The 114,816-nt window shown below is 69.6% G+C and carries 99 protein-coding genes and 6 pseudogenes (2 of these 105 cut by a window edge); 44 read left to right on the top strand and 61 right to left on the bottom strand.

Annotated elements, in window-relative coordinates; translation table 11 throughout:
* On the bottom strand, positions 1-1,114 hold the 5' portion of the coding sequence (locus tag AAC944_RS05460; RefSeq protein WP_078888410.1) for an MFS transporter. Its footprint begins 155 nt before the window's first position; 1,114 of the gene's 1,269 nt are visible here — the first part of the coding sequence; it begins with the start codon at positions 1,112-1,114; its stop codon lies beyond the left edge, outside the window.
* Positions 1,115-1,270: 156 nt separating this feature from the next.
* Here AAC944_RS05460 and AAC944_RS05455 point away from each other — a divergent pair, with 156 nt between their 5' ends.
* Positions 1,271-1,630, top strand: coding sequence for an ArsR/SmtB family transcription factor (locus tag AAC944_RS05455; RefSeq protein WP_030611330.1), 360 nt, complete (start codon positions 1,271-1,273; stop codon positions 1,628-1,630).
* A gap of 58 nt (positions 1,631-1,688) precedes the next feature.
* On the opposite strand, the gene AAC944_RS05450 is transcribed toward AAC944_RS05455, so the two are convergent.
* Positions 1,689-2,273, bottom strand: coding sequence for a carbonic anhydrase (locus AAC944_RS05450; RefSeq protein ID WP_030611332.1), 585 nt, complete (start codon positions 2,271-2,273; stop codon positions 1,689-1,691).
* Positions 2,274-2,737: 464 nt separating this feature from the next.
* On the opposite strand from AAC944_RS05450, the gene AAC944_RS05445 reads away from it, so the two are divergent.
* Complete coding sequence (locus tag AAC944_RS05445) at positions 2,738-3,130, top strand: BlaI/MecI/CopY family transcriptional regulator (RefSeq protein WP_030611335.1); 393 nt, start codon at positions 2,738-2,740, stop codon at positions 3,128-3,130.
* Between the two features lie 9 nt (positions 3,131-3,139).
* Positions 3,140-4,105 (top strand): M56 family metallopeptidase, encoded by a 966-nt coding sequence (locus tag AAC944_RS05440; protein WP_030611338.1) that lies wholly within the window; start codon positions 3,140-3,142, stop codon positions 4,103-4,105.
* A 78-nt stretch (positions 4,106-4,183) separates the two neighbouring features.
* Here AAC944_RS05440 and AAC944_RS05435 read toward each other — a convergent pair whose 3' ends face one another.
* A complete protein-coding gene (locus AAC944_RS05435; protein ID WP_030611341.1) occupies positions 4,184-4,405 on the bottom strand; it encodes a hypothetical protein in 222 nt (73 codons plus the stop codon).
* Between the two features lie 220 nt (positions 4,406-4,625).
* On the opposite strand from AAC944_RS05435, the gene tatA reads away from it, so the two are divergent.
* From tatA to AAC944_RS05410, 5 genes are all read left to right on the top strand, one after another.
* Positions 4,626-4,880, top strand: a complete 255-nt coding sequence (gene tatA, locus AAC944_RS05430; protein WP_037771708.1) for a Sec-independent protein translocase subunit TatA — start codon at positions 4,626-4,628, stop codon at positions 4,878-4,880.
* A 148-nt stretch (positions 4,881-5,028) separates the two neighbouring features.
* Positions 5,029-5,811, top strand: coding sequence for an IclR family transcriptional regulator (locus AAC944_RS05425; RefSeq protein ID WP_030611345.1), 783 nt, complete (start codon positions 5,029-5,031; stop codon positions 5,809-5,811).
* Between the two features lie 230 nt (positions 5,812-6,041).
* Positions 6,042-8,111 carry an oxidoreductase gene (locus AAC944_RS05420; RefSeq protein WP_368396902.1) on the top strand — a complete coding sequence of 690 codons (2,070 nt, stop codon included), beginning with the start codon at positions 6,042-6,044 and terminating at the stop codon, positions 8,109-8,111.
* Between the two features lie 20 nt (positions 8,112-8,131).
* On the top strand, positions 8,132-9,388 hold the full coding sequence (locus AAC944_RS05415) for an aromatic ring-hydroxylating oxygenase subunit alpha (RefSeq protein WP_030611352.1): 1,257 nt from the start codon (positions 8,132-8,134) through the stop codon (positions 9,386-9,388).
* Between the two features lie 26 nt (positions 9,389-9,414).
* Positions 9,415-10,518, top strand: a complete 1,104-nt coding sequence (locus tag AAC944_RS05410) for an FAD-binding oxidoreductase (protein WP_030611355.1) — start codon at positions 9,415-9,417, stop codon at positions 10,516-10,518.
* A gap of 80 nt (positions 10,519-10,598) precedes the next feature.
* On the opposite strand, the gene AAC944_RS05405 is transcribed toward AAC944_RS05410, so the two are convergent.
* The gene (locus AAC944_RS05405; RefSeq protein ID WP_030611357.1) at positions 10,599-11,021 is read right to left on the bottom strand and encodes a MarR family winged helix-turn-helix transcriptional regulator; all 423 of its coding nucleotides are present in this window, start codon (positions 11,019-11,021) and stop codon (positions 10,599-10,601) included.
* A 209-nt stretch (positions 11,022-11,230) separates the two neighbouring features.
* On the opposite strand from AAC944_RS05405, the gene eno reads away from it, so the two are divergent.
* A complete protein-coding gene (gene eno, locus AAC944_RS05400) occupies positions 11,231-12,508 on the top strand; it encodes a phosphopyruvate hydratase (RefSeq protein WP_030611358.1) in 1,278 nt (425 codons plus the stop codon).
* 91 nt (positions 12,509-12,599) lie between these two features.
* On the opposite strand, the gene AAC944_RS05395 is transcribed toward eno, so the two are convergent.
* Positions 12,600-12,815 carry an EF-hand domain-containing protein gene (locus AAC944_RS05395; protein WP_030611360.1) on the bottom strand — a complete coding sequence of 72 codons (216 nt, stop codon included), beginning with the start codon at positions 12,813-12,815 and terminating at the stop codon, positions 12,600-12,602.
* 198 nt (positions 12,816-13,013) lie between these two features.
* Between AAC944_RS05395 and AAC944_RS05390 the strand changes: the two are divergent.
* A pseudogene (locus AAC944_RS05390) lies at positions 13,014-13,199 on the top strand (hypothetical protein); the annotation flags it as partial.
* Positions 13,196-13,942, top strand: coding sequence for a class I SAM-dependent methyltransferase (locus AAC944_RS05385; RefSeq protein ID WP_438272782.1), 747 nt, complete (start codon positions 13,196-13,198; stop codon positions 13,940-13,942). The pseudogene AAC944_RS05390 and the gene AAC944_RS05385, both read left to right, overlap by 4 nt.
* A gap of 132 nt (positions 13,943-14,074) precedes the next feature.
* Here AAC944_RS05385 and AAC944_RS05380 read toward each other — a convergent pair whose 3' ends face one another.
* Entirely contained in the window at positions 14,075-14,701 is a 627-nt protein-coding gene (locus AAC944_RS05380) for a DUF1269 domain-containing protein (protein ID WP_368396898.1), read from the bottom strand.
* Between the two features lie 365 nt (positions 14,702-15,066).
* Between AAC944_RS05380 and AAC944_RS05375 the strand changes: the two genes are divergently transcribed.
* Positions 15,067-16,341, top strand: a complete 1,275-nt coding sequence (locus tag AAC944_RS05375; protein ID WP_030611369.1) for an APC family permease — start codon at positions 15,067-15,069, stop codon at positions 16,339-16,341.
* A 275-nt stretch (positions 16,342-16,616) separates the two neighbouring features.
* Here AAC944_RS05375 and AAC944_RS05370 read toward each other — a convergent pair whose 3' ends face one another.
* Positions 16,617-17,219 (bottom strand): hypothetical protein, encoded by a 603-nt coding sequence (locus AAC944_RS05370; protein WP_196942875.1) that lies wholly within the window; start codon positions 17,217-17,219, stop codon positions 16,617-16,619.
* Here AAC944_RS05370 and AAC944_RS05365 point away from each other — a divergent pair.
* Together AAC944_RS05365 and AAC944_RS05360 are read left to right on the top strand one after the other, a co-directional pair.
* Complete coding sequence (locus tag AAC944_RS05365; RefSeq protein WP_030611376.1) at positions 17,218-17,697, top strand: HIT family protein; 480 nt, start codon at positions 17,218-17,220, stop codon at positions 17,695-17,697. The genes AAC944_RS05370 and AAC944_RS05365 overlap by 2 nt on opposite strands.
* Before the next feature lie 162 nt (positions 17,698-17,859).
* Entirely contained in the window at positions 17,860-18,459 is a 600-nt protein-coding gene (locus AAC944_RS05360) for an ALF repeat-containing protein (protein ID WP_030611379.1), read from the top strand.
* A 543-nt stretch (positions 18,460-19,002) separates the two neighbouring features.
* Here the strand turns inward: AAC944_RS05360 and AAC944_RS05355 are convergent.
* Both AAC944_RS05355 and AAC944_RS05350 read right to left on the bottom strand, forming a co-directional pair.
* On the bottom strand, positions 19,003-19,566 hold the full coding sequence (locus tag AAC944_RS05355; RefSeq protein ID WP_030611381.1) for an NADPH-dependent FMN reductase: 564 nt from the start codon (positions 19,564-19,566) through the stop codon (positions 19,003-19,005).
* Positions 19,567-19,839: 273 nt separating this feature from the next.
* Positions 19,840-20,772, bottom strand: coding sequence for a class I SAM-dependent methyltransferase (locus AAC944_RS05350; RefSeq protein WP_063759899.1), 933 nt, complete (start codon positions 20,770-20,772; stop codon positions 19,840-19,842).
* Between the two features lie 446 nt (positions 20,773-21,218).
* Between AAC944_RS05350 and AAC944_RS05345 the strand changes: the two genes are divergently transcribed.
* From AAC944_RS05345 to AAC944_RS05325, 5 genes are all read left to right on the top strand, one after another.
* Positions 21,219-21,719: a tellurite resistance TerB family protein gene (locus AAC944_RS05345; RefSeq protein ID WP_051871551.1), complete on the top strand. Its 501-nt coding sequence runs from the start codon at positions 21,219-21,221 to the stop codon at positions 21,717-21,719.
* A 262-nt stretch (positions 21,720-21,981) separates the two neighbouring features.
* Positions 21,982-23,346, top strand: a complete 1,365-nt coding sequence (locus AAC944_RS05340) for an SUMF1/EgtB/PvdO family nonheme iron enzyme (RefSeq protein ID WP_030611390.1) — start codon at positions 21,982-21,984, stop codon at positions 23,344-23,346.
* Between the two features lie 43 nt (positions 23,347-23,389).
* Positions 23,390-23,887, top strand: coding sequence for a pyridoxamine 5'-phosphate oxidase family protein (locus AAC944_RS05335; RefSeq protein WP_368396896.1), 498 nt, complete (start codon positions 23,390-23,392; stop codon positions 23,885-23,887).
* Between the two features lie 29 nt (positions 23,888-23,916).
* Entirely contained in the window at positions 23,917-24,900 is a 984-nt protein-coding gene (locus AAC944_RS05330; protein WP_030611396.1) for a phenylacetaldoxime dehydratase family protein, read from the top strand.
* Between the two features lie 30 nt (positions 24,901-24,930).
* Positions 24,931-26,430: an FAD/NAD(P)-binding protein gene (locus tag AAC944_RS05325; protein ID WP_051871553.1), complete on the top strand. Its 1,500-nt coding sequence runs from the start codon at positions 24,931-24,933 to the stop codon at positions 26,428-26,430.
* Positions 26,431-26,526: 96 nt separating this feature from the next.
* Here AAC944_RS05325 and AAC944_RS05320 read toward each other — a convergent pair whose 3' ends face one another.
* The 3 genes from AAC944_RS05320 to AAC944_RS05310 form a co-directional block, all read right to left on the bottom strand.
* On the bottom strand, positions 26,527-27,660 hold the full coding sequence (locus tag AAC944_RS05320; protein ID WP_030611403.1) for an EstA family serine hydrolase: 1,134 nt from the start codon (positions 27,658-27,660) through the stop codon (positions 26,527-26,529).
* Between the two features lie 269 nt (positions 27,661-27,929).
* The gene (locus AAC944_RS05315) at positions 27,930-29,183 is read right to left on the bottom strand and encodes an SLC13 family permease (RefSeq protein ID WP_368396894.1); all 1,254 of its coding nucleotides are present in this window, start codon (positions 29,181-29,183) and stop codon (positions 27,930-27,932) included.
* A 109-nt stretch (positions 29,184-29,292) separates the two neighbouring features.
* On the bottom strand, positions 29,293-30,414 hold the full coding sequence (locus AAC944_RS05310; RefSeq protein WP_030611408.1) for a PrpF domain-containing protein: 1,122 nt from the start codon (positions 30,412-30,414) through the stop codon (positions 29,293-29,295).
* A gap of 173 nt (positions 30,415-30,587) precedes the next feature.
* Here AAC944_RS05310 and AAC944_RS05305 point away from each other — a divergent pair, with 173 nt between their 5' ends.
* Positions 30,588-31,541, top strand: coding sequence for a LysR family transcriptional regulator (locus AAC944_RS05305; protein ID WP_030611410.1), 954 nt, complete (start codon positions 30,588-30,590; stop codon positions 31,539-31,541).
* A 120-nt stretch (positions 31,542-31,661) separates the two neighbouring features.
* Here AAC944_RS05305 and AAC944_RS05300 read toward each other — a convergent pair whose 3' ends face one another.
* The 8 genes from AAC944_RS05300 to AAC944_RS05265 all read right to left on the bottom strand — a co-directional run bounded on the left by AAC944_RS05300 (position 31,662) and on the right by AAC944_RS05265 (position 39,928).
* Positions 31,662-32,627, bottom strand: coding sequence for a quinone oxidoreductase family protein (locus AAC944_RS05300; RefSeq protein ID WP_368396892.1), 966 nt, complete (start codon positions 32,625-32,627; stop codon positions 31,662-31,664).
* A gap of 335 nt (positions 32,628-32,962) precedes the next feature.
* Positions 32,963-33,715, bottom strand: a complete 753-nt coding sequence (locus tag AAC944_RS05295) for an SDR family NAD(P)-dependent oxidoreductase (protein ID WP_030611414.1) — start codon at positions 33,713-33,715, stop codon at positions 32,963-32,965.
* A complete protein-coding gene (locus tag AAC944_RS05290) occupies positions 33,712-34,683 on the bottom strand; it encodes a fumarylacetoacetate hydrolase family protein (protein ID WP_030611416.1) in 972 nt (323 codons plus the stop codon). Before AAC944_RS05290 ends, AAC944_RS05295 begins: the two co-directional genes overlap by 4 nt.
* A 93-nt stretch (positions 34,684-34,776) precedes the next feature.
* Complete coding sequence (locus AAC944_RS05285; RefSeq protein ID WP_030611419.1) at positions 34,777-35,709, bottom strand: VOC family protein; 933 nt, start codon at positions 35,707-35,709, stop codon at positions 34,777-34,779.
* Between the two features lie 4 nt (positions 35,710-35,713).
* Positions 35,714-36,721, bottom strand: coding sequence for an amidohydrolase family protein (locus AAC944_RS05280; RefSeq protein ID WP_030611423.1), 1,008 nt, complete (start codon positions 36,719-36,721; stop codon positions 35,714-35,716).
* Positions 36,718-37,848 carry an FAD-dependent oxidoreductase gene (locus AAC944_RS05275; protein ID WP_030611425.1) on the bottom strand — a complete coding sequence of 377 codons (1,131 nt, stop codon included), beginning with the start codon at positions 37,846-37,848 and terminating at the stop codon, positions 36,718-36,720. The genes AAC944_RS05280 and AAC944_RS05275 overlap by 4 nt, the downstream gene beginning before the upstream one ends.
* A 71-nt stretch (positions 37,849-37,919) precedes the next feature.
* A complete protein-coding gene (locus AAC944_RS05270) occupies positions 37,920-38,930 on the bottom strand; it encodes a cyclase family protein (protein ID WP_030611428.1) in 1,011 nt (336 codons plus the stop codon).
* Positions 38,927-39,928: a fumarylacetoacetate hydrolase family protein gene (locus AAC944_RS05265; RefSeq protein ID WP_030611431.1), complete on the bottom strand. Its 1,002-nt coding sequence runs from the start codon at positions 39,926-39,928 to the stop codon at positions 38,927-38,929. The genes AAC944_RS05270 and AAC944_RS05265 overlap by 4 nt, the downstream gene beginning before the upstream one ends.
* Before the next feature lie 147 nt (positions 39,929-40,075).
* Here AAC944_RS05265 and AAC944_RS05260 point away from each other — a divergent pair, with 147 nt between their 5' ends.
* On the top strand, positions 40,076-40,993 hold the full coding sequence (locus AAC944_RS05260; RefSeq protein ID WP_030611445.1) for a LysR family transcriptional regulator: 918 nt from the start codon (positions 40,076-40,078) through the stop codon (positions 40,991-40,993).
* A gap of 15 nt (positions 40,994-41,008) precedes the next feature.
* Here the strand turns inward: AAC944_RS05260 and dmpG are convergent.
* The 11 genes and pseudogenes from dmpG to AAC944_RS05205 form a co-directional block, all read right to left on the bottom strand.
* Positions 41,009-41,605: pseudogene (gene dmpG, locus AAC944_RS05255) on the bottom strand (4-hydroxy-2-oxovalerate aldolase); the annotation flags it as partial.
* Between the two features lie 10 nt (positions 41,606-41,615).
* Positions 41,616-44,162, bottom strand: a complete 2,547-nt coding sequence (locus tag AAC944_RS05250) for a DUF4118 domain-containing protein (RefSeq protein ID WP_030611451.1) — start codon at positions 44,160-44,162, stop codon at positions 41,616-41,618.
* A gap of 80 nt (positions 44,163-44,242) precedes the next feature.
* Positions 44,243-44,926, bottom strand: coding sequence for a response regulator (locus tag AAC944_RS05245; RefSeq protein ID WP_030611452.1), 684 nt, complete (start codon positions 44,924-44,926; stop codon positions 44,243-44,245).
* Between the two features lie 133 nt (positions 44,927-45,059).
* Positions 45,060-45,728 (bottom strand): potassium-transporting ATPase subunit C, encoded by a 669-nt coding sequence (locus AAC944_RS05240; protein WP_030611455.1) that lies wholly within the window; start codon positions 45,726-45,728, stop codon positions 45,060-45,062.
* An 8-nt stretch (positions 45,729-45,736) separates the two neighbouring features.
* Positions 45,737-47,902: a potassium-transporting ATPase subunit KdpB gene (gene kdpB / locus AAC944_RS05235; protein ID WP_063759901.1), complete on the bottom strand. Its 2,166-nt coding sequence runs from the start codon at positions 47,900-47,902 to the stop codon at positions 45,737-45,739.
* On the bottom strand, positions 47,899-49,563 hold the full coding sequence (kdpA, locus tag AAC944_RS05230; protein ID WP_030611463.1) for a potassium-transporting ATPase subunit KdpA: 1,665 nt from the start codon (positions 49,561-49,563) through the stop codon (positions 47,899-47,901). The genes kdpB (AAC944_RS05235) and kdpA overlap by 4 nt, the downstream gene beginning before the upstream one ends.
* A gap of 8 nt (positions 49,564-49,571) precedes the next feature.
* Positions 49,572-49,661 (bottom strand): K(+)-transporting ATPase subunit F, encoded by a 90-nt coding sequence (kdpF, locus tag AAC944_RS05225; protein ID WP_037771713.1) that lies wholly within the window; start codon positions 49,659-49,661, stop codon positions 49,572-49,574.
* Positions 49,662-49,943: 282 nt separating this feature from the next.
* The gene (locus AAC944_RS05220; protein WP_030611466.1) at positions 49,944-51,800 is read right to left on the bottom strand and encodes an APC family permease; all 1,857 of its coding nucleotides are present in this window, start codon (positions 51,798-51,800) and stop codon (positions 49,944-49,946) included.
* A gap of 246 nt (positions 51,801-52,046) precedes the next feature.
* A complete protein-coding gene (gene lysA / locus AAC944_RS05215) occupies positions 52,047-53,381 on the bottom strand; it encodes a diaminopimelate decarboxylase (protein WP_030611469.1) in 1,335 nt (444 codons plus the stop codon).
* Positions 53,382-53,672: 291 nt separating this feature from the next.
* On the bottom strand, positions 53,673-53,903 hold the full coding sequence (locus AAC944_RS05210) for a hypothetical protein (RefSeq protein ID WP_368396889.1): 231 nt from the start codon (positions 53,901-53,903) through the stop codon (positions 53,673-53,675).
* A gap of 124 nt (positions 53,904-54,027) precedes the next feature.
* Positions 54,028-54,117 (bottom strand): hypothetical protein, encoded by a 90-nt coding sequence (locus AAC944_RS05205; protein ID WP_037771714.1) that lies wholly within the window; start codon positions 54,115-54,117, stop codon positions 54,028-54,030.
* 806 nt (positions 54,118-54,923) lie between these two features.
* Here AAC944_RS05205 and kdpB (AAC944_RS05200) point away from each other — a divergent pair.
* From kdpB (AAC944_RS05200) to AAC944_RS05185, 4 genes are all read left to right on the top strand, one after another.
* Positions 54,924-57,110, top strand: coding sequence for a potassium-transporting ATPase subunit KdpB (gene kdpB, locus AAC944_RS05200; RefSeq protein WP_030611473.1), 2,187 nt, complete (start codon positions 54,924-54,926; stop codon positions 57,108-57,110).
* Positions 57,111-57,289: 179 nt separating this feature from the next.
* Entirely contained in the window at positions 57,290-58,075 is a 786-nt protein-coding gene (locus AAC944_RS05195) for an alpha/beta fold hydrolase (protein WP_368396888.1), read from the top strand.
* 352 nt (positions 58,076-58,427) lie between these two features.
* Positions 58,428-59,237: an SDR family NAD(P)-dependent oxidoreductase gene (locus tag AAC944_RS05190; RefSeq protein WP_030611479.1), complete on the top strand. Its 810-nt coding sequence runs from the start codon at positions 58,428-58,430 to the stop codon at positions 59,235-59,237.
* A gap of 14 nt (positions 59,238-59,251) precedes the next feature.
* Positions 59,252-59,383 carry a hypothetical protein gene (locus AAC944_RS05185; protein ID WP_368396886.1) on the top strand — a complete coding sequence of 44 codons (132 nt, stop codon included), beginning with the start codon at positions 59,252-59,254 and terminating at the stop codon, positions 59,381-59,383.
* 76 nt (positions 59,384-59,459) lie between these two features.
* On the opposite strand, the gene AAC944_RS05180 is transcribed toward AAC944_RS05185, so the two are convergent.
* Positions 59,460-62,036, bottom strand: coding sequence for a sensor histidine kinase (locus tag AAC944_RS05180; RefSeq protein ID WP_030611482.1), 2,577 nt, complete (start codon positions 62,034-62,036; stop codon positions 59,460-59,462).
* A 495-nt stretch (positions 62,037-62,531) separates the two neighbouring features.
* Between AAC944_RS05180 and AAC944_RS05175 the strand changes: the two genes are divergently transcribed.
* The 3 genes from AAC944_RS05175 to AAC944_RS05165 all read left to right on the top strand — a co-directional run bounded on the left by AAC944_RS05175 (position 62,532) and on the right by AAC944_RS05165 (position 66,101).
* Positions 62,532-63,320 (top strand): GNAT family N-acetyltransferase, encoded by a 789-nt coding sequence (locus AAC944_RS05175; protein ID WP_030611485.1) that lies wholly within the window; start codon positions 62,532-62,534, stop codon positions 63,318-63,320.
* 210 nt (positions 63,321-63,530) lie between these two features.
* On the top strand, positions 63,531-63,971 hold the full coding sequence (locus AAC944_RS05170) for a hypothetical protein (RefSeq protein ID WP_030611488.1): 441 nt from the start codon (positions 63,531-63,533) through the stop codon (positions 63,969-63,971).
* 147 nt (positions 63,972-64,118) lie between these two features.
* Positions 64,119-66,101 carry an APC family permease gene (locus AAC944_RS05165; RefSeq protein WP_030611491.1) on the top strand — a complete coding sequence of 661 codons (1,983 nt, stop codon included), beginning with the start codon at positions 64,119-64,121 and terminating at the stop codon, positions 66,099-66,101.
* 665 nt (positions 66,102-66,766) lie between these two features.
* Here the strand turns inward: AAC944_RS05165 and AAC944_RS05160 are convergent.
* Positions 66,767-67,393, bottom strand: coding sequence for a TetR/AcrR family transcriptional regulator (locus AAC944_RS05160; RefSeq protein WP_030611496.1), 627 nt, complete (start codon positions 67,391-67,393; stop codon positions 66,767-66,769).
* A 69-nt stretch (positions 67,394-67,462) separates the two neighbouring features.
* Between AAC944_RS05160 and AAC944_RS05155 the strand changes: the two genes are divergently transcribed.
* A complete protein-coding gene (locus AAC944_RS05155) occupies positions 67,463-68,356 on the top strand; it encodes an NADP-dependent oxidoreductase (RefSeq protein WP_030611499.1) in 894 nt (297 codons plus the stop codon).
* A 262-nt stretch (positions 68,357-68,618) separates the two neighbouring features.
* On the opposite strand, the gene AAC944_RS05150 is transcribed toward AAC944_RS05155, so the two are convergent.
* The 7 genes from AAC944_RS05150 to AAC944_RS05115 all read right to left on the bottom strand — a co-directional run bounded on the left by AAC944_RS05150 (position 68,619) and on the right by AAC944_RS05115 (position 75,480).
* Positions 68,619-69,995 (bottom strand): amidase, encoded by a 1,377-nt coding sequence (locus tag AAC944_RS05150; protein WP_030611500.1) that lies wholly within the window; start codon positions 69,993-69,995, stop codon positions 68,619-68,621.
* A gap of 432 nt (positions 69,996-70,427) precedes the next feature.
* A complete protein-coding gene (locus AAC944_RS05145) occupies positions 70,428-70,592 on the bottom strand; it encodes a hypothetical protein (protein WP_196942876.1) in 165 nt (54 codons plus the stop codon).
* Positions 70,589-71,602 (bottom strand): NADPH:quinone reductase, encoded by a 1,014-nt coding sequence (locus AAC944_RS05140; RefSeq protein ID WP_030611503.1) that lies wholly within the window; start codon positions 71,600-71,602, stop codon positions 70,589-70,591. Before AAC944_RS05140 ends, AAC944_RS05145 begins: the two co-directional genes overlap by 4 nt.
* Before the next feature lie 345 nt (positions 71,603-71,947).
* Positions 71,948-72,364, bottom strand: coding sequence for a Dabb family protein (locus AAC944_RS05135; RefSeq protein ID WP_030611504.1), 417 nt, complete (start codon positions 72,362-72,364; stop codon positions 71,948-71,950).
* 22 nt (positions 72,365-72,386) lie between these two features.
* Positions 72,387-73,679 (bottom strand): MFS transporter, encoded by a 1,293-nt coding sequence (locus AAC944_RS05130; protein ID WP_078888414.1) that lies wholly within the window; start codon positions 73,677-73,679, stop codon positions 72,387-72,389.
* Positions 73,680-73,963: 284 nt separating this feature from the next.
* Positions 73,964-74,533 (bottom strand): TetR/AcrR family transcriptional regulator, encoded by a 570-nt coding sequence (locus tag AAC944_RS05125; protein ID WP_030611509.1) that lies wholly within the window; start codon positions 74,531-74,533, stop codon positions 73,964-73,966.
* 584 nt (positions 74,534-75,117) lie between these two features.
* Positions 75,118-75,480 carry a hypothetical protein gene (locus AAC944_RS05115; protein ID WP_107054098.1) on the bottom strand — a complete coding sequence of 121 codons (363 nt, stop codon included), beginning with the start codon at positions 75,478-75,480 and terminating at the stop codon, positions 75,118-75,120.
* 299 nt (positions 75,481-75,779) lie between these two features.
* On the opposite strand from AAC944_RS05115, the pseudogene AAC944_RS36475 reads away from it, so the two are divergent.
* Positions 75,780-75,893: pseudogene (locus tag AAC944_RS36475) on the top strand (HipA family kinase); the annotation flags it as partial.
* 224 nt (positions 75,894-76,117) lie between these two features.
* Positions 76,118-76,451, top strand: a pseudogene (locus AAC944_RS05110) (DEAD/DEAH box helicase); the annotation flags it as partial.
* Positions 76,452-76,701: 250 nt separating this feature from the next.
* Here the strand turns inward: AAC944_RS05110 and AAC944_RS05105 are convergent.
* The 17 genes from AAC944_RS05105 to AAC944_RS05025 form a co-directional block, all read right to left on the bottom strand.
* The gene (locus tag AAC944_RS05105; protein ID WP_078888416.1) at positions 76,702-77,763 is read right to left on the bottom strand and encodes a DUF3800 domain-containing protein; all 1,062 of its coding nucleotides are present in this window, start codon (positions 77,761-77,763) and stop codon (positions 76,702-76,704) included.
* 1,893 nt (positions 77,764-79,656) lie between these two features.
* Positions 79,657-79,911, bottom strand: coding sequence for a CRISPR-associated endonuclease Cas2 (locus AAC944_RS05100; RefSeq protein WP_368397239.1), 255 nt, complete (start codon positions 79,909-79,911; stop codon positions 79,657-79,659).
* Between the two features lie 15 nt (positions 79,912-79,926).
* A complete protein-coding gene (gene cas1b / locus AAC944_RS05095; RefSeq protein WP_030611518.1) occupies positions 79,927-80,907 on the bottom strand; it encodes a type I-B CRISPR-associated endonuclease Cas1b in 981 nt (326 codons plus the stop codon).
* On the bottom strand, positions 80,907-81,419 hold the full coding sequence (locus AAC944_RS05090; RefSeq protein ID WP_030611520.1) for a CRISPR-associated protein Cas4: 513 nt from the start codon (positions 81,417-81,419) through the stop codon (positions 80,907-80,909). The genes cas1b and AAC944_RS05090 overlap by 1 nt, the downstream gene beginning before the upstream one ends.
* Positions 81,416-83,809: a CRISPR-associated helicase/endonuclease Cas3 gene (locus tag AAC944_RS05085; protein ID WP_037771716.1), complete on the bottom strand. Its 2,394-nt coding sequence runs from the start codon at positions 83,807-83,809 to the stop codon at positions 81,416-81,418. The genes AAC944_RS05090 and AAC944_RS05085 overlap by 4 nt, the downstream gene beginning before the upstream one ends.
* Positions 83,791-84,450 (bottom strand): CRISPR-associated protein Cas5, encoded by a 660-nt coding sequence (cas5, locus tag AAC944_RS05080; protein ID WP_078888438.1) that lies wholly within the window; start codon positions 84,448-84,450, stop codon positions 83,791-83,793. The genes AAC944_RS05085 and cas5 overlap by 19 nt, the downstream gene beginning before the upstream one ends.
* A gap of 35 nt (positions 84,451-84,485) precedes the next feature.
* Complete coding sequence (cas7i, locus tag AAC944_RS05075; protein WP_030611522.1) at positions 84,486-85,553, bottom strand: type I-B CRISPR-associated protein Cas7/Cst2/DevR; 1,068 nt, start codon at positions 85,551-85,553, stop codon at positions 84,486-84,488.
* Positions 85,553-86,983 carry a hypothetical protein gene (locus AAC944_RS05070; protein WP_030611525.1) on the bottom strand — a complete coding sequence of 477 codons (1,431 nt, stop codon included), beginning with the start codon at positions 86,981-86,983 and terminating at the stop codon, positions 85,553-85,555. The genes cas7i and AAC944_RS05070 overlap by 1 nt, the downstream gene beginning before the upstream one ends.
* A complete protein-coding gene (cas6, locus tag AAC944_RS05065; RefSeq protein WP_490368260.1) occupies positions 86,971-87,582 on the bottom strand; it encodes a CRISPR-associated endoribonuclease Cas6 in 612 nt (203 codons plus the stop codon). The genes AAC944_RS05070 and cas6 overlap by 13 nt, the downstream gene beginning before the upstream one ends.
* 609 nt (positions 87,583-88,191) lie before the next feature.
* Positions 88,192-90,174 (bottom strand): ABC transporter ATP-binding protein, encoded by a 1,983-nt coding sequence (locus tag AAC944_RS05060; RefSeq protein ID WP_051871557.1) that lies wholly within the window; start codon positions 90,172-90,174, stop codon positions 88,192-88,194.
* Positions 90,171-90,722, bottom strand: coding sequence for an NUDIX domain-containing protein (locus tag AAC944_RS05055; protein WP_078888417.1), 552 nt, complete (start codon positions 90,720-90,722; stop codon positions 90,171-90,173). Before AAC944_RS05055 ends, AAC944_RS05060 begins: the two co-directional genes overlap by 4 nt.
* Positions 90,723-90,729: 7 nt before the next feature.
* Entirely contained in the window at positions 90,730-91,800 is a 1,071-nt protein-coding gene (locus tag AAC944_RS05050) for a thiopeptide-type bacteriocin biosynthesis protein (protein WP_368396880.1), read from the bottom strand.
* An 11-nt stretch (positions 91,801-91,811) separates the two neighbouring features.
* The gene (locus AAC944_RS05045; RefSeq protein ID WP_030611535.1) at positions 91,812-92,966 is read right to left on the bottom strand and encodes a lanthionine synthetase C family protein; all 1,155 of its coding nucleotides are present in this window, start codon (positions 92,964-92,966) and stop codon (positions 91,812-91,814) included.
* Positions 92,963-96,001, bottom strand: a complete 3,039-nt coding sequence (locus AAC944_RS05040) for a lantibiotic dehydratase (RefSeq protein ID WP_368396879.1) — start codon at positions 95,999-96,001, stop codon at positions 92,963-92,965. The genes AAC944_RS05045 and AAC944_RS05040 overlap by 4 nt, the downstream gene beginning before the upstream one ends.
* 74 nt (positions 96,002-96,075) lie before the next feature.
* A complete protein-coding gene (locus AAC944_RS05035; protein ID WP_037771720.1) occupies positions 96,076-96,261 on the bottom strand; it encodes an FxLD family lanthipeptide in 186 nt (61 codons plus the stop codon).
* A 78-nt stretch (positions 96,262-96,339) separates the two neighbouring features.
* The gene (fxlM, locus tag AAC944_RS05030; protein ID WP_030611539.1) at positions 96,340-97,566 is read right to left on the bottom strand and encodes a methyltransferase, FxLD system; all 1,227 of its coding nucleotides are present in this window, start codon (positions 97,564-97,566) and stop codon (positions 96,340-96,342) included.
* A 688-nt stretch (positions 97,567-98,254) separates the two neighbouring features.
* Positions 98,255-98,638: a DUF6415 family natural product biosynthesis protein gene (locus tag AAC944_RS05025; protein ID WP_258052513.1), complete on the bottom strand. Its 384-nt coding sequence runs from the start codon at positions 98,636-98,638 to the stop codon at positions 98,255-98,257.
* Between the two features lie 110 nt (positions 98,639-98,748).
* Between AAC944_RS05025 and AAC944_RS05020 the strand changes: the two genes are divergently transcribed.
* The 3 genes from AAC944_RS05020 (at position 98,749) to AAC944_RS05010 (ending at position 101,592) form a co-directional block, all read left to right on the top strand.
* Positions 98,749-100,059, top strand: coding sequence for a helix-turn-helix domain-containing protein (locus AAC944_RS05020; RefSeq protein ID WP_078888419.1), 1,311 nt, complete (start codon positions 98,749-98,751; stop codon positions 100,057-100,059).
* Between the two features lie 14 nt (positions 100,060-100,073).
* On the top strand, positions 100,074-100,439 hold the full coding sequence (locus AAC944_RS05015) for a hypothetical protein (RefSeq protein WP_030611546.1): 366 nt from the start codon (positions 100,074-100,076) through the stop codon (positions 100,437-100,439).
* A 424-nt stretch (positions 100,440-100,863) separates the two neighbouring features.
* Entirely contained in the window at positions 100,864-101,592 is a 729-nt protein-coding gene (locus tag AAC944_RS05010; protein ID WP_146074927.1) for a hypothetical protein, read from the top strand.
* 762 nt (positions 101,593-102,354) lie between these two features.
* On the opposite strand, the gene AAC944_RS05005 is transcribed toward AAC944_RS05010, so the two are convergent.
* Entirely contained in the window at positions 102,355-102,768 is a 414-nt protein-coding gene (locus AAC944_RS05005) for a pyridoxamine 5'-phosphate oxidase family protein (protein ID WP_030611550.1), read from the bottom strand.
* Positions 102,769-103,624: 856 nt separating this feature from the next.
* Between AAC944_RS05005 and AAC944_RS05000 the strand changes: the two genes are divergently transcribed.
* From AAC944_RS05000 to AAC944_RS04990, 3 genes are read left to right on the top strand one after another with little or no spacing between them, the layout of a single operon-like run.
* Positions 103,625-103,957, top strand: a complete 333-nt coding sequence (locus AAC944_RS05000; protein ID WP_258052500.1) for a hypothetical protein — start codon at positions 103,625-103,627, stop codon at positions 103,955-103,957.
* 3 nt (positions 103,958-103,960) lie between these two features.
* Complete coding sequence (locus AAC944_RS04995) at positions 103,961-105,121, top strand: MAB_1171c family putative transporter (protein WP_258052501.1); 1,161 nt, start codon at positions 103,961-103,963, stop codon at positions 105,119-105,121.
* Positions 105,105-106,277, top strand: a complete 1,173-nt coding sequence (locus AAC944_RS04990; RefSeq protein WP_030611555.1) for an amidohydrolase family protein — start codon at positions 105,105-105,107, stop codon at positions 106,275-106,277. The genes AAC944_RS04995 and AAC944_RS04990 overlap by 17 nt, the downstream gene beginning before the upstream one ends.
* 105 nt (positions 106,278-106,382) lie before the next feature.
* Here AAC944_RS04990 and AAC944_RS04985 read toward each other — a convergent pair whose 3' ends face one another.
* Positions 106,383-106,625 (bottom strand): hypothetical protein, encoded by a 243-nt coding sequence (locus tag AAC944_RS04985; protein ID WP_490368259.1) that lies wholly within the window; start codon positions 106,623-106,625, stop codon positions 106,383-106,385.
* A gap of 470 nt (positions 106,626-107,095) precedes the next feature.
* Between AAC944_RS04985 and AAC944_RS04980 the strand changes: the two genes are divergently transcribed.
* From AAC944_RS04980 to AAC944_RS04970, 3 genes and pseudogenes are all read left to right on the top strand, one after another.
* Positions 107,096-108,400 carry an IS701 family transposase gene (locus AAC944_RS04980; RefSeq protein WP_103830415.1) on the top strand — a complete coding sequence of 435 codons (1,305 nt, stop codon included), beginning with the start codon at positions 107,096-107,098 and terminating at the stop codon, positions 108,398-108,400.
* Positions 108,401-108,480: 80 nt separating this feature from the next.
* Positions 108,481-109,370 (top strand): annotated as a pseudogene (locus AAC944_RS04975) (IS5 family transposase).
* Between the two features lie 123 nt (positions 109,371-109,493).
* Positions 109,494-109,920, top strand: a pseudogene (locus tag AAC944_RS04970) (DUF6624 domain-containing protein); the annotation flags it as partial.
* Positions 109,921-110,028: 108 nt separating this feature from the next.
* On the opposite strand, the gene AAC944_RS04965 reads toward AAC944_RS04970, so the two are convergent.
* Positions 110,029-110,712: an ANTAR domain-containing protein gene (locus AAC944_RS04965; RefSeq protein WP_030611563.1), complete on the bottom strand. Its 684-nt coding sequence runs from the start codon at positions 110,710-110,712 to the stop codon at positions 110,029-110,031.
* A 496-nt stretch (positions 110,713-111,208) separates the two neighbouring features.
* On the opposite strand from AAC944_RS04965, the gene AAC944_RS04960 reads away from it, so the two are divergent.
* A complete protein-coding gene (locus AAC944_RS04960; protein WP_037771722.1) occupies positions 111,209-111,940 on the top strand; it encodes a GAF and ANTAR domain-containing protein in 732 nt (243 codons plus the stop codon).
* A gap of 12 nt (positions 111,941-111,952) precedes the next feature.
* On the opposite strand, the gene AAC944_RS04955 is transcribed toward AAC944_RS04960, so the two are convergent.
* A complete protein-coding gene (locus AAC944_RS04955; RefSeq protein ID WP_030611567.1) occupies positions 111,953-112,435 on the bottom strand; it encodes a DUF5994 family protein in 483 nt (160 codons plus the stop codon).
* A 323-nt stretch (positions 112,436-112,758) separates the two neighbouring features.
* On the opposite strand from AAC944_RS04955, the gene AAC944_RS04950 reads away from it, so the two are divergent.
* From AAC944_RS04950 to AAC944_RS04940, 3 genes are all read left to right on the top strand, one after another.
* Entirely contained in the window at positions 112,759-113,298 is a 540-nt protein-coding gene (locus AAC944_RS04950; protein ID WP_030611570.1) for a DUF5994 family protein, read from the top strand.
* Between the two features lie 76 nt (positions 113,299-113,374).
* Positions 113,375-113,746 (top strand): hypothetical protein, encoded by a 372-nt coding sequence (locus AAC944_RS04945; protein WP_374936821.1) that lies wholly within the window; start codon positions 113,375-113,377, stop codon positions 113,744-113,746.
* Between the two features lie 805 nt (positions 113,747-114,551).
* Positions 114,552-114,816, top strand: partial view of a ferredoxin reductase gene (locus AAC944_RS04940; RefSeq protein WP_258052514.1) — the 5' portion only. 764 nt of this gene lie beyond the right edge of the window; 265 of the gene's 1,029 nt are visible here — the first part of the coding sequence; its start codon is at positions 114,552-114,554; its stop codon lies beyond the right edge, outside the window.

Raw genomic sequence — 114,816 nt, 5'->3', positions numbered from 1 at the left:
CCGCGCCGAGCCATCCGGCGAGCGGATACGTCAGCAACCAGCAGGCGTGGGAGAGGGAGAACTGCGCCGCGAACGCCGACGCACGTCCTGTCGCCGGTACCGAGCGGCGGATCAGCCGGCCGGTGGGCGTGAGTACCATCGAGCAGGCGGCGCCGAACGCGGCCCAGACGGCGAGGAGGGCGGACCACCGCCAGCTACCGGTCCCGGCCGCGGTGACGCCACCGAGACCGGTGAAGACGACGGTGAGCAGCAGGGCGCCGCTCAGCATCACCGTGCGGTCGGACACGCGGTCGAGTACGCGGGGGAGCAGCAGCGCAACGATCATGGAGCCCGCGCCGTACGCGCCGAGCGCGACCGGCACATCACCGGCGGAGCGGCCGAGGTGGTCGCGGGCGTGGACGACGGTGTTGACGGTGACGACCGCGCTCGCGGCGGCGACGGCCAGGTTCAGGGCGAGCAGTGCGCGGAGTCGTGGGGTGGTGAAGAAGAGCCGGGCGCCCGCTGTGGCGTTGCCGCGGGTGCTGCCGGTGTGCGCGGCGGCGGCCGGTTCGGGCAGTACGGCGGAGAGCACCAGGGCGGCCGAGGCGAGGAAGCCGACGGCGGTGCCGGTGAACAGCCAGTTATAGGTGATCAGGGAGAGCAGTGCGGCCGCGAGCGCCGGGCTGAACAGGCTCTCCAGGTCGTAGGCGAGCCGGGAGAGGGAGAGGGCACGGGTGTAGTCGCGTTCCGCCGGGAGGACGTCGGGGATGACGGCCTGGAAGGTGGGGGTGAAGGCGGCGGAGGCGGCCTGCAGCACGAACACCAGGACATAGACCTGCCAGACCTGGTCGACGAACGGCAGCGTGAGCGCGGCGGCGCAGCGGATCAGGTCGCTGCCGGCCAGGAGGGCGCGGCGCGGCAATCGGCCGGCGACGGCACCGAAGGCCGGGGCGAGCGCCACGTACGCGACCATCTTGATCGCCAGAGCGGTGCCGAGCACCGAACCGGCGGCCGCGCCCGCGATGTCGTAGGCGAGGAGACCCAGCGCCACGGTGGCCAGCCCGGTACCGACGAGGGCGATGACCTGTGCTGCGAAAAGGTGCCGATACGTGCGGTCGCGCAGTACGGAGAGCATGCGGCTGTCCCTCGGCTTGGCGGCTCGGCCCGGAACGGTCGAGGCCGGCGCTCTCCACTATACGAATGTGTGCGCAGCTGCGCACGTATGGAATGCGATGTCTTGGTGGCATGGCCGGAAGGGTTCGTCCCCGGTGGCGCGCCGTACGCTGTCTGCATGTCCGAACGCGACGCAGTGCCACCTGCACCACATGCGCATCTGCAGGTTCCCGACGGTGCCCGCCTGGCGGCGGCGACACGGGTGTTCGCGCTGCTCGCGGACGCGACGCGGCTGCACCTGCTGTGGCTGCTGGCGCAGGAGGAGTCCGACGTCGGTTCACTGACCGGTCGCACCGAGGCCTCGCGGACCGCGGTCAGCCAGCACCTTGCCAAGCTGCGCCTCGCCGGGCTGGTGGAGACGCGGCGCGCGGGCCGGCACATCTACTACCGGCTGAGCGACGGGCACCTGCGGCGTCTCGTCCTGGAAGCCCTGAGCCACGCGGACCACCGCGTCAGCGGCGAGGCCGCCCACGACTGAAACCGGCCACTGTGACCGGCCGCTGTGTCCGGTCGCTGTGATCGCCCGCTGTGACCGGTCACAGCGGCCGGAACTTACGCTCCCGGGCCTCGTAGGCGAAGACCTCGCCGGAGGTGATCTCGTAGAACCATCCGTGCAGCCGCAGTCGCCCCTCCCGGAGGCGACGTGCGACGCACGGGTACGAGCGCAGATGCTTCAGCTGTGTTTCCAGGTGGTGTTGTGTCGCCACGCCTTTGCGCGGGGCGGCCGGCTGGGAGCGGTACTCGGCGCGTTGCAGCCAGCGGTTGAACAGTGCCATTCCCGGTACCTGCTTGCCGGTCACCATGCCCTGCACGGCGTCGCAGCAGGAATGCCCGCAGACGACGATGTCGGGCACCCGCAACGCGATGACCGCGAATTCCAGCGTGGCGCCGACGCCGCAGTCGGCCCCGGCCCTGTGGCGCGGAACGATGTTGCCGGCCGTGCGCAGTTCAAGGATTTCGCCCGGCCGCGCACCGGTGATCAGTGACGGTACGACGCGCGAGTCCGAGCAGGCGATGAACAGGGCTTGTGGGCGCTGCCCGGCGGCGAGCGCGGCGAGATCGTCGCGGCGCTCCGCAACGCTCGACGGGAAGGCGCGGGCGTTCTCGATGAGTGAGTGCATGGTGGCCTGCCTCGTGCTGCGGGTGATGGACGGCAGGGGTGCCGTGAGCGGCTGTTGTGTCGCTGCGGGGCGAGGAGCCGGCGGGACGTACGAGGCGTACGCCGCCGGTGTACGGGACGGCTCCGCCGCTTCGCTTACCTGGGGGCCGATTGCGTTGTGCGGCCGGGGCGGCGGCGCCGACGATGAGAGCTGCCGACGTCGGCACGAGGTACGAGGGGAGCAACCGGGGACGGGGGCGGTGACAACACCGGTGCGGGACACGCCTGCGGGAGACGCGGCGGGTCGGTGCGCCGGAGATGTCAGCGGTGGGCGGCGCTGAGCACGATGCCGCCGAAGCATGTCGGTCGACGTCCACCTCTCCAAATTACTACGCGGCGTAGAAGTTCACGCCGCCGTAGCGGTGGGCCGCTACCGTCACCGCGGGCGACGCGTGCGGCGAAGAGAGAGAAAGGCAGGTCGGGGCGTTGAGAGCATTCGGTGAACTGGAATCGGACATCATGCGGGTGGTGTGGGCGAGCGAGGAACCGCTCAGCATCCAGCACATCACCGACGCCCTCAACGAGGAGCGTTCGTTGGCCTACACCACGGTGATGACGGTCACCGAGCGCCTGCGTACCAAGGGATGGCTCGACCGGACCAAACACGGCAGGTCCTACCGCTACAGTGCGTTGTGCTCGGCGGACGACTACACGGCCGGGCTCATGGAGCAGGCCCTGGCCCACTCGACGGACCGCGCGAACGCGCTCCTTCACTTCGCCGGCCGCCTCGACGCCGAAGAGGCGGCTGCCCTGCGCAAGGCACTGGACGCCATGCCTCCCGACCCCGGACCCGGCCCCCGATCCGACACCGACCACTGAGGTCCCACTGTGTTAGTCATCGCAGCCCTGTTCGCGTACGCGGTACTGCTCGGCGGGCCGGTCGCGCGCCTGTTGACCCACGCGCGCTGGGTCACCCGCTTTCCGCAAGCCGCCCTGCGCAGCTGGCACGCCTGCGCGCTGAGTCTGCTCGCCTCGGTCGTGGGCTTCCTCCTCCTGGTCGCCCACGACCTGTGGGAACACGCCATGGTGTGGCTCTTCCGTGCCGACGAGCCGCTGATCCACGACGCTTACGGTGGCTCCTGGCTGGTGGCGGACATCCCACGGGCCGCGTTGGTCGTGTTGTTCCTCGGCTCCGTGACGCTCATCGGACTCACCCTGCGCAGTCTGCTGCGCCTCCGCCGGGAGCGGAACCGGTACCGGCTCACCGCCGACGCCCTGGGGGAGCACGTCCGGATCCACGACCCGGACGTGCGCGTGCTGAAACACACGGACCCGGCGGTCTTCTGCATCCCCGGGGCCCGGGACGCCTCACGCATCGTCGTGACCACGGCAGCCATGAACATGCTGTCCGACCCCGAACTCGCCGCCGCGCTCGAACACGAGCGGGCCCACCTGAAATACCGGCACCACCGTGCCTTCCTCGTCGCCGATGTGCTGACCTCGGCCTTCGGCTGGAGCGGGCTCTCTCGTGGGTACGCCCAGCAGGTGCGCCGCCTTGCGGAGATGGCCGCGGACGACCAGGCGGCGCAGCGGCACGGCCGGCGCGCGGTGGCCTCGGCGCTGCTGGAGATGTGCGCCGTAGGCCCCACTGCGACTGTTTCCGGACTGCCCGCGATGACCGGAACCGACCCGGCCGAGCGCATCCGCCGACTCGTCAAGGCCACGCCCACGCATGCGAAGGCACTGGCGCCTGCCCTGAGTTCGGCCGTCACGGCCGTCGTACTCGCACTCCCGGTCGCCCTGGCACTGGCCCCGGCGGCACTCCTCGCGGGTACCGGGCATTCCGGATGCTGAACGCACGACCGGCGGTCCGTACCGCGCCGTCGCCGCGGCGCCCTGGTCGGTGTCCTGGCCGGTTCCCTGATCGATGCCCTAGTCGGTGCGTGTCTCCAGTGCCGCCAGCGCCTGCGCCCAGCGCGCGTACTTGAGCTCCGCCAGGTCGCGGACCGTCTTGACGCCGACTGCCTGCTGGAGGAGTTCGCCGCCCCGGTCCGAGATCCCCTTCAGGGCCGACACCGGTGCGTCGAGTACCTCCGGCAGGCTCTTGTCCGCCCATGCCTTGTCCAGCACCTTGTCCAGATCGATCGAAGCCACGAAGCCCCTCCCAGCGGAACGGGGGCGATCTGTGCGCCCCTCGCGTGTTCTACAGACGTGTAGAAGTATATGGATCAAGTGGGGCCGGGGTGGCATCCGTGGCAACGGTCGGCCAACGTTGGCTTGTTGTGCACGCCGGCGACGCCAAAGTTTCTACAGGGCTGTAGATTCTCTTGTGTCGTCGGTGGCGCTCGCCAGCATTCGAAAGAAAGTGGACCTGATGTTCGGCCTCAGTGAACTGGCCCTGATCCTCATCGTCGTCATCGTGGTCTTCGGGGCGAAGAAGCTCCCCGAGCTGGCCCGCTCGGCGGGCAAGTCGGCCCGCATCCTCAAGAGCGAGGCCAGGGCGATGAAGGACGAGGAGAAGGCAGCGGAGACCGCGCCCCCGCAGGTCGTGACCGGCACGATCGTCGAACGCGCCGACCGTGGTCACACCGACCACGAACGCCGAGAGGGCCCCACGGCGAGCGCCTGAGCCGCCTGGCGCGCGGATGAGGGAGGCCCTCCGCCCGAAGGGCCGGCAAGTTGACTCGCGACTCCCGTGGCCATCCACCCGCTGGTCGCGCCGGCTCGCGGTGATCGCGTCCGGGGTCGGTGGAGGAGGGCTCCTATAGGCTTCCGCCATGAGCGGCAAGGGTCGGGCGCGGGACACGTCGGTGCAGTCGGTGGACCGGGCTGTCTCGATCCTCCAAGTGCTGGCCGCGCAGGGCCCGTCCGGCGTCACGGAGATCGCTGAGGCCCTGGGGGTCCACAAGTCGACCGTGTTCCGGCTGCTCGCCACTCTTGAGGCCCGGGGACTCGTCGAGCAGGGCAGCGAGCGCGGGCGGTACCGCATCGGCTACACCGTGGTCGAACTCGCGGGCGGCGCGACCAAGGGAAGCGACCTGTCGCTGCTGAGCCGTCCGATCTGCCAGGAGCTCGCCGCGGCCGTCGGGGAAACGGTGAATCTCGCGGTACATGACGGGCAGTCGGTCGTCAGCGTCGACCAGGTGATCAGCAGTGCGGCCATCACCAGCATCGACTGGGTCGGCAAGCGCACGCCCCTCCACGCGACCTCGGCGGGCAAGGTCTTCCTGGCGCACCTGCCCCAGGAGGAAGCCGCCGAGTTCCTCGCGCAGCCGCTGGAGAAGTTCACCCCGCACACCGTCACGGACCCGGCACGCCTCAAGGACGAGCTGCGGACCGTACGGGAACTGGGGTACGGCGTCACGAGCGAGGAGCACGAGATCGGGCTCGCCGCCCTCTCCGCCCCCATCAGGTCCCTGAACGGGCAAGTGATCGCCGCCGTGACCATCTCCGGCCCGACGTTCCGCATCAACGACCGTACGATTCCCCGGCTCGCCGAGCAGGTCATCGCGGCCGGCGACAGAATCTCCTGGCGCAAGGGCCATATCCGGCGCGGCTGACCATAGCGCGAAGGGGCTTGACGACGGGATGCTCAGGCCCCACATTTGTCTCGCATAGCATTGCAGTTTCGCTATGCGAGACAAATAGCCGACCTCACGACACCGCCCCGGCGTCGCGACGGCGACGTCAGACGTTTCCCCTTCAGCCCTTCAGCCCTTCAGCGCGGCAGATCCCAGTCCCCGTCGTCAGCCGACAGCCACAGAGCTTCCCTGCTTCCCTAGGAGCGGTTGTGCGCGCACAGATCACGAACACGGACACCACGGATCCTCTGCTCCAGCCCTTCCGGCTGAAACACCTCACCCTGCGCAACCGGGTGGTCAGCACCTCCCACGAACCGGCGTTCGGGGAGGACGGCCTCCCCAAGGATCGCTACCGGGCCTACCACCTCGAAAAGGCGCGCGGCGGCGTCGGCCTGACGATGATCGGCGGCTCCGCGGTCGTCTCCCCGGACAGCCCGCCCTCGTTCGGCAACCTGCTGCTGTACCGGGACGACATCGTGCCGTGGCTGCGCAGGCTCGCCGACGACGTGCACGGCGCGGGCGCGGCCGTCATGTGCCAGGTCACCCACCTCGGGCGCCGTACCAGCAACTACTCCGGTGACTGGCTGCCCGTGGTGGCCGCGTCGTCGCTGCGCGAGCCCGCGCACCGCGCGTTCCCGAAGGCCGCCGAACCCTGGGACCTGGACCGCATCGTCGCCGACTACGTCGCCGCGGCACTGCGCTGCCGGGCAGGCGGCCTGGACGGCATCGAGCTCCAGTCCTACGGCCACTTCCTCGACAGCTTCCTGTCGCCCGCGACGAATCACCGCGACGACGGACTCGGCGGCAGCCTGGAACACCGGATGGCCTTCCCCCGCCGGGTGATCCGCGCCGTACGCGAGGCCGTCGGCCCGGACTTCCTCGTCGGTATCCGGATGGCGCTCGACGAAGGGCTCCCCGGCGGCCTGACGCCCGACGAGGCACTGGTCGCGGCGGAGCGGTTCAGCGCCGACGGCATCGACTTCATCAGCGCCATCCGCGGCACCATCGAGAGCGACGCCTCGTTGGCGAAGACGATCCCGTCCATGGGTACGCCGTCGGCGCCGTACCTGGAATTCACCGGCGAGGTCAGGCGGCGCCTGGACATCCCCGTGATGCACGCGGCCCGTATCGCGGACGTGGCCACCGCGCGGTACGCCGTGCGCGAAGGGCTGCTGGACCTCGTCGGCATGACCCGGGCGCAGATCGCCGATCCGCATCTGGTGGCCAAGATCGCCGCCGGCCAGGAGGACCGCATCCGGCCCTGCGTCGGCGCGAGTTACTGCCTGGACGCGATCTACGACTCCGGCGACACCAAGTGCATCCACAACCCGGCCACCGGACGCGAACTCCAGCTGCCTCACCTCATCACCCCGGCCAACGGCCGTCGCAGGAAGGCAGTGGTCGTCGGGAGCGGCCCGGCCGGGCTCGAAGCCGCCCGCGTCCTGGGCGAACGCGGCCATGCCGTGGTGTTGTTCGAGGCGAGCGACGAGCCCGGCGGCCAGGTCCGGCTCGCCGCGTCGAACCCCCGCCGCCGCGACCTGCTCGGCATCGTCGACTGGCGGGTCGCCGAGTGCAAACACCTCGGCGTCGACCTGCGCCTGGGAGCGTATGCCGAGGTCCGGGACGTACTCGCCGCACACCCCGACCTCGTCGTCGTCGCCACCGGCGGCATACCCAACCGGTCCTTCCTCATCGAGGGCGAGGACCTGGTCGCCGACACATGGGACGTGATGTCCGGCTCGCTACGCCCCCGGAGCACCAGCACCGTACTCGTCTACGACGACCACGGCGGCTATCCGGCGATGGACGCCGTGGAACTGCTGGCCCCGGCCGGCGCCCGGCTGCACTACGTGACCCCGGAACGCACACTGGCACCGGACGTCGGCAGCATGAACTCCCCGGCGTACCTGAAGGCCTTCACCGCCCACGGCGTCAGCATCACCCTTGCCCAACGGCTGCGCCGTGTGCGCCGCACCGACGACGGGCGCCTCAGCGCGACCCTCTACAGCGAGTACACCGAGGCCGAGACCGAGCAGACCGTCGACCACGTCGTGGTCGAGCACGGCACCCTGCCCCACGACGAGCTCTACACCGACCTGCTGCCCGGCTCCCGCAACCTCGGCGAGGTCGACCACCGCGCCCTGCTGGCGTACGAGGAACAGGCCGTCGTCCGCAACGGCGCAGGCCGGTACCAGCTGTTCCGCATCGGCGACGCGGTCACCAGCCGCAACATCCACGCCGCCGTATACGACGCCCTGCGGCTGTGCCTGCCCCTCTGACGAGCGATGGGAGACCTCAGATGAGCGCACCAGCTTCCGTCACCAGCGCCGCCGACCTCGTCGCCCGACGCACCGTCGGCCAGAGTCTCGAAGCCCCCTTCTACCTCAGCGACGAGTTCTTCGCCCTCGACATCGAAGCCGTCTTCGCCCGCAGTTGGCTCTTCGTCGCCGCGGAGGCCGAACTCCCCGAGCCCGGCGACTACGTCACCGTCACCGTCGGACCGTACTCCGTCCTCCTCGTCCGGGACGACGACGAGGAGGTACGGGCTTTTCACAACGTCTGCCGGCACCGCGGCGCGCGCATCCTCCACCAGGAGCGCGGCACGGTCGGCAACATCGTCTGCGGCTATCACCACTGGACCTACGGCGTGGACGGCACACTGCTCCACGCCGAGTCGCAAGCGCCCGGCTTCGACCCCTCATGCTTCGCCCTCAAGGCCGTCCATGTCCGCACCGTCGCCGGCCTCGTCTTCCTCTCCCTCGCCGCGCAGCCGCCCACCGACTTCGACGACGTCGCCCACCGCGTCGAGCCCTACATCGCGCCGCACAACCTGCGGCACGCGAAGGTCGCGCACCAGATCGACCTCGTCGAGCACGGCAACTGGAAGCTCACCATGGAGAACAACCGGGAGTGCTACCACTGCGCCGGCCACCCCGAGCTGCAGCGCTGCTACTTCCCGATCTACAACTTCACCGAGGAGAACGTCCCGCCGGCGCTACGCGCGACCTACGAGCGCTTCCGGCAGGCCGAAGCGAAGGCACACGCGACGTACGAGTCGCTGGGCCTGCCCTACGCCACCATCGAGGAACTGGACACCCGCCCCACCGGCTTCCGCATCCAGCGCGAACCGCTCGACCTCGCCGGCGAGTCCTTCACGCAGGACGGCAAGGCCGCGGTCAAGCGCCTGCTGGCCGACTTCCCCACGGCCCGCCTCGGCCGCCTCGGTTTCCACCTGCAACCCAACGCCTGGTTCCACTTCGCGTCTGACCACGCCGTCACCTTCTGCGTCATCCCGCTCGCGCCCGACCGCACCCTCGTACGTACCACCTGGCTGGTACACGCCGATGCGGTCGAGGGCATCGACTACGACCTCGACACTTTGACGCACGTATGGGCCGCCACCAACGAACAGGACGCGGCCTTCATCGCCCGCGCCCACCAGGGCATCAGCAGCCCCGCCTACGTACCCGGCCCCTACAGCCCGACCGAATCCCAGGTGGAGGACTTCATCCACTGGTACATCAGCCGGCTGAAGGCACACCTGGAGGAGCGATGACGACGGCGGCCGTGACGACGGCAACGATGACGACCGGCAGCCTCCCGCCCGCCTGGGCCGACGGGCTCCTGGTGTGCAAGCAGGTCCACGACATCACCGCCGACGTCCGGACCTTCGTCCTCGAACCCACCGAACCCCGGCTGTTCCGCCACGACCCCGGCCAGTTCCTCACCCTCGTCCTCGACATCTACGGCCGCCCCGTGGAGCGCTGCTACACCATCTCCTCCCCGCCGACCCGGCCCGACCTCGTGTCGATCACGGTGAAACGAGTCCCGGGCGGACCGGTCTCCAACTGGCTCCACGACCACCTCACCCCAGGTACCACCGTGCAGGCGCGGGGCCCGCTCGGCCAGTTCTCCTTCGCGCGGCATCCGGCGCCGAAGTACCTCTTCCTCTCCGCGGGCAGCGGCGTGACGCCCGTGATGTCGATGACCCGGACGCTGTACGACCTGGCCCACCCAGCGGACGTGGTCTTCGTCCACAGCGCCCGTACCTGCGACGACATCATCTTCCGTCGCGAGCTGGACTTCATCGCGGCCACCGCGCCCCATATCCGTGTGACCCACCTCGTCGACGACCGCGGCGAACAACTGAACACGGAGCTGCTCCGGGACCTGGCCCCTGACGTCCTCGAACGTGAGGTGTTCACCTGCGGTCCCGCCGGCTACATGGAAGCGGTGCGGCACATGCTCTCCACGGCAGGCTTCGAGATGACCCGGTACCACGAGGAGAGCTTCACCTTCGACGAGCCGGTCGAGGCGGTCGGGCCGGTCGAGCCGGTCGAGGCGGTCGAGTCGGCCGGGCCGGTCGAGGCGGTCGGGCCGGTAGAGCCGATCGATCCGGTCGCTCCTGAGCGCGGCACCGGGTACGGCTTCAAGGTCGAGTTCGCCCGCAGCGGGCGGACGGTCGACTGCGACGCGGGTACCCCCGTCCTGGCCGCCGCGTCCCGCGCGGGCCTCACCCTGCCGGCCTCGTGCGTCCAGGGCATGTGCGGCACCTGCAAGACCACGCTGCTCGCCGGCTCGGTCGACATGCAGCACAACGGCGGCATCCGCCCCCGCGAGATCGCCGACAACAAAATCCTGCTGTGCTGCGCGAAGCCGCTGGACGACCTGGTGATCGACGCCTAGGGCCTGCCCGGCGGCTCTTGTGACCGTCTCGGACCTGGTCCACTGACGTGCTCAGGGAGCTTGCCGTCCGCCGGACAGCACTAGTGCGCCGCGAGCCTCTCCACCAGCCCGATCGCCCGCGCCAGCGATTCCCGCTCCTCGCCGGTCAATTCCGCCTCGATCGCCCGCGCGAGCCAATCCGCCCTGCGCTCCCGCTCCTCCTCCAGCAGCTCCTGCCCCGCAGGAGAGAGCTCGACGAGGCTCTTGCGGCCGTCGGTCGGATGCGCGCGGCGCGTGATCAGCCCCTGCTCCATGAGCAGGCCAACGGCTCGGGCCATGGACTGCGGGCGCACCCGCTGATCGGCCGCCAGTTCGCTGGTCGTCATCGCGCCGCTGCGGTCCAGCGCGCCGAGGACGGCCACCTGACCGAGCGGCATCTGGTCCTCGAGCTTCACGCGCCGGGTGAGCTTTCCCATCGCGGTACGCAGTTCGGCTGCGACGGCGGCGGATTCCGGAAGGGGCATACCGCATTTTAACGCAGCACAGCTGCACAGCGGCACTGCGCAGCGCAACTGTACAGCAAAACTAAACAGCAAAACTAAACAGGGAATCTGAACAGGTCAGCTAAACAGCACAACTGCACAGCATTGCTGTAGAGTGCGCTGTGCCGGGTCCAGCGCCACCGTCGCCGCAGCCGGGCCCCGGCATGCATGCGACAACGGGAAGGACTCCCATGACCGCCATCACCTCCGTCACCGGCCGCTGCGTCCTCGACAGCAGGGGCAACCCCACCGTCGAAGTGGACGTGGAACTGGCGGACGGATCCATCGGCCGGGCCGCGGTCCCCTCCGGCGCTTCGACCGGCGCCCGCGAGGCCGTCGAACTCCGCGACGGCGACCCGGCCCGCTGGCACGGCAAGGGCGTCGACGCCGCGGTACGCCACGTCAACACGGAACTCGCGGCCGCCGTCAACGGCCGCGAGGCCGAGGATCAGGCCGGCCTCGACGCCGCCCTCATCGCCGTGGACGGCACCCCCACCAAGTCCAGGCTCGGCGCCAACGCGATCCTCGGGGTCTCCCTGGCCACCGCCAAGGCCGCAGCCGCCGCCCATCGCCTCCCGCTTTACCGCTACCTCGGCGGCTCCGACGCCCGGCTGCTGCCCGTACCGATGATGAACATCGTCAACGGGGGTGCGCACGCCGACAATCCCCTGGACTTCCAGGAGTTCATGATCGCCCCGATCGGCGCGAAGACCTTCGCCGAGGCCGTGCGGATGGGGTCCGAGATCTTCCACACCCTGCGCCGCGACCTCCTCGCCGCCGGGCACTCCACGGGCGTGGGTGACGAGGGCGGTTTCGCACCCGACCTGCGCACCGCCGAGGAGGCCCTCGACTTCGTGGTCGCCGCCGTCGAGCGCACGGGTTACCGGCCGGGCACGGACATCGGCCTGGTCATGGATCCGGCGTCGTCGGAGTTCTTCCGCGACGGCGGCTACGACTACACCGGGGAAGGAGTGCGGCGTACCCCCGGCGAAAACGCCGACTACCTGGTCAAGTTGATCGACGCCTACCCCATCGTGTCGATCGAGGACCCGATGGCCGAGGACGATCTGGAGGGGTGGCGGGACCTGACCACACGGGTCGGTGCGCGCTGCCAGCTCACCGGTGACGACGTGTTCTGCACGAACGAGACCCTCCTGCGCGAGGGCATCGGCTCCGGCGTCGCCAACTCGGTACTGGTGAAGGTCAATCAGATCGGCACCCTGACGGAGGCCCTGGCCACCGTCAACGCTGCCCACCGGGCGGGCTACACCGTCGTCATGTCCCACCGCTCGGGGGAGACGGAGGACACGACGATCGCGGACCTGGCGGTGGCCACGGGCTGCGGCCAGATCAAGACCGGCTCGCTGTCCCGCTCCGACCGCACGGCCAAGTACAACCAACTCATCCGCATCGAGGAACAGCTGGGCGACAGCGCCCAGTATGCAGGCGCGGAAGCGCTGCGCCGCTAGGAACTGTCCGCCGGACAGCCCTGGGGAACTCCTGCGGCATCCGAAGATGACGGGTCGGGTCCGGCACGCTCACGTGCCGGACCCGGCGGTGTCAGCCATTCAAGGCTGCCCAGAACTCCTCGAAGGACATCTGGCGATCACCGTTGTTGTCGACCGAGTCGATCAGCCCCTGCGCCTCCGACTCGGTTACCTGCGAACCCAGCTCCGACACGACCTTGCGGTATTCGTCCGCGGTGACCAGGCCGTCCCCGTCGACGTCGTAGCGGTCGAAGACCTTCCGCGCCGCCGTCTCCACGATGTCTGCCATGTGCTCCGCCCTTCTGTGATCTTCACTGACGCGCCCAGGCTATCCGTCCTCCTGAAGCGGGGTGAGCGCTGCCCCACCTGCCAAAATCGCTCGGCAACGGGACGTTCACGAGGAAAAGGAGCAGGAGCAGGAGCAGGAGCGCCGAGGAGGGCAGCCGCACCCGTCGGCCTCGATGGTGACGGATACCGCTGCTGACCGGTGGTGACCGTGACGGACGGGCGCCGGACGCGCCGGACCCGCTACGAGCCGGCCGACGAGCGTCTCGGCCGCGCGCTGGACCGCCTGCTTGCCGCGGCAGGTACTCGCCCGCCGTGGATCATGGGGGAGCGGGGCGGCGGGTCATACGCTCGACCTCGGCACGAACCGGAGAGGACGGGAACGTGAGCGACGACGGGCAGAACCTCGGGCAAGGCCCCGGGCAGGATCTCGGGCAAGGCCCCGGGCAGGACCTCGGGCAAGGCCCCGGGCAGGAGCTGGTCGAGGCGCAGCGGGCGCACTGGCAGAGCACCTACACCGCCCATCCGGGGATGTACGGCGAGGAGCCGTCGGCCCCGGCGACGCACGCCGCCGCCGTATATCGCGCGACCGGGGCTCGCGATGTCCTCGAACTGGGTGCCGGCCACGGACGCGACGCCCTGTACTTCGCCCGCCAAGGGTTCACCGTCCAGGCCACCGACTTCTCCGCCACCGGCCTGGAGCAGCTGCGTGCCGCCGCTGTGCGGCAGGGCGTCGACGGCCGCGTGACGACCACGGTGCACGATGTCCGCGACCCGCTGCCGCTGCCGGACGCCTCGGTGGACGGGGTGTTCGCGCACATGTTGCTGTGCATGGCCCTGTCCACGAAGGAGATCCACGCGCTGGTGGGTGAGGTACGCCGCGTACTGCGGCCGGGCGGGGTCCTCGTCTACACCGTGCGGCACGCCGGAGACGCCCACTACGGCGCCGGTACCTCGCACGGCGACGGCATCTTCGAAAACGGCGGCTTCGCTGTGCACTTCTTCGACCGCCCCTTGGTCGACGCCCTCGCCGACGGCTGGTCACTCGACGAGGTACACGCCTTCGAGGAGGGCGACCTGCCGCGTCGCCTGTGGCGCGTCACCCAGACCCTGCCCGAGGAGCGTGTGTAGCCGGGCAGCCGACGGCACCGGCCGCGGCGCCGAAGACCGGCATCAGGAAGAGCACGCCGGACAGCGTCCCCCCCCCCGCAGCGCACCCCTGGCCGTTCCGGTGGCGGTGGTGCTGTGGGACTGCGGGGCCGGTCACCGGGCCTGCGTGCTGGGCCCGTCGCGTCGTTGCCCGGTTTCACCAGCGGCTTCTTCAGCGGTCCTTCCTGCTGCCCCTGTCCCTGCCCCTGTCCCCGCCCCTGTTTCTGCCTCTTCCTCTTCCGTCTCTTCGTCGAATGCCGCGGCGGCTGCGAGCAGTGCTTCGGCTATGGGGGCGAGCGCTTCCTCGGTGAGGAAACCCTCTGCCAGAGGCACGCCTCCCTGGTCGCGGACGGCTCGTCTCAGCTTCCTCGCCCACCGGTGTTCGACGAGGAGGAAACCTGCTGCGGTGCCTGGCTCCAGAGCGGCTGCGAGCTGCCGGATGTCGTCCGCAGCGAGCCCGAAGGCACGCCCGGGAGCCAGGGAGGGGAACACCTTCTCCGCTTCTCGCATGCTGCCCGGGCTCAGGCCGAGCAGCGCACTGATCGTGTCGCCCATGCCTTCCGCCTGATAACCGACGGCGGCGAGATCACCGCTGGCCTGCTTCCGTACGACCAGCAGGTCCAGTACGAGTATCTGGCCGGCGGCCGTGAGTTCGTTCAGCTCCTCGATGATCCGTCCCTCGAACGTCGCATCCGGACCGAAGGCGATCGCCAGCAGCTGGATGGGCCCGGTCTCTGCCATCGCGCGGCCTCCCTCCGCAGGCGCTGCACTCCGCTGCACTTCCGCTGCACTTCCGCTGCACTTCCGTTGCACTCCGCTGCGCTTCCGTTGCTCTTCATTCAGCAGCGGATCGGGTGGGGCGGCATCCCCCGTCCAGGGTGATTGCGCGGCGTGAGCGGTGGCAGCGCGCGGTGGAACCGGCAGGGTTGCAGCGCCGCTATCCGAAATATGACCTATGTCCTGTGGTTCTGTGTCCTGTGGTTGTGTGTCTTGTGTCCGGCGTCTGCTCACCGGCACCCTCCGGGTGTTCAGGTTGATCGCTTATCGTGCGCGCGGACAGTGGAACGAACATGGCTGCGGGCCACCGCCGACAAGGAGTGACGAAGTTGAGCAGCACGCCCTTGCCCTCCTCCGGGGTGCCGGACGAACTCCAGCGGCGCCTCGGAGTGCCGGACGCGGTGCTGATCGGACTGGGGTCGATGATCGGCGCCGGGATCTTCGCCTCCCTGGCCCCGGCCGCCCGCGCGGCCGGCTCCGGCCTGCTGATCGGCCTCGCCTGCGCCGCCGTCGTCGCCTACTGCAACGCCACCTCCTCGGCGCGGCTCGCCGCCCTCTACCCGGCCTCCGGCGGCACCTATGTCTACGGACGGAAGCGGCTGGGCGAATTCTGGGGGTACCTGGCCGGCTGGGCATTCGTGGTGGGCAAGACCGCCTCCTGCGCGGCCATGGCCCTGACCGTCGGCTCCTACGTCTGGCCCGGCCAGGCCCACGCGGTCGCCGTCGCCGCCGTGGTCGCGCTGACCGCGGTCAACTACGCCGGTGTTCAGAAGTCCGCACTGCTGACCCGCGTCATCGTGGCCGTCGTCCTGGCGGTCCTCGCCGCCGTCGTGGTCGCCTCCCTCACCGCCGGCACGGTGGACGGGGCGCGCCTGGACGTCGGCGCGGATACGACTGTCGGCGGCGTACTGCAGGCGGCGGGCCTGCTGTTCTTCGCGTTCGCCGGGTACGCGCGCATCGCCACCCTCGGTGAGGAAGTCCGCGACCCGGCGCACACCATCCCGCGTGCCATTCCGATCGCGCTCGGCATCACCCTTGTCGTCTATGCCGCCGTCGCCGTCTCCGTCCTGCTGCTCCTCGGTCCCGACGGCCTGGCCGCAGCCGGGGCGCCGCTGACGGAGGCCGCACGAGTGGCCGGTGCCGACTGGCTCGTCCCCGTCGTACGCATCGGCGCGGCGGTCGCCGCCCTCGGCTCCCTGCTCGCCCTCGTCCTCGGTGTCTCCCGTACCACCTTGGCCATGGCCCGCGACCGCCATCTGCCGCATGTCCTGGCCGCCGTGCACCTGAAGTTCAAGGTCCCGCACCGCGCCGAGCTGCTCGTCGGCGCCGTCGTCGCCCTGGTGGCCGCGACCGCGGACGTGCGTGGCACGATCGGTTTCTCCTCCTTCGGCGTCCTGGCGTACTACGCCGTCGCCAACGCTTCCGCGTTCACCCTCACCCGTGCCGAAGGCCGTCCGGCACGGATCATCTCCGTCACCGGCCTGGCCGGCTGCCTCCTCCTGGCCTTCGCCCTCCCGGCGTCCTCCGTGATGACCGGAGCTGCCGTACTCGCTGTCGGCGTGGCCGCATACCTCATTCGCCGCACGATCGCTCGCCAGAAGTAGGCAACCATGCCCCGGCCGCCCTCTCGGCATCGGACGCGCACCTCTGCGACATCGGCCGCGCGCGACTGTCCGCCCGGGGCCGGGGCCGGGGCCGGGGATGATGCCAGGTCCAGATTCGGGGCCAGGTCCGGATCCGGGACCAAGGCCAGGGCCAGGTCCGGGTCCGCGGCCCGTCAGGCGTTGTCACAGGAGTGCCGTCACGAGGGGGTGGATGGCCGCGAGGAGGACCAGGCCCGTCGCGGCCGTCACGAACGGCACGATGCGCAGTGGGCTGATCAGCAGGAAGCCGGTGTGCAGCAGGATCGCCAGAGCCAGGGCAGGAGGTCGCGGTTGCCTGCGGCGGCCTGGGAGGCGTTGTAGGCCAGGTTGTCGAGGAGGACGCCGCCGTTCATGAAGTGCCGTGACCGCAGCTTGCGGAGGCCGGCGACGAGGTACAGCTGAGCGGCGAAGAAGGAGGCGAACACGCCGGCCGCCGCCGTCCACGCCGGGCCGCCGAGCGCCCAGGCCACACCCGCCACGGTGAGGCAGCCCGCCAACAGCGCCAGGTACATGCCGGCACACCGCCAGCGGGCGAAGTGCAACGCCAGGACGACGGCGGCACACCCGCCGAGGGCCGCGGCCGTTCCGCGCCCAGGGGCGAGCCAGACGCAGACGCACGTGGCAGCCAGGACGAGGCCCGTCGCGAGCGTGGCATGGCCGAAACGGCGGTGGGCCGCGAAGTGGGACGGCGAGGTCCAGCCGTGGCCGACGCGGTAGACCCGGCCATCAGGGTGGTGCCGGACGACGGCGCGGATGTCGGAGCAACGAGTAGAGCGCACTATCAGAGAGGCAGCCGTCTCCCAGAGGGAGGTGATCGCGGCCGGGTAGCTTCTGGCCATGGTTGACGACTGGCGGACGGATCGGATCGGGAGCGCTCTGCGAGGCGAGAACCCCGCTGTTCTGCGGCGCTTGGACGCGGGGTTCGCAGTGATCGGCGATGTGCAGTTCCTGCCGGGCTACTCGGTGCTCCTGGTGGATGATCCCAAGGTGGAGAGGTTGTCGGACTTACCCGGGAACAAGCGGCTGGCCTTCCTGTCCGACATGGACCAACTCGGAGAAGCCGTCGAGCGAGCATCGCGTCGCATGGATGCGGCCTTCCGGCGGGTCAATCTGGAGATCCTGGGCAACACCGACGGGTTCTTGCATGCGCACGTATGGCCACGGTTCGAATGGGAGCCGGCCGACTTGGTGCGTGTGCCGGTGTGGCTCTACCCCCGCGACAGGTGGACCGACAAGCAGTTCGCACTCGGTCCGCAGCACGACCCGCTGCGCAAGGCGCTCGGGGAGGAGCTGGACCGCCTGCGCGCGGCGAACTGACGGGGGCAGATCACGAGGCGGTCGTCTTCAGCCCCCGCGGGAGGTGGAGTGGAGGTGAGCAGGTTCGTCGGCCCTTTCCGGACCAACCGATTTCGCATGCTTTTCTGGCGTACATGGGTGATCATCGGCTTACCTGAAGTCCGATCACGGAGGCGTACATTCATGAGACCCACGCGTGCCGCTCTGCTCGTCGTGGCCACCGCCCTGGCCCCGACACTCCTCTTCACCGCCCCGGCGTTTGCCAACGGTTCGGCGGCCCCGGTCACCAGCACCGTGGCGACCATGTCCGACACACCGGTGGACGAGATGTCGGAGGACGAACTGCGTGCCGCGATCGCCGCCATCCTGGCGGACGAGGGCAGCGGCAAGGGGGTCGTCCGAGAGGCCAATGAGGCCCTCAACGGCACCGTGGACGACATGCGCACCTTCCTGAAGACCGGCTACCGGCTGGCCCAGGCCGAGGACGACCGGGTCGCCATCGCCCGCATCCTCTACGTGGCAACGCAGAACAAGGACAGGCGAGTCATCGAGGAGGCCAACAAGCTCCTCGACAGCAACTCTCCGGAGGAGTTGCGGGCCTGGCTGGAGACCGGCTACCGGCTGGCCCAGGCCGAGGACGACGCCGTCTACATAGTCCGCATGCTCGCGGATCCGAACATCAGCGATGCCCTCCGTGCCGCAGTCAACGCTGCCCTCGACGACGGCTCCCCGGAAACCCTGCGCTACTTCCGCGAGGTGGGGCAGTACGAGGTGGACGGATAGGCCACGGCGGGCGGGCGGGGACCCGCTCCCGCCCGCCGTTACCTGCGGCACTACGGTCGACGACTCGGTGGCGGCCGTCGGCGCACTAGGTGATGACGGTGATCGATGCTCACCGCCGTGCTCACTGCCGTGCTCCCCGCCGTGCTCACCGCCGTGCTCGCCGAGGAACGCCGGCACCGGCGTCTACTGACCGATTCCCGTGCCTACTGACCGATACCCGTGCCTACTGGCCGACTTCCTCGGCGGCTGGGCACCCACCGTCCCGCCTCCCGAGTGAGCGAGGGGAGGCGGGCGCTGGTGGCTGGTACGGCCGCGCGGGGCGTTGCCGGGGAGCGGCCGTGGGGTGGCCGTTGGGTGGGTGGAGAACCTCAGCAGCGCCTCAAAGCACCTCCGCGCGGTCGCGGGAGCCAGGATCCCGCACGTTCACGCGGCGGGGGATCCCTCACACGAGGTAGACGATCCCACGGTACGTGTGCAACAGGATTCCCGAGCGCCGGTCTCAACGAGCCCGGCGGCAGAGCCGCGCCAGCAAGGAAACCGACCTTATGCCTGGCCGGTTGGTGCAGCTCGTCCGCAGGACTCCGCCAGGAGCCGGAGTACCTTACTGAGCTGCTCGCGTACTCCCGGATCAGTGATGAGTCCGTCTGCGCCGACCATCCCGTGGTGCACGGGGATCTTCGCGCACGCCGATTCCACGATGTCGGCGTCGGTATGACCGAGCACCGTGCGCAAGGTCGCCTCCGCACCCTGGCCGCGCCCGGGGGCAGCCGCATTGATCCAGGCCACGGGCTTGTCACTGGTCTCGGTGCCGCCGATCGTCCAGTCGAGCAAGTTCTTGAACGAACCCGGCAGGGTGCCCGCGTACTCCGGGGCGCAGATCAGCACCGCGGTGGCGTCGCGGATCGCCGCGCGCAGCTCGGCCACAGGAGCCGGCAGCGGATCGGTGTCGTCATCGGGGTTGAAGTGCGGAAGCGCCGCCAGCCCCTCGTACAGGACGGTACGCACCTGCGCGGGAGCCACGTCCTGGGCGGTGCGCAGCACAGACTCGTTGACCGAACCGCGTCTGAGGCTTCCGGACAGCAGCAGGAGGACAGGCACAGTAGTCATCCGCTCAACTTACTGCCTGACGACCCTCAAGCCCCTCACCGGCGGGATCGCGGGCATCGCGCTCGCCTTTCCCGCCGTAGCCCAGCTGCAGCTGCCGGCCTTGAGCAGTCACCGGGCTGTTCCGCGCCGCTGCTCGAACGGTGCCGTCGTGAACCGGTGCGACCGCCCGCCGCCGAGGCAACGTCCTCCGGGTCTCCTGCGCGACGGCGGGCGTTGGGCATGCACGCCGCCCACCGCTCCCGCAGCTTCACCGGCCGCATGACGCATCGGTGTTCAGAGACTCCCGGCACCGTTCGATGAGCCGGGCGGTGTGCTCCTGCTCGCCCTCGGTTTGCTCAGCAAGAAGATGTAGTGGCCGAGGTGATCGTGGGTGAAGGCGCACAGGGCCGGCATGAGAGCATCGATCTGCGCTGTGGTTTCCTGGCCGAAGTGGGACAGAACCGCGTCGTGACGGTCGTGGTACAGCAGGCGCATCAGCTCGCCTGTCATCGACGCGTTGTGCGTGTCGTTCTCCATCCGTTCCGCGATGAAGCCCACCTGCTCGGCCATCTCCAGTACTTCGCCCGGTGACAGCAGCGGACCGGTGGCCCAGACCGCGTGGTAGGTGTCCAGTTGTTCCCGACTCGGCGAACCGGATGCGGTGAACTCCGTGAGCAGCAGGAGCCCGCCGGGGCGCAGTACCCGGTAGGCCTCACGCAACGCCCGCGGCCGGTCGTTCATATGGCACAGGGAGTCGATGGCCAACGCCGCGTCGAACGAGTCGGCGGAATAGGGGAGCTGCATGGCGTCGCCGTGGTCGAACGACACCTGGCCGTGCAGGCCGGTGCTGAGGGCCAGTTCGGTGGCTGTGGTGGCCTGGCAACCACTGACAGTGATGCCGGTGACCTGTGCGCCGCTGCTCCGGGCCAGTCGTACAGCCGGACCGCCGGTGCCACAGCCGATGTCCAGTACCCGTTGGCCGGCCCGCGGGCGGAGGAGGCCGATGTAGCGGTCGGTCTGCCGGGTCATGGCCTGGTTCGCCAACTCGGGGAGGCTGGTCGCCGATGTGCGTTCGCCGTGGTCGGCAGGGTCGGCCCAGCTCCCGACATGGATGGCGGAATCACCGAGGATCAGGCTGAACAGCGGGCCGAACTTGTCGTAGGTGGCCCCGACTTGCTCGGGTAACGGTGCTGCACGGTTGTCTGTCCGTGTTTCAGCGGATGTCATGGGCGCATGGTAGGGGGGACGGTCCGGGGCCAGGGGGCGTACCGCCGACAGGTGGCCCTCGGGCCCACCGTCCCAGCCATGTGGTCAGGGGCACGTGCGCCGTACGAGCTGCACCGTCAGCAGCACGTCGGCTCCGCCTGCGTCCAGGAGAACGGCTGGGAATGGGCGGAGCGGCCCTGGCGCCATGAGGTGCGGGCCCGGTTCCGGTGCTACAGGCGTGGCAACGAAAGCTGGAGTGCCGAATTCAGCATGCAGCGGAGCCCGGCCACGCTGCACCGCAAAGGCGGGTTTTCGGCCTCGGACATACTTTCGGAATTCCAAAAAAATGCCGGGCCGGATCATGGCTGAATTAATGGCGGGCCGATGAAAGCCCCTCTATCTCTCGGTGAAACCCCCTGCTACGGTCGCCAACGTCGTTCCTGAATCCGACTCTCAGGAGGTGCGACGTGCCAGTTACGACAAAGTCGAACGACGAGCTCCGGAAGGAATACCTGTTCCGCGAGCTCTGGGGTTTCGAGAAGGTTCCGACGCCGGCCAACGTCGAGATTTACGCCAAGGCGTTGCTGGCCGCTTGCAACGCGGACGGCGAACTCGCCGACGAGGAACGCAACTACGTTCTGGGCATGGTGGCAGGCATGGGCGCCGAGCCCGGCCTCGTCGATCAGCTGCGGAACTACCCGGCCACTGAAGAGGTTCAGGACCTGGTCACCCGCGATCCTGCCGTGCGCGCTTCGTCACGAGCGCTGATCTTCGACGCCATCCGGGCGTGTTCGGCTGACGGTGTACTCCACCCGCGTGAGCTCGCGAAGATATACGACATCGCGCAACTCCTGGATGTCCCGCGTGAGGTTGTCGACGAGCTCCAGTCCGTCTACCACGAACAGCGCCGAATTACCGGCAAGCTGTTCCGGGCGGCCTATCCGGATCCGAAGAACCGCCCGTACTGAAAGGGCGGATTCCCTGGCGGGAACTATTTGGGGGAGGTGAAAGTGCTATGACCGCTGAGGATTTCCTCGCTTCTCGCGAGGCGGGTGAGGGTGCCACGAAGTGGTAACCCCCGAATGTGCGCCGCAGTAGCAATTGCGGCCGCAGCGTGCGCCGGCTCCGCCCGATGGAGCCCGCGCACCTGTGGCTGGAGACAGCAAGCGTGGCTCAGCGGTCGCAAGGATTCGGCTGACAGGAACCGGACGGCGAAAAAGGGGCTCATACGTGGTGGACGACCTGGCGGACGAGGACACCCTTCGGGGGCTGGACGACGATGCGTACCACGAGCAGGTACGGAAGCTGGGGGACGAGCTCGCTGCATTGCCCGCCACACAGGACACCCTCATCAGGCTGTGCCGGTGGGCCGCGGAGCACGCCGACTGGAACGTACGGCGGCTCTGCGTCGAAACCCTGGGCGCCCGCTTCACCCACGCCGCCGAGGCGCGGCGAGCGATCTGCGAGGCCACCCATGACGACGTGGACTGGGTCGCCTTCACCGCGATCAAAGTCGCAGGTGAGCACCGGCTGCCCGAAGCCCCTGAGCATCTGATCCGCATCTCGGGATGGCCGAGCAACTTCAGCCGGCCGGACCGCGCACGCAAACCGGTGGGCTGCGGGGCCGCGTTCACCAAGGCAGCGCTGTGGCGGTTCTTCGGAACCACGGACCCGGAGGAACTGCGCGTCCTGGAGGACCGCCACTTCCAGTACCTGCGCGACCAGATTGAGGCGACACGCCGCACCCCTGATCTGTCCGACGCGGTCCTGGTGCCCGGCGGGCCCTTCATGGCGGGTTCCCGGGCCACCGAGATCGGCCCGTTCCGCATGGACGACACGGACAATCCGCCACGCGTGGTCGAACTGCCGGCGTTCTGGATCGACCGCACCGCGGTGACCAACGAACGTTATGCCCGCTTCCTCGCCGAGGCCGCCGGCTCCACCCGCTTCGCGCACCCGGACGAACCCGAAGGCAAGGACCACACCCCCGCGCACTGGCGGGACCGCCGGTTCAACGGTCCGTCCCTGCCCGTCGTGGGTATCGACTGGTACGACGCCTGGGCGTTCGCCAAGTGGGCCGGCGGGCGGTTGCCTTCCGAGGACGAATGGGAGAAGGCGGCCAGGGGAAGTGAGGGCTGTCGGTACCCCTGGGGAAACGACTGGGACCCGGCCCGCGCCCAGTGCGTACTGTCCGCGTACGAGGTCGAAGAGCTACGGGATCTCGCGGACCTGGAGCGGCTGCTGGTGCGCACGTCCCTCACCTGGCCACCGCGACCGGTGCTGCCGGCAGATGCCCTGCCCGACGGCGCGAGCCCGTACGGTGCGCTGCAGATGGCCGGCAATGTCTGGGAGATCACCCGAACCAACTTCTTCAGCCGGCAGGACATGCAGCCACTGTTCAAGGGACGCCGCAGCAAGGAGTTCATGAACCGGCCCGAAGCCTTCCATGTGCTGCGCGGCGGCACATGGACCTCGCCGCCGGTCTGTCTGACAACGTACTACCGGGGCAAGGACCTGCTCACCGACCGCCACAACGAAGTGGGCTTCCGTTGCGTCTACGACGCCGCCTCGCCCGCGGAGGAGTCACGGGCATGAGTCGTTGCGTCGCCGGGCCCGTGACAGAGCCGGAGCGTGTGCCGTGCTGACGCTGCACCGTACTCCCACCGGCTTCGGGACGTTGCCCACGGCCCCCTTCGACGTGGCCGCCTTCCTGGCCCGGCCGCTCGTCGCCCGGCTGGCGACCTTCGGTTCCGGCCCGCTCAGCCCGGTGTTACAGCCGGTGTGGTACCTGTGGGAGCAGGACGCCTTCTGGGTGATCACTGGCAGTTGGGCCCGGCTCGGGAGGCGCCTGGCCGCCGATCCGCGGTTCTCACTGGTCGTGGACATCTGTGAGCAGGACACCGGCACGGTGCAGCAAGTCACGGCGTACGGACGTGGCAGCCTCACCGATTTCGATACCACGAGGGGCCTCCGTAAGCTGCGCCGCTATCTCGGCAGGAACGTCGAACAGTGGGACGCGCGGTTCACGATGAGCCACGGGCAGGCGGAGCGGGGGACCCGCTGGGCGCGGCTCGTCCCGGACGTCCTACGCGTCGCCGATCTGTCCTTCCGGCCCGCATCGGAACTCTCCCGGTGACAGCCGGGACGACCACCGGAGGGCTTCACATGTCTGCAACCGGACGTCGCACAGCGCCCCGCTTCCCTGCCTGTACGGCGCAGTTCCCGGAGAAGTGCACCGCCTATCTGATGGGGCAGTACGGGGTGCAGGCCGGGGACCCGCGAACCTGTGATGACGCCGCTCGTGTGCTCAGCAGGGCCTTCACCGGAAGGCACCGGCCGGACGTCCTGGACCGGGGAACGTTCACCGATGCGACAGGCCTGGCGAACACCGTGTGGTTCGCGTACTGGCTCGACCCCGCGCGCCACCGCGCATGGGTCGCCGAAGGCCGCCGCCCCGGAGCCGTGCCGTCGGCAGGAACCTGGTGGGAGGAGAGCCTGGTCCCCACGGACTCCGTCGAAACCCTGCACACCCATCAGCAGGCCGACCTGCCCACCGGCGGACTGGCACAAGTGCTCCCGCAGCACCTGACGGCCCAGCACGACTACTGGGGAGCCGCACGCGACCGCATCAAGGGCACACCCAGTGGTGAAGCGCCGCGAGCGGTCCGGCATGTGCGCGGGAACTCGGTGCATGTCACCGTGCAGGGCGAGTTGTGCCTGATCCGTACCGCTCAGGACTGGTCGCGCAGCACTGCTTTCCGCGACCGGTACTTGCGTGACGTCCATCCGGTCAAACGGAAGGGTGTGGCCTACCTCGCCCAACACCACGCGGCGACCGGGTGCTTGTGCGTCCGGGAGATCGACGAGACGGACGAGGACGGCCGCGCGCTGGACCGGTCCTGCACGCTGGCCTGGTTCGCGTCGTTGGACCACCTGCTGACCTGGACGCATTCGCACAAGAGCCACCTGGACATCTACCGGTCCTTCTTCACCGTCGCTGCCGACATCACGGCCCCGCTGGATGTCGCGTTCTGGCACGAGGTGTGCGTCCTGCCGTCCGGCGCCGTGCACGCCGAGTACACCAACTGTCATCCCGGGACCGGGCTGCTGCCACTTGCCCGGCCCCTCGCCACCGCTCCGGAATCCTGATGCCTGCCACCCCACCCACGCGGGACTGCCATGTATGACGTCACCCGCCCCACGATCGCCGTCGTCGGTGGCGGCACCGCGGCCGCCTGTCTGCTGACAGCCCTCTCGCGCCGCTTGCCCGCGCTCTCCGCGGCGGCCCGGGGCACTGTGCTCGTCTACGAACCCCGCAGGCCCTTGTGGCGCGGCCGGGTCTACCAGCACGACGCACCTGAGATCATCACCAACGTTCCGGTATCCGTGATGTCGCTGCACGACGACGACCCCGCCCACGCCGCGCGATGGCTGGCCCACCGGCTCGACGAACACGCCCCCGACGCCGGTGCCCGCTTCGTCCCCCGCCAACTGATCGGCGACTACCTGGTCGCCGAGGCCGAGGCCGCGCAGCGCCGCCTGCTCGCCCGCGGCTGGACCGTGCGCCTCGTCCCGGAACTGGTCGACCGCATTGCACCGCCAGGCCGCCGGCTCACCGTCTTCACCCGAAACACCGCCACGGCCTGCGACTTCGCCGTGCTGTGCCTGGGCGGCCCGGAACCGGCCGACCCGTACCAGCTCGCCGGACACCCGGGATACATAGCCCGCCCCTACCCGGTTTCCGACAGCCTCCGTACGCTCTCCTCCACCGCCGATATCGCGATCATCGGCACGGGGCTCACCGCCGTCGACCTCGTGGCCGGTCTGGCCGCGCGCAGACACCAGGGCCGCATCTGGCTCACCTCCCGCCACGGAATCCTGCCGGCCGTCCGGCCACCCGCCCCCGCCCACCGCTTCACCCACCTCACCGCGACCCGGCTACGCCTCCTTGCCGGGCGGGGGAGGTACGATCTCGCCGCACTCACCCGCCTCGTCGCCGCGGAACTGGCCTCGGCCCGCTTCGATGCCGCCGCCCTGGCCCGGGAGATCATCAAACGCGAGTCCCCCCTCGAGCGGCTGCACCGGCATCTGGCCACTCCCTCACCCCGCGGACTGCACATCCTCCAACAAGCGGTGGGGCTGGTCGGCCAGGAGGCGTGGCACCTACTGCCCCCGGACGACAAACACCGGATCCTCGCCGAATTCCATCCGGTGGTGATGAGCCTGATCTCTCCGATGCCACCCCGCAACGCACGGATGCTGGCCGGGCTGGCGGCGACCGGCCAGCTGGCAGTGCTGCCCGGGCTGCGAGCGGTCACTCCGTACAACGGTACGTTCCTGGTGCGTACCCGAACCTGTACGGTCCGGGCCGGTGCCGCCATCAGCGCGGTGACCCCCGCCGTTCATGCCGTTCACCCCGACGCCCGTCCCCTTGTCGACGGGCTGACCCGCGACGGGGCAGCGGTTCCGGATCCGGGAGGAGGAATCCAGGTCGACTTCAGGACCGCGCGTGTGACACCCAGCGCGCGTCCCGCCCCGAGCGCCCTGTTCGCGCTCGGAGACCTGACCCACGGTTCTCTCTACTTCACTTCCGGCATGCCGGCCATCGTGCAACGTGCCGCGGACATCGCCCGGACCTTGTCAACGGGCCTGACCGGTATGCGTGTTGGCTGCGCCTGATGTACTACGAGAGGACGTCGAAGTCTGGGCGTCATCCCGAGGACACACCGAAACGGGCGAGGCGCGGTCCGGGCCTCCGGGCCGCGCCCCCTTTCGTCAGCCGAGCGCCCGGACCACCGACCACAGCAGGCGCTCGTTCTCCGGGGCCGCGCCGCCCGGGAAGGCGTACCGGCGGCGGGTGTAGGCGTAGGAGTAGCCCTGCCGGGGGTCGGCGAGGGCGAGGGAACCCGCGGCGCCGCTGTGGCCGAAGGCGCCGGCGCCGAGGCAGCGGAAGTGCGGGCCGTAGGTGTGGAAGCCCAGTCCGAACGCCTGTGGCTCGCCGCTCACCAGATCCTTGCCCTCGGAGTGGATCCGGGCGAACTCGGCGGCCGTGTCCGGCTTCAGGAGCGGACTCCGGCCGTCCAGGCCGAAAGCGGCCGCCGCGTACATGCCGGCCAGGCCGCGCGCGGAGCCGATGCCGCCCGCCGACGCCTGGCCGTTCGCGCGGACGGTGCGGGAGTTCGGGAAGTCGTACAGCTCTCCGTTGCCCGGTGCGTGTTCGTTGAAGGCGATGCCGCCCAGGCTGTACGGGCTGTGCGCGGCGGCCTCGATCTCGGCCTGCTGTTCCGGCGTCGGCAGCATCGGCAGCGTGGTGAGGAAGCGCGGCTCCTCGGACTCCGGGAGGCCCAGCCACAGGTCCAGGTGGTACGGGGCGCGGATCCGCTCCTCGTACCACTCCTGCAGGGTGCGCCCGGTCGCCCGGAACACCACCTCGCCGACCAGCGCACCGATCACGAACCCGTGGTAGCCGAAGAACCGCCCCGGCTGCCAGAACGGGCGCTGCCCGGCCAGGCGGGCCGCGATCGCCCGGTCGTCGGTCAGCTCCTCCGGGGTGAAGCCGGCATCCAGGCCGATCACCCCGGCCCGGTGAGCGAGCAGCTCGCGCAGGGTGATCCCGCCCTTGCCCTCGGCGGCGAAGTCCGGCCAGTACGAGGCCACGGTGCGGTCCAGGTCCAGGACGCCGTCCTGGACCAGGAGCGCGGTCACCAGGTACGCCGCGCCCTTGGTGGACGAGAAGACACCGAGGAGCGACTCCCCGGTCACCCCGTCCGACCACAGGTCCACCACCCGCTCGCCGCTCCGGTGCACCACAAGCTGCGCACCCGGCGCGTCCTCCTCGCCCGCGAGGAAGGCGGCGAACTCCTCCCGCACGCCTTCGAACCCGGCGGCCACCGTGCCGTGCACTGCCATGAACCCTCCCGAACTGCCGTACGGATCTTGTGCATCCGGCAACCCGTCGGCCCGGCCCACTATTCCCAAGAACCCCACAGAGGACTTGAGTCCGCTTCTGACGGACACCAGGCACCGGACACCGGACACCCGGGCCCCCGGACTTCGACCGCCCTGCCTGCCCGGAGGCGGCGGGGCGCCGAAGACGGCGGCGGGAGACGTCCGGCAGGGCGCCCGCGGCGGCAGCCCGCCGCCCGTGGGTCAGGCACGGGGTGCTCGTTCTGCTGGGGTCATGACCAGGGGAGGACCAGGGCTCCCCATGCGACGACGGGGCCGAGGGCGACGATGCCGCCGGTGTAGCCGATGATCTGGCGGTAGAAGCGGCGGGTGTCGATACCGCGGGCGTTGCTGAGGACCAGGGCGCCGTTGGTGGAGAACGGGGAGGTGTCGACGATCGTGGTGGAGACCGCGAGGGCCGCGATGAGACCGGCGGCACTGAGGTGGCTGGAGAGCAGCAGCGGTACGGCCAGGGGGATGATCGCGGTGAGGATCGCGGTGGAGGAGGCGAAGGCCGAGGTGATGGCTACGGTGAAGCACAGCACCAGGGCCACGAGGAGCGGTGCACCGAGGCCGGCGGCGTGGTGGGAGATGTCCTCGATGATGCCGGCCTTCTCCAGCATGGCGATGTAGGTCATCATGCCCGCCACCAGCAGCAGGGTGGACCAGCTGATGCCGTCCACGGCCTTCTCCTGCCGTGCCATGTCCACCAGGGACAGCAGGGCGCCGGCCACCAGGGCCAGGAAGCCGATCTCCAGCCGGAAGCCGAGCGCACCGACCACCAGCGCGAGCAGACTGGCGAGGGTGAGCCACTGACGCCAGTCGGGTCTGCCGGACGCCGCGGGGTTCTCGTCGTCAGCCGTCTCGTGTGCCGTGTCCGCCGGCGGAGCGGGGCGCTTGGCGAGGAACACGTAGGTGAGCAGAGACAGCACCAGATTGATCACGAAGCTGGCGGTGAACAGTGTCACGGGCGAGATGTGCAGCGTGGTGTCGTCGACCAGGCCCAGTACGAGGGCACCGGAGACGGCGAGGGGGGAGAAGGCGCCCGCGTGCCCGCCGCTGATCACCATCATGCCGGCCACCAGCGGGTTGATCTTGTAGCGGTAGGCGAAGTTCATGGCGATCGGTACGAGGATCGCGACGGCGGCCGGGGTGAAGGTGCCGAACGCCGTGAGCGTCGCGGCGACCAGGAACAGCACCCAGGGGATGAGCGCCACCTTGCCGCGCACCAGTCGTACTCCGGCCGCGACGAGCCAGTCGATGGTGCCGTTGCGGCGAGCGACGGAGAAGAGGTAGGTGACCCCGACGATGGTCACGAACAGGTCCACCGGGAAGCCTTCGAAGATCTCGTCCTCGGTGAGGCCGAGCGAGACGGTGCCGACGGCGAAGGTGGCGACGAAGGCGAGGATGCCCAGGTTGATCGGCAGGATGGTGCCGACCACGAACATGACCAGCAGCGCGCCTATGGAGATCACTTCAGTAGACATCATTGTCCTTGGTGCGGTGGGGACAGGATGGCGCGCCCCGAGGGCGCGAGGTTACCCCGGGGTGGAGGAGCGTGAACAGGCCCTGGGGGGTGTGGGGAGTGGTTCCGGTTCAGGCTGCTTGCGGTCGTCCTGGTTCCGGTACGTAGATGCGCGCATCGGCGAGCAGCCGTGCCGCCCGCTGTACGGTGACCCGGCCGGGCAGGCCGTCCCGCAGGTCCGAGCAGCGGACCGCGATCACACCGGCGGGGGTGCCCAGGCGAAGCCACTCCTCGGTCGGGCCGCCCGCGGCCCGGGAGACCACGGAGTCCTCCAGCAGACCCGCGGCCGCGACGGCGACGGCGGAGGTCAGGCCGATCGCGGGGTGCGGTGCGTTCATGGTGAGCATGCGCACCGAGATGTCGTAGTCCTGGGCCGCGACGCGTTCGCCGAGCGTGGTGGTGTACGGGACCGGCCGGCCGACCAGTCCCACCTTGGGGACCGCGTCGCCAGGCTCCTCGCCCGGCTTGAGCAGGCCCATCAGCGGCGCGGCGGCATGGCGGACGGTGCGCAGCCACGGTGCGTCCGTCCGCATCTGCTCCATGGTCTCGGCACCGGTACGTGCCGCACTGGTGGCATCGACGAGGACGACCGGCGCCCCGGCGTCCACCATGCTCACCCGAATGGCATCAGCGGCACCGACCCGCAGTTCCTGTGCGGCCATCCCGGTGGGCAGAAGGGAGCCGGTGGTGCGGCCTGCCGGGTCGCGGAAGGTGAGCCCGACCGCGACGCCGCCGGCCCGGGTGCCCGGCACGGTCTGGTCGCCGAAGTCGTGTGCCACGCCGCCGGTGGTGTCCACGAGCCCTTCGAGCACCGCGCCGGTGTTCATGTTGCGCATCACCACGCGCGTCCGGTCCCCGGTGATGGGCACCAGGCCCTTGGCGACGGCGTACAGGGCGACGCCGGTGGCGCAGTTGCCGCAGTTGCTCGTCCACTCCACCGAGCCGGTGCCGATGCCGACCTGGGCGAAGAGGTAGTCGATGTCCGTGCCGGGCTCGGGCGAGGCGCTGACGATCGCGGCCTTGGAGGTGGTGGGAGTGGCCCCGCCGACCCCGTCGAGTTCCACCGGGTCGGTGGCACCGTAGGCGGCGACCAGCAGTTTCTCCAGGGCGCCGAGCTCGGTGGGGACATGGACCTGGTGGAACAGCCAGCACTTGCTGGTGCCACCGCGGACCAGGGTCGCGGGAGTGTGCACGTCTGAGGCTCTTTCTCGATCAACGCGGAGGAGGGGCCGGAGAGCGGTTACGGGCGTATTGCCAACCGGTGAACCTGAACCGTCCCGGCGAATGCGAAGACCTTCGCAGAGGCGTGACTTGGGCACAATGGCAGTCAGCTTCACTCGGGTTTAGCTGAGCTAAACTCGGCGCCATGCTGAACGTGCGCCATCTCCTGCTGCTCACCGAGGCTGCCGAACGTGGCTCGCTCACCGCCGCGGCGGAGGCGATGGGCATGACCACCTCCGCGGCCTCCCAGCAGATGTCGCTGCTGGAGCGCGAGGCCGGGCAGCCGTTGATGGAGCGGCTGCCCCGCGGCATCCGCCCCACCCCGGCCGGCGCCGCACTGGCCGAACGCGGGCAGGCCATCCGCCGCGAGCTGCGCGCCGCCCAGGCCGACCTGGAATCCTTCGCCGACCTCGACCAGGGCACACTGCGGCTCGGTTCGTTCCCCACCGCGAGCGCTTCGCTCCTGCCGCTCGCCCTCACCCGCTTCCGCCGCCGCCACGAAGGGGTCCGCATCGAGGTCCACGCAGGGGTTCTCGCCGAGCTCCGCGAGATGCTGCACACCGGCGAGGTGGAGCAGGCCCTGCTGTGGGACTACGGCTGGAACCGCATCGAGGACCCGGCCCTCGCCCTCACCCACCTGCTCGACGACCCCACGGTGCTGGTCGTCCCGGCGGACTCCCCCCTGCGCGCCCACCCTTCCGTGCGCCTGAGCGACCTCGCCGACCAGGAATGGATCATCCGAGCCGACAACCACCCCGTCGCCGACGTACTGCGCCGCAGCTGCCGCCAGGCCGGGTTCGAGCCGCGCATCGCCTACGCCTCGCACGACTACCAGGAGGCGCAGGCCATGGTGGCCGCCGGACTGGGCATCGCGCTCGCGCCCCGGCTCGCCCTCACCAGCCGCCGCAGCGACGTCCGCCTGCTGCCCTTCGCCTCCGACGTGCCGGCACCCACCCGCCGCATCCTGCTCGCTCATGCCTTGGCCCGGCCCACCACGCCGCCCGCCCAGGCGATGGCTCATGTCCTGCGCGTGGTGGCGCAGCGGTTCGCTTCCTCGGGCCTGCACCGTGCCCAGCTCGGAGCGGTCCGCCGTAGCTGACCGGGCCGACGAAGCAGGGGGCGGTGCGGAAGACGGACGAGCGGTGCGAACCGGACCGGTGCACGGTCCGGTCCGGTGCACGGTCCGGTCCGGTTCTGTCCCTGTGAGGGCCCGGGTTTACTACTTCGCGTCGCTCATGTCGAGGACGATCTTGCCGACCGCCGTGCCCGCGCGCAGGCGCTCGACCGCTTCGCCGAGGGCGTCCATTCCGTAGCGCTCGTACGGCAGCGACAGCGCGCCCGAGGACAGGTCCGGCAGCAGGCGCAGGACTTCGGGGGCGACTTCCGGGCCGCGGGAGATCATGTTGACCGGGAGGAGGGAGACGTCGGCGAGGAAGAAGTCGGCGAGGTCGAGGGTGAGTTCGCGGCCGGCGGTGTAGCCGAGGAGGGCGGCGCGGCCGCGGGGGCGGACCTGGGTGAGGGCGTTGCGCAGGATCTGGCCGCCGACGGTGTCGATGAGGACGTCGACCTTGCCGCCGAGGGTTTCCTCGGTGAGGTCGGAGGCGAGCAGCGCCTTGGCGACGTCGGGGACGTGCGGCAGCTTGGCGGGGCGGCCGACCGCGCCGATCACCTCGGCGCCGGCGCGCGCCGCGAGCTGTACGGCGACGGCGCCGACCGCGCCGGAGGCGCCGGTGACCAGCACGCGTTCCCCCGGCTGGACCTGGGCGATGGCGTGGACGGTGGCCCAGGCGGTGCCGACGGGGGAGAAGTAGATGCAGGCGAGGGCGGGGTCGGTGCCCTCGGGCATGGGCTCCACGGCGGCGTCCGGGACGAGGGCGTGCTCGGCCCAGGCGCCGTCGCGGCTGAGGCCGAGTCCTTCGCCGCGCAGTCGGACCAGGGCGCCCTCGGGGTGCGTGTCCGAGGCGACGACGTAGCCGCTGCCCTGGGTGCCGGGGATGAACGGCAGCTCGGGCAGGATGCCGAACTGTCCGTCGAGGATGTTCAGGTCGAGATGGGCGACGGTGGCCGCCGCCACCCGGACGAGGGTGTGGCCGGGGCGCGGTGCGGGCACGGCCCGCTCCTGCAGCCGCGGCAGGGTGCCGAACTCCTCCAGGGCCAGGGTGCGCGTGGTTGCGGAAGTGCTCACGTGCTGTGTTCTCCGTTCTACCCCGTTGACTGCCATCCCCCTTCATGCACACTTTAGCCACATACTTGTGCAGTGCACGCATCCCGGTCAGGCGCGGCACCCGGCCGTATACGAGGCGCAGGAGACCGAGGGGGAGCGATGCCGACTGAGATCCGGTCGATGCGGGTGGCGAGGCGACCGCGACCGAGCCGTCCGGCGCGTACCGCCAGGGCAGGCCGCCCTTCGCCACCCGGGAAAGCCGCGTGTTCTCGCCGACGTGCGAACCCACAGCGCGGCGGCCCGGCCCTGACCGCGGGCCGTGCCGGAGATCAGGGCGGCCTTGCCCGCCAGCCGTGTCACGAGGCCCCCTCGCGCAGCGCGTCGGAGACCGACTTGACCCCGCCGTGCGCGGTCAGCCCGCCGTCGACGGGGATCTCGGCACCGGTGATGAACGAGGACTCCTGGGACAGCAGGAACACGATCAGCGGAGCGACCTCCTCGACCGTTCCGGTGCGGCCGAGCGGCGTCTCGCGGACATTCGCCTCGCGAAAGGCCGGGGCGGCGGAGGCGGTCATCTCGGTCTCGATGTAGCCGGGATGGATCGTGTTGACACGGACGCCGCGCGGGCCGAGTTCGAGGGCGGCGGTCTTCGACAGGCCGCGCAGCGCCCACTTGCTGGTGGTGTAGGCGACCGGGTAGTGCGCGGTGAGGGCCGCCGAGGAGCCGACGTTGACGATCGAGGCGCCGGGCGGCATCAGCGGGGCGAGATGCTGGATACCGAGCAGCGGGCCGGTGACGTTGACGGCATGGACGCGCGCCAGGTCCTCGGGCCGTACGTCTCCGACGCGGGCGCGCCAGGTGACACCCGCGTTGTTGACCAGCCCGTGCACCTGCCCGTACGACTCCTTCAGCTCGGCGGCCAGATCGGCCCAGTCCCGCTCGCTGCTGACGTCGAGGCGCCGGCAGCCGGGGGCCTCCGTCACGTCGGTGGCGATGACGTGGGCCCCCTCGCGGACGAGGGCTTCCGCCTCCGCGGCGCCCTGGCCGCGCGCCGCGCCGGTGACGACCACCACCTTGCCGAGCAGCCTCTTGGGGTGCGGGTCGCTCACGGCCGCTCCCGGGGACGGCGCCGCCCGGTGGGCAGCGGTACGGGGCCGGCGCCGGGGACCACCGTATTGGTGAGGGTGCCGATGCCCTCGACGGTCAGGGAGACGGTGTCGCCCGGCTTCAGCGGCGGCGGGGTCTGTTCACCGCGCCGGCCCCACAGCTCGGCGAGGCAGCCGCCGTTGCCGCAGGTGCCCGATCCGAGCACGTCACCGGGGACGACCCGGGTGCCGCGCGAGGCGTACGCGACCATCTCCTCGAAGGTCCAGCTCATGTTGGACAGCAGATCCTTGCCGACCGTCTCGCCGTTGATCTCGGCGGTCAGCGCGAGGCGCAGAAAGCCGTCGTCGTCGCGGTACGGCTCCAGCTCGTCGGCGGTGACCAGGAAGGGGCCGAAGGAGGTGGCGGTGTCCTTGCCCTTGCAGGGGCCCAGGCCGACCTTCATCTCCGCGGACTGCAGGTCGCGCGCTGACCAGTCGTTGAAGACGGTGTAGCCGATGATGTGGTCGCGGGCCTGCTCGGGGGTGAGGTCGCGGCCCTCGCGGCCGATGACGGCGGCGACCTCCAGCTCGAAGTCGAGGACGGCCGAGCCGGGCGGTACCGGGATGTCGTCCCCCGGCCCGTAGATGGCGTGCGGGTTGGTGAAGTAGAAGGTCGGTGCCGCGTACCACTCCTCGGGTACACCGGCGGCTCCGTCGACGGAGCGGCGTACGCCCTCGACGTGCTCCTCGAAGGTGACGAAGTCCCGTACGGAGGCGGGCTGGAGGGGCGACAGCAGCCGCACCTGGGAGACATGGGGGCCGGGCGGTACGTCGAGCGAGGCGGTGCCGGTCCCGAGGAGGGCCGCGAGCCCGTCCCCGGACGTGATCAGCTCGGTGAGCGAGCGGGCGCCCGGAACGGGGTACAGGGTGCCGTCGTCGTCCACGACGGCGACGCGGTGCTGCTGCTGGTGCTGGTAGGCGGCGAAGCGCATGGGCGGCTCCTGGCGGTGGGTGGCCGGGGGCGCGGCGGGAGTCAGGGCTGGTGACAGGAGCGCCGCGCCCCCGGAGTCGTGGGGGTTCGGGGATCAGACCGGCGGGGCGACGAAGCAGCCGCGGTCGGGGTCGTTGAAGGACTCCTTGGCGATCAGCTCGTTCATCGGGTTCGCGGTGCCCCACTGGTCGGTGACCTCGGGCTGGGAGAAGTCGTAGACGTGCGGATGCCAGGTGTCCTCGTCGAGCAGTTCCAGCTCGGTGGTGTACTCGACGGTGTTGCCGTGCGGGTCGAGGAAGTACGTGAAGGTGTTGTCGCCCGCCATGTGCCGGCCGGGGCCCCAGATCTTGCGGTACCCGGCGCGCATGACGCGGCCGGAGCCGCGCATGTACTCGTCCAGGCCGCGCATCTCGAAGGAGACGTGGTGCAGAGCGGTGTGCGGGCCCTGCGCGATGGCCATGGAGTGATGCTGGTTGCTGATCCGCATGAAGTGCATGACCTCGCCCATGTGCGGCGAGCTGAGGGTGTCGGAGAGGGCGAAGCCGAGGTGCCGCTCGTACCACTCCCGAGTGCGGTTCAGATCGGGGGAGTTGAGCACGACGTGCGACAGCTTGACCGGGATGGCCTCCTTCTCCTCGATCTTGCGGTGCTGCCGGACCTCGACATCCGCCGAGACCTCGATGGTGCGCCCGTCGACGTCGAAGAAACGGAAGCCGTAGCCGCCGCCGGGTGTGTCGACCTTGCCCGGCTGGGTGATCAACTGGACGCCGCCGGCGAGCAGCCGCTCGGCGAGCGTGTCGACGTCGGCGGCGGACGCGGCGCCGTACGACACCAGGTCGAGGCGCTTCTCGTCGGCCTTGCGGAGCCGTACGACGTACTGCTCCGGGGAGCCCTCGGCGGCGAGGAAGGAGATGCCGGAGTCCTCGGCGACCTTGGTCAGGCCCCACACGCCGGCGTAGAAGTCGAGCTGCTTGTCGTAGTCGGGCACGGCGAGGTCGACGTGCCGGAGATGGGTGAGCAGGCGCATGATGTCACTCCTTGGAGAGCAGGGTGAGCAGGGCGGAGGCGTTGCCGCCGCGTACGGCGTGGAAGTCGGCCTCGGGCAGACGCGCGGCGCGCAGTGCGCCGACCGGATCCTCGGTGCCCATGTCGAAGGGGAAGTCGGAGCCGAGCAGTACCCGGTCGGCGCCGGCCACACGCACCAACTCCCGCAGCACGTACGGGTCGTGGACGAGGGAGTCGAAGTACAGCCGCTTCAGGTAGCTGCTGGGCGGGTGGGCGCAGCCGGCGCCCGCGTCGGAGCGGGCCGACCACGCGTGGTCGGAGCGGCCGATGTGGGTGGGCAGGTAGCCGCCGCCGTGCGCCGCGACGACCTTGAGACCGGGGTGCCGGTCGAGGACACCGGAGAAGATCAGATGCGACAGGGCGACGGCGTTCTCGGTGGGCTGGCCGACGGTGTTGGACAGGTACCACTGGTCGAGGCGTTCGTCGAGGGTGCAGCCGAACGGGTGCAGGAAGACGACCGCTCCGGTCTCCTCGGCGCGCGACCAGAAGGGCTCGTAGGCCGGGTCGGACAGCTCACGCGCCGGGGCATGGCTGGAGATCTCCACCCCGGCCAGTCCCTGCGCGAGGGCGTGATCGAGGGCGCGCACCATGTGGGCGGGGTGCTGGAGGGGTACGAGACCGAGGCCGCGCAGCCGGTCGGGTGCCGCCGCGCAGTGCGTGGCGGTGGCCTCGTTGGCGAGCCGGTACACCTGCTCGGCCGTCTCCTCGTCCGCCCAGTAGTGGTAGTGCGAGGGGGACGGGCTGACCAGCTGGACGTCCACGCCCTGGGCGTCCATCGCCGCGAGCCGGGCCCGTACGTCGGTGAGGCGGCCGATCCGCTCGCCGATCATCGGGCCGTTGACCTCCAGCGCGGCGCGGCCGTTGCGGCGGGCGTCCAGGGCGCGGGCCTCGGCGTGGCCGGGCAGGCCGGCCACGAGGGCGTCGACCTCCGGCAGCAGGACGTGGGCGTGCACGTCGACGGTGGGCGTGGTCACGGCAGCTCCCGGAGCATGGTCATGGTGCGGCTCATCAGGCCCGGGAGGTCGGCGTCGCGAACGCCGTCCAGCTGCCACTGCCCGATCTGCACGGACGCGTCCACGACGGGACGTACGCGGGCGACACGGCGCTCGTAGTACTCCTGGAACAGGGGGTCGTCCCAGGTGTCGGAGGCGGTCAGCAACTGGGCGAGCACCCAGGCGTCCTCCAGCGACATCGCGGCGCCCTGGGCCAGGGTGGGCGGGCAGCAGTGCGCGGCGTCGCCGACGAGGACGACCCGGCCGCGATGCCAGGAACCTTCCACCAACAGCCGGTCGAACCAGGTGTAGTTGACCTTCGCCGGGTCGGTGATGTGCGCGGTGATCTCGGGCCAGTGGCCTCCGTAGTGCTGTGCCAGGGCGCGCATCTCGTCCGCGTAGCTCGCCACGGGGATGGAGGCCCGGTCGCGTTTCGCCTCGACGACATAGGCGTAGAGCGTGCTGTCGCTGGTGGGGCAGTAGCCGGCGATGTAGGCGGGGCCGCCGTAGGCGAGGTCGGTGCGGGTCACACCGGCCGGGCGCGGTGCGGCGACGCGCCAGATGGCCATGCCGGTGGGTTCGGGCCGGTCTGTGATGCCGATGGCCGCGCGGGTGGCGGAGCCCAGGCCGTCGGCGGCTATCACCAGGTCGTAGCGGCCCTCGCTGCCGTCGTCGAAGGCCACCGACACGCCGTCGTCGTCCTGCTCCAGGGACGCGGCACGGACACCGAGGCGGAGGGTGGCGCCACTGGCCCGCACCGCGTCGCTGAGGATGCCCTGCAACCGGGGGCGTTGCATGCCGACGGTGGCGGGCAGGTCGTCACCGCCGGTGCGCAGGTCCTCGGCGGCGTGCAGGACGGTGCCGTCGGGCGCGGTGATGCCGACCGCGCTGAACGCGTACCCGGACTTCTCCACCAGGTCCCACACGCCGAGTTCACGCAGCACGCGCAGGGCGTTGCCCTGGAGGGTGATGCCGGATCCCGCGGTGGCGTTCCAGTCGTCCTTGGCCTCGATCAGGTCGACCGTGATCCCGGCGCGGCGCAGCAGGATCGTGACCGCGTTGCCGGCCGCGCCACCGCCGATGACGAGGACCGTGCGGGGTGTGCTCATGGGGGAACTACTCCTTTGTCCCTCAGGGAGACCTCAGGGAGATCTCGGGGAGCTCTCAGGTGGATCGAGGGCTACTTGACGGCGATGGGGTTGACGGGCGAGCCGACGGCGCCGGTGATGGGCAGGGGAGCGGCGGCGAGCCAGAAGTCGTACACCCCGTCGTCCGCGCAGTCCGCCGCCAGCGCGCCCAGGTCCCACATCTCGCCGATGAGCAGTCCCATGTTGGGGATGGCGACCTGGTGCAGCGGCTGGAAGGCGTGCTCGAACTCGTTCGGGCGGACCTCGAAGCCCCAGGTGTCCGTGGCGATCGCGGCGATCTCGGTGCGGTGCAGCCAGCCGGCCGTGGTGAACGACAGGCCGGGCGCGGGGCCGCCCGCGTACTCGCCCCATCCCTCGCGCCGGGCCCTGGCGAGCCGTCCGGTGCGCACCACCACGATGTCGCCGCGGCCGACCGTGACGCCGTGCGCCTCGGCTGTCGCGGTGAGGTGCTCCTCGGTGATCGCGAAGCCGTCGGGCAGTTCTCCTCCACTCTCGACCCCACTCTCGACTCCGCTCGAGCGGGAGGTGCCCCCACCCTCGCCGATGACGCGGCCCACGTCGAGGAGGACGCCGCGTCCGGCGACGTACGGGGCCATGTGCTCGATGCCGGTGACGAGGTCGCCGTCGGAGGTGACGACCTGCTCGGCGGGGCGGCCGTTCCACGCCTTGCCGTGGTCGAAGATGTGGCCGAGCCCGTCCCACTGGGTGGAGCACTGCAGCGGCATGGCGATGACGTCGTCGGCGCCGCCGAGGCCGTGCGGGAAGCCCTGGTTGCCGAGCGCCGCGTCGGTGCCGGTGTCGAGCATCGTGTGCACCGGGTTGGTCCGCCGCCGCCAGCCCTTTTGCGGCCCGTCCATGTCGAAGCGCTGCGCCAGCGAGAAGCTGACGCCCCGACGCACGAGCGCGGCTCCTTCGCGGCGCTTGGCCGCGTCGAGGAAGTTGAGGGTGCCCAGCCGGTCGTCCTCGCCCCAACGCCCCCAATTGGAGTACGCCTTGGCGGCCTCGGCGATGGCGCCCTCGGGGTCGTTCCGGTCCAGGGTCACGACGCCACCTCCGCCACACAGCGGGTGCGCTGCGCGCCGAGGCCGCTGATCGAGCCGTCCATCACGTCGCCGTCGCGCAGCAGCCGTCCCCAGTGCATGCCGTTGCCGGCCGGGGAGCCGGTCAGTACCAGGTCTCCGGGCAGGAGCCGGGCCGTCTGCGAGGCGTAGGACACCATGCGCGCCACGTCGAAGATCATGTCCTTGGTGGACTCGTTCTGCATGGTCTCGCCGTTCAGCTTCAGGACGAGGCGCAGGTCGCCGGGGTCGGCGATCGACTCGGCGGGCACGATCCAGGGGCCGAGCGGGGTGAAGCCGGGCGCGTTCTTGCTGCGCAGCCAGTCGGTACCGATCTGCGGCATGTCGCGCCGGAAGACCGTGGCGCGGTCGGTCAGGTCGTTGGCGATCGTGTACCCGGCGACGTGCTCCAGGGCCTCCTCCACCGTCACCCGATGCGCGGGCCTGCCGATGACGGCCGCCAACTCCAGCTCCCAGTCCGGCTTTTCGGCCCACCCGGGCAGCACCACATCGTCGTACGGGCCCGTGATCGCGCTCGGCAGCCCGATGAACACGTACGGCAGGTCCTCCTCGGCCCGCCGGTCCATGAGTTCGGCGGCCTCCGCGCGGCGCTCGTCCTCCGGGCGGTCGTCACCGGGCGCGCGGTGCGCGACGTGCAGGTCGATGACGTGCTGCCGGTAGTTGGCGCCGGACTGGAAGACCTGCCGCGGCTCGACCGGGGCGTGCACCCGGAACCCCGCCAGGGGCTCGCGCTCCACCGTGCCGTCGCCGGCCAGGGTCCGCAGCCGGGGCAGCACCGCGGCCCAGTCCTCCAGCAGCCGACGGACCGTCAGCCGGTCGTCGTCCAGGGCGGTCCGCAGGTCCACGACGTGCTCGTCGGGGGTGACCAGCGCGGGGAAAGCCGGGCCGTCCGGGGCGGACAGGGTCGCGAGGGCGAAGGGCCCGGCGAAGGGCGGGGATACGGGTGCGGGATTCACAGACATGTCCTCCTGATCGCTGTGGGACTAATGTGGACCCGCCGCCGACGATCAGGGAAATAGATCGTGTGGATAGCAATAATCCATCACACAAATTTCCCCTGGTCAGCTAGTAAATTCCTCCTGGTCAGCGCCGAAAAGCAAGGGGTCCCCGTGAACCTGGCCCGTCTCGACCTCAATCTCGTCGTCGCCCTGCGTGCCCTGCTCGAGGAGCGGAACGTCACCCATGCCGGGCAGCGTGTCGGTCTGAGCCAGCCCGCGATGAGCGCGGCCCTCGCCCGGCTGCGCCGGCACTTCGACGACGACCTGCTCGCCCGCGTCGGCGGCCACTACGAGCTGACCGCCCTCGGCCAGGTGCTCCTGGACCGCACTTCCACCGCCTACGACGTGCTGGAACGCCTCTTCTCCAGCCAGGCCGACTTCGACCCGGCCAAGGAGGACCGCGAGTTCAAGCTGGTGGCGTCCGACTACGCCGTCGCCGTCTTCGGCACCGAACTCGCCCGCGTGGTGCACGAGGAGGCCCCCGGCATCCGGCTCCGCTTCACCCAGGCCCCGCCCACCGCCGTCGACGACACCGCGACCCTGCTGAGCGCCACCGACGGCCTGCTCATGCCGCACGGCGTGATCAGCGACTTCCCCGCCACCGACCTCTACGACGACCGCTGGGTGTTCCTCGTGGCACAGGACCACCCCGGCGTCGAGGACCGTCTCACCCGGCAGGACCTGGCCCGGCTGCCCTGGGTCACGTACCAGCGCACCTACGACGCCCCCGCGGTGCGCCAACTGGGCATGCTCGGCATCGAGCCGCGTGTGGAGGTCTCCGTCGACAGCTTCCAGCTCCTGCCCCTGTTGATCGCCGGCACCCGCCGCCTCGCCTTGATCCAGGCACGTCTGGCGCGGATGCTGACGCCGATCGCCGCCGTCCGGGTGGTGGAGCCGCCGTACGAGGCGGTGCCGCTGCGTGAGGCGTTGTGGTGGCACCCGGTCCACACGCATGACGCGGCCCACATCTGGCTGCGCGGGACGGCCGCGCGGGTCGGGGCGCGACTGCCCCGCATGGACCAGGAGTGACCCCACGAAGGCGCCTCATCGTTGCTTTCGTCGCAGGGGCGGCGGCGCTTGTTCGGCGTCCCGCGCCGTCAGGTCGAGGGCGATGTCGGTGATCATGTCCTCCTGGCCGCCGACCATCTTGCGGCGGCCGACCTCGACCAGGATGCTGCGGGTGTCGAGGCCGTAGCGCCGGGCGGCGGCTTCCGCGTGGCGCAGGCAGCTGGAGTAGACGCCCGCGTAGCCCGACGTGAGGGTCTCGCGGTCGACCCGTACCTCGCGGTCCTGGAGGGGCTGTACGAGGTCGTCGGCGGCGTCCATGAGGGGGAACAGGTCGCAGCCGTGCTTCCAGCCCATCAGGTCGGCGACCGCGATGAACGCCTCCAGTGGGCAGTTGCCGGCGCCCGCGCCCTGCCCGGCGACGGAGGCATCGACGCGCGTGACGCCGTTCCCGACGGCGACGACGGTGTTGGCGACGCCGAGTGCGAGGTTGTGGTGGGCGTGGATGCCGAGTTCGGTGGCCGGGTCGAGGACGTCGCGGTAGGCGCGGAAGCGGTCCCGTACGCCGTCCATGGTCAGGCGGCCGCCGGAGTCGGTGACGTAGACGCAGTGGGCGCCGTAGGACTCCATCAGCTGGTGCTCGTGCTCAGGAGATGGCCGTGGCCGGGAGGTCGGGCCGGGTCGGTGGGTGGCCCGGCGCGATGGGGAGGGTGAGGACCATGGTGAGACCGCCCCCTGGGGTGTCTTCCGCGGTGAGGGTGCCGCCGATGGCTTCGGCGAAGCCGCGGGCGACCGCGAGACCGAGGCCGACGCCGGCCCCGCGTGGTACGTCGCCATAACGCTGGAACGGTTCGAAGATGCGCTCCTTCGCCTCGTCCGGAACGCCGGGGCCGCGGTCGACCACCCGCAGTTCCACCCGGTCGGCGAGGGCGCTGGCCGACACCAGCACCGGTGTGCCGTCAGGGCTGTACTTCACCGCGTTCTCGACGATGTTGGCGACCGAACGCTCCAGCAGCCCGGGGTCGACGACGACCATCGGCAGGGTCTCCGGGACCTCCAGTTCCACGCTGCCTTCGGGGAGGCCGCCCAGGGCCATCGGCACCACCTCGTCGATGTCGATCTCCCTGTTCAGCGGCGTCACCGTGCCGGTCTGGAGGCGGGACATGTCCAGGAGGTTGCCCACCAGGTGGTCGAGGCGGTCGGTGCCCTCCTCGATGGAGGCGAGAAGTTCGGCCCGGTCCTCCTCGGACCAGTCCACGTCATCGGAGCGGAGCGAGGTGACGGACGCCTTGATGCTTGCGAGGGGCGTACGGAGGTCGTGGCTGACGGCCGCGAGCAGGGCGGTACGCATACGGTTGCCCTCCGCGAGGGTCCGTGCCCATTGGGCCTCGTTCTGGAGGCGCTGGTGGTCCAGGACCACTGCCGCCTGGGCGGCGAAGGCGGCGAGCACGCGGCGGTCCTCGGCGGGCAGGACCCGGCCGGAGAGCGCCAGGCTCATGTGGTCGCCGACGGGCATGTCGACGTCGGCGTCCTCCGGCCGCTCGACCGGGGAGCCGTTTCCCACCCTGCCGGCACAGGTCCACGGGTCGACGTCGCTCTGCCGCTCCAGCAGGGCCACGGAGTCCATGGCGAACGTCTCCCGTACCCGTTCCAGCAGATCGTCCAGGCCCGTTTCGCCGCGCAGCACGCTGCCCGCGAGGAACGAGAGGGCCTCCGACTCGGCGCGGAGCCGGGCCGCCTGCTGGGTGCGGCGGGCCGCGAGGTCCACGACGGAGGCGACCGACAGCGCCACGCCGACGAAGACCGCCATGGCGACGATGTTCTGCGGGGCATCGATGGTCAGCGTGTGGACCGGCGGGGTGAAGAACCAGTTCAGCAGCAGGGAGCCGACGACGGCCGAGACGAGCGCGGGCCACAGCCCGCCGAGAAGCGCGGCGCCGACCGTCAGGGACAGATACAGCAGCATGTCGTTGGCCAGGCCCACCCCCGGCGCGAAGCTGCTGAGGAGGAAGGTGAGCAGGAGGGGCCCGCCCACGCCGGTCAGCCACCCTCCGATGAGCCGGGAGCGGGCGAACCGTGCGCGGCGGGTCACCGGCAGCCCGCGTCCCTTGCCCATCGCGTCGTGCGTGACGAGGTGGACGTCCAGGTCGGGACCGGAGTCGCGGGCCACGGTGGCGCTGACACCGGGGCCGAAGACGTACTGCCAGGGCTTGCGGCGCGAGACGCCGAGCACGATCTGGGTGGCGTTGACGCCGCGGGCGAAATCCAGCAGCGCGGTGGAAACATCGTCGCCGATGACGTGGTGGAACGTGCCGCCGAGATCTTCGACCAGGGTGCGCTGGACCGCCAGTTCCTTGGGGGAGGCGGAGGTCAGTCCGTCGCTCCGGCCGATGTAGACGGCCAGCACCTCACCGCCCGCCCCCTTCTCCGCCAGGCGCGCCGCCCGGCGGATCAGCGTGCGGCCCTCGGTACCGCCGGTCAGCCCCACGACGATGCGCTCACGCGATCCCCAGATCTTCGAGACGCGGTGCTCGGTACGGTACTCCTGCAGGTATTCGTCGACCCGGTCGGCGACCCACAGCAGCGCCAGCTCCCGCAGCGCGGTCAGGTTGCCGGGGCGGAAGTAGTTCGACAGGGCCGCGTCGACCTTGTCCGGCTTGTAGACATTGCCGTGTGCCATGCGGCGGCGCAGTGCCTGCGGGGACATGTCGACCAGTTCGACCTGGTCGGCGCGGCGCACCACCTCGTCCGGCACGGTCTCCTTCTGCCGGATGCCGGTGATCGACTCGACGACGTCACCCAGCGACTCCAGATGCTGGATGTTGACCGTGGAGATGACGTCGATGCCGGCCGCCAGCAGCTCTTCGATGTCCTGCCAGCGTTTGGTGTTGCGGGACCCGGGGACGTTGGTGTGGGCCATCTCGTCGACCAGGGCGACGGCCGGACGCCGCGCGAGGACGGCGTCCACGTCCATCTCGGTGAAGACGCTGCCGCGGTATTCCAGCTCCTTGCGTGCGACCTGTTCCAGGCCGTGCAGCAGTACCTCGGTGCGCGGCCGCCCGTGGTGTTCCACGAAGGCGACCACGCAGTCCGTGCCCCGCTCGACGCGGCGGTGTGCCTCGGCGAGCATCGCGTACGTCTTGCCGACGCCGGGCGCCGCACCGAGGTAGATCCGGAGTTTCCCGCGTGCCATCGTCTCTCTCTGTGGTCGGTGTGGGCGTGGTGGTCGGTGTAGGTGGTGGGCAAGTACGGTCGGGGCCGGGGGAGAGTGCGTCAGGGCTCGAAGCGGTATCCCATGCCGGGCTCGGTGATCAGGTAGCGCGGGTGCGACGGATCCGGTTCGAGTTTCCGCCGGATCTGCGCCATGTAGACCCGGAGGTAATGGGTCTTGTCGCTCCGGGACGTACCCCATACCTGGTGGAGAAGCTGTCGTTGTGTGATGAGGCGGCCCGGGTGGCAGACGAGGATCTCCAGGAGATGCCACTCGGTCGGCGTCAGGCGTACGTCCTGCCCGTCGCGGGAAGCCCTCTTGGCCGCCAGGTCGACGGAGAAGTCCTGCGTGATGACGACCGTCGTCTCCGGCGCGAGCGGGGTGGTCTCCGTGCGGCGGACGGCGGCGCGCAGCCTGGCCAGTAGTTCATCCATGCTGAACGGCTTGGTCATGTAGTCGTCGGCGCCCGCGTCGAGTGCCGCGACCTTGTCATCGGATCCCCGGCGCGCGGACAGGACCAGGAGGGGAATCCTGGTCCAACCACGCAGGGCCTTGATCACATCGACCCCGTCCATGTCGGGCAGCCCCAGATCGAGCACGGCCACGTCCGGATGGCGCGCGGCGGCGAGCCGCAACGCAGTGGTGCCGTCCGGCGCCGTGTCGACGCCGTATCGGCGCGCCTCCAGGTTGATCACCAGGGCACGGACGAGCTGCGGATCGTCCTCCACCACCAGTACCCGGGTCATCGGTCCGCGCCCTTCCTGCCGTAGATGTGGTCGTGGGGACCGCTCGTGCCGTCACCGGTTCGGTGAGTGCGGCAACCGACGGGGTCAGGGGTGGTCCTGAGCCCGTCGGTGCGCGGTCGTGCGGGTAAGCCCATCAGCCCTTCTCGGTGAGTTCCCTGAGTGCGACGTTGAGCTCGAGGACATTGACCCGGGGCTCGCCCATGAAGCCGGCGACACGGCCGTCGGTGTGGTCCTCGACCAGCTTCTCCACCCGTGCGACGGGGAGGTGGTTGCGCTCCGCGACGCGGTGCACCTGGAGCTGTGCGTACTCGGGCGAGATGTCCGGGTCGAGGCCGGATCCGGAGGACGTGACGGCGTCGGCCGGGATGTCGGAGGGCTTCACCCGGTAGCCGTTCACCGAGTTGTCCTTGATGACGGCGGTCTGCGCCTCCTTCACCGACTTGATGAGCTCGGGGTTGTCGGCTGCGAGGTTGGTCGCGCCCGACACCAGCAGCTTGTACTGGGTGTTGAGCGTGTTGGTGCCGAGGCCGTTGGAGGGGCGCGGCTGGAACCACTTGAGGTCGGGCTGCGGAGTCTCCTGGCCCTTCTTGAGCGGCAGGTCGTAGCGCTGGCCGATGAGTTCGGAGCCGACGACCTTGCCTTCGCTCCTGATCTCGGAGCCGTTGGCCTGGTGGTGAAAGAGGGCCTGGGCGATGCCGGTGACGGCGAGCGGGTACAGCACGCCGCACACGACGGTGAGGACGAGGAGGGCGCGCAGGCCCGCGCCGAACAGTCGCGCGGTGTTCGTTACCGAGTTGTTCATGGTGGGCGTCACCCGATGCCAGGGATGAGGGAGAGGAGCAGGTCGATGAGTTTGATGCCGATGAAGGGGGCGATCAGGCCGCCGAGACCGTAGATCCCGAGGTTGCGGCGGAGCAGCTTGTCCGCGCTGGTCGGGCGGTACCGCACGCCCTTCAGGGCGAGGGGTACCAGCGCGATGATGATGAGCGCGTTGAAGATGACCGCGGAGAGGATCGCGGAGTCGGGGGAGGACAGCTGCATGATGTTGAGCTTGTCCAGGCCGGGGTAGACCGCGGCGAACAGCGCCGGGATGATCGCGAAGTACTTGGCGACGTCGTTGGCGATCGAGAACGTCGTCAACGCCCCGCGGGTGATGAGGAGTTGCTTGCCGATCTCGACGATCTCGATGAGTTTCGTCGGGTTGGAGTCGAGGTCGACCATGTTCCCGGCCTCCTTGGCGGCGGAGGTGCCGGTGTTCATGGCCACGCCGACGTCGGCCTGGGCCAGGGCGGGCGCGTCGTTGGTGCCGTCGCCGGTCATCGCGACGAGCTTGCCGCCGGCCTGCTCCCGCTTGATCAGCGCCATCTTGTCCTCGGGGGTGGCTTCGGCGAGGAAGTCGTCGACGCCGGCCTCCTCCGCGATGGCCTTGGCGGTCAGCGGGTTGTCACCGGTGATCATCACGGTCTTGATGCCCATCCGGCGCAGCTCGGTGAAGCGTTCCCGCATGCCCTCCTTGACCACGTCCTTGAGGTGGATGACGCCGAGGACGCGGGCGCCGTCGGTGTCCTCGACGGCCACCAGCAGCGGCGTACCGCCCGCCTCGGATATCTCGTTGGCGAGGCTGTCGGCGTCCTCGGCGACCGTGCCGCCCTGTTCCCGGACCCAGTTGAGTACGGAACCGGCCGCGCCCTTGCGTACCCTGCGCCCGTCGACGTCCACGCCCGACATCCGGGTCTGGGCAGTGAAAGTGATCCACTCCGCGTGTTCCAGCTCGCCCTGCGTACGCTCGCGCAGGCCGTACTTCTCCTTGGCCAGGACGACGACGGAGCGGCCTTCGGGGGTCTCGTCGGCCAGCGAGGAGAGCTGGGCGGCGTTCGCGACCTCGGCGGCGGTGACGCCCTTGACCGGTACGAATTCGGCGGCCTGGCGGTTGCCGAGGGTGATGGTGCCGGTCTTGTCCAGCAGCAGGGTCGAGACGTCGCCGGCGGCCTCGACGGCCCGCCCGGACATCGCCAGGACATTGCGCTGGACCAGGCGGTCCATGCCGGCGATGCCGATCGCGGAGAGCAGCGCGCCGATCGTGGTCGGGATGAGGCACACGAGCAGTGCCACCAGGACGACCATGGTCAGGTGCTTGCCGGCGTAGTCGGCGAACGGCGGCAGGGTGACCACGGCGAGCAGGAAGACGATGGTCAGCGAGGCGAGCAGGATGTTCAGCGCGATCTCGTTGGGCGTCTTCTGCCGTGCCGCGCCCTCGACCAGGTTGATCATGCGGTCGATGAACGTCTCGCCCGGCTTCGCCGTGATCCTGACGACGATGCGGTCGGAGAGGACCTTCGTACCGCCGGTGACCGCGGACCGGTCGCCGCCCGACTCCCGGATGACCGGGGCCGATTCGCCGGTGATGGCCGACTCGTCGACGGAAGCCACGCCTTCGACGACGTCGCCGTCGCCGGGGATGATGTCGCCCGCCTCGCAGACCACCCGGTCGCCGACGCGCAGTTCGGTGCCCGGCACCTGCTCCTCGCCGGTGCCGTCGGCGGTGAGGCGGCGGGCGACGGTGTCGGTCTTGGCCTTGCGCAGGGTGTCGGCCTGCGCCTTGCCGCGGCCCTCGGCCACGGCCTCCGCGAGGTTGGCGAAGAGCACGGTCAGCCACAGCCAGGCACTGATCACCCAGCCGAACCAGTCGCCGGGGTCCTTGAAGGAGAACACGGTGGTCAGCACCGAGCCGACCAGGACCACGAACATGACCGGAGACTTGATCATGACGCGGGGGTCGACCTTGCGCACCGCGTCCGGCAGCGACTTGATCAGCTGCCTGGGCTCGAACAGGCCCGAGCCGACCCGCCCCTCATCCTTGTGCCCGGTCGGCAGGTCCTGGTGCGGTGCCCGCGTGGGAGTGGCTGAGGACATCGCGTTCTCTTGGTTCGTCGGATCGGTTTTCGTCGTGTCGGTCTTCGTTGTTTCGGTGGTCATGACGCCAGTCCTTCGGCGAGCGGGCCCAGCGCGAGTGCCGGGAAGTAGGTGAGCCCGGTGATGATCAGAATGGTGCCGACCAGCAGGCCGCTGAACAGCGGCTTCTCGGTACGCAGGGTGCCCGCCGTCTCCGGCGTCGGCTTCTGCTCCGCCAGCGAGCCGGCCAGCGCGAGGACGAACACCATCGGCAGGAACCGGCCGAGGAGCATCGCGAGTCCGATCGTGGTGTTGAACCACGGGGTGTCGGCGCTGAGACCGGCGAACGCCGAACCGTTGTTGTTGGCACCGGAGGTGTACGCGTACAGGACCTCGGAGAAGCCGTGCGCGCCGGGGTTGAGGATCGACTGTGGCGGGGTGGGCAGCGCCATCGCCGCGGCGGTGAAGCACAGCACCAGTGCCGGCGTGATCAGGATGTAGCAGGCGGCCAGCTTGATCTCGCGGGTGCCGATCTTCTTGCCCAGGTACTCCGGGGTGCGGCCGACCATCAGGCCCGCGATGAACACCGCGATGATGGCCATGATCAGCATGCCGTAGAGACCGGAACCGACACCGCCGGGTGCGATCTCACCGAGCTGCATGCCCAGCAGGGTGATGCCGCCGCCGATACCCGTGAACGAGGAGTGGAAGGAGTCGACCGCTCCCGTCGAGGTCAGGGTCGTGGTGACCGCGAAGATCGACGAGGCGCCGACGCCGAAGCGGGTCTCCTTGCCCTCCATCGCACCGCCGGCCGCCTGGAGCGCCGGACCGTGGTGGGCGAACTCGGTGGCCCACATCAGCAGCACGAAGCCGAGCCAGATGGTCGCCATCGTGGCGAGGATCGCGTAGCCCTGCCGGAGCGAGCCGACCATCCGGCCGAAGGTGCGGGTGATCGCGAAGGGAATGAGCAGGATCAGGAAGATCTCGAAGAGGTTGGTGAAGCCGTTGGGGTTCTCGAAGGGGTGGGCGCTGTTGGCGTTGGCGAGGCCGCCGCCGTTGGTGCCCAGCTCCTTGATGACCTCCTGGGAGGCGTAGGCGCCGCCCTGCCACTGCTGGTGGCCGCCCATGAACTGGCCGACCTCGTGGATGCCGGCGAAGTTCTGGATCGCGCCGCAGGCGACCAGGACGATCGCGCCGATGACGGAGATCGGGAGGAGGATGCGGACGGTGCCGCGTACCAGGTCGGCCCAGAAGTTGCCCAGCTCCCCGCTGCGGGACCGGGCGAAGCCGCGGACGAGGGCGACGGCGACCGCCATGCCTACCGCCGCGGAGACGAAGTTCTGCACCGCCAGGCCGCCGGTCTGCACGACGTGGCCCATGGCCTGCTCGCCCGCGTAGGACTGCCAGTTGGTGTTGGCCACGAAGGAGGCGGCGGTGTTGAACGCCTGGTCCGGGTCGATCGAGGCGAAGCCCAGCGAGCCGGGCAGCGAACCCTGGAGCCGCTGCAGCAGGTACAGGAAGAGGACGCCCGCGGCCGAGAAGGCCAGGACTCCGCGCAGGTACGCGGGCCAGCGCATCTCGGTGTCCGGGCGGGCACCGATGGTTTTGTAGATCCACTTCTCGACGCGCAGATGGCGGTCGGAGGAGTAGACGCGGGCCATGTAGTCGCCGAGGGGGCGGTACGCCAGGGCGAGCGCGGCTATCAGCGCGAGCAGCTGCAGTACCGCTGCGAGGAAGGGGCTCATGGTGGTGCTCAGAACCTCTCCGGGTGAATGAGGGCGAGGACGAGATAGCCCAGCAGGGCGGCGGCCACGATGAGGCCGACGATGTTTTCGGCGGTCACAGCTTTGCGACCCCCTTGGCGACGAGGGCCACCAGCGCGAAGACCGCGAGTGTGGTGACGACGAAGGCCACGTCGGCCATCGAGAGCTCCTGAACGAGAAGGAATGTTGCACTGACGGTTAGAGCAAACCGCCTTTTTGAGCCACTGTGATTGCCGTTGACGGCTTTCTTACGAGGTGTGGCTCGCCCTTGACGCATCCCATACGCGCACCTCGCCGACCTGCGAAAATGCCACTGACGGCCCGCACCCGGAAGGGGCGAGCCGTCAAGAAACCGTGGTGAGTCAGGACAGTCGGAAGCGCAGCCGGCAGATGACCGCGTCGGTGTCGCGGCGCACGGCGTGGGCGACGATCGCGCCCCGCTGGTTCTGCAGCATCCGCTGCCACAGCCGGGCGGGCTCGACCTCCGGGATCAGGACGGTGATCCGGGTACCGGGCTCGGCGGCCGCGACCTCTCGCACGTACGCGGCGACCGGGCGGCCCAGTGCCCGGCGCTCGTAACGGAGGCGGACCAGCGGAACGCCCGGCTCCCACAGTGCCCAGTCCCGCTCCAGCGCGTCGGTCCGGGCACGGTCCTCGGCGTCGGGATGGCAGACGGTCACCGCTCGTACCTCGTCGCCGAGGGACACGGCGGCGGTCAGCGCCTCGCTGGTCAGCTTCGACAGACCCGACACCGGAACAATCACCAGTGAGCGGTCCCGGTGCGGGCACTCGGGGACCCGGCCGAGCCCCAGCCGCTCGCCGATTGCCGCGTAGGTACGGTGCACCGTCTCGAAGGCCGCGACCAGCAGGGGCAGAGCGATGACGACGAGCCATGCGCCGTCGCCGAACTTCGTGGCGGTGACCACCACCGCCGATACGCCGGTGAGGACCGCACCGGAACAGTTCAGGAATGCCTTGGCACGCCACTTGGGGCCGCGTACCTGACGCCAGTGGCGGACCATGCCGGTCTGGGCGAGGGTGAAGCCGATGAAGACGCCGATCGCGAAGAGCGGGACGAGGGCATTGGTGTTCCCGCCGGAGAAGACCAGGAGTGCCGCCGAAATGCCGGCCAGGGCCAGCACGCCGTGCCGGTGGACCTGGCGGTCGGCCTTGAGCGTGAAGACATGCGGTACGTAGTTGTCGCGGGCCAGCAGCTTCAGCAGTACCGGCAGGCCGCCGAAGGACGTGTTCGCGGACAGTGCGAGCAGCATCGTCGTCGCGAACTGCACGAGGTAGAAGGCCCAGTTGTGTCCGAGCGCGGCATCGGCGAGTTGTGCGAGGACCGTGACGCCTTCGACCGGCTGCAGCCCGAACCGTGAGATCAGCACTCCGAGCCCGATCAGCATCACGCCGAGGATCGCGCCGAGGGCGACCTCGGCGTGCTGCGCCCGCCTGGCCCGCGGAACCCGGAAGGAGGGCACGGCATTGGCGATCGCCTCGACACCGGTGAGCGCGGAGCAGCCGGACGCGAACGCCTTGAGCAGCAGCAGCGCACCGACGCCGGTGGCGTTGTCGGCCAGCACAGGGGCGTGCCCGGCAGCGGCCTCGGTACTCACCGGCGCCGAGCGGAACAGCCCCACCACGATCAGTGCGAGGATCGAGAGGACGAAGACCGCGGTCGGCACGATGAACGCCCGCGCCGAGTCCACGATGCCGCGCAGGTTGACCGCCGTGAGCAGGACCAGGACGGCCAGGCACAGCCACAGCCGGTCCGGGTGGAGCGCAGGGAAGGCGGAGGTGAGGGCGGCGACACCGGCGGTGACCGCCACCGCGACGTTCAGTACGTAATCCAGTACCAGCGATCCCGCGGCGGCCAGGCCGGCGCGCCGGCCCAGGTACGTCCTGGCCACCGCGTAGGAGCCGCCGCCGTCCGGGAAGGCGGCGATCACCTGCCGGTACGAGGCCACCAGCACCGCCAGCAGCCCGGCGATCGCCAGCGTCACCGGCAGGGTGAAGCCGAGTCCGTAGCCGCCCGCCGCGGCCAGCACCAGCACGATCGCCTCGGGGCCGTACGCCACCGAGGCCATCGCGTCCAGCGAGAGGGCGGCGAGGCCGGTGACCGTCGTGAGCCGGTGCCGTTCGCCGGGGTCGCGGTCGGGCGGGTCCGACGGGTCCTCGTGCGCGGGGGCACTGCCGTATTCGCTGGTCAGGACGGACATGCGGGTACTCCTTCGGCATACATGGGTCCGCCCAGGTTCGGGCCGCCCGGGGGCCGTCGCGTGCCGCCCTGACGCGTTCTTCGCGCCGTTGGCCCCGGTCTTCACGGTCCGTTGACGGTGGGAGCGGGAGGGCAGCGCAGAAGAGGCCGTGGGCACCTCCGGGCGGCGGAAGGGGACACGCGGCCGCTCGGAGGTGGTCTCACGGGAGACGCCGCCGGCATGGCGGCGATGCGGACGCCGGACCCGCTATCCGACGTCTTGCCTGGCCAGGCCGTCGAAGGTCTCGTGTCGCACGACCTGCCGCGCGTACCCGTCCGCCACGGCGACCACCGGCGGGCGGCCGACGGGGCTGTACGCGGAGGCCACGGACAGGTGGTAGGCGCCGGCGGCCGGAACCGCCAGCAGGTCACCGGGACGGATGTCACCGGGCAGGGGCACGTCGGAGGCGAGGATGTCGCCTGCTTCACAGTGCCGGCCGACCACGGTCACCCGCGTGGGCTCGGCGAGCGAGAGCCGGCCGACCAGGCGCGGCGCGTAGCGCACCCCGTGGAGCGCGGGCCGTGGGCTGTCGCTCATGCCGCCGTCCACGGCGACGAAGGTACGGGCCCCCGTGTGCTTGACGGTGAGCACTCGGCAGAGGGCGACGCCGGCGGGCCCGGCGACGGCCCGGCCCGGTTCGACGATCAGCCGGGGGACGGGCAGCCCGGCGGCCGCGCAGCCTTGGCAGACCTCGGCGCGGACGGTGCGGGCGAGCGCCGTGATGTCCAGTGCGGGCTCGCCCGGCCGGTAGGCGATGCCGTGCCCGCCGCCCAGGTCCAGTTCGCGTGTGGTGAAGCCGTAGGACTGGTGGAGGCGGGCCATGAGCCCGGTCAGGCGGTGCACGGCAGTGAGGTAAGGCCTGACGCTGGTGATCTGCGAGCCCAGGTGGCAGTGCAGACCGGTCAGCTCCAGCTCGGGCTGGGCGAGGACGCGCGCGATGGCGTGGTGGGCGCTGCCGTCGGTCATCGACAGGCCGAACTTCTGGACCCCAGTGCCGGTGCTGGTCTTCTCGTGGAGCCCGGTGCTGATGCCGGGCACGACGCGGACCAGCACCTTGACGGGTTCGTCGTGGGGTCCGACGGCCGCGGCCAGCCGGGTGATCTCCGGCAGGCTGTCGATGGTGATACGGCCCACGCCGAGCCGCAGCGCGGCCTCCAGGTCGTGTGGGCTCTTGGCGTTGCCGTGCAGGACGATACGGTCCGGCGGTACGCCGGCGGCGACCGCGACCTCCAGCTCGCTTGCCGAGCAGACGTTTAGCCCGAGCCCCTCCTCCGCCACCCAGCGGGCCATCGCGCGGCAGAGGAACGCCTTGGCCGTGTACCGGATGTCGGCGTGCGGGAAGGCGTGCGCGTAGAGCCGGCAGCGCTCCCGTACCTCGGCCTCGTCCAGCAGGTACACGGGTGTGCCGAAACGGTCGGCGACCTGGGCGAGCGGTACCCCGCCCACTTCGAGGTCACCGCACGGCAGCGGGGTGGTGGAGGCGGGCCACACGGACAGCTCGTCCGCGTCCGCGGCAGCCGGGGAGACGTCGACGGTGGTCATGACGTCAGCCCCGGCAACGGGTGCCGGCCGGTCGGCCGGTGACGGGCCGCGCAGGCGGCCGGTTCCGGTGCGTCGGCCGGCAGTACGTCAACCATGACGTTCCTCCTTGGGAGTGGAGATGAGGGCCCCGGTGCTGGAGGGGAGCCGGGAGGTCGGGGCCCGGCAAGGACGCTCATGCCCACGGAACCGGGCAACCGGGCGTCTGCGTACGCCTTCTGACGCCTTGTTGACGGCGCGGCGGCGTGTGCTGACGAGTTGCTGACGGGCGGCCGCGTGCCGGCACCGGAGTCCTCAGTCGTTGTCGGACCGGCCGGCCGTGCCGAGTGCCGCCCCTGCCTGGTCGGCCAGGAGCACCGCGACCAGGCGGGCCTGGAGTGGCGGCATGGGGCCGGGCTCGGGGGGTGAGAAGGAACCTGCCGTAGTAGGTGCGACGAGCGCGGCCGCCGGCGCGAAAGGGGTGCGCATCGGCGCGAGGCGGTGCCGCAGCCCCGTGACAGCCTCTCGTCTCGTCCAGCCGGTCATGGCCCACCTCCTGCGCTCGCCATGCCTTGGCCACGCCGCAGAGCATGTCCTATGGCCTGCATACCACCGGAGCGCCGCGTCCGCTCGACGGCCGGCCATCCTGGGTGGCACACGACTGCCCAGGTCAGAAGCGGTCCCGGAAGATGCAGGCCAGGACGAGGTAGCCGACCAGACACATGGCGATCACCAACCCGACGACGTTCTCCACCGTCACCGCCGACCAACTCCTCCGCGTTCCAGGGCAAGGTGTGCACACGACGTCTGCGAAACCACGCCGTGAGAAGACCACCCCGCGCGAGGTGCTTCCGATGCGCAGGCGCGCCGGAGATTGGCACTTTCTTGTCGCGCGGGCCTGCGGCGTTGACGCCCTGTTGACGCCCTCCTGACGGAGCGGGAAGCAACGGGCCGCCCGGCCGCACCCCCCTCGTCGATGCGGCCGGCACGGTCCTGCGGCGGGACGGTCGTGCCGCCTCGCGCCGGGGCGGGTGGCCCGGGCCCCCTCTCCGGGCCACCCGCCGTACCGACGGTGAGCGGCACCCGCCGGTGGCGCGGCACGGACGGTCTGCCGTCCGCGCGCCGTTCAGTCTGTGATCGTCTTCGTACGCCGGCCGCATCCCTTGATGCCGCCCTGACGCTTTCCCGGGTCGCGTTGACGCAGGCTTGGCACCGTGGCCGGACCGCCCGTCAGGGGCGTGACAAAACGCGGTGGCGCCGTGGTTCCCGGCATCGCGTCCGGGATACGTTCCTGCTCGGCCACCGGAGGTCCGCGCCCGTCATCGGGACGCCGGACCCGGCCGTTCCCCGGCGGAGCGGCCGGACGCACCGCGCCCGATACCAACAGCAGGCGCACCTCCGGGCGGCGCGCACGCGGCGGCTCCCTCAACACCGCCGCTGTCGCGCGCAGCTCTGCCGGGGCCGACGCCCCGGCCCCGGCAGAGCCCGGCGGCCACCGTTCCCTGCCGACCCGTCGGCCGAACCCGCCTCGGCAGTCGGCCCGTCACGCCCAGAAGGTCACCTCCTATGCTTCCTGCCGCCCCACAGCAGGCGCCCTCCGATCCGACGGACACCAGGGCCCGGACGACCGGCCAGGACCGGAGCCCGCATCCCCGGCGGGGGCGCGGCAGACGGCGACGGGCCGCGCCGGCCGGGCTCTTCGATCCGAAGCAGCTGCTGTCGGCCCTGCCCGACGCCCTGCGCAAGCTGCGGCCCCGAGCGTTGGTCAGGAAACCGGTGCTGTTCGTCGTCGCGGTCGGCGCCGCCCTGACGACGCTGGCGGCACTGCTGCACCCCACCGTCTTCACCTGGGTGATCAGCTGCTGGCTCTGGCTCACAGTGATCTTCGCCAATCTCGCCGAAGCCGTCGCCGAGGGGCGCGGCAAGTCGCAGGCGGAGTCGCTGCGCAAGGCCCGTACGGACACCGTGGCGCTGCGGCTGCGCGACAACTGGCGGGTCGGCATCAACCTGGACCGGGCCGAGACGGAGGCGGTGCGCGCCACCGACCTCCAGCCCTTCGACTTCGTCCTGGTCGAGGCGGGCGAGCTGATCCCCGCCGACGGCGAGGTGGTCGACGGTGCGGCGGCCGTCGACGAGTCCGCGGTGACCGGTGAGTCCGCGCCGGTCGTCCGGGAAGCGGGCGGCGACCGGTCCGGTGTGGTGGGCGGTACGACGGTGCTGTCCGACCGGATCGTCGTACGGGTCACCTCGCGCTCCGGCCACACCTTCCTCGACCGCATGATCGCGCTGGTCGAGGGCGCCTCCCGGCAGAAGACACCCAACGAAATAGCCCTGAACATCCTCCTCGCCGCACTCACCATCGTCTTCGTCCTGGTGACGGTCACGCTCCAGCCGATGGCCGACTACGCGAACTCGGCCCAGTCCACCACGGTCCTGGTCGCTCTCCTGGTCACCCTCATCCCGACCACCATCGGCGCGCTGCTCTCCGCCATCGGCATCGCCGGCATGGACCGCCTCGTCCAGCGCAACGTCATCGCCGTGAGCGGTCGCGCCGTCGAGGCGGCCGGGGACGTGGGCACCCTGCTGCTGGACAAGACCGGCACCATCACCCACGGAAACCGCGTGGCGACCGCGTTCGTACCGCTGCCCGGCACCCCCGAACTGCGGCTGGCGGACGCGGCCCAGCTCTCCTCACTGGCCGACGCAACCCCGGAGGGCCGTTCCGTCGTCGCGCTGGCCAAGGAGAAGTACGGCGTGCACGAGCCGCCGGTAGCGGAGCTGGAGCGGACCCGCTTCGTGGAGTTCAGCGCCCGCACCCGCATGAGCGGCATCGATCTGCGCTGGCCGAACGGCGCCGTCTGCCACGTACGCAAGGGCGCGGTACCGCAGGTGATCGACTGGGTGGAGCGGTACGGCGGCCACGTACCGAACGAGGCCCGCCTGTTCGCCGACGCCGTCGCCGCGGCCGGCGGCACACCGCTGCTCGTCGCCGTGCACGACTGGGACGGCCCGCGGGCGCTCGGCGTGATCCACCTCAAGGACATGGTCAAGGAGGGCATCGGCGAACGCTTCACGGAGCTGCGCCGGATGGGCATCAAGACGGTCATGGTCACGGGGGACAACCCGCTGACCGCCAAGGCCATCGCGGAGGAGGCGGGCGTGGACGACTTCCTCGCCGAGGCGACGCCCGAGGACAAGCTCGCCCTGATCCAACGGGAGCAGGCCGGCGGCAAGCTCGTCGCGATGACCGGCGACGGCACCAACGACGCGCCCGCCCTGGCCCAGGCCGACGTCGGCGTGGCGATGAACACCGGTACCTCCGCCGCCAAGGAGGCCGGCAACATGGTCGACCTCGACTCCAACCCGACGAAACTCCTCGACATCGTCGAGATCGGAAAGCAACTCCTCATCACCCGCGGCGCGTTGACGACCTTCTCGATCACCAACGATGTGGCGAAGTACTTCGCCATCATCCCCGCGATGTTCGCCGGCGCCCACCCGAGTCTGTCCGCGCTCAACGTGATGGGCCTGCACAGCCCCACCTCGGCGATCGCCTCCGCCATCATCTTCAATGCCCTGATCATCATCGGGCTCATCCCGCTCGCACTGCGTGGTGTGCGCTACACCCCCGCCTCCGCCCACGACCTCCTGCGCCGCAACCTCCTGCGCTACGGCCTGGGCGGCCTCGTCCTGCCCTTCATCGGCATCAAACTGATCGACCTGCTGCTCTCCGCAGTACCGGGACTGGGCTGAGCCCCCCGACACGCTGCTTGCGGCGCTTGCCGGGCTCGGGTCCTATGGAGGGCCGCCCGTGGACGGTGGCTCGGACAGTGAGAGGGAGGAGGGGGAGGCCGATGGCATCGGTGTACCGCGGCGCAGCGGGCCGCGCTCGAGTGCGAGCGTGGTGTGCGGCCCGGCTGGACGCATGGGAGGTGTCCCATCACCGCTGGGAGGTGGCCACCGATGCCGGCAGCACAAGCGTGGTCTCGGCCGGACGGCCTCGGGACGGAATGCCGCTGCTGGTGCTGGTGCCGGGCACCCATATGAACGCCGCCGTGGCGCTGGACATGGTCGCCGGACTCGCGAGGATCGGTGCGGTGGCGGCGTTGGACGTGCCTGGCCAGCCCGGTCTCAGCGCCGAGCATCGGCCCCGTCGCGCCCGCCTGCCCTGGTATGGACACTGGCTGTCCCAGGCACTGCAACAGGTCGCTTCGGGGCCGGCCGTCGTCATCGGCCACTCCCTGGGGGCCGCCATCGCCCTGGCCGCGCAGTCACCGCGCATCGCCGGTCGCCTGCTGCTGTCTCCCGGTGGCCTGATGCCACTGGCCGTCCCCGTTCCCCTGCTGCGCGCCACCGTCCCGTGGATGGTGCGGCCCAGCCTGCCGCGTACCACGCGCCTGCTGGGGCAGATGAGCGCCCCAGGGTGTCCCGTGCCCTCCCATCTCGCCGAGTGGATGACGTTGGTCGGCGAGACATGCCGCAGCACGCTGGCTCCCAGGCCCCTGCCCGTAACAGTGCTGGCGCGCTCCCGAGCCGTGCCGTGCACGGTCGCGGTAGGCGCTCATGACATCTTCCTGCCCCACACCCGGCTCGTGCCGGCCGCGCAGCGCCTTCTGGGCACCGAACCGCACGTCCTGGACGACGCGGGCCACTTGCTCCTGGACAACGCTCCGCACAGCGTCATCGCGCTCGTAGGCAGCCTGCGGGCCGGCGGCTGAGCCCTCCGTCAGACCCGCGTCAAGAAGCCTCGGGTTCCCTTGAGGCCGACTCGGCACGGTAGTTGGATGAAGTCGTGAACAGCGCGTGGCTCCTCCTCGACCGGCCGCCTCATCCGGCGTTTCACGGTCATGCCGCGCGCTGCCGGAAGACGTCCGTTCCACGCTGACGCATCTTCCCCACCCGAAAGGGCGCCGTGACCTGGTCCGGCGCCCTTTTCCTGCCCGCCTGCCACCTCGACGCGCACCGGCAGCACTCATGACGGCCGCCGGTGGGCGCACGGTGGCGCGTGCCCGCACGCAAGTGCGCGGAAAAGAAGCGGAAAAGAAGCAGACAAGAAAGGGATGCACCACCATGACCGACTCCGATCTCGCTGCCCGTACCGTCCTGGTGACCGGTGCGACCACCGGTATCGGCTACGAGACCGCCCGGCAGCTCGCCGAACGCGGAGCGACCGTCCTCGTCCACGGCCGTACCGCCGAAGAGGCGCAGGCGGCGGCGGACCGGCTCGCCGCCTGTGCCCGTGTCGACCCCGCCCGTCTGTGCGCCTGCGCCGCGGACTTCGCCCGTCTGGAAGAGGCCGAGCACCTGGCACAACGCGTCCTGCGGGAACACCCGCACCTGGACGTCCTGGTGAACAACGCCGCGATGGCCGCACCCGAGCGGCACACGATCACCGCCGACGGCAACGAGATCGCCTTCCAGGTCAACTTCCTCGCGCACTACCTCCTCACCAACCTCCTGGCCCCCGCTCTGACCAGCGACCCGGGCGGCCGCGTCGTCAACGTCTCCTCCTCGCTGCACCGCACCGCCTCCATCCAGTGGAGCGACCCCCACCGTGCCCGCCGCTACTCCCGCCTCGCCGCGTACGCCCAGTCCCAGCTGGCGCTCACGGTCTTCGCGGCCGATCCCCGGGTGACGGCCGTCTCCGTCCACCCCGGCATCTGTGAGACCGGCCTGCTGCACCTGTACGGCAACCGAGGCGCGTCCGCGGCCGAGGGCGCGGCCCATGTCGTGCGGCTCTGCGACCCGGCGACCGAGATCGTCAACGGTGCGTACTACGACCGTGACCGGCGGGTCGAACCCGCTCCCGCCGCCATGGAGGACCGCAACGTGAAGCGCCTCAACAAGCTCGCCGACCTGCTCGTCGGCCACACCGCTTGAAGGGACGGGACACCGTGTCGAAGCGCGCCCGGAAGAAGAAGGCACGCCGCAAGAAGAAAGCACGCGGCAAGAAGAAAGCACGCCGCAAGAAGAAGGCCAACCACGGCAGCAAGGCCAGCAAGGCCAGCAAGGCCAGCCAGGGCTGACAGGGCTGACAGGACTGACAGGGGCGGCGGGCCGGACACCCCCGGTTCCGGCCCGCCGCCCCGCGCCGTGCGTGCCCTACGGGGCTTCCGCCGGGCGCGGCTCCGGTCGCGAGTTCACGCGCCGCAGGACCGGCACGTCCGGCACCCTCTCGGCGAAGGGCAGGGACAGCACCATGGTCAGGCCCCCGCCGGGGGTGTCCTCGGGGTGCAAGGTGCCGTTCATCGCCTCGGTCAGCCCCTTGGACAGCGCCAGGCCCAGACCGAGCCCGGTGGTGTTGTCGGTGTCGCCCAGCCGCTGAAAGGGTTCGAAGAGCCGGTCGCGGGTGGGCGAGGGCGGCAGGCCGGGACCGCGGTCGACGATCCGTACTTCCACCCGGCCGGCCAGGGCACTGGCGGTCACCAGCACCTTCTGCCCGGGCGGGGTGTGGCGAGCGGCGTTGCCGGCCAGGTTGGCGATCACCCGTTCCAGCAGCGGCGGATCGGCCTGTACGGCCGGGATCTCCTCCAGGTCCGGTACCTCGATCTCCGGGGTGCCCGGAGGCAGCGACTCCAGTGCGGGCGGCAGCACCTCCTCCAGCGTGGTGGCGCGCAGGTGCAAGGACAGGGCACCCGCCTGGAGACGGCTGAGGTCCAGCAGGTTCTCCACCAGGCGGTTCAGCTTGGCCATGGACTCGTCGGCGGTGGCGAGCAGCTCCTGCCGGTCCTCCTCGGAGAACTCCACCTCCCGGCTGCGCAGGGAGGAGACCGCGGCCCAGCCGGCGGCGAGGGGCGTGCGCAGGTCGTGGCCGACCGCGCGCAGCAGGGCCGTGCGCATGCGGTCGGCGGCCTTGACCGGCTCCACTTCGGCGGCGGCCTCGGCAAGCCGGGCCCGTTCGACCGCGGCGCCGACGTGGGCGGCGAAGGCGGCCAGCACGCGGCGCTCGGATGACGGCAGAGCACGCCCGCGCAGGACGAGGTAGGAGCCCGGGCCGGCGGGCACAGTGGTCACGGCATCGCTCGCACTCGCATCGGACGCCGGGCCGTTGGCCCCGGTAACGGATGGCTCACCGACCAGCTCCACCGAGAGCATGCCGAACGTCTCCTTGGCACGGGTCAGCAGCGCGGGAATCGTCGCGTCGCCGCGCACGATGGCGCCCGCGAGGGACGACATGGTCTCGGCCTCGGCGGTGGCCCGGGCGGAGCGCCTGGACAGCCGCAGCGAACGGTCCACGACGGCGGCAACCGTGACGGCGACACTTGCGAATACCACGAGCGCCACCATGCTGTTCGCATCGCCGAGCGTGAAGTGCCCGACGGGCGGTATGAACCAGTAATTGAGCAGCAGAGAGGCAGTGACGGAGGCGATCAGCGCCGAGACGACGCCGCCGATGCACGCCACGCCCACCACGGCCATCAGATACAGCAGCGCCTCGCTGGTGAGGTCGAGAGCGCTGCGGGCAGTGTCGAGGCTCAGCAGGGACGTCAGGGCGAGCGGCAGCAGCAGCCCGGCGACCGGCCCTGCGATCCGGCGGGAGCGGGGGAGCGTGCGGCGCCGGGAAGGCAGCAGGACGCCTTGGCCGGCCCGCTCGTGGGTGACCATGTGGACGTCTATGTCGCCGGAGAGGGCGGTGACCGTCTCACCCGTGCCCCGGCCGGTGAGGAACCGTTCCAGGCGGCCGCGGCGGCTGGTACCGAGGACCAGCTGGGTGGCGTTCTCCGCGCGGGCGAACTCGACCAGCGCGGTGGGTACGTCGTCCCCGACCACCGAGTGGTAGCTGCCGCCGAGGCCCTCCACGAGCCGGCGCTGCCGGGCCAGGGAGGCGTGCGAGGCGCCGGCGGCCAGCCCGTCGCTGCGGGCCACGTGCACGGCCAGCAGGTCGCCGCGGGCGGAGCGGTCGGTGATGCGGGCGGCCCGGCGGATCAGGGTGGCGCCTTCGGGCCCTCCGGTCAGGGCGACGACGACGCGTTCCCGGGTCTCCCACACGCGTCCGGTGCCGTGCTCCGAGCGGTGGGACCGAAGGGCCTCGTCGACGCGGCCCGCCACCCACAGCAGGGCGAGCTGGCGCAGCGCCGTGAGGTTGCCGGGGCGGAAGTAGTGGGCGAGCGCGGCGTCGACCTTCTCGGGGGCGTAGATGTTGCCGTGCGCCATCCTGCGGCGCAGCCCCTCGGGCGGGATGTCGACGAACTCGATCTGCTGGGCCCGGCGGACCACCTCGTCGGGCACCGTCTCGCTCTGCGGCATCTCGGTGATCTTTTCGACGACGTCGTTGAGCGACTCCAGGTGCTGGATGTTGACCGCCGTGATGACATCGATTCCGGCGGCCAGGAGCTGTTCGACGTCCTGCCAGCGCTTGGCGTTGCGGCCGGAGCCGGGGACATTGGTGTGGGCGAACTCGTCGACCAGGGCGACCTGCGGCCTCCGGGCGAGCAGTGCGTCGAGATCCAGTTCCGTGAAAGAGCCGCCGCCGTAGGCGCAGCGCTTGCGCGGCAGGACCTCCAGGCCGTCGAGCATCGCCTCGGTCTGCGGGCGCCCGTAGCACTCGGCGAAACCGACCACCACGTCGGCGCCGCGCCCCGCCCTGCGTCGTCCCTCGTCGAGCATGCGGTAGGTCTTGCCGACGCCGGGGGCAGCCCCCAGGTAGACCTTCAGTTGTCCGGGTCGTACGTCATTCATCTGTCCGGGTAGTACGTCATTCATCGCGGCCGACGTGCTCCGCTCACCGGCAGTCCACTCCCTGGGTCCCTGAGCCGTTTCCTCCCACAGAAGCCCGTCGAAGAGCTTTCGTGAGCCGCCCGCGGACGCCCTTGACGCGCCCTTGGCGCTCCGCACACCGACGTTGACACTGCCTTGACGAGCCACTGTGCCGACGGGGTGAGAGCGGTGTGCCGGGAAGTCCGGCCGGCTGGAAGCGTTCGGGGCCCCTCGCGGCCCAGGGGACGGTATGCGCGGCGCAGGCACGTTCGTATCCGCAGGCATCAAGGGCGTGTCAGGGGCACGTTGCCGCCCTTGCCGAGCGACGACCGGGCGGCATTGCATGAATCTCGCGGCCCCGTCACTCGTCACGGAACAACAGCGTCGAGGTCCCACTACGGGACGTGCCCGGACGGTACGTGCGCCGCTCACCATGACACCGGCCACTGCCGGATCCCACTCGGACACAAGGCACCGATGATCAACATTGCCCCTTCACAGCTGCCCGCTTTCGCCTCACGCCTGGCCGAGGAGAACCCCTGTGCGGTGCCGCTCGCCGAGCATGTGCTCCTCACAGGGATCGGCCGCTGGCGGGCCGACCGGATCGTGCTGCCTCGCACCGTCGGTGTGTCCTGCGCCGGCCACGTGCTGCTGCGGGGAGTCCCCGACGGGCTCACGCCCGAGGAACTGGCTCCCTGGGCGGGCAGTTACATCGATGCGTCCGCCCGCTTCCTGCCTCTCCTGGGCACCGCCTTCGACCGGCTCACTCCCTGGGAACGGATGGTGTGGACGCAACAGGCGGAGCCACAGCGGTACTCCTTGCCGCGCGGGGTGACCGTACGCCGTCTCGGGCCGGCGGATGCGCACGCTCTGACCGCTCTCGGGCCCGACGCGGCGTGGCTGACGGCGAGTTGGGGCGGGCCCCGGGGACTCGCCGCATCCGGACACTGCTGGGCGGCCCTGAACCGCGCGGGACGCATTCTGGCCGTGGCATGTACGTACTTCCGCGGGACCCGGTACGAAGAGGTGGCAGCCTTCACCACGCCCGACCACCGCCGCCATCGCCTCGCCCTGGCCTGCGTGGCCGCACTGAGCGCCGACATCGCGTCCCGGGGCCACACGCCCAGCTGGAACTGCTCGGTCCACCACCGCGCCAGCCGCCTGCTGGCCTGGACCGCCGGCTTCCGTTTGGTACACGAGTACGTCCACTACGCCGTCGGCGATCCGGTGGCCCGCGGCGGGCACGCCGAAGGGCGGGCGGCCTGATCCTCGCGCCGGGCCGTGCGGCGGCATCAAGGCTGCGTCGCAACGCCATCAGTGAGCCGTCAAGGCGGCGAAGCGCGAGCCACGCGTGCGCCAGGCTTCGGCACCATGAGAGGTCTCATCGCCGCGTACTCCAGGCGTGGATCGTCACCGGGTACCGTCGCCCATGACCGGGAGTGGGCGGGTGACCGGCGTGATGCGTGGCTCTGTTCCGTGACGCTGCTGGTGCTCCTGCTGCTGCTCGACGGAGTCTCGGGCCGGCTCACTCCGCTGCGCGCCGCGCTCTGGACCGGGCTCGCGGTGCTGCTCTTCGTCGTGCTGCTGCCGCCTCGCGTCACCGCGGGGGACGGCTGGCTGGCCACGTGCGGGCTGCTGCGCGAGCGACGGGTACGTACCGACTGCCTGGTGTCGGTACGTACCGTGGACGGGGTGGCACAGCGGCTGGTGCTGCGTGATCTCTACGGCGTCCGGGTCGAACTGGATCCGAAGGTGCTGATCGGCAACCCCGATATCCGGCGGCTGCTGGAGGAGGGCGCCCGGACGTCGTGCGAGCGCGGGCTGATGACGCGCGGGGCAGGAGCACTGCGGCAGCTGTCACGCCGTATCGACGGTGAGACGGCGCGCCTGGTGTTCAAGGTCTCCGGGCTGGAATGACGGCGTGCCGGCCCTTTCACCGTCCTGAACTCGCTGCGCAGCGGCCCGGCGACGCTCCGGAGTAGCCCACGGCCCTGTGATGCACGACGATGTGCTGGATACTCGCTTCCCGTTGTTGCACGGCGGAACGGCAGGAAGAGGGCGTCCATGCCTCCCATCGATCAGGCCGAGACCGAGAACGGGCCGGCTCCGGGAGCCGGCCGCCGCCATCGGTGGCGGGCCTGGCTCCTGGAGGGACTGAGCGAGCAGTCCGCCCGTCACCCCGGGCCCCACGGCACCCCACCGACCGAACACAAGGGCCACAAGTGGTGGCGGGTGATGTGCCTGACCGGTGTGGACTACTTCTCCACCCTCGGCTACCAGCCGGGCATCGCGGCGCTCGCGGCCGGCCTGCTCTCGCCGCTCGCGACGCTGGTCCTGATCGCACTGACCCTGCTGGGCGCGCTGCCGGTCTACCGCAGGGTGGCGCGGGAGAGCCCGCACGGCGAGGGGTCGATCCACATGCTGGAGCGGCTGCTGCCCTGGTGGGCGGGGAAGCTCTTCGTCCTGGTGCTGCTGGGCTTCGCAGCCACCGACTTCATGATCACGATCACTCTGTCGGCGGCGGACGCCTCCGCGCACGTCGTGGAGAACCCCTTCGCGCCGCACTGGCTGGACGGCGAGAACACCTGGATCACCATCGCCCTGATCGCCGCCCTCGGCGCCGTCTTCCTCAAGGGCTTCCGCGAGGCCATCGGCGTGGCGGTGGTACTGGTCACCGTGTACCTCGGCCTGAACCTCGTCACCCTCGCCGCCTCCGCCTGGCAGGTGTTCAGCCATCCGGTGCGGATCGGCGACTGGACCAGCGCGATGACGGCCCAGCACTCCTCGCCGCTCGTCATGATCGGTGTAGCGCTGCTGGTCTTCCCCAAGCTGGCGCTCGGCATGTCCGGCTTCGAGACCGGCGTCGCCGTCATGCCCCAGGTACGCGGGGACGCCACCGATACGTACGACAAACCCGAGGGCCGCATCCGCGACACGCGGAAGCTGCTCACCACGGCCGCGCTCATCATGAGCTGCTTCCTGCTGCTCTCCAGCCTGGCGACGACGATCCTGATCCCGCAGGACGCGTTCAAGAGCGGGGGCCCGGCCAACGGGCGGGCGCTGGCCTACCTCGCCCATGAACATCTGGGCGAAGTCTTCGGCACCGTCTACGACATCTCCACCATCGCCATCCTCTGGTTCGCCGGCGCCTCCGCCCTCGCCGGACTGCTCAATCTTGTGCCGCGCTACCTCCCGCGCTACGGCATGGCTCCCGAATGGACCCGCGCGGTGCGCCCGCTGGTGCTCCTGTTCATGGCCATCGCGCTGTTCATCACGCTGTGGTTCAACGCGAACGTCGACGACCAGAGCGGCGCCTACGCCACCGGCGTGCTGGTACTGATGCTCTCGGCGGCCTTCGCCTCCACCGTCGCCGCCCGGCACCGCGGCCACCGGCTCGCGATGTACGGCTTCGCCGCGATCACCGCCGTCTTCGCCTACACCCTGGTCACCAACGTCGTCGAGCGCCCGGACGGCATCAAGATCGCCTCCCTCTTCATCCTCGGCATCCTGCTGACCTCCTTCGCCTCCCGCATCCACCGAGCCTTCGAGCTGCGCGCCGCCGCGGTCACCTTCGACGCGCCCGCCGCCCGGCTCATCGACGAGGCCGCGGCCTCCGGTCCGCTCCGGGTCATCGCCAACGAGCCCGACGAGCACACCGCCGCCGAGTACCGCATCAAGGAGTACAGCCAGCGCGAGGAGACCCCCATCCCCGGCGGTCGCCCCGTCCTGTTCCTGGAAGTCTTCCTCCAGGACTCCTCGGACTTCACCACCGACCTGGCCGTACACGGCGAGGAAGCACACGGTGTACGGAGGCTGCGCGTGGCGGGCGCGGTGGTGCCCAACACCATCGCCGCCGTCCTCATGGAGCTCCGCGACCGCACCGGCCAGGTCCCGCACGCATACTTCAACTGGACCGAAGGCCACCCGGTCGGCCACCTGCTGCGCTTCCTCATCTTCGGCGACGGCGAGGTCGCCCCGGTCACCCGCGAGGTCCTCCGCCGCGCCGAACCGGACCCGAATCAGCGGCCACGGGTCCATGTCGGCTGAGACGTACAGTGCGGGTGTCTCCGGGGTCATTTTCCTCGGCCGGTGGCGGCCTCTCCGCGGACACCGACCGGCCCTGGGAGCGGTTCGAGGATCGCTGTACGGACTGCGAGCGCGAGGGCGCTCCGGACGCCGGGGGAGAGGCCGATCCGGTTCCGGCGGAAGATGACGTGACAGGCCAGGACACGGCGAATTCCACGGTCGAGGGAGCCGGCAGCGGTGCCTTCCTCGAGGCCATTTCCTGTACGTCGGAGGGGTACGGCCCATTCCTTGCTGACGACATCGCCAAGTACTGGGCGCCGGCGGCGGGAGCGACTCCGGAGACCTGCTGCCCTCAGGCAGGTGACGACAAGCCGGTGCGATGGCCGAAGGCGTCGAAGGAGCGTCGCGGGGCGGGGCCGGTGGAGACCGCGCTTCACGTCCGGTACCTGGTCGATGAGCGCCACCGGACAGCGGTGGTGCTCGGTCTGGAGTGCGGCCGACGGACGGTAGCCGGCTCCGAAGCGCCTCGGCTGGTTCTGCTCATGGGGCCGGCCGCAGCCTGAACGCCGGCTGGGCGCTGTGCGGCCAGGGGGCCATCGGTACAGAACAATCAAGTCGGTTCACGCACTGATCCGCTCTGCCACTGAGGTTCGGCGAAACGGGCGCCGGGCGGGGTCGAGCCCTGACTACGGTCCGGCCGTGCCGGTGTACGGTCCGGCCGTGCCGGTGGAGTCTGCGGAGGGGCAGGTGACCTCCCAGGCCGCCTCGATCATCCGGAAGATCTCATCCAGCGCGGCCTTCGGATCGGCCGCCTCACGGGCCAGCGAATAGGCGTCGATCACGAACCTCGCGATCGCCCGGCAGGCCGTTGTGGTCCGTGACAGGTCGGGATCGGCGGCGATGGCCGTCGCCAGCGACTCCGCGTGGCGCAGTCTCATCGACTCCTCGTACTTCCGCAGGGCGGGTGATGCGTCGATCATGTGCCAGATCGGGGCGGCGCTGTCCGCCGTGCAGTGACGTACCAGGGCCTGGATCTCGCGGCGCAGCGCGGGGATGAGCGGCTCGTGCGGCCCCCGGTCGGTGACCGCCCGCGTGAGGCGTTGCTCGAAGTCTTCGTCCTGCTCGAAAACCAGGGCCTCTTTCGACGGGAAGTGAGAGAAGAGCGTGGTGACGGCCACGTCGGCCTCGGCAGCCACGTCACGGATGCCTACCGCGTCGTACCCGCGTTCCAGGAAGAGCCGCAGGGCGGCGTCAGCGATCTTCTGGCGGGTTACGGCCTTCTTGCGCTCACGGCGTCCGGTCGGCACGGTCATGCCCTCACGCTATCAGGTGCAAAACCATAACGGATTCAAAACACTAACCGTTAGTGTTACGGTCGCCGCATGAAAAAGGTGAGCTTCAGTGAGTTCGGTGGTCCGGACGTCCTGCAACTCGTAGCTGCCGAGGAGCCCCACGCGGGCCCCGGCCAGATACGCATTGCCGTACGGGCGGCGGGCGTGAACCCCGTCGACTGGAGGATTCGTGAAGGCCAGGTCCTGGGGGCCCATCCGATCGAGTTGCCCTCCGGGGTCGGGCTGGACGCCTCCGGGGTGGTGGACGAGGTCGGTGAGGGCGTCGAAGGGGTCAGGGCCGGCGACCGCGTGTTCGGTGAAGGTTCGAGCACGTATGCCGAGTTCGCCGTGCTGTCGGCCTGGGCCCGTATACCCGAGGGGCTGACGTTCGAAGAGGCGGCCGGATATCCCTCCGTGGTGGAGACCGCGCTGCGCGTCATCCGCGAGGTCGGTGTGCAGTCCGGGCAGACGCTGCTGGTCAGCGGTGCGTCCGGGGGAGTCGAATCGGCGGTGCTGCAGATCGCCCGTGACCGCGGCATCACGGTGATCGGCACGGCTGGGGCCGCGAACCAGGACTACCTGCGGAGCATGGGTGCCCTCGCCACGACGTACGGCGCGGGCTGGGTCGAGCGGGTGCGGGAGCTCGGCCCTGTCGACGCGGCTCTCGACCTGGCCGGCTCGGGCGTGATCCGCGAGCTCGTCGAGCTGACCGGGGATGCGCAGAAGGTCATCTCCATCGCCGATCTCGATGCGCCGGAGTTCGGTGTCCGGTTCTCCGGCGTGGCCGGGAGCGTGCCGGAAGCGCTCGCCGAGGCCGTCGGCCTCATCTCGCGGGGAAAGCTCCACATCCCGGTCGAGAAGTCGTACCCGCTCGCCGAGGCAGCGGCGGCGCACATCGACAGCCAGGCCGGTCACACGCGCGGGCGCCGGGTTCTGGTCGTCTGAAGCCGGCTGTGCGGCGCCCTCAGGCAGAAAGTCAGGGCGACGCCGGCCAGGATCTCGCTGGTTCACCGGAAGACAACGGGCCCAAGTCCCAGCGGGGCTGGCAATCCATCGGAAGGGCCATCTAGGCCATCTAGGCCAACTAGGCCAACTAGGTCATCTAGGCCAACTAGGTCAACTAGGTCAACTACAGATCGTCGTCACAGCTGTTGCCGACGTCTCGCTTCGACAATGCTCTCTGAGGCCGCCTGCCGAAACGCCCCTCTCAGAAGGCGGGTCGGCGGCCGCGGACGGGGCTGATCTCCTCCAGTCGCTCCGCGAGGTCGAGGAGGAGGGCATCGGCCCACCATCGGCTGACCAGCTGGACGCCGAGAGGCAGGCCGTCGTCCGTGGCACCGAAAGGGAGCGCGACGGCGGGCAGACCAGTCAGGTTGAACGGTACGGTCGCGCGCATCACCGCGCGTGCCGGCAGGGAGACACCGTCCACGTCCAGGCGGCTGCGGCCATGAGGCGGCGCGGGAAAGGGCGTTACGGGGCACAGCAGGACGTCGTGGTCGGCGAACCATGCGGCACATCGCGTGCGCAGTTCCTCCACCTCGTGTTCGGCGGCGACATAGTCGGCCAGCGGAACCTCGGCGGACTCCAGCGTGGCAGCGATGACCGGGTGCACCTCCGTCTCGCGGCCAGAGGTGACGGCGCGCAGGGCGGGCCGTATCTCCGCGGGAAACAGCGTCGCCGACAGCAGGGTGCAGTCCCGCTCGGCGAGCCAGGGCAGCTCGCTCTCCCGGACGTCGTGCCCGAACTCGGCCAGCGCCGTGGCCGCCGCGGCGACCGTGGCGGCGACCTGTTGATCGACCGCGCCGAACGCCGCGGCGGTCCAGCCGATGCGCAGCCGGCCCCTGGCGCGGGTGCGGTCTGCGGCGGGCAGCACCACGGCGTAGGGGTCGCTGCCATCGGGCCCTTCCATGAGGGAGAGTGCCAAGCGCAGGTCGCGCACGCTGCGGGCCATGGGGCCTGCGTGCCACCAGCGGCGCGGCACGGCGGGAAAGTGGCCGGTCATCGGCAACCTGCCGTGGGTGGGCTTGATCGAGGCGATCCCCGTGTCGGCGGCGGGCCCGCGCACGGAGATGGCGACGTCGCTCCCGATACCGAGCGGCGAGAGCCCGCTCGCGATGGCCGCCGACTCACCGCCGCTGGAGCCCCCGGGAGTGCGCTGCGGATCGTAGGGGTTCAGGGACCTGCCGGTCAGGCGGTTGTCCGTCTCGGTCCAGTAGGACATCTCCGGCAGGTTTGTCTTGGCCAGCAGGATGCCGCCGGCCTGCCGAAGGCGGGCCACCGTAGTGGCATCGGTATCGGGCACCCGGTCGGCGAAGAGCCTCGACCCCCAGGTGGTGGGGGTCCCCGCGGTGTCGAAGGAGTCCTTGACCGTGAAGGGGACTCCGCTGAGCGGGCCGTCGGCCGGTCGCGCTGCGGCGTGCAGAGCCTGCTCACCGAGCACGGTCACGAAGGCGTTCACTCGGTCTGCGACCGCCTCGATCCGGTCGAGATGGGCGGCCACCACCTCGACGGCGCTCACCGTGCCCGCTGAGATCAGACTCGCGAGGCCGACCGCGTCATGCCATACGAGATCGCTCGGCTCCATCAGCTCCAGGGCTCCTTCCTGCGCAACGAACTTCCCGCCTGTCTGTTCAACTCACCCTTCCCGGGCTGCGGCCGGCGCTCCGGGCACGGTGCCCGCTGCCCCGCTCCGTCGTCGGCTCCTTCGACGAGCCCAGGGCTCTCGTTCGGATCACCGGCGAAGGCGCTCACCGAGCCGTCATCCTCGACCCGGCCCGCACCACCGTCCAGTGCCCCGCCCCCCCCGACGTCGAGGTCCTGGCGATGCCGTACCTGCCCAACGACGGCAGCGCACCGCACGTCCCCTACCCCGGGCCGGAGCGGTCGACCTGAACCCCACGAACGTCACCGTCACCGTCTGCCGCAACCAGTACTGGCTGACTGATGACTGATCGACGCGAGCGGTCTCTGAAGGGGAACGGAAGGCGCTCAGCGCTGAGCGCTCACCGCTGAGCGCTCACCGCTGACCGTTGACCGCTGTTCCGCTGTTCATCGAGGCCGGACCACTGCCGCCGGCCATCAGCCCGTACGCGCCGGAGTACCCGGAGGCCACGGTCGCCCCGGTGTCCACGATGTGCCCCATGACGAGCGGTGCGAGCCGGTCCGGGACCGCGCCCGTCAAGCGACGTCGAGCAGGACCTTCCCGACGACGCCCTGTTCGAGTGCCGCGTGGGCGTCGGCGGCGTGCTCCAGCGTGAAGCGGTGCAACGGCAGTCCGGCGTCCTCGCCCACGCGCAGCGCACCCGCGTCCACGGCTGCGGTGACGTCGGCGAGCGCCTGTTGCTTCGCCGCGTACGGCACGGTGTAGACGAAGACGCTCTGCCAGCGCAGGTTCGCCGACAGCGAGGAGAGCACGGGAACGGACAGCTCCTCGTTCTCGCCGCCCGAGTAGTAGGCGATGACAGCCCCTTGGGCGGCCACCGCGAGGTCGAGCGCGGCGTTGGCGCCCGGTGCGGCCTCCACGACGATGTCGACGCCGGCGGGCGCGAACGAGAGGATCTCGGCCCCCGCGTCCTGCGTACGGTAGTCGACCACCCGGTGCGCACCGGCCGCGCGTGCCAGCGCGGCCTTCGCCGGACTACTGACCGTGGTGACCACGCGCGCACCGGCCCAGCGCGCGAGCTGCACCGCCGCGTTGCCGACCGCCCCCGCACCGCCCGCCACCAGCACGGTCGTGCCGTGCAGAGCGCCGGGTGCGAGACGTCCTGGGCCGCCGTCGTGGACGGTCAGCGCGCGGTGCGCCGTCAGCGCCGGGATGCCCAGGGCCGCGCCGAGTGCGAACGGGGCGTGGTCGGGCAGGGCGACGGCATGCGGGTCGGGGACGAGCGTGTACTCCTGGGCCGTTCCCCAGGGCCGCTCCCACGCAGCTTCCCAGATCCACACCCGCTGTCCGATCCGCGCCGGATCGACCTGCGGCCCGACGGCGTCGATCACCCCGGCACCGTCCTGGTGGGGCACCTGCTCGTCCACGCCGGGCGGCAGCGCGCGTCGGCGGCTGCGCCAGTCGGTGGGATTGAGGCCCGAGACGTGCACCCGGACCCGCACCTCACCGGGGCCGGGGACGGGGAGCGGACGCTCGACGAACTGGAGCACTTCGGGGCCACCGGGAGCTGTCCGGATGACGGCTTTCATCTCTCACCTGTCCTTCGCCAGCCCGTGAGGGGGGCGCCCCCGGGGCGTGCCGTGCGTCCCAGGGGCGGGTGCCCCTGGGGTGCCTTGGGGTGTTCCTTGGGCGTCACTCCCAACCCCTGAACGCAGAGGGCGTATTCCGGCAGGCCGGAAACCGGCCGGGTCCCGAATCGTGCCGGGCTTCTCCAGCCCTCCACACGGGCCCCGGACATCTGCCCGGCGGCGCAGGTGGCGCGCTGCCGACGAACCCGGGTCAGCGGGGAACTGCCCTCGTCCGCCGTCAGCGGCACTCGCCGGGAGGCGGGGCGGCGGCGGTGACGGGCCGCCGCCCCGCCTCCCGGACGGGCGTCAGGCGGCGTGGGGGCCGGGGGCGGCGCTGCCTTCGTACTGGTTGAGGTTGGAGACGAGTTCGGTGAGGCCGGGGTCGGCGTCGTAGCGGCGCTGGTGCAGTTCGGCGATCTTCGTGCCGGTCCTGGGGTCCGGGTCGTCGGTGATGTCGAACGACACGAACTTGTCGACCAGCGGCAGTCCGATCTCGTCGGTGCGGCGGTGGGCGGGGTGGATGAGGTATTCCCAGTAGCCCTCGAGGTCGTCCATCTGGAAGGTGGCGCCCCACTCGTACGCACCGCCGTGGTCGCGGCCGACGAGGAAGGACCGTACGGAGGGGATGACCTCGCCCTGGTTGCGCAGGCTGGCGAGGGCGTCTTCGAGCTGCTCGGGCGTGGTGCCGGGCTTCAAGGTGAAGCGGATGCAGTGGTGGATCATCAGAGTGCTCCCTTTCCGGAATTCATTTCTGTGGTGGACGTGGTTGCGGTGGTGGATGTGGTGGTGTGGTGGCAGGTCCTGTCGCCCGCACGCGCTTTTGGCGGTTCAGGCCGGTCAGGAGGCCCGTCAGGGCCGCCCCGGCCGCCATCGCCCCTCCTGTCCACGTGAACGCGCCCGCGAGGCCGGCCGCGTGGATGAGGGGTTGGAGTGCCAGTGGAGAGAGGAACTGTCCGAGGAAGATTCCCGTGACGAGCCCGCTGAGGACTCGTCCACGCCGCCCGTCGGGGGCGAGTTCGCTCAGGCGCAGGTTGAGGTGGGGTACGACGAGCCCGACCCCCGTACCGCCGACGAGCATCCCGGCCAGTACGTGGACGACCGTGCCGGCCGTCCCGACCAGCAGCCAGCCGGTGCCCAGCAGCGCGATGGCGACGGCGGTGATCGCGGTGGCGGCCAGCCGTCGTCGCAGGTACGGGAAGGCCAGCGCGCCGAACGTCCCGGACAGCGTGCTCCCGGCGACCACCGCGCCGACGACGCCGGGGCCGCTGCCGAAGTCCTGCAGCAGGAAAGGTAGTTGGGTGGGCCCCATGTAGAACGCGAGCGTCGCGGCGAACGCCAGTGCGTACACGCCGGCGATGCGGCCCGTCCCGCTGCGCTGCGGGTGCTGCCCGCGCGGCGGGGGCTCCCCGGCCCCAGGACCTGTGCCGCGCCCGCCCCGCTGCCCCTCCCGCAGGGCGGTGAACGCGAGGACGGCGACGGCGGTCGATACGGCGTACAGCCAGAACGGCGCACGCCGGTCGACTCCGGCCAGGACCCCGCCCAGCGGCAGGAAGACGACGCCGCCCAGGCTCGCGAACGCCTGCTGCAACCCGAGGAACGAGGCCCGTCGTGCCCCCTCGAACCAGTCGGTGACGGTCGCGCTGACCGCCGTCATGATCCCGCCCACCGCGACGCCGAGCAGTGCCCGTGTGGCGAGCAGCACGTACAGGTCGGTGGCGAAGAATCCCGCCGTGCCGCTGACGGCGTACAGCACGAGACCGGACACCAGCAGCGAACGTCGCCCGACACGGTCGGCGATCAGCCCGGACAGCGGAGCGCTGACGGCGATGGCGAGCGAGGTGATGGTCACCACGAAGCGGACGAGGAGCCCCCCGCCGGGTGTTTCGGCGAACTCCTCGCTCATCGCGGGCAGTCCGGGCGCGATGATCGCCGCGGCCATGAGGGGCAGCGTGGCCGAGGCCAGCACGGCGGCGCGGGCCGCACGCGTCGGTGGCGCCTGCCGCGTCGGGATGGGTTGTGCCGTGGTGAGGGGTGGCATGTCGGACCTCCCTGGTCTCGATCTATGTACGGTGAATCTATGTGTGGTTAACCACTCACTCTCGGGGTCAAAAAAAGAGCCGCGGAGATCGCGGCCCGGTGCTCAGCGCCACGGCGCGAACAGTGCCGCGTCCAGAACGGCCGGCGGAACGAGTGCGGCCCAACGGGCCGCGACGATGCGGTGCATGAGTTCACTCCTGGATCGCTCCTGGATCACCCCTCCCCACGGCGATCGGCTCCGGGGCACGGCGATCGGCTCCGGGGCACGGCGATCGGCTCCGGGGCTCAGTAATGCCGAAGCCCGTCGGACAGCGTCCGGGCCCACGGGGCATCCACCTCGTGGGTGTCGAGGGCGACCACGAGGTGACACAGCATGCCCACGGCGAAGAACCGCTGAACGTCGGCCTCCGGCGCGCCGGAGGTCCCCCGTACGTACTCGACCAGACGCGCGTAACCGCTGCGCACCACCTCGCGGACGGCCGGCTCGGCGGCTGCCGCGCACTGCGCGTGGAGCTGGAGCAGCAGCAGGTCGCGGTCGGAGATGAGTTCGGCGTACGCGTTCCCCATCGCGTCCAGAACCTCCTGCGCGGAACTCCCCTTCGCCGCGGCGGCCCCGTCACCCAGGCTCTCGCGGATCCGCGCGAAGCAGTGCTCCACCACCGCCACGAACAGCGCCTCCTTGTCGGGGAAGAGCCGGTAGATGTACGCCTGCGAGATGCCGGCCCGCTGCGCCACGTCCGCGGTCCTCGTACCGAAGTAGCCCCGGTCCGCGAACGCGCTGACCGCGGTCTGCAGGACTGTCCTCCGCCGTTCGTCGGCGGTCGAAAGCTGTCGTTGTGAAGTGGGCTTCGGCATGTGAGTAATAAACCACTCACTGTCGGGACTGTCAAACGTGCCGCCAAGGATCGCGTGCGGAGCGGGGCGAGGCGGCCGGTGAGGTGTCGGTGAGATGACGGTGACAGAAGGTGACCCGAGCGCGGTCGTGGACGGGCGGACGTTCCGGCTTCGGCGGTCTCCTCGGTGACCACGCGTCGGCGTACCCGGCGAGAATCGCGGTGAGTCCTCTTCGCACTCCTCTCCGCACTCCAGGCTTTCGGCCTCGCGGCTGCCTGGCGGGTGGAGGGCGTGCCCGGCTGTCCAGGTGCACCCGGCGTTGTACCCGGCGACATGCACGAAGCCGAGCAGAACGTGGAGGGGCGTTGCCGCCCCCCGACAAGTAGCTGAGCGTGACGCCCTGGGCGCGGGTCTCCGGGTGGGGCCGGCGCCGGCAGCGTGCTGCCGATGACGCGATGCGAAGGCGGGGCCGCGGCGGCGTGCACGAGGGCGAGGCACGCGACCGCTCCAGCTCGGTACCGCAACTACTCACACCCGACCCTGGCCGGCGCTTTCTTCCCAGGTGATTCCGCAGTTGAGCCGTGACGCCGCCCTGCATGTGGCGTTCAACCTCTGCCCGCGCCTGTATCTGAGGTTCGCATGATGTGCAACCACCGCTCGCACGTCGCGGTGGTGACCGGTGCGAAGAGCTCTGGGGTCGAGACCTCGAAGAGGAACTGGCTCAGTAGGTCTTCGTGGGTCTCTTCGATGCCCACTTCGTCTTCGAGGTGGACAGCCTGAGCCCAAGTGGCGAGCTGATGAGGTGTGATCAGCCCCGCGATGGCTCTCTCCAGCACGGCGGCAACGTGTCCACGGTCGAGGACGACGGGAGCGGGAGCCTGACACTCCCGGACAGCCTGGAGGAGTCCTGGTAGCTCTCCACGCCAGTGCACGAGATCCGCCAGGAGGCCGCTTGCGTCCGTGTCCACGTGTGCATCCTGCCGCATGCCTGGTCGGCTGGGACCGTCAGGCGTCAGGCATGTGCCTGCCAGCTCGAGGGCCAGTGGCTGGCGCCGGGAGTGTGCGTCGATGCCGAGATCCGCGGGCGCTCGCGCGGTGGCTGGGGCACTCGTCGCCGACCATCACGCTGGACCACTACGCGCCTTTCATGCCGGATGTCGGCAACAGGGGACGGAGTGCCATCGACACCCTGTTCGGTGGGCCAGGTCGGAGGGCCTCGTCCGTCCGTCGTGATTACTGAGGTCAGACGGGCGGATAGCCTGGGCAAATGCTTACAGAAGTCATTGCGACTCGATATGTGACTCCCTTGAGGGAGGGTGGGTCGTTGCCTGGAATCGTCGAGGGGGACGATCTCGGGACGTACGTCATGTACTTCCCCGGCTGGCGTCGCTGACCTGCGGTTTCGGCCGCTAGTAGACCGCTGACCTGCGGCGACGTCCCTTACTGGGGCTTTCAGTGTCGTACGGGTACGTGGGGCCGAAACTCCCCATGGACTCCCCAGTGGGGGCCGTTCTCCCCAGAGACTCCCCAAGAGCCGTGGGAGGGCGGCCCTCACCGAAGCACTTACTGGCCAGCGCCCAGTGAGGTGAGTCGGAGATTCTCTGGCAGTGGACGGCGACTTTGTCGAGGATCGCGTCGACAGTTCCGTACCCGGAGGGACAGCGCCTCCTGTTCTCCGCCACCCTGGACCGCAACGTCGCCCTCCTGGTCCGCTGCTATCTGACCGACCCGTGGTCCACTCCGTCGCCCCCTCCGCAGGCACGGTCACCTCCATGGAGCACCATTTGCTGCACGTACTGGGGGCTGACAAGCACGCGAGGGCCACTCAGCTCGCCGCCCATGACGAGCGATGATCATGTTCCTGGACACCAAGCTCGCAGTGGACCGACTGAAACGCGGCGTTCGAGCAGCACGTGGGCGAGCTGGCCGAGGCTGGCCCGATGTCGCCTCCGGTGCGGCGCACCGCGGAGGGATGGCGCTGTTGGCAACAGTGTTCGGTGAGCGGGAGGCCCCGGTGGAGACGGCGGCCGCTGTGCGGCGAACCATCGACCGGCTGGTTAGGGACGGAACGGTCACAGAGGCCGAGCCATGGCGAGCCTCAACGTCTTCCCGGCCCAGGGAAGCGACTACACCGATTCCTACGGCAAAACGGAATACAGTCCCGCTCGTGGTTTTTGGCGAAGGCGCTGCTAGCGTCCTGCAGGTACGGGGGCGGCGCTCGCTCCGTCGATGAGGGGAAGAACAGCTGACCAGAGATCTTCACCGGCGTCCGAGAGTGATGTCCCCGCTTGGTGTTCGTAGCTCACGCGGACCGCTCCGGCAAGGAGGTCGGCAAGTTGGATCGATGGGTGACTCGCTGATGTTCCCCGCACTAGGGCCCTGAGATCGACACGGCGTTGTCGCGACGATGGTGTCGCACCCCAGCCGGTGCGTACGACTTTCGCGATGCCCTCCAGCCCGTCGTCGGTAAGGGCTGTCTGCTCGTCTGTCAGCACGCTGACGGGGCCGAATTGTGCGCCCCAGTGTCGCGCAGCCTGGGCGACCGAGGACACCAGCAGTTCCAGCATGGCGTGCGGGGCAGCGTCGTCGTGGAGGGTTTGCGCTTGGAGCCGCGTGGTGCGCAGCGCCATCAGGATTTCGGTGACGTCGCGACGTGTAGATGATGGCCATGCCTCTTCCAGACAAGCGAAGAAGTTCTCTCGCGCCCGGTCGTCTCCACGGCCCCGGACAGAGGCGAACGCGACGAACGCGGTCATGAGACGTTCGAACCTCTGGTCACCGAGCGCCCGGCGGCCGTGCCGCCGCAGGGTTCTGGCGAGGGCTTGAGCCTGGTCATTTTCGTAGAGGTCGATTCCTTCGGCGTGCGCCTGTTCCTCCAGCAGCAGGTCGATAACCTTGGCGACCGCCGCGTACTCCTTCTCGAACACGAAGGCCCAGCAGCGGCCTTCAAGGGCTCCGCCCTCTCCCCAGAGCCGCCGCAGTGCCTCACGGCGGGCAGGGCGGCCTTTGAAGTCCTTGAACTTCAGCTCTGGCGCTTGAGCTCGCGTCTCCGCGCGCAGCTCCTCGACGATCGGGGCTGCCTCCGCATCGTCGACCGCGATCGCTGCGTAGACAAAATAGGGTCCGCGCCGCCCCATGAGCTGCTCGCCGTCCCAGCCAGACTCATCGCAGGCCACCCACCGCCCCGCAATGCCGCCGTCCGTTGTCGGATCGACCTTGGTGTACTCCGAAGACTTAAATGTAAGGGACATGGCGCCATTGTCGCCCTATCGCACTTAAAGAGGGACATGCCACCGATCGGGGACTCAGGAAATGCCCAGTGAGCCACCCAAGAATCACCAGGCAGTCCTTGGCCCCTCCTGGGCTGCTCGATGTTGCTCCGAGCCGCTGGGCCGAACAGACGGTACTGGTCACGAGCCCATCCGGCCTGATAACGACTGCGGACGGGACGGAGCCGGGCAGGTGTGGTCGTTACGTGTTGCGAACGCTCCTGGGGTGGTGACAACCATGCCCATCAGTCGGCGGCACGCCGCATCCGTGATGTTGCGAACCCTTCAAGGTTGATGACGGCGCGGACAGCGCCGATGGTGGTCATGGCGACGTTGCGAACTCTTTGGGACGATGACGCTGTTCAGCGGGCCCACCACCTATCCGCTCGACCTGTTGCGTACCTTCCTGGGCTGATGACGACCCGACGCCCACCACTGGTGGCTCGGGGCGGTCAGGTTGCGAACTCTCCTGGGCTGATAACGACTCCGTTCTTGCAAAGATCAACGGCTGTGCCTGTGAGGTTGCGAACCCACCTGGGCTGATGACGACTGGGCCGGGAAATCTACCGGCCCGAGCCGCTGCCGTTGCAAACCCTCCCGGGCTGATGACGACCTGCAGGCCGAGGGCTACCTCGCTGCGAAGTACGTGTGCGAACTCTCCTGGGCTGATGACGCCATCGAGCCGGGCCAGATCGTCCAGTGCTTCGCTGTGTTGCGGCCCCTCCTGGGCTGTAGACGGCGGATGGCCTGTCCAAGGGCGGCTTGGAGACGTTCGGGTTGGGAACCCTCCTGGGCTGATAATGGCCGTGGCCGCCCGCTGCACCCGGCCGACCGTGTACGCGTTACGAACCTTCCTGAGTCGATGACGGCCCCGCCGCACGCTCGTGCTGCGGCAGCTCACGGCCTAGTTGTGAACCTTCCAGAGCTCATGACGATCAGGGCGGTCACGTTGTCCGGCGCAGGAGACGTCATGTTGTGAACTCTTCTGGGCTGATAACGGCGACAAGGACGATCCCACCGCACTGTCCCACCTGATGTTACGAGCTCTCCTGGGCTGATAACGGCCGGGTCGCCGCCGGCATCAAGGCCCTCCGCGAGACGCGTTGCGAACCCTCCTGGGCTGATGACGGCCTCAAAAAGCGCGGCGATGGTCAGGTGGCCGACGTCCTGTTGCGAACCCTCCCGGGCTGATGACGGCGCTGTGGGAGTTCGGCAGCGAATAGGCCGCCATCGGGTTGCGAACCCGCCTGGGATGATGACGACCTGGGTGTGACGGACGCTGAGCGGTGGCGTGGCTCTCGCTCATTGCGAACCCTCCAGGGCGGATGACGACACACGTCCCCGGTCCACGGGGCGTCCCGGGTACAGGTTTTAAACTCTCCTGGGCTGATGGTGACCGCCGGGCGGCGGGGTGGCGATCTGCTGCTGGTGCTGTTGCGAACCCTCCTCGGCTGATGACGGCCCGGTGCCGCCCGTGGCCGGCGACGTGCAGTTCCCGTTGCGAACCCTCCTGAGCTGATGACGGCGCGCATGGCCCTGATCGGACTGGTTCGAGTATCCACATTGCGAACCCTCCATGGCTGATGACGACGACGCTCACGTTCGCCGGTCTGACCGGACAGGCCATGTTGCGAGCCCTCCTGGGCTGATGGCGACCGTGCAGATGCCGTTCTTCGCCTGGAACGACATCCCGTTGCGAACCCTCCTGGGCTGATGACGGCCGCGATCCTCGCCAGCCCCACCTACACCATCACCGGGTTGCGAACCCTCCTGGGCTGATGACGGCCCGAGCGTAAAGGCACACGTCACAGGGCCAAAGTGTTGAGACATGCGAGTTCACTCTGCAGCGGTGACCCGGTGATGCTTCGATGCAGGTCAGATGATGTCTCCCGGTCCTCCAAGGGCGACGCCTAGCGTGGCCCTCTCGACCATATCGGGTGAGCGGGTGGTGTAGGCCACGACGCTGTCGTGGTGGGGGTCGATGGCAGTGCTGAGGTCGTGCATGAGGGCTCGATACTGGGCAGCGGACAGCTCACCTTGAAATACGCTTCTCTGCGTCCAGTGCAGGTATTGGCGGCAGACTTTGAGGACGCTCGGGTTGCGTTCGACAGCAGTGTCGTAAACGAGGATGACAAAGATGGCCGCTCACCACCATGGCCGGAAGGGCTTGTAGGGAGTTCCCTCCAGGCAAAGGCGGACGATTTTCAGCGCTTCGAGGTGGATGAGTTTTTCGTAGCTGACCTGACGTTTCAAGCTGCGGTGATAAACGGTGGTGGCGAGTTCGTCCTTAACGAGAGCGGCGATCTTCTTTCGCCCGTTTTTGCTGAGGGCTGCGCGGCCGACGTCGGTTTCGAAGTCGGTTTCCTTGAGATGTTTCTGGGCTGCGGCGCGTTTGAGAAGCCGCTCGGCGAAGAGCGGTTTGAAGGGTTCGGCCAGATCGAGTGCGAAGGTGTTGCGGCGACGGTCCGTGTCGGAGTGCAGGAAGCCGATCGCCGGGTGGAGTGGGGTGCTGCGCAGGGCGGTGAGGACGCGTGCGTAGACGAGGGAGTTCAGGTAGCTGATGAAGGCGTTGCCTGCGTTGGTGGGTGGTCGGCGGGTGCGTCCGTTCAGGCGCAGCCAGGGCGGTAGCTGGGTGTCGAGGACGGCCCAGGCGGTGCGGCGGAAGTTGCCTTCCTGCCCCATGAGGGCGTCGCTGGTGTCGCAGTCGGGCAGGGCGGCGCGCAGGGCGTCGAGCGCCGGGTCGAGAAGGTCGGTGTCGAGGGACCAGCGGAGATTTTCAGCGGTGGTGAGCAGGAGGGAGCGTCCGATATCCAGGCGCTGTGCGGGGTTGGAGGAGATTTCGACCTGGCGGCGGATGACGCTGGCGGAGGCCATGGATTCTGCGGGGGCGAAGTGGCCGGCGTGGTTGCCGTAGTGGTCCAAGACATGGAGGGTGACGCCATGCCGGTTGAGGAGAGAGAGGGCGGAGGTGTTGATGTCGATGTGGTCGAAGGCGACCAGGTCGCGGATGTCGGTGATAGGGAGATGGACCGGGGTGCCGTCGTGGCGCTCGATGCGGACGCTGTTGTCCTCGCGGCGGATGCGGCAGGGTTCGGTCAGCCAGTAGGTGCGGCCGGCGGCGGGCATCAGGCTCCCCAGCAGTAGTCAAGGTAGGCGCAGCCGCGGCATCGGCTGCGGGTGAGGCGTTCGGGCGCGCGCGGTGCGGCGATCACGGCGTGGGCGGCTGCTTCTGCGCCCTCGGCTTGGTCGCGGGCCTCGTCGTCCCAGGTGATTTCGGTGGTGCGCCGGATGAGGGGGTAGTGGACGATGCCGCCGCGCACGTTGATTCCCCGGCGTTCCAGGAGCAGGCAGTAGTGGCGTACTTGGGCGTCGTGGGCGGGTGAGGGGGCGCGGGAGGATTTGGTCTCGTGGATGACGGCGCCGGCGGTGACCCAGTCGATGCGTGCCTCACCCAGGTCGACATGGCGGCGGCGGGCGAAGGTGGTCTCGTCGACGATCTGGCCGAAGGCGACCAGGTCGCTGTCGGCTTCGGGGCGGTAACCGCGCATGTAGAGCCACAGCTGGCGGGGGCAGTGGCGCAGGTATTTGATGTGGACCCCGCCGAGGGGCTCGGCGGAGTCATACGCATCGGGGTTCACAGGATGGTCTCGGGTTCCGACGGTGGGCGCAGGCCCAGTTCTGTGTCGTACTCGCCGTCGATGACGTGGATCCCCAGACGGCGGTCGTAGGTGGCGTTGTACGTCGTCAGCTGGCCGTACCGGAGGGGAATGAGCAGGCCGGAGGCCAGCAGGGGATCGCCGTCCTGGTCGATGGTGAGGTGCCGGTACTCCCCGGTGTCGTCGCGGTGCAGGACTTCGATCGTGTCGAAGCGTTCGCTCAGTGCCTTGGCGTATTCGCTGCGGTCGTGGAAGGGGTCGGTGAAGCTGAGGAAGTCGGCGGTGAAGTCGTCGCGGGCGGCGCGGGCGGCCTCGGCCCACTGTTTGCCCCAGGCGGTGTCGTAGGCGAGTTCCAGGAGCCTGTCGATGTCCTGTTCGCTGAGGGTGTCGGTGCCTTCCGCCGTCAGCGTGGTCAGCGCCTGCCAGGCGGCCTGGACCGCACCTTGCTCATAAGGGCGGTGGCTTTCGGTGGCGTGGACGCGGAACTCCACCGGCCCGTCGGGGTGCCGGCCGCGGCGGTTGACTCGCCCGGCGCGCTGGGCCACCGCCTCGATGGGCGCGTTTTCCACCGCCCCCCGGTCGAGATCGATCTGCAGCGACACCTCGACCGCCTGGGTGGCGACCACCAGCCCACCGGGGCGGCGCTCTTGCCCTGGGGCGCGTTCGGGGTGCCGGCGCAGCAGGGCACGTTCAAGCACATCGCGGTCGCGGTTTTTGAAACGGGAGTGCAGGAGCAGAGCTGTGTCGGGATCGCCGGAAGCCGCCGCGCGAGCCTCCTCGGCCAGCGCATCGAAGAGGGCCTGCGCGGTGGCCACGGTGTTGGTGACGACCAGCACGCTGTGTCCTTCGCCGAGCCAGGACCGCAGACGATCGATGCTTTCCGGCCGGGCCAGGGGGGCCTCGTCCACGACGAGGCGATGGCGGACGGGCGCCGTGCCGGGGGGCGCCTGCCGCAGCGTGACGGGGTGCTCGACGCTCTCTTCAATCATCTCCAGCAGAGGCGGGGCGAGCGTAGCGGACAGCACGGCAAAACGGCTGCCGAGACGTTCCCACAGGCGCATGGCGGCGCAGAGCCGGCCGATGGTGTGCGGATCGTAGGCGTGCAGCTCATCAAGGACGAACAGGGCGTTGGCCTGCTCCAGGAGCACGCAGGAATGGGCCGGGCCGGCGAGGGCGCCGACGAGCAGTTGGTAGGGGGTGGCCACGCGTACCCGCTGGGTGAACAGGCGCATGGCCGCTGCCCGGGCCTTGGCTTTACGCGCTGCCTCCGCGCTGGGGGCGCAGTCGTCCTGGGCTGCCTCGGCCAGGAGGGTGCGCGCGACGGCTCCGTGCAGCAGACCGATGTCCGCATGGCCCTCTCCGGGGGCGGGTTCGAGGATTGCTGCGAAGCGGCGGCGTGTGGCGTTCAGGGAGGCCCGGTAGGGCAGCGTCCACACCAGGCGCGGCCGCCCGGGCATGGTGGCCAGCTGGCGTGCCGCCCAGGCGAGCCCGGCCTCGGTCTTCCCGCTGCCGGTCGGCGCGGCGAGCACCAGGTGACCGTCGGTAGCCTCGGCGTCCCGCTGGTGGGAATGCGGCCGGTGGGGCAGTCGGTGGAGGAAGTCGGGCAGGAGCGGCATGTGCGTCTGCAGCCGTTGATGGGCTGAGCCGGCGTGGTCGGCGAAGGTGAGAGCGCCCTGAGCCAGCACGGCGAGCAGGCCGGCATGCGGTTTGACCGGCTGCTGCCAGGCGGTGAGCACCTCCGTGAGGAGTGTCCTGGCGCGTTCTGCCAGAGAGGGGGCGTCCGGGGCAGGGAGAGGGGGATCGACGGTGAGGAACCCGGCGAGCCAGGCAAGGAACTCGCCGTGCAGCCCCCGGGGAACCTGCACCACGGGGCCCCGGGGGCCGGGTGTTGTGGTGAAGGCTTCCTGCCAGCAGGTGTGGGCGTTGTACAGGCGTGACAGGCTGGGTTTTCCGCCGCCCAGGGAGGAAGGGGCGTGCAGGGGCCGGTGGTGCGAGGCGACCAGGGTGGCGATCATCCGCCGGCCCGTGTCGCTCCACCCGCCGGCTGCGGCCAGGAGGTCCACATAGGCCAGCGAGAGCACTTCGTGCCGTTCCCCCCAGAGCGGGCCTCCCGGTTCCAGCTGCCGTTGGAAGCCTTCCGCGATCTTGCCCGCGTCGTGCAGCAGGGCCGCACATCTGACCTGGAACCAGAAGGACGGGTGGGTGGCGATGGTCCCCGCCGTGGCGATGCGCTCCTGGATCTGGGCGACGGTCTCGTACACCGTCCGCGAGTGCGTGGTCAGCCGTTCCGGGTCATGGCGGGGTTGGGACTTGGCCCGCAGGTCCGTCAAACGACGCCGCGGGCCGTGCGGCGTCACGGGGCCAGTAGCCATACGGCTTGATCCTCTCTCTGGCTCCAGGCCGGATCCCGAAAGGCGCCGTGCACTTCGTGCGTGCCCGCGGGCTCCTCGCACCACAGATAATCCGCCCACCTGGTGGTGAGCCGGTCCGCGGACACGCTGGTCGCAAGCCGGTAGGCGAGCGCGGCGCCCACGCGATGGCCATCCAGCGGGGCCAGGGCATGCCCGACCGAGGCGGAGGCGGCCGGCTCCAGGACGACGCGCGACATGCTGCGCGGGTGAACCAGGTCCTGCGAGCGGCCCAGACGCAGCGCCCAGCGCGGCCGCCGCAGAGCCTGCCGCAACCGGCTGCCCTCCGGTTCCGGCAGCCACAGCACCAGGTGCACCGCCGCGAAAAAGGGCCGGTGGCGGACCGTCATCCCGCCCTTATCGGCGCGCACCCGGCCGGCCACGGCCGGTTGGGTGCCGTTCGACGCAATGGGGTGGTAGGTCTCGGTGTCCACGCCCGAGCCCTCCGGCCATGCCGCCATCCCGAAGACGGCGGGCTCGGCCGCGGCGCCGGTGGCCGCTGCCAGCATTCCGCGCACCGTGGAGGGCGGCGGGACGGGCAGCGCCCGCGTGACACCGGGAAAGAGCGGATCGCGGAAGGAGGTGATCGGCGCGTAGAACTCCATGCGCCAGGCCGCCACAGGCTCGGCCTGACTTGGGCTCACTGGTTCGGCAGGGCCGGGTCCTCGAACCACGCGTTCAGCCTCCCCTCGCGCAGCTCACAGGCCAGGTTCAGCAGGACGGTGCGCGGGTGGTCGATCACGATGGTGCCCTCGGCGATCTCCTTGGCGCACTGCTCCTCGAACTCCTCGCGCGCGGCCTCGCGGAAACCAGGACGCCAGCCGATACGCACCGGGCCCTCCCACTCCCCCTGCCACGCCTGCAGCTCCTGGAGCAGAACGTCGCCGCGCAGCCGTACGCCCTCGCCCGGCCGGTGGTCGACCACGTTGGCCAGCGGGTTGATGCCTCCCTTGAACGGCACCATCACCAGCAGCGAGGGCGTCCGGTCGCCGTAGTGCAGCGCCTGCTTGGCGCCGCCACTGAGGTGGGCGAGCGCCTCCAGCAGCATGGCAGCCCGCCGGCTGCGCTCCTCCAGCGGCAGGCGTACGGCCGACTGGTCCCGGAACTGCGTCGCTTCCGCGCCGAGCGCGACCGCCTCGGCGACCTGCAGCGCCTGCTCCTGGTCGAGGTAGTTCGGCCGCCCCACACCGTCCTTGCCGGGCAGGGTGAAGGTGCCGATCCGCGGCAGATCCAGCAGGAATGGGGCGGCCAGGTCGGCGGTGTAGAACTCGTGACCGTGCAGCACCGGCTCCGTCACGCCGCGGGACATCACACCGAAGTCCTCGGTCGGGTAGACGGGTTCGACGGACAGCAACGTGCCCAGCATGAACGGGCTGTCCCGCACGGTGGTCGCCGCGTCGTCCTTCTTCGCGCCGGCCCGCATGTAGCCGAACAGGTCATCGTCGGCATAGCGCACCGGGTCGGCCTCGGTGGTGGCCTTCTGCGCCTTGTTCTGTGCCTTGCCCACCCGGGTCACCGGCGAGGGCACCATCCCCCGCTCGACCATGCCGTCCCGGATCCAGCGCCGGGCGGCCTGCGCCGAGACGTACGGGTACTGCTGCCCCCTGACCCGTGCATGCTTGACACGGGCCCGCGTCTCCTCGCCCTTGCCGTTGTTGGGCGCACCGGCCTCCACCGCGAGCACGACCGTCCCTGCCAGATACACCATTACGCTGGCCCCATCATGTAGTCGAATTCGTTCTCATCCAGCAGCGGCTGGTCCTCCAGCGCGTCGAGCCGCTGTTGTTCCTCCGGGCTCGCCGGCTTTTCGCTGACCGCCACGCCCCGCTGCTGCAGCAACACCGACACCTGGGCAAACAACAGCATCCGCTGCTCCCAGGCCCGCGGCCGTCGCTGGATCAGCGCCTCCCAGCCCTTCGGGCCGGCCAGCTCAGGCGCCTGCCCGTCCAGGAGCAGACGCGAGTACGCCTGCATCAGCAACATCCCCAGCCGGTAGTCGCTCAGCGCCGCATTGCGGTACTCCGCAAAGCGGGCGCGCGGACTGGTGCCGCGCGCGATCCACTCCGTCAGCAGTGTCGCCACCGCAGACTCATTCGGTGTCATTCCAAGAACCTCCTCGGCGTAGGCGACCCCAAGCCGGGCCAGCGCTTCACGGCCACCCGGTGGCCAGGAGCGATCCGTCTCCTTCAACAGCTCAAACAACTGCCGCAGCAACGACCAGCCACGACCGTCCTCCGCCTCGAACAGCAGCCGTGCCGCCTCCTGGGCACCACTCGCCGAGATCTTGCCCTTCTTGTCGAAGCGGGTAAGGGCGCCTGCCAGCAGATGCCAGCCGCGCCGCAGCGTGGCGTTACCGTCGACCTTGGCCAGAAACACCGGTACGGCGCGTCGGGTGTGCGTCACGCGCAGCCAGGGCTCCTGGTTGTCGTTCTTAAACGTCCACAGCGTCGTCGCACACAGATCGGCAGCAGCATCCCGCAGGGCCGCAAGCGCCACGTACTCAGCCCGCGCACCGGCGGGCATGCCCGTGAAGCCGGCCTGCATGATCCGTCGGGCGCGCTGCACATTGCGGCGCGTGAACTGCGCGATGGCCGCATCGCTCTCACACGACAGGACGGTCGCCGAACCGGCCGTCACCCACGCCCCGTACGGCAAGGCCCACATCGCGATCCGGCACCCGCGGCACACCGGCCAGCCCCGCATGCCTGGCGGCAGGAGATTCAACGCCTTGTTCGTGTCGAACAGCGGCAGATTTACCTTGGTCCACAGTACGCTGGCGTCCGCCCCGCAGAATGTGCAAGGCCCGCAACAGGCACCGGCGTCGTCGGCAGCGAACAGTTCGTTGAGGTGGCCCCGGATCACGCCCGGCTCCTTGGACCGCGTGCTGTGCGTGGCCTTGGAGTTCGGGTAGAGCGCGAGCAGCACCTTCCACCACTCGTACGCGGGACCACCGTCCTTTGGCGCTACGGCTGCGGTACATGCCTCCTCCACCACGGCGGCAGCCACATGGTCCAAATCCTTGGCTGTGATCTCACTCGGATCCGACTGGCCGGCCAGCACGGCCACAGCCCAAGCACCAGCTCGCTGCAGCGGGTGCCCCGTAGCTGTCAGCGGGGCCTTGGCGATCACCGGATCCATCCGAACCCCTGCATCGTGTCCAGCCCCAGGCCCCAGCACCGCAGCGCGTCCACGAACCGGGCATCTGCCTCCATGGCAATGCGCACACGCGCACCGATACGCGGCGCGCCTTCCACCGCGAACCGGCGCCGAGGTCCCGCCTCCAGCATCCGCAGCCCGCTCGGGGCCGGCAGCCCAAGAACATCGGCCTTGTGCGCCAAGTTGTGCTGCAGCCGCGCAAGGTAGTGCTCGTCCCCCGGAAGCAGATCACGACCCTCGTGCTTGAGCACGACAGGTGTAGCGGACTCCAGCTCCACCGGGCCGTCCACGGCCGGCGCGGCGAGGTCCACCGTGAAGCCCCGGATCCGCAGACGTGTGGCGCCCCACACGATCTCTTCCCGGCCGGCCAACGCCGCCACCAGCACCGAAGCTATCTCCGGTACCGGCGAACCGAACCACACCGACCCGTCCTGCGACGTCGTGTACACGCCCCTCTTCCGGCGCGCGCCGACGAATTGCGGACCACCGACACCCACCGGCTTCAGCGGATGCCCACGCCACCCTTCATCGTGCAAAGCACGCGCGAGCGCCGCATCCCGGCTCTCCAACAGCCCGTACACCACAGCCCTCGCTGGACCATGTACGTCCTCCCACCGAAGACTTGGCGTATCTGGCGCGACATCCACCCGCACCCGCACCTGCGGCTCCCTCCCCACACGGCCCACAGCGGCCATGTGTTAACTCAAGGCATCAACAAGCTAGTTGATAAATCACAACAAGATTGCAGAAATCAGCTAATCGGTCCGGCGGTAGTTGTGGAACGGCGGGCTCACGCCGACTCGAACAGAGTGCAATCCATAGGGTCCGCCCCGCAAAACGCCCTGACCTGCACATCTGCACTACCGATGGATCGCTGCAGAACGTCCGCAGTGGCCCTCCATGGCCGCGAGTAGACCAGAGGTTTACCTTCAGGTCGTCAACCCTGGACGATTCGCAATATGGCGCCGATGGCCTGGGACAAGAGCAGGAAGTAGGCGGTCGTCATCAGCCCTGGAGCGTTCGCAACTTCTCCTGGCCGTCGCCGTCCACGGCGATCTCCGCGGTCGTCATTATCCCGGAAGCGATCGTGCCGTCCGTGAGGAGTTAGATGAGAAGAACGCCGCAACCGGCTCGACCGTCAGGAGTCATCCGGTGAGCTGCTGGAAGGCCTCGCAGGGGGCGTGTACGTCCTAGCTGTCCAAGGTGGGTGCCGGAGGAGAGCCGGTCGAGCGTGCAGGAGGAAGTGGCTGGTCTGCCTCGGGGTGGAATTGCCGACGCTGCAAGTCGTACATGGCTCGGAAGCGGCCTGCCGGCATGGCGTCAGGATCCATGAGGTCTGCGAAGCTCCCGTGCTCGGTGACCTGGCCATGGTCGAGGCAGTAGATGAGGTCGGCGTGGCGGACGGAGTGGAGGCGGTGAGTGATCAGAACGATGGTCTGGCCCGTGTCGGCCAAGTCACGGATCTTGTTGAAGACGTCTTCTTCGGATTCCGCGTCGAGGGAGGCGGTGGGTTCGTCGACGATGAGGATGTCGCCGGCGCGGTAACGGGCGCGGGCGATGGCGAGTTTCTGCCACTGGCCGCCTGAGAGGTTGTGGCCGCCTTTGTAGCCGCGGGCGAGGAGGGTGTCCAGGCCGCGGGGCATGTCGTCGATGATCGGCTGGGCGTCGGCGTAGTGGATGGCGTCGTCGAGCCGGTGGTCGGTGATGGGTGCTTCGGGGCGGCCGATGGTGATGTTGGCGCGGGCGGTGAAGGGCCAGCGGTAGTAGTCCTGGCTGACGAGGGCGACGCGGGAGAAGAGGGCGTGGCGGTCGGCCTCTGCGGTGCTGACATCACCGAGGAGGATGTGTCCGTCGTCGGGGAGGTAGAGGCCGGCGAGGAGTTTGGCGGTCGTGGTCTTGCCACTGCCGTTGCGGCCGACCAACGCAATGATCTTGCCGGTGGGGATGGTCAGGTCGAGGCCGCGCAGGGCCGGCTCGTCGTCCCCGGGGTAGGTGAAGGTGACGTTCTTGAAGCGGACGGCGTCGATGCGCGCGGGCAGCGGTACGCCGCCGGTGGAGATGGCGCGTTCGTCGGCCTCGGTGCGTATGCCGTCGAGGTCGGCGACGAAGAGGGCTTCTTCGTAGAGGAAGTTGGCCTGGCGTACGAGGTTGTCCAGGGCGCTGGAGCCGGTGCGGATGGCGATGACGGCGGTGCCGCCCACGGACAGGACCATGACGCCGGTCCACAGCAGCCAGCCGAGGGTGCCGAAGGTGATCAGCATGGCGAGCCCGGTGCAGCAGGCGGCGATCAGGCCGGTGCGGGCGGCCAGGCGCGCCAGGCGGGCCTGCTCTTGCTCGGAGTCCTCGGCCATGAGACGGAAGTGCTGCAGGAGGAAAGCGCCGATGCCGTGGACGCGGATTTCGGCCGCGGCTTGGTTGGAGACCAGCAGGTCGCTGATGAGGCGGCCGGCGCGGGCGTGTTGCATCCAGGCGTGGAAGGACTGGTACCGCCGCCGGGCTACGGACAGCGATGCCCAGGCGCTGGGCACCGTCGTCAGCACGATCAGGGGCAGTAGGGCGGGGTGCAGGGCGGTCAGTACGCCGACCGAGGCGACCAGCGAGAGCAGCGCGTTGATGATGGAGGTGCTGTACGGGATCATGCGACGCGCCGACGCCGCACCGAACCGCGCGCTCTCCTGCCGCTTGCGGTACTCGGCGTCCTCCACCGCGGACAGCTCCACCTTGGCGGCGGACTGGAGGTAGATCTCGGTCGCCACCCGCTCGACGGTGGGCTCCAGCACCCCCGTGCCCTGTACCGACACCGCCTTCAGCAGCGCGCCGCACACCCCGGTGACGCAGGCGATGACCAAGGCAGGCGCTGCTTCGCGTAATCGCTCGGCGGTGGTGCCTGCCGCCAGCAGGGCGGCCAGTACGTGATTGACCTGCACCATCCCCACCGCCTGGGCGGCACCGCGGCCGATCTCGGCGGCGACGACCCTGTGCAGCGCGCGGGCGTCGGCCTGATGGGCGAGTCGGGCGGTGAGAGCGAGGAGCCGTGGCAGACGCAGCACCATCGCCAACAGGCTCATCTCCAGGAAGGCGCCGTGATGGCGCGTCCAAGCGAAGTCCTCCCGTAATCGCCCACCGAAGAGCAGCCGTTCGGAGTCCGACATCTTCTCCTCGGCGGTGGTCATCGGCGTACCTCCTGTGTGCCCGTCGGCTGCTGGTCGTCCTCCAGGTACAGCGGGGCGTCCTGCGCCCCGGAAGCTGCCTGCACGGCGGCGGCCAGGAGCGGCGCGTTCGTCCTGTCCATCACCGTCAGGGCCGCCTCGGGCTCCCACCAGTCCCAGCCGAGCAGCTCTCCTTCCGGGACGCGGATGCGGTCGTAGTGCTGCGGGGAAATGGTGGCGCTGAACACGAAGAGGTGGCACGCGCGAGGATTGCTGTAGTTTCCCGGACTCCCGCTGGACAGCCACTGCACTACAAGGAGGCGGCCCACTTGGACCGGTACGCCGGTCTCCTCCCTGCCTTCCCGCTCACAGCACTGGAGCGGTGTCTCTCCGCCTTTGGGCCCGTCGTCGGTCTTTCCGCCGGGCATCACCCAGTGCTTCGTCCCAGCGTGGTGGACCAGGAGCACGCGCCCGTCCTCGCGCTGAATGAAGGCGGCGGCTGCGGAGGTGACCAGGGCTCGTTGCTGCGGAGAAGGCGTGGACTGCGGGAGCGTGGACATTGGGTCATTCATGCGGTGATCACCTCGGGATCTCGTGGAGATGCAGTGGCACGTACTGCGTCAGGCTTTCGACCTGACGGTCGTCCGGACGGTGTCCTTCGTGCTGCGGCGGTGAGCAGGAGGGGCCTGCCGTCAGCGTCCGAGAATGGCCTCCCCGAGCGGCGCGTGACCAGATGGACTGCTGTCGGAGTGTGAACCCCATGCGGTTCCAGTGGAAGAGCACATGGCGCGCCAGAACACCGCGCATGCCGAGGGCCAGTCGCCCGTTGTTCCAGGCGTCCGCAAGTGCGAGACCGCCCTGCTCCAGCCCTTGGAACCAGTCCCGTACGGGCGTGAGGGCGCCGTCCGCCAGCAGAGGCTGGACATCGATCAAGAGCAGGCGGCGCAGGACACCCGCCATGCTGCTGACCCGGTCCGGGGGCACGCCCTCTGCGAGAGGACGGTGTTCTTCTACCTGCCCCCACACATCACCCTGTTCGCCCAATTCGAGGCCCGCGGCGCGCATCAATAGCGTCATCGCCAGGAGCGAGGTTGCCTTGGCGTCCAGCAGCGCTTCGCGACTGTCGCCGGCGACGTGGAGGTAGTCGAGGACACCGATGCTGTCGGTGTGGAACAGCTCGTGCGCAATCTTCATGCCAGCCGGACCGCCAAAGGCGACGGTCTCAGGCTCGTACGGGAAGCGGCGCCAGGCTGCGACTGCACCCCGGGCGACGCTGCCTTCGAGCGCTTCGGTGATGGGTGCGATGGCGTCCTCCTGGGGCGCCTGCGGGCTTGGACAGAGGCGGAGTCTCCAGCACGGATACTTGCGGACGAACCACCAACTGCCCACCGACCCGTTGCGTAAGGCGGGCACGAGGCAGGAGCGGAAGGTTCGTTCCGCGGTCGAGTAGTCGGTGAACTGGATGTTCAGCTGGTGCCATCCGACGGAGCGGACATCGAGTGCGGCCCGGCCGGCGGCCCGGTATCGCTCGATGGACTCTGCGAGCCGTGCGGGGGAGGTGCCCGCGGACCGGGCAGCGTCCTCGATCGTTGCTCCTCTAAGGACAGCCAGTACGGCGTCTTCGGCCTGGTTCGTATCGTGAGGGGGCATGGGCCCTCCACTCACGCCAGCAGAAGGCAGGTGTCCCACTGCCCGCGAGGTGTGGCGCCGAGCTCATCACCGGCGTCCTGGAAGGCGAGGGCGGCCCCGGCCTTGCCATTGAGGAATCCAGCCTCCTCGGGTGGCTCGACAGTCAGGAAGCGGCGCTTCACCAGGTCGAGTCGGTCTTCGAACAGGGCAGGGACCTCCGCGTCCTCGGCGACCCGCTGGAGGGTGCGCAGGAGGCCGCCGAAGCCGTGGCACAGGCCGCGCCCGTCGATCTGGTTCAGCTGGTCCGGATCGTCCAGGCAGTGCAGCAGGGCGCGTTCGGCCATCCGCTTGCGGTCGTCGTCACCGAGGACGATGGCGGCGAGCTGCTGGGCACGGACCACGCCGGGGGTGCCGTAACACCAGGACGGCGTGGCCGGCTGGGGTTGAGCGGCGCCGCGGTGGCTGACCCAGCGGGGCCAGTGAATGACGCGGGAGTCGCTCTGACGGATCTGGTCGAGCCACCGGCAGACGCGGCGGATGGCATCCTCGTGCCCATCCACCGTGACTCCGGCACGCATGGCCAGGGCCAGCAGAGCGAGCGGGCCCGTGATGCCGTGCGCCATACCTACGTTGGCGTGCCCGCCCGGCGTGGCCGTCTTGTCGCTGGCCGGGGCGTGCCTGACCCACCAGCCGGGCAGCGGTTCTCCCTCGGGCCCGGTCATAGGTTCGGTCAGGCGGACCAGGTACTCCAGGACGCCCTTCATCTCCGGGCCCTGCGGCTGTCGGCGCAGCAGGAGGGCCCCGATCCCGGTCAGACCGCGGAAGACGTCGTACTCGGCGAACTCGGCGTGACGGCCGGCATCGATGCGAGCGTGTGCGGCGGCCAAGCGGGACCGGGCATGCGCGGCCACAATTCCGTCGAGGGTGTGAAGCGCTCCGGCGTACCGGTCCGTGCCGTCGGCGGCCAGATGCAGGACGAAGGCCATCGCGGGGGCGCCGAGGTAAAGGCTGGCGTCGGTACCGTCGATCAGCGGTGTGACGCTGGCGAAGGCGCGGTGCACAGCTTGCCAGTCGCCGGTGCCGCGGCGGGCCCGCTCGATGTGGAGCAGAGTCATGCCGAGGTGACCGTGTGCGAGGGACTGGCGGCCGGCCAATGAGATGTCAGTGGTCGGCAGGGCGGTGGTCACTGTGCGCCTCCTTGGTGGCGGATGCTCCAGGACTGGGCGGCTGCTCGGGCGATCCGGCGGCAGGCCGCTTCGGCCTCGGGATCGACGCCCGCGACGCGGTTGTGGTGCATGTGCAGCAGTGACGGCAGCACACTGCCTGCGGCAATACCCGCAGCGTCGAGCGCTTGGCGGTAATCGACGAGAGCCGCCTGCCGTGCCTCCCATGCATCCACGACGGCGTGCCCGCCACTGAGGTCGCTGAGCACGGTTCGGCGGTCGCCCACGTCCGTCAGCTGCATAGTGAGCGCCTGGACATGCCGCGGTGCCGGCTCGCCATCACCGCGCAGCAAGTGCCGGAGCAGCCAGTCGTTCCCGGCTTGCCGAGAGCCGAGGAAGCCCGCAGCGATGTCCACAAACGAGGCTGCGGTGACAGCCGGCTGAAGATCGGCGGATATGGCCAGGGACATCTGTGCCAGGGCGGCGGTCGAGTCGGCCACGAAGATCGCCTCCGCAGCTGCCAGAGTGGCCCCGGTTCCGTAGCGGCCCGCCTCCGGCCGGTCGGTGTTCCACTGCAAGCGTTGGATCAAGCCTTCTGCGCACAGCTCCGCCGCCCACGCCGCCACGGTCTGCGCCGTGGCACCGAACGCCTCCGGGCCGGGCTGCCGCAGCCGCAGTCGCAGGTGCGGGTCGGGGTCCGCGTACCGAACGAACCATGCTTCGGTCGGCGCGTTGCCCCCATGGCGCAGCAGACGGGGGAGGTGCGCGGTCAGAACCTCCGGTGCGCGAGCAGCGCTGCCGTACAGCTTGACGTACGCCCACTCCGAGGACCCCGGCATGCGGTCGGAGTTCCGGTCGGCCAAGACGGCGGCGTGATGCGCGGGCGCCGGAGCGGGCTGCTGATCGGACGCGAACAGCATGGTCACCTCATGGGCCCGGCCGGCCCAGCCGTACGAGCTCTCCTCGGGTGCCTCGTGCAGCACGGCGGTGTCGTGCCGGCGCAGCTCGGCGCGCAGCAGTTCTTGATGGACGGGAACATCAAGATCGAGCCGGAGACGCTGATCGCTGCTGCCGACGTACACGGTGCGGGGCACCCCGTACTGGATGCGCCAGTTGGTGAAGCGGAGCATCCAGTCCTCTCCGTCACCGAGATCGCTGGCGTGCAAGCGCCACAGGGCCGCGGACAGGACGGTGCGTCCGGCACGGACCTCCGGGAGGAAGGGCAGGCGCGTGGCGGCTCCCCAGAAAAAGGGCAGTAGGACGGCCGTGTGAGCGCGGTGCAGTTCACACAGGAAGCGAACGAGCGGGTGGGTGCTATTGGACAGCTCTACCGCGTTCATGACAGAGGGTTCGATGAGCCGGCCGGTCGACAGCGATACCAGGTAGAAGCGCATGGTGTCGGCCATGACGCCAAGATCTTCCAGGTCGAGAGTGGCGTCGGGGTTGTGTTCGCCGATTGCCAGCAGGTCCGAGACGACGGCGGGAGAGCGGCTGACGTTGTTGATCGGCACCTTCAGCGGCGGACTGGATACCTGAGCGCGAACCGCACCCGCGGTGAGTGTGGGCATGGAGGCGTGGACGGTGCGTACCCGGTCGCGGTCCGCCTGCTCCAGCGTGGGCAGGAAGCGACCGGTGGTGGTGCCGGCCGCGAGGGACAACCCTGTGGTGGACAGCGTGAAGCGTCCCTCGTCCAGGGCGCGTATGGACCGCGCGAGCACCGTGAAGGTGAACTCGATGTGCGCGGGGACCTGGGAAGCTGTGCCGACGGAGAGGGCTTCGATATCGTCCTCGGTGAGCACGACCTCGCGCCGATCGGACAGAGCCGCGTCCTGGGCGAGCGCGAGGAGATGCTGGTCGCGGGGCGTCATGGCCAGGACGGGCCGCTTCAAGACCGTGCCGCGGTAGCCGACGGGGAAGCCGAGTCCGGTGTCCGGGTCTGTGAGATCACGTATCGGCACGATGGTGCCCATGCTGTATCGCTCCAGAAACCGCGTGCGGTAGTCCTGCCAGGCCGGAGCGCCGTTCGGGTACGGCGTGATGCGGGCGATGACCTCCAGGGCGCGCTGCGCCTCCGCGGCGACGGCCTGGGGCAGAACGACGTCACAGTCCGGGCGCAGGTTTACCGCGAGGTTGCGGTCGGGGATGCCGGCGAGGCCGTTTATTGCTTCGCTGGCTTGGTCACGGAGAGTTCGCTGGGCGGCTGGTTGCGCGCGGTCGTGTTGGTCGAGAAGTTGGTGGACATGGCGCAGCTTCGTCAGAGTCGGGGCGACGGACGAGTCTCCGAGGCCGGCGTCTTCGAGCTGGACGATGAGGTGGCCGAGTGCATCGTCACAGGTCATCGGGGCGGAAAGGCTCGTCAGGAGTACGCGGTGAGCGACAAGGCCGCGCACCATGCCTTCGATCTTCTCCGCGGGAGTATTGGGGTAGTCGGCGTGCAGTTTCGCCACGATGTCGCCCACTGTGATCGGGGTACAGGCCAAGGCGAGAGCCAGCTCCGCTGCGCGGGTGCGCCGAAGGGTCGTCGCGGTGGGCCCCTTGGCGCCCGGCTGGTGCGGCACGGAGATCTGCGCGCCGCGCACGGTACAGGTGGGGTCGGCGACTACAGGCAGGCGCCGCAGCACGTCCGGGTCCGCCTCCAGAGCGGCGATGATGCCGTGCAACCACAGGGCATCGGCCCTGGCGAACGCCTTGTGCTGCGTGCCCCAGCGAACCTGTGCCGGCCGGCCGACGTGTACGGGGGCTGCCCCAGCGAAGAGGCCGAAGGGCGTCGCGCGGTACTGCATCCGTAGTAGGTAGCGGGTCAAGGAGTGCGCGGTGCGACGGATGCGGGAGCGTCGCGCCGTGCCGTCGAGGACCTTGCGGATACCTGCTGCTAGGACAGGCGCGGCGAGTTCGATGGCGTCAGCGCGGGAGTCGTCCCTCCACACTTGGCCGATCCACTGGCGGCAGTTTTCGGCGTCGGCGGCTGTGTCGCTGATCGGGGCAGGGCAGGAGGGCAGCGACGGCGTCAGCGGAAACGCGGACACTCTGATCATGCCCACATCAAGTACGTGATACATGGCTGGGCCTCCTTCGAGGACTGCGGTGCCCGGGGCGGGCGGGTCTCGTCCCGCCCGCCCCGAGCGGAGCCGGGTCAGCCGCAGGTGCTGTTGGAACAGGCGGACTGGCAGGTCGACGTGCAACCGTCACCGGTGTCGTTCAGCAGGGCCTGCACCACGGGAGCGGATGCCACGGTCTCGATGTCGAGGTCGAAGTCCGATCCGGAATCGGTCGTGAACGGCGTCCCCGTCTGCGGCTTGGTCGCGATCTGTGGTGCCATCTCGTCTCCTCGGTTGAAGGAAATGGGTGAATGTGCGGATCGTGCTGGTACTGCCACCCGGCTACGACGCCGAAGTCGTCACGGCCAGGAGATCGTGACCCGCGTGCGCGGCCGGTCGATGACCCGGCCCGCGGGAAGCTGGTCGTCCGGCGTGTTCGCCGGGAAGACCTCGATGCGCGCCTGGTGGCTGCGGTGCTCGCCGTTCCACTTCTGGATCTCGTCGACGAGGCGCTCGGCGACCTTCTGGGCGTCCGGCCCATGACCGACCGCACCCAGCTCGTACCGGTCCGCCTCATCGGTCGCCCGGGACGTGCGGTAGGCGAAGCTTCCGCCGTCCACAAGCGTCGGAATGCCGATCGGAGAGGCGACGGCGACGATGCCGCGCTGACGTGCTGCAGGCTTCGCAGCCATCAAGGGCAGATTGTCCAGGGCAGTGGTCAGCCACAGATCCAAGTGGTCCTTCGGCTCCATGCCCCCGACCGTCACTCCCGACCACGCCTCCGTCCGCGGGCCGGCGAGTGCCGACCGCAGGGCCTCGATATCGGGAACGGGGTGGCCGTCCAGGCGCAGAGCGACCTCGGCGCCCTCCTCGTCATGAAGGGACTCCAGACGCATCCGGTTCTCGCCGGCGCCGCGCATCGGCACGAAGCCGCACTGCTCGAACCCGTCGCTGACCAGGCGCTTGCCGTTCCGGATGAACGCGATGGTGCGCGTCATGCTGCGCATCCGCAGCGGCACGACCAGCCGACCACCGTCTTTGAGTTGCTCGATCCAGGCGGGAGGGATGTCTGCCGCCTGCACCGTGACGATGATGCGGTCGTACGGCGCGTGGCCGGGCACGCCGCCCTCGGCGTCGGCCGTGACCACGGTGATGTTCCGGTAGCCGGTCTCCGCGACGAACCGTTCCGCGCGCTCGGTGACGTCGGGATCGATGTCGACGGTGACGACGCGTCCCTGCTCGCCGACCATCTCCGCGAGATAGGCGGCATTCGGGCCGCCGGAGCCGATCTCCAGCACCGTCATGCCCGTCTTGATGCCGGCCTGCTCGATCTGCATGGCTTGAACCCGCGGGGCCGACACGGAGCTGATGTCCACGCCGTTCTCGTCGGTCTTGGTGATGGTGGCGGACTCTGCCTGGTAGGTCTTGGCCGCCTCCACCTCGGGGGTAGCCAGGTGCCGGGGGACGGCACGGAGGGCGGCTACTACACGGGGGTCACGGGCAGCTCCGAGTTCGATGAGCTGCTGCACCATCGCGTCGCGCATCTGCTGTTCGGTGGGAGTCTGTTGGCCGGTCTCAGTGGTCATGTCGGGGACGTTATCCACGTGTGGTCTCCTCCTCGGCGCTGCGCGCCGAGCACGGGTTGAGCGGATATTTCGAGGCGCCAGCGGCAGGGGGTAGGGCTCGCGCGTCAGGGACTCTGCGCCGCCTCGCGCCGGAATGCGCAACCGAGTTCCGGAGCCTGTCGCCTCTCAGGCGAGGCATCACCGCGTTGCTCATGCAGATGGCCTGACCCACCCTGACCGCTCGTCCTGTCCTCATCAGTGGGGACGGCCAGGGTGGGCGTTGTGCCGCCCGCTGCCGGGTTTCCTGGTGCCGGGCGTTGGGGGAGCCTGCCGTCCGCGGTACGTCCGGCAGGGGGCCTATGGGAGGGAGTAACGCTCATCTTGTTCTTGATCCACTATGTGGACCAACTCAGCGATGCAGGTCTCGCAGGCAAACATGTGCCCACAGCCCTTGGGGGTCCTGGCCGGTCCGAGCCACATCACAGGAATGCCTCGTCGACGGCAGTAGAGCTTGCAGCGGGGGCCGACGACCCAGCAGTCGTGCACGCTGTCTTGCGGAGGAAGGGTTTCGGCTCCAGCGGCAACCGGGTGCCGTTCCGGCGTGGGCGGTTCCTGGAATGAGGGCGGGGGCGTGTGCCGACGGTGCAGTTTCTCGCCGACGGCGAGTGCGAGCCGGCAAAGGGAGGGGGGAATCGCGTACATCAGCCGATCACAGGGCGGTGGGGCGCTTCAGGTACAGGTCGCGGAAGGCGGCGGTGATAGTGGCCAGGTTCCGCATGTGTTCCCACGCCTGGTAGTGCGTGGTCTCTGCGGTGGGACGCTTCTGCAGGTCGAGAAGGTTGTGGGCGACCCGGTACAGGGCTCGTACCGCTGGACGCTCCTTGGCACGGAAGTCCACTGCCTCCATCAGCAGCCGAAGGTGCTTGTGCAGCTCCACCGTCCGGCCGTCGATGGCGTCCCGCGGCGGCATGCTCACGCCGGGAACGAGGGCGAGTTCGATGGTCGTATTGATCAGGTCGATGTCAACCTCTTGGTGCGCATCCAACCTGATCTCCGAAGTGGGTGGCTCGACCGCGCTCTCATGGGTTCCCATCACGTGCCGGCCTCCTTTCCTGTGAGCCACGGTTTGGCTGACACATCCAGGGAACCGCTTCGAGGCGCAGCGCTCCACGGCATCTATGCGGCACTCTTGATGCAGATCTGATGCACGGCTGCGCAGCACGGGTACGCCCGGACGAGCCGGGGAAGGGAACCGCAGTGGGGTTGGCTAAGCGGCGGAAGGCTCTGGGTTACAGTCAGGAACGACTTGCCCACGCGCTCGGCGTGGACCGCACAACGGTCCAGCGCTGGGAGAACCACAAGGTTTCGCCGCAGCCGCCGATTCGGCCGAAGCTGGCGGAGCTGCTGAACATCGACCTTGACGAGCTGGACGTCCTGGTGGCTCCGCCACCGCCTCCTGATGAAGCCGCAGGGTTGCCATCAAGCGATGATCACCACGGCTCTGGGGACATAGACGACATGATTCGACGCGAATTCCTGCGCGCGATTGCCGTAACCGGCGCCCTGACCGCTTTGCCGCTGGATGAGGCCGAAGCCCTGGCCGAGGGAGTCCGCCGCGGGACCTCCTCCGACTTCGCACGGATGAACAGCCATCTTTGGCAGGTCTACCAACTGGCCCGTTCCAAAGGCTCGGTGTACCCGATCGTGCGCGACCAGTTGACGTCACTCAACGGTGCCCTGGCCAACCGCTCGGATGCAGAAGTACGGGCACTGTGCAGCGCTGCCGGCGACCTGTTCCAGCTTGCCGGCGAACTGTCCTTCGACGGGAACCGCTACACCGACGCAGCGGCTTCCTACATGCTGGCCGCGTCGGCGAGCAAGGACGCCAAAGCCTTCGATCTGTGGGCCTGCGCGCTGACCCGACAGGCGTATGTGGATGTGTACGAAGGGCGGTACCGCGAAGCCGCAGGCGTGCTGTCGGCTGCCGAAAGGGTCGCCAAGCGCGGAGACAGCTCCCTCTCCACACGGCACTGGGTGGCCGCCGTACAAGCGGAAGCCTTCGCCGGCCTGGGAGACCTCACAGCGTGCGAGCGAGCTCTCGACGAAGCGGAGGAAGTGCAGAACCTCGCCACCCCTGCTCACAACGGAGGCTGGCTGAGGTTCGACGGCTCTCGGCTCGCCGAGGAACGTGGCGCCCGGTACGTGCAGCTCGGCCGGCTCGACCTCGCCGAAACAGCGCTGACGACCGCGCTGAAGCAGGGCGCTCTCGCCCAGGGGCAGTCCTTCCGCCGGCGCGGTGCCGTGCTCACCGACCTCGCAGCGATCGGCGCGAAAAGGCGGGATACGGACCAGGTGATCACGTACGGCCGGGAGGCGCTGACCCTGGCCCGGGAATCTTCCTCCGGCTACGTCGCCCGTAGACTCCAGGGCCTACGAGCTGTGATCGGCCCGCTGGCCCGGGATCGGAGGATCGCCGAGCTGGGAGCGGAGATCAGCGCACTGAGCACGACGTGACGAGAGGGGCCAGCATGTCGCAGACCGAGGGCGCGCGACTGTTCCGTGAAGCGTGGATCGCAGGCGTTCACCAGCACTTCCCCGGCGAACCGAAGGCCGGCTATGTGACGCCTTGGGAGGACACCCCTGACTGGGAGCGTGCAGCGGCTGGTGCCGTGTACGAGCAGGTGCGCCAGTTCCTCGATCTGAGCGGCGGCCACGCTTCGCGGCTGTCGCGCGAGCAGAAGGGGCGCTTCGTGGCGACGTGCTGGACTGCCCAGATGTACAAGCACTTCGAAGACCCCAAGCCCGGCTATGTCGCGGACTGGCCCGACCTGCCGCAATGGCAGCAGGAGACCGACTCGGACATCTTCGAGGCCATTGAGAAGAGCCTGAACTAGGCACAGGTCTCGTGTCCCGGGGCCGCGGCGCGAGCCTCCGGGACATGGGAAGCACCCGGTGCAACCTCGTGTGGGAAGCCGAGTGGGTCTCGTCGGGCAGCGCCGTACGGAGAAGGATTGGTTCGTCCACGACACCCATGCCAAGGCGCGCGACGCAATGCTGCGGGCCGCTTTCAGGCACACCTGCTCAGGGCGGTACCGATGATGCCCGGTACGGGGCGCTGACACGCCACCTGCAGGCTTCTTCGGCCCATCCCTTGCGAGAGTGACTGGACCAGTCCCGGTGAGGATAGCTGGGCTGCCTTGGACTCCTTTGCACCCCGGATCAGACACGAAGAACGTGCACTTGACTGGCCCGCGGCACAAGGTTGATCCATCTGTTTCGGTTTTGATTGGCCAACGTGCGCACCCCATACTGCCGTTCATGATTAGCGCACCTGCCACGGAGCTGAACGGTGAATACACGGAGTGCCGCCTCGGGCGCTCAGACTTGGTCGCCTTGTTCACCCGTGCTACTGGCCACGTCCCGCCGGAGCACGTCAGTGTCGCGACAGTGCACAACAACACTCGCTGGACCGCGCGCTTACTCCCTGACCTGATCAACGAGGTCACGTCATCACCGAACTACGATGACCGGGAACCATGGGACAACCTTGAGTTCAAGGCCGCGGACCCGGCCGGTCGAGTCGAGGTCCAGATAGGCGTTACGCGCAAGACGGTCACGGTCAGGGTGAGTGGTACGGACGACATCCTCGTTTACGGCCAGCAAGCCCGCATCGAACTTTTTCTGAAGAATCGCGGAGCTAAGAGCAAGGACGAGACGGGGCGTGCCTTTGACTGGCAGGTGACGCTCTTCATGCCGTGGCTGGCGTTTGTCGGGTTCGCAGCGCTTACTGAGACGCCGCCGAACCTCCCGCCGGTGCCCGTGCTGGCGAAACTGATCGCCTCTCTTATGTGCGTCATGGGGGTGGTCTACTTCGTGAAGTACTCGTTGAAGTTGTACAGGGACCGCCCGAGGCTGGTGATCCTCAACGACATCCCGTCCGGCTGGAACCACTACACGCCGTCAGAGAAGATCGCAGTGGTCGGTGTCTACGTTGCGGTGCTTGGCGCGGTCGCGGCTGCTGTTTCAGCGGTTTCGGACGTCCTGTAGAGCGCCTGACCTGCTCGTCCACTCGCCGTCCGTATAGCTCGCTACGGTGATCACCAGGAGCTGGAGAAGAATCTCTCCGAGCTGCTGCCCCTTCGTGAGGGTTGTCTGGCCCCTCCACGTCGCCGGAGAGTCGGGTCAGGTGAATGGGAAACCCGAATGTGGCCTCCGAGACGCCCATGACGCTGCGCAGGGGCCGAGTGTGGTTTTCGAAGGGCGCGCTTGGCTGCACGTCAGGCGACTGCGCTAGGCAGGGAAGTCTCCTACCAGGTCGAGCAGTCCCCTTCGAAAGGCAGAGCAATGACCCACTCGCTGGTCAATTATTTCTCGGTTCCTGGCTAACACCCAGCCTCCGGGATGAGACGTCGGGACCCTACCGGAGGAGCGCCCGCTGGCGGCATGGCACTGCTTCCTGGCTGAAGGCCACTGAATACCGACATCAGAAGTGCACTCAAGACCGGTGAAGGTATCGGGGGTACCTTCGGTGCAAGTCGCCCCGGCACCAAAAGACCGGACAACGAACCCGCACATACTGCCTCGCTCGCCGTCCCCGCCACCACCGCTCAACTCCCGCCTCACGCTCGCGAGCGGTGACCGCCGGCCCACCGACAAAGGACCACTCGAAAGCCCAGTTCGCGCAGCTCGGCCGGGCTCGCGCCCAGGGGCCGCCCGGCTCCCGTCTTGAAGTTCTCGCACAGCTTCTTCTCGGAGACCGGGTCTATGCCGATGGCCTCTGAGGCGGGTGATCCCCGGATCGCCGCCTAGCTAGGGCAACGTCGCTCGGCCCATCACACGCTCGATCGTGACGCTGATCACGACGCGCTCCGGATCCGGGGCCGGCGTGCGCCCGTACCGCGCGCCGTATCGCTGAACGGCATCGTCCACGGCGTCGGGGTCGGTGAGGACTTCCGCTGTTCCCTCCAGAGTCGCCCAGCGGCCCCCGTCTACCTGGCAGAGGGCCACGCGCGCCCCGCTGGGCTGCGCAGCCTGGATGTTGGCGACCTTCTTACTTCCTTTGCGAGTGATAACCCGTGCGACTCCCGCATCGGCGTCGACGGTGACGCCAACTGGCACAACGTGTGGCCGTCCGTCCGGCCTGATCGTCGTTAGCGTGCACAGATGGTATTCGTCCCAGAACCTGAGGTAGTCATCGCCTTGGTCGTGAAGCACCTTAGACATGGCTGAAACGGTAACTCCTGCCTTGGTTCGATCCGGCCGAGAGTGGCCACATACACAGATCACCTTTCGGGGCGCATATGGGGCGTCTGGGTGCCCGGCGGTCAGCGCTAATGCTCAAATATCTCGAATCGGTAACAATCCTCAAGCGAGGGCTGCGGCTGAAATGGGCATGGTGGGCATCGGAAATGCCAGCGCATGGATGTAGGTCAACGATCAAGTGTCCTGTTCATGCTTTTTGTGTGAGTGGGGTGTGCGTCGGGATGTGGGCTGAGGCATCGATATCAAGCCTCGGTCTCGTGCACGGATCACGTATCGTCCGCATGTGGCGCCCGACGCCCCGCTGGATTGTCCAGTGGGGCGTTATTGCTTGTTCGCGGTAGTGATCATGAGGCGCCTTCTGGGGGTTTGGGCGGAGTCCGTGACCCCGTTCAAGCCGCTATAGAGCGGTGCGTCCCGACGTACCCCCGACGACCGCGTCTGTCGTGCATGCGCGGTGGCAAGTTGGACGGGGATGGCTCGCCTGGCTCCCGAGTGGAGCTGCTCGGCCGGTACGGAAGGGACTCGAATGCGATCGGGTACGAGTGGTCGCGCTCTCGCTGGCAGCGTGGCCCATCTTCGGGGTGCGGCGTCGCGCTGGTGGAGGAGCCGCCGGCTGCAGGTACCGCCGACCGCTGAGGCAGAGCTTCTCAACCGGATGCGCCGAGAGCTCCGTGACCTTGGCATCCACCCGCCGCTCGACATGGCCCGTCTGTGCCAGGCGCTCGGGGACAGACGGGGACGTCCGATTGAGCTGGAAGCGAGGCGGCTCACGACACTCGGCCCCTCGGGCCTGTTGGTCGAAACGTCCCGACGTGACGTGATCATCTACCAGGCCGAGACGACACGGCTGCACCAAGACCACATCATCCTCCACGAGCTGGGGCACATCCTCGTGGCTGACGACGCCGGCGATGAAGAATCCGAGGACGCTGTCGAGACCTGGGCAGATCTGATCCCGGTGTTCGAGAACGAGATGATCCGCCGGGTGACCCAGCGCTGCTCGTACGAGTCGGAGGAAGAGTGCGTCGTTGAAGCGGCAGCGACGTCCCTGCTGGAGTGGTCCTCTGTGGAAGGCGCCACCCCGTTGGCGGAGGACCCTTCCCTGCGCAGGGTGCAGTCGGTCGTCGGCGACCAGCGCGGCTGGCGGTAGCCCGTGTTTCATCTGCTGCTTCTCGTCCCGGCCGCGGCCGTCGTCTGGAAGCTCTACCAGCTTGCGCGGCACCCGAAGGATGCGCCCCTTCGCTCGGTGACGCTGTGCCTCGTGACCGCAGTGGCCTCCTACCCGTTCGCCTTGCCCAACGTTGCTTCTGAAGCATCGATGAGTGCTGACCATGGAGCAGGGAAGATCGCGCAGAACGTGCTGCTGCTGGGCACGGTGTACTTCCTTATGTGTTTCTACCTGTACTCGGCAGACGAACAGGCCGGCGGACGCCGGGCACGCAGGGAAGCGGCCGTGGTGGTGATGGTCGCAGCGCTTTTGATCGCCGACGCAGCGACCGTCCCGCACGACGTCTTCGCCGGCTCGTACAGCACCGCGGACATGACCATCCCCCAGGTCGCGTTCTTCTACGGCCTGGCAGGTGCGTATCTCATGTATGCCCTGGCGGTCGCGGGGAGATGGACCCGGCGCTGTGCTCGCCAGTCGAGCCGACCACATTCCACGGGTCTGTGGATGGCTGCTGTTGGACTGAGCGCGATGGCCGTCGCCTGCCTGGTCAGAGGCGTCATGATCCTCATTCGCTGGCGCGGGGGAATTGTGCCACAGCAGGTGACGGCCGCCGTCGCGTTCTTCCTCGCTGTAGCGATTGTGCTGTTCGTCGTCGGTATCACCTATCCCGCCGTCCGCACGCGGATTACCTCTGCGCGTTTGTGGTTCCGGCACCGTCGAGACCACCGCCGCTTGGCGCCGTTGTGGCAACTGCTGGCCGAGGCGTATCCCGACAACGTCCTGATGCCCTGCTCCAATGACCCTCGCGAGGCACGCCGTGTGCGAGGCGTACACCGGCGGTACTACCGCCGCATGGTGGAGTGCCGAGACGGACTCGTTGACGTCAGTCCTTACCTGGCTGGGGGAGAGGACGAAGATGGACTCCTCGACCTCACTCCCGAAGAGCTGGCCGACAGGCTCCGGCGAGCCGTGCAACGCGTTGAGCAGGGAGCCCCAGCGCCACGGCGCGCCATGCCGCTGGCCATCTCTGATGGAGGAGATCAGGAATCCGATGTCCGTCAGCTGATCGCCATCTCCGAGGCCCTCAGCTCATCCAGCCACCAGCCGACCAACCGAGGAGAACCAGTCGATGCTGATCACCGCTGACCGAATCCTGGTGAGCACCGGCACGTACCTGGAGGACGGCGCAGTCCTCACCGACGGCGACGAGATCATCGCGGTAGGCCCCAGAGAAGAGATCAGCCGGCAAGCAGGACCTGACGTCCGGCGTGTCGAGTTCACCGGCACGGTCATGCCTGGCCTCATCGACGCCCACGTGCATCTCATCTTCGACGGGAGCCCGGACCCCGTTGCCGCACTGCAGAACAGCGACGAGGTACTGCTCGACCAGATGCGGCATCGGGCTGAGCAGCTGCTGCGCAGTGGCGTGACGACGGCGCGTGACCTGGGGGACCGCAACGGTCTGGCCTTCCGGGTCGCTGAAGAGGTCGAGGCCGGCCGGCTGTCTGGCTCGCGCATCCTCGCGGCCGGCACCCCGGCGACGCCGCCCGGCGGACACTGCCACTTCCTTGGCGGAGAGGTCACCGGTGAGACGCAGGTCCGTGACCTGGTCCGGCGCAACGCCGAAGCCGGTGCCGCCGTCATCAAGGTCATGACGAGCGGGGGAGGGCTCACCAAGGACGGCCCGCGCAGCTGGCAGAGCCAGTTCTCTCGCGAAGAGCTGCAGGCCCTGGTCGAGGAGGCTCATGCCGCCGGGCTGCCCGTCGCCGCGCATGCGCACGGAACGGAAGCGATCACCGAAGCCGTCGACGCCGGCGTCGATACCCTCGAACACTGCACGTGGATGACCGAGGACGGATTCGACCTCCGTCGCGACGTCCTCCAGCGCATCATCGACGGGAACATCACGGTCAGCACGACCGTGAGCCCGCACTGGCGCATGCTGCCGAAGGTCTTCGGCGAGGAGCGCGCGAACCTCATGTTCGACCAGATCCGGCAGATGGCCGACGCCGGAGCCAACATGATTGTGGGCACGGACGCCGGGGTCCAGCGCACCGGCTTCGACGGCCTGCCCGGCGCGCTGACCTTCTACGCCCACCTCGGCATCCCGAACAACGCCATCCTCGACATGGCGACCCGCCGGGCTGCCGAGACGCTCGGACTCGGTGCGGTGACAGGACGAGTCGCCCCCGGCCTCCGCGCTGACCTCCTCCTCGTTGACGGTGACCCGCTCCAGGACCTCGAAGCACTGCAGCGGGTCCGGGCTGTCGTCGCCGGCGGCCGTATGCACGAACAGGAGTAGGGCTGGCCGGTGTTGCGCCAAGTGCCACTGGGGCTCGGCGGCGCCCGGCCTTCGCAGTTTTAGGGCACTGGTTGCGTGCGCTCCGTGCGGTGGCTCGTTCGCGGGTCAGGACTCGGGACGCTGCGCGGCGCGCGACGGCGGAGGCGGCACACGGGTGCGTTCGATCCTGGACCAGCCCTCGGGCGTCACGCGGTAGTACTCCCCGTCGTCGCCGTCCATCCGCGAGTGGGCGCGCACATGCACGTAGTCCTCTTCGAGCCGGTACGTGAAGCCGCCCATCATGCCGACCACCTGGAAGAAGATCTCCACGGCCGGCCCTTCCGTCAGGGGAGCCAGCGGCGGCAGCAAGTGTTCGATCTCTTCGAAGCAGCGGCCGGTGCGCTCACGTAGCAGCGCATGGAAGTGGTGCTCCAGCGCCTCCGGAGGAGAGGGTGTCGCACCAGGACCGGCTCCAGGAGCTCCAGCAGATGCGTGTGCCCCTGCTCCCGCGCGATGTCCACGGCGCGCCGTCCGTCCCGGGTGCGTTGCGTGCGCCAGGCGCCGTGCGCGACCAGTCGGGAGACGATCGCGAAGTCCGCGCCGTGCCAGGCTGCCTGATGCAACGGGGCGAAGCCGCTGCGGTTCCCGGGGCGGGGCAGGTTGACCCGCTCCGGATGCCTGCCCAACTCCTCGAACAGGCCGTTCCAGTCTGCGTTCCGGGCCGCGTCCGCGAGCCGGTCCGGGGAAGCCCCAGCCGCCGGGATCAGAACCTATGGGGCACTACTAGCAGTGCTTCGTTAGCTGTGCCGATCTTGCCTGCTTAGCGGCATGGTGGCGGTATGAGGCTCGGGGAGGTGGAACGGCTCCGGGGTGAGTTGTCCGGATTCGTTGCCGAGGTGTTCGGTTCGCTGCCGCGGCGGGATCAGCGGCGGTGGGGTGAGTGCTATCTGCGGGGCTTGATGCTCGACGGCCGGCGTAGGTCGATCCAGCCGATGGCCGAGCGGTTGCCGGATGGGAACATGCAGGCTCTGCAGCAGTTCGTGAACCAGTCGCCGTGGGAGTGGACACCGGTGCGGCGGCGGATCGCCGAGCGATTGTGCGAGGTGGTACGGCCCGAGGTGTGGGTGATCGATGATGTGTCTTTTCCCAAGTGCGGCACGGCCTCGGTGGGGGCGGCCCGGCCGTACTGCGGGGCCTTGGGAAAGCGGGCCAACTGCCAGGTCGCCGTCAGCGTGCACGCGGCCACCGACAGCGCCTCCTGCCCGCTGGAGTGGGAGCTGTTCCTGCCCCAGGAGTGGGTGGAGGATGCCCGGCGCCGCCGGTCGGCGGGGGTGCCCGGCGAGGGCGGCCACGTGACCAAGTCACAGCTGGCCTTGGGCCTGCTGGACAGGTTGGCGACCTGGCTGCCGGCCGTGCCGGTGATCGTGACTGATGCTGGTTACGGCCGCAGTGTCTCCTTCCGCCTCGCCCTGGAACGGCGCGGCTGGTCCCATGTGGTGGCGGTCGACCCAAGGAGGTCGCCCGGCCGGCCGCGGCGGAGCCGTCTTGGCCGGCCTATGGCGGGCTGGGGCCGCCGACCCTGCCGCGCTATCGCAGCCCGGCCCCTGCCCGACCTGTTAGGGGAGGCCACCACCTTCTCCGAGGTGGCCTGGCGCCAGGGCAGCAAAGGAGAGCTGACCTCAAGGTTTGCCGTGCTTCAGGTGCGTCCGTCGGGCAAGGAGGCCAGCCGCGTCGCCCAAGAGCAAGGCGGCGGCCGCAACCGCTGGGACGGGGTGCTGCCCGCGCGGACGCTGCTGGTCGAATGGCCCGAGGACGCCCCGGAACCAACCGGCTACTGGATCTCCAACCTGCCTCCCACCACCCCGATAAAGGAATTGGTGCGGTGGGCCAAGATGCGCTGGCGCATCGAGCACGACTACCGCGAGCTCAAGCACGGCCTGGGCCTGGACCACTTCGAGGGCCGCACCTGGCGTGGCTGGCACCACCACGTCACCCTGGTCACCGCCGCCCAGGCATTCCTCACCCTCCGGCGTCTTGACCCAAAAGCCCGCACACCGGCCTCACCCTCTACCAAGTCCTCGACGCCCTGCAGGACCTCCTGCGGTGCTGGGCCGGAACCTGCACCACCTGCGGACGCCCCCTGACCAAGGCCAGAACCTAACGAAGCGCTAGACGTGTCCGACGGATCATGTGACTGCCTCGGATTCGAGTCTTTTGCATGTTCATGGGGCGGGGAGGTGTCACAGACGACGAATGGGAGCGGCTGCGTCCGCACCTGCCGAAGACCGCCAGCGGGACGGGCGTTGGGCGAGCCATCGCAAGGTGATCAACGGGGTCCTCTCCCGGCAGCGCACCGGGGCGCCGTGGCGGGATCTGCCCGCACGTATCGGCAAGTGGAAGACCGTGCATGAGCGACACAGACGCTGATCGGCGGACGGCACGTGGGACATACGTGGGACACGGTCTTCGCGGCCGCCCTGGCCGACGCTGACGCGGAAGGCCGTATCGACTGGCCCATGGTGAGTGTGGACTCCACCTCCCGCCGGGCCCACCAGCACGCCGGCGGCGCTCGCGGGAGACCCCCGCGGGTGCCGGGAAAGACGCACGCCCCGGCAGCACCGTCCCGACGAGGGGCTCGGGCCATACCCGGGAGGTCTCACCTGCAAGATTCATCTCGCCGGAGAGGGCGGGCGCCGTCCGCTGTCCTTGCTGATCACTCCGGGCCAGTGGGGCGATGCCTCGCAGCTCATCCCCGTCATGGAACGTATCCGCGTTGGCCGCCTCGGCGGCGGGCGTCCCCCTACCCGGCCGGATCATCTCGGCGGTGACAAGGCGTACTCCTCGCGCCGTAACCGCCGCTACCTGCACCGACGGCAGATCAAGCACACCATTCCCGAACCGGGCAACCAGCGGGCCAACCGAAAGCGTCGCGGCAGTCGCGGCGGCCGGCCCACGGGCTTCGACAAGACGATCTACAAGCGAAGGAATGTAGTTGAGCGGACGATCAACGCCCTCAAGCACTTCCGGGCCGTGGCCACGAGGTTCGACAAGCGTGCCTATGCCTTCTCGGGCACCGTGACTGTCATAGCGATCCGGCTCCGGCTTCGGGGGTAGATCCGTTATCCCCGTGCCAGGATGTGCCTGTCACCGTTCTCCGGAATGATCTTTATGCATGTTTTACGCCTTTAGGCTTGCGGGCAACGGGCACAACGCACCGATCTGATCCGGGAGTTGAAAATGACGCACGACGTTGCCGCGCTGGCCGCGGAGCTCACGGACATGGCTGCGACCGATCACCAGTCCGCAGCCCGCGCGAACAGCGACGACCCTGCCGAGCAGCTGGCCTGGCGGCGGCTGACCGCCCGGCACGGTGACCGGCTGGGCGAGATCATGGACGAATACGGCTGGCCGACGGCAGAAATGGTCGGCGAGGAAGCCGCACGCGCAGCATGGCTGATCGCCCAGCACGTCGACCGGCAGCTCGACGTTCAACGGCGCGCCCTCCACCTGATGCAGCACCCGGTGTCGGCAGGCTCGGCCAGCCAGCGCGAGCTGGCCGAGCCTGCGCGACCGCACGCTGGTCAATGAAGGCCGCAAGCAGGTCTACGGCACTCAAATCGCCGGCGTGAAGGACGGGGCACCGATTCCGTGGCCCTGTGAAGAGACGAGTACGTCGCCAAGTTCTCCCTGGCCTGAAGCGCTGTTCCAAGTCGCGTGCTGCGGATCACTGCCCGAGGCTCGCTGCCGCAGGCAATGATCCGCCGGGCGGGGCCTAGTCGGGGAGGGTCAGGCCCTCGTGGACGACCGCATGGGCGAGGTCGCTGAGATCGATGCCACGGCTGTGGGCGTGGGCGCGCAGCCGGTCGAGCGCGTGGTCGGCGGAGAGGTGGTGACGCTGGATGATCACACCGACTGCCTGGTGAACGACTGCCTGGGGCGGTGTGAAGTGGAGGAAGGGGGGATCGTCCTCGGGCGCGGAGGTACAGGCGGCTTGGAGGAGGAGTTGGGCGGCTTCCAGGTGGATGCGGGCGGTGTGCTGGTCGGCTGGTGACAGCGGGCCGGACCGGTCGCGGTACAGGGACAGGACGATGCCCGCCCGGTCTGCGAAGCGGGGGTGGGACGCGGCGGGCAGGGCGAACGCCGCATGGATTCCCCGGACCTGGGCTTCGCCGGCGAAGAGGGGCCAGAGCCGCGTGGTGCCAAGGTCGGCCAGGTCATCGGCGAGTACTGAGGCATGCTGCTGCAGGGCCTGCACGCACGGTCCCTCGCCCAGGTTGATCTGCAGGGTCTCTCCTGTGTCGGCCAGCGGGCCGTCGCAGCAGAGCGAGATCCGGCGGGCCAGCGCGGCATCCGCGGCCAGCGTCAGCCCTACGGAGCACGGAGCCTGCAGGGCCGCCCGGCACGCGGCGGCGACGGAGCCCGGCCCGTCGTGGTGGCGGGCAAGGTAGTAGGCCAACCTCGCGGCCTCCGGCCGCGGGGGCCTCACGGGAAGCTCAGAACACAGTTATTGGGGCCGCCAGCGGCCCAGCGTGTGTCCATCGGTACGGTTCCGGTCTCCGGCACTCACCGCCGAACTGCCCGATCGGAAGCCAATGTCAGGGTAGCCGAGCAGGGCAACAGCGTCATGCGCGGGCAGCAGTGCCCAGCGTACGCCCAACTCCCCACCGCAATGGCCGTGTGGAGGCGTAGGTTCAAGGCATCCCGGACCGCGAGGCACCTCGCGGCGAGGCGGGCGCAGGCATTCGGCCAGGCTGAAAGGGCCGCGCCCGGGGCGTAGTCTGGCCGCAGGACAGCGCTGGTATTCCGGGTGGTCGCCACCCAGACCCCGTGTATGACGCTTCCGGTCCGGCCGCTGACACCGACAACCGGAGGCTGCTGTGCCCAATCCGCCGTTACCGGCAACAGGCCCGCCCGCACCGGACGGGCCCGCGCCTCCGTCCCGTGAGACGCGGGTGACCGCCGCGCTGATCGACGTGGCCGACACCCTGGTCGCCGACTTCGACCCCGCCGACTTCCTGTACCGCGTCGCCGAACACTGCATGGATCTCCTGGACATCGGCGACGCCGGGGTGATGCTGGCCGCCCCCGGCGGCCCGCTGCGCCTGGTCGCCACCACCTCCGAACAGGTCCGCCTCGTAGAACTCTTCGAACTCGACGCCCGCGAGGGCCCCTGCCTCACCGCCTACTGCGACGGCGCCGCCGTCAACCACTTGGACCTGGCAGCCTCCTCCCGCTGGCCGGACTTCAGCGCCCGCGCGCACCACGCCGGCTACCGCTCCGTGCATGCCGGCCCGATCCGGCTGAGAGCGGAGACCATCGGCGTGCTGAACCTCTTCCGCCGTGCCACCGGCCCTCTGTCCGAGGCCGACCAGCACCTCGCCCGGGCCCTGGCCGATGCCACCGCGATCTCCCTGCTCCAGCAGACCGCTCTGGACCATCACCGCACACTGAGCACACAGCTCCAAGGCGCCCTGAATACCCGCACGGTCATCGAGCAGGCGAAGGGCTATCTCTCCTCCCACCACGCCATCGATCCCGCCGCCGCTTTCCAGCGCCTGCGCGCCCACGCCCGCCATCACCGGATCCGCATCGTCGACCTGTCCCGCGACATCATCGACGGCACCATCACCCTTCCCCTCCCACCCGACGAGGAGAGCCCCCGGCGGGACGGGAGAGCACCCTGAGCCGAAGGCCCGTTACTCGGTCCCGGGGCCGGGGAGGGTGGCGACGAGGATCTGTGCGGCCGGGGTGACGTTGTCGGCGCGCACGGCGCGGGCCATCGCTTCACGGGCGGCGTCGGCGGTGGCGTCCGGAGGGACCACCAGCAGGGCGAAGTGGTCCTTGTCGCCGCGGGTGATGAGGACAGTGTCGTCGCCGACCGGGTCGGCGTCGAGGTGTACGACACGGTCGTCGATGACCAGGCGGGTCGGGAGGTTCTCCCAGGCGGATGCGTCGAGTCCCACGCGGGTGATCGGCCCTAGGTGCTCGGTCAGCACACTGATCAGCTCGGGCAGCTCCGTTTCGATGTTCCTTGTGCGCGGCCACCACGCACCGTCCAGGACTCCCTGCCGGGAGCATGTGGTCTCCAACCGCAGCAGCGCGATACCCGGTATCACCGTCTGGTGGATCGCGTCCGGCAGGAGTAGCAGAGGCGTCTGGGGAGTATCGGAGTCAGCCATGATGGATGCCGCCCGTCTATGAGGGGGACGGCCGTCACCCCGTCGCAGGGTCGGCACCGATGCAGGTGCCCGGTCGCCCGAAGTGCACGAACATGCCCTCTTCTCACGTTACTCCCGTCGCTCCGCCCCGCCGCTCGGCACAGCAAACCCGTCCTGTGACTCATCCGGAAAATACCTGGTCACATCGGTAAAAGCCCACTGAACGGGTGTACAGTCAAATTACCGGGAGTATTTCGCACACCGGCTTCCATGCGGGTGTCATTTCCGGCGACCACAAGAAGCCGGGTTGCCCCTCAGGGCCGCCCGGGGGCAGGCCGGCAGCCATGACCACCATCCTCGACCGGGCCTCGCCCCGCGACGTCGCCGTAGCGCTCCCGGCGCGCCTGTCGCTCACTCCGACGACCACGCTCGCCGGTCAGCTCGACGGGGCCTGGTGGCCCTACTCGCGCGGCCTCCAAGCCGAGCTTCCGCCGCTCGCCACCGCGCTCGACGAAGCCTGGGGCCGCATCACACGTGTCACCGTCAACCCCACCCGTTGGCCCGTCGTCCCGCGCAGGGTTCCCGTGGCCGGGCACACGCTGCACGTGGGCTGGTTCACCGAACAGCACCCCGACAAGCTGATCCTGCTCTCCTACACCATCGGCCGCTGGGACCTGCTGGTGATCCCGCCCGAGACCGAGCCCTCGGCCGCTGCCCGGTTGATGGCCGCCGCCGCGATCCCGGGCAGCGTCCTGACCGCAGGCGTGCTGCTTGCCGACGAAGCCGTCATCGGGCAGGGCATCCGGGATGCCCGACGCCGGGAAGCCACCTGGGAAAGCGAGGGCGGGGCTTGCATGTCCCCCGTCGGGATCCCGATGGGCTAGCACGCCCTGCCTCTGCCGAACCTCCCGGTCAGGCCAATGACACCAGGCGTCGAGCTCATCGCACAGACACCGGTCGGTGAGCACGAGCCTTCCGCCGGCCGGGGGAGAGGGCGAGGCGCCGCAGCGCATGCTCGCCGGCTTCTCGCCCACTCCGAAGGGAACACACACCATGAAGTACGTCGATAAGTACATCGAGACCCAGCCGATGCCGTCGGTCGGACACGCCGAGGTTCGGATCATCGCGCACACCCCCGAAGCCGCCCGCGCGGTCGCGCAGGCGCTCCGCCACTGCTTCGACGGAGCGGAACAGCGCAGCTATCCCGGCCTCGACGGTGACACCCGCCTCCATCTCACCGTGGACACGGCGACCCCCGGCGGCCCCGCCCGCCCTTGGCCGGCGACCAGCACAACCACCGCTGGCTTCGGCGCCCACTCCGACGAGGTATGAGCCAAGCGATCAGCACCGCTCCCGGTCTCGCCGCCCCCGGCTCAATTTCGCCCCGCCGAAAGCGCGACGGTGGACTGGCGCCGTCAGTGGTGAGTACTGACGCTCGGTGGTGGGGGAGCTGATCCCGTCGCATGACGAGTGCCGAAGCCGCTGCACAGGCAGGCGCGTCGCTTCCGCATCCGGTGAGCTGGGCTCGCCGCTGCATTTGACCGCGGGAGCCAAGGGCGTGCGTTCGTAAGACATGCCCCGCAAATGATTGACGGCGTGGTAGAGCCGAAGTCACAACGAGCAGCTCATTTCGCCTCTTTGGCAAGGCAGCGCGGCCTTCTGGCGCGGGCCCTGGTTGTCGGCACATCGTTGAGCGGGCTGCCCCAGCCTTCGGCATGGGTAGGGCGTTCGGGTGCAGCGGTTCCGGTCAAAGGCTCGGACCGTGCCCCCGTCCGCGGACCAGCTGGCCCGTCAGTCGGGCGGCCCGGCCGACAGGGGCGCCGCCCGGTGTACAGCGGCCCGATCGCCGCAGCACGGCGGTCCCACGCCATGGTCCGGCTGCAGCGCGTTACGACGGATTACCGCCCTGCCGCTTTGCCTCATCCCCCTGATCTCGTAAGAGTGGGCGACGGCCTCTGCGCGTCGTAACTGCGCGCTGCCGCAGCCCAGTGATCGAATCTCTCGTCGTCGAGGAGAGGACATCCGGAGTATGGCCCGTCTCTTGCATCGCAGTGCGCTGTCCGAGGGGGTCGTCCGCCTGGTGCTGGGAGCGGCGGGGCGGCTGACCACGCCCCTGCTCCCGGACGACTACCTGGCGATGGCCGATCCGCTGCTGTCGCGGCGGTGGCCGGCCGGGCGGGTCGAGGAGGTACGGTCGGAGACCGCGGACGCGACGACTTTGGTGATCCGTCCCGGCCACGGCTGGCGGCCCGCGCACCGGGCCGGGCAGTACGTTCCCGTGGGCGTGCGGATCGACGGGGTGCTGCACTGGCGTACTTACTCGCTCACCTCTCCGCCCGGCAGGCCCGGCGACCCGTTCACCCTCACCGTCAGGGCCCTGCCGGACGGCCACGTCTCCCGGT

Origin of the sequence: Streptomyces sclerotialus, assembly GCF_040907265.1 — a bacterium.
In the GTDB taxonomy this organism is placed as follows: Bacteria; Actinomycetota; Actinomycetes; order Streptomycetales; family Streptomycetaceae; genus Streptomyces; species Streptomyces sclerotialus.
Note: the sequence above shows the minus strand (reverse complement) of the source record. Positions and strands in the feature narration are given on the sequence as shown.

Coding starts and splice junctions, on each gene's coding strand:
- AAC944_RS05455 (WP_030611330.1), top strand. CDS start 1,271: ATGTCCGAACGCGACGCAGTGCCACCTGCACCACATGCGCATCTGCAG.
- AAC944_RS05450 (WP_030611332.1), bottom strand. CDS start 2,273: ATGCACTCACTCATCGAGAACGCCCGCGCCTTCCCGTCGAGCGTTGCG.
- tatA (WP_037771708.1), top strand. CDS start 4,626: ATGTTCGGCCTCAGTGAACTGGCCCTGATCCTCATCGTCGTCATCGTG.
- AAC944_RS05425 (WP_030611345.1), top strand. CDS start 5,029: ATGAGCGGCAAGGGTCGGGCGCGGGACACGTCGGTGCAGTCGGTGGAC.
- AAC944_RS05415 (WP_030611352.1), top strand. CDS start 8,132: ATGAGCGCACCAGCTTCCGTCACCAGCGCCGCCGACCTCGTCGCCCGA.
- AAC944_RS05410 (WP_030611355.1), top strand. CDS start 9,415: ATGACGACCGGCAGCCTCCCGCCCGCCTGGGCCGACGGGCTCCTGGTG.
- AAC944_RS05405 (WP_030611357.1), bottom strand. CDS start 11,021: ATGCCCCTTCCGGAATCCGCCGCCGTCGCAGCCGAACTGCGTACCGCG.
- eno (WP_030611358.1), top strand. CDS start 11,231: ATGACCGCCATCACCTCCGTCACCGGCCGCTGCGTCCTCGACAGCAGG.
- AAC944_RS05395 (WP_030611360.1), bottom strand. CDS start 12,815: ATGGCAGACATCGTGGAGACGGCGGCGCGGAAGGTCTTCGACCGCTAC.
- AAC944_RS05380 (WP_368396898.1), bottom strand. CDS start 14,701: ATGGCAGAGACCGGGCCCATCCAGCTGCTGGCGATCGCCTTCGGTCCG.
- AAC944_RS05365 (WP_030611376.1), top strand. CDS start 17,218: ATGGTTGACGACTGGCGGACGGATCGGATCGGGAGCGCTCTGCGAGGC.
- AAC944_RS05370 (WP_196942875.1), bottom strand. CDS start 17,219: ATGGCCAGAAGCTACCCGGCCGCGATCACCTCCCTCTGGGAGACGGCT.
- AAC944_RS05360 (WP_030611379.1), top strand. CDS start 17,860: ATGAGACCCACGCGTGCCGCTCTGCTCGTCGTGGCCACCGCCCTGGCC.
- AAC944_RS05355 (WP_030611381.1), bottom strand. CDS start 19,566: ATGACTACTGTGCCTGTCCTCCTGCTGCTGTCCGGAAGCCTCAGACGC.
- AAC944_RS05350 (WP_063759899.1), bottom strand. CDS start 20,772: ATGACATCCGCTGAAACACGGACAGACAACCGTGCAGCACCGTTACCC.
- AAC944_RS05330 (WP_030611396.1), top strand. CDS start 23,917: ATGTCTGCAACCGGACGTCGCACAGCGCCCCGCTTCCCTGCCTGTACG.
- AAC944_RS05325 (WP_051871553.1), top strand. CDS start 24,931: ATGTATGACGTCACCCGCCCCACGATCGCCGTCGTCGGTGGCGGCACC.
- AAC944_RS05320 (WP_030611403.1), bottom strand. CDS start 27,660: ATGGCAGTGCACGGCACGGTGGCCGCCGGGTTCGAAGGCGTGCGGGAG.
- AAC944_RS05315 (WP_368396894.1), bottom strand. CDS start 29,183: ATGTCTACTGAAGTGATCTCCATAGGCGCGCTGCTGGTCATGTTCGTG.
- AAC944_RS05305 (WP_030611410.1), top strand. CDS start 30,588: ATGCTGAACGTGCGCCATCTCCTGCTGCTCACCGAGGCTGCCGAACGT.
- AAC944_RS05290 (WP_030611416.1), bottom strand. CDS start 34,683: ATGCGCTTCGCCGCCTACCAGCACCAGCAGCAGCACCGCGTCGCCGTC.
- AAC944_RS05285 (WP_030611419.1), bottom strand. CDS start 35,709: ATGCGCCTGCTCACCCATCTCCGGCACGTCGACCTCGCCGTGCCCGAC.
- AAC944_RS05275 (WP_030611425.1), bottom strand. CDS start 37,848: ATGAGCACACCCCGCACGGTCCTCGTCATCGGCGGTGGCGCGGCCGGC.
- AAC944_RS05265 (WP_030611431.1), bottom strand. CDS start 39,928: ATGTCTGTGAATCCCGCACCCGTATCCCCGCCCTTCGCCGGGCCCTTC.
- AAC944_RS05250 (WP_030611451.1), bottom strand. CDS start 44,162: ATGGCACGCGGGAAACTCCGGATCTACCTCGGTGCGGCGCCCGGCGTC.
- AAC944_RS05245 (WP_030611452.1), bottom strand. CDS start 44,926: ATGACCCGGGTACTGGTGGTGGAGGACGATCCGCAGCTCGTCCGTGCC.
- AAC944_RS05240 (WP_030611455.1), bottom strand. CDS start 45,728: ATGAACAACTCGGTAACGAACACCGCGCGACTGTTCGGCGCGGGCCTG.
- kdpB (WP_063759901.1), bottom strand. CDS start 47,902: ATGACCACCGAAACAACGAAGACCGACACGACGAAAACCGATCCGACG.
- kdpA (WP_030611463.1), bottom strand. CDS start 49,563: ATGAGCCCCTTCCTCGCAGCGGTACTGCAGCTGCTCGCGCTGATAGCC.
- AAC944_RS05220 (WP_030611466.1), bottom strand. CDS start 51,800: ATGTCCGTCCTGACCAGCGAATACGGCAGTGCCCCCGCGCACGAGGAC.
- lysA (WP_030611469.1), bottom strand. CDS start 53,381: ATGACCACCGTCGACGTCTCCCCGGCTGCCGCGGACGCGGACGAGCTG.
- AAC944_RS05210 (WP_368396889.1), bottom strand. CDS start 53,903: ATGACCGGCTGGACGAGACGAGAGGCTGTCACGGGGCTGCGGCACCGC.
- kdpB (WP_030611473.1), top strand. CDS start 54,924: ATGCTTCCTGCCGCCCCACAGCAGGCGCCCTCCGATCCGACGGACACC.
- AAC944_RS05190 (WP_030611479.1), top strand. CDS start 58,428: ATGACCGACTCCGATCTCGCTGCCCGTACCGTCCTGGTGACCGGTGCG.
- AAC944_RS05180 (WP_030611482.1), bottom strand. CDS start 62,036: ATGAATGACGTACGACCCGGACAACTGAAGGTCTACCTGGGGGCTGCC.
- AAC944_RS05175 (WP_030611485.1), top strand. CDS start 62,532: ATGATCAACATTGCCCCTTCACAGCTGCCCGCTTTCGCCTCACGCCTG.
- AAC944_RS05165 (WP_030611491.1), top strand. CDS start 64,119: ATGCCTCCCATCGATCAGGCCGAGACCGAGAACGGGCCGGCTCCGGGA.
- AAC944_RS05160 (WP_030611496.1), bottom strand. CDS start 67,393: ATGACCGTGCCGACCGGACGCCGTGAGCGCAAGAAGGCCGTAACCCGC.
- AAC944_RS05155 (WP_030611499.1), top strand. CDS start 67,463: ATGAAAAAGGTGAGCTTCAGTGAGTTCGGTGGTCCGGACGTCCTGCAA.
- AAC944_RS05150 (WP_030611500.1), bottom strand. CDS start 69,995: ATGGAGCCGAGCGATCTCGTATGGCATGACGCGGTCGGCCTCGCGAGT.
- AAC944_RS05140 (WP_030611503.1), bottom strand. CDS start 71,602: ATGAAAGCCGTCATCCGGACAGCTCCCGGTGGCCCCGAAGTGCTCCAG.
- AAC944_RS05135 (WP_030611504.1), bottom strand. CDS start 72,364: ATGATCCACCACTGCATCCGCTTCACCTTGAAGCCCGGCACCACGCCC.
- AAC944_RS05130 (WP_078888414.1), bottom strand. CDS start 73,679: ATGCCACCCCTCACCACGGCACAACCCATCCCGACGCGGCAGGCGCCA.
- AAC944_RS05125 (WP_030611509.1), bottom strand. CDS start 74,533: ATGCCGAAGCCCACTTCACAACGACAGCTTTCGACCGCCGACGAACGG.
- AAC944_RS05105 (WP_078888416.1), bottom strand. CDS start 77,763: ATGTCCCTTACATTTAAGTCTTCGGAGTACACCAAGGTCGATCCGACA.
- cas1b (WP_030611518.1), bottom strand. CDS start 80,907: ATGCCCGCCGCCGGCCGCACCTACTGGCTGACCGAACCCTGCCGCATC.
- AAC944_RS05085 (WP_037771716.1), bottom strand. CDS start 83,809: ATGGCTACTGGCCCCGTGACGCCGCACGGCCCGCGGCGTCGTTTGACG.
- cas5 (WP_078888438.1), bottom strand. CDS start 84,450: ATGGAGTTCTACGCGCCGATCACCTCCTTCCGCGATCCGCTCTTTCCC.
- cas7i (WP_030611522.1), bottom strand. CDS start 85,553: ATGGTGTATCTGGCAGGGACGGTCGTGCTCGCGGTGGAGGCCGGTGCG.
- AAC944_RS05070 (WP_030611525.1), bottom strand. CDS start 86,983: ATGGATCCGGTGATCGCCAAGGCCCCGCTGACAGCTACGGGGCACCCG.
- AAC944_RS05060 (WP_051871557.1), bottom strand. CDS start 90,174: ATGACCACCGCCGAGGAGAAGATGTCGGACTCCGAACGGCTGCTCTTC.
- AAC944_RS05055 (WP_078888417.1), bottom strand. CDS start 90,722: ATGAATGACCCAATGTCCACGCTCCCGCAGTCCACGCCTTCTCCGCAG.
- AAC944_RS05050 (WP_368396880.1), bottom strand. CDS start 91,800: ATGCCCCCTCACGATACGAACCAGGCCGAAGACGCCGTACTGGCTGTC.
- AAC944_RS05040 (WP_368396879.1), bottom strand. CDS start 96,001: ATGTATCACGTACTTGATGTGGGCATGATCAGAGTGTCCGCGTTTCCG.
- AAC944_RS05035 (WP_037771720.1), bottom strand. CDS start 96,261: ATGGCACCACAGATCGCGACCAAGCCGCAGACGGGGACGCCGTTCACG.
- fxlM (WP_030611539.1), bottom strand. CDS start 97,566: ATGACCACTGAGACCGGCCAACAGACTCCCACCGAACAGCAGATGCGC.
- AAC944_RS05025 (WP_258052513.1), bottom strand. CDS start 98,638: ATGGGAACCCATGAGAGCGCGGTCGAGCCACCCACTTCGGAGATCAGG.
- AAC944_RS05020 (WP_078888419.1), top strand. CDS start 98,749: ATGCACGGCTGCGCAGCACGGGTACGCCCGGACGAGCCGGGGAAGGGA.
- AAC944_RS05015 (WP_030611546.1), top strand. CDS start 100,074: ATGTCGCAGACCGAGGGCGCGCGACTGTTCCGTGAAGCGTGGATCGCA.
- AAC944_RS05010 (WP_146074927.1), top strand. CDS start 100,864: ATGATTAGCGCACCTGCCACGGAGCTGAACGGTGAATACACGGAGTGC.
- AAC944_RS05005 (WP_030611550.1), bottom strand. CDS start 102,768: ATGTCTAAGGTGCTTCACGACCAAGGCGATGACTACCTCAGGTTCTGG.
- AAC944_RS04990 (WP_030611555.1), top strand. CDS start 105,105: ATGCTGATCACCGCTGACCGAATCCTGGTGAGCACCGGCACGTACCTG.
- AAC944_RS04980 (WP_103830415.1), top strand. CDS start 107,096: ATGAGGCTCGGGGAGGTGGAACGGCTCCGGGGTGAGTTGTCCGGATTC.
- AAC944_RS04955 (WP_030611567.1), bottom strand. CDS start 112,435: ATGGCTGACTCCGATACTCCCCAGACGCCTCTGCTACTCCTGCCGGAC.
- AAC944_RS04950 (WP_030611570.1), top strand. CDS start 112,759: ATGACCACCATCCTCGACCGGGCCTCGCCCCGCGACGTCGCCGTAGCG.